This is a genomic window from Paraburkholderia sp. BL9I2N2 (assembly GCF_004339745.1).
In the GTDB taxonomy this organism is placed as follows: domain Bacteria; phylum Pseudomonadota; class Gammaproteobacteria; order Burkholderiales; family Burkholderiaceae; genus Paraburkholderia.
The window spans coordinates 287,312-402,654 of sequence record NZ_SMGP01000005.1; the positions used below are offsets into that span (position 1 = coordinate 287,312).

The 115,343-nt window shown below is 61.1% G+C and carries 98 protein-coding genes, 6 pseudogenes and 1 riboswitch (2 of these 105 running past the window's edge); of the genes and pseudogenes, 57 read left to right on the forward strand and 47 right to left on the reverse strand.

Annotated features, from left to right (window positions below):
• On the reverse strand, positions 1-766 hold the 5' portion of the coding sequence (locus B0G74_RS42930) for a porin (protein ID WP_243658587.1). It extends 317 nt beyond the left edge of the window; 766 of the gene's 1,083 nt are visible here — the first part of the coding sequence; its start codon is at positions 764-766; the stop codon falls past the left edge of the window.
• A gap of 332 nt (positions 767-1,098) precedes the next feature.
• Between B0G74_RS42930 and B0G74_RS42935 the strand changes: the two genes are divergently transcribed.
• Positions 1,099-1,452 (forward strand): transposase, encoded by a 354-nt coding sequence (locus tag B0G74_RS42935; RefSeq protein WP_132383756.1) that lies wholly within the window; start codon positions 1,099-1,101, stop codon positions 1,450-1,452.
• A 110-nt stretch (positions 1,453-1,562) separates the two neighbouring features.
• Here the strand turns inward: B0G74_RS42935 and B0G74_RS42940 are convergent, their stop codons facing one another.
• Together B0G74_RS42940 and B0G74_RS42945 are read right to left on the reverse strand one after the other, a co-directional pair.
• Positions 1,563-3,122 carry a methyl-accepting chemotaxis protein gene (locus tag B0G74_RS42940; RefSeq protein WP_132383758.1) on the reverse strand — a complete coding sequence of 520 codons (1,560 nt, stop codon included), beginning with the start codon at positions 3,120-3,122 and terminating at the stop codon, positions 1,563-1,565.
• 182 nt (positions 3,123-3,304) lie between these two features.
• Positions 3,305-4,051 carry a Crp/Fnr family transcriptional regulator gene (locus B0G74_RS42945; protein WP_132383760.1) on the reverse strand — a complete coding sequence of 249 codons (747 nt, stop codon included), beginning with the start codon at positions 4,049-4,051 and terminating at the stop codon, positions 3,305-3,307.
• A gap of 155 nt (positions 4,052-4,206) precedes the next feature.
• Here B0G74_RS42945 and B0G74_RS42950 point away from each other — a divergent pair, with 155 nt between their 5' ends.
• Positions 4,207-5,838 (forward strand): acyl-CoA synthetase, encoded by a 1,632-nt coding sequence (locus tag B0G74_RS42950; RefSeq protein ID WP_132383762.1) that lies wholly within the window; start codon positions 4,207-4,209, stop codon positions 5,836-5,838.
• Between the two features lie 108 nt (positions 5,839-5,946).
• Here B0G74_RS42950 and B0G74_RS42955 read toward each other — a convergent pair whose 3' ends face one another.
• From B0G74_RS42955 to B0G74_RS42965, 3 genes are all read right to left on the reverse strand, one after another.
• Positions 5,947-6,171, reverse strand: a complete 225-nt coding sequence (locus B0G74_RS42955) for a hypothetical protein (RefSeq protein ID WP_132383764.1) — start codon at positions 6,169-6,171, stop codon at positions 5,947-5,949.
• A 290-nt stretch (positions 6,172-6,461) separates the two neighbouring features.
• Entirely contained in the window at positions 6,462-6,665 is a 204-nt protein-coding gene (locus B0G74_RS42960; RefSeq protein ID WP_012428559.1) for a cold-shock protein, read from the reverse strand.
• Positions 6,666-6,959: 294 nt separating this feature from the next.
• Positions 6,960-7,595: a LysE family transporter gene (locus B0G74_RS42965; RefSeq protein ID WP_132383766.1), complete on the reverse strand. Its 636-nt coding sequence runs from the start codon at positions 7,593-7,595 to the stop codon at positions 6,960-6,962.
• Positions 7,596-8,060: 465 nt separating this feature from the next.
• Between B0G74_RS42965 and B0G74_RS42970 the strand changes: the two genes are divergently transcribed.
• Positions 8,061-8,324: an H-NS family nucleoid-associated regulatory protein gene (locus B0G74_RS42970; RefSeq protein ID WP_106282679.1), complete on the forward strand. Its 264-nt coding sequence runs from the start codon at positions 8,061-8,063 to the stop codon at positions 8,322-8,324.
• Between the two features lie 26 nt (positions 8,325-8,350).
• On the opposite strand, the gene B0G74_RS46110 is transcribed toward B0G74_RS42970, so the two are convergent.
• Positions 8,351-8,506 carry a hypothetical protein gene (locus tag B0G74_RS46110; protein ID WP_165924043.1) on the reverse strand — a complete coding sequence of 52 codons (156 nt, stop codon included), beginning with the start codon at positions 8,504-8,506 and terminating at the stop codon, positions 8,351-8,353.
• Between B0G74_RS46110 and B0G74_RS42975 the strand changes: the two genes are divergently transcribed.
• Positions 8,479-9,711 (forward strand): serine hydrolase, encoded by a 1,233-nt coding sequence (locus B0G74_RS42975; protein WP_132383768.1) that lies wholly within the window; start codon positions 8,479-8,481, stop codon positions 9,709-9,711. The genes B0G74_RS46110 and B0G74_RS42975 overlap by 28 nt on opposite strands.
• Before the next feature lie 147 nt (positions 9,712-9,858).
• Here B0G74_RS42975 and pcaG read toward each other — a convergent pair whose 3' ends face one another.
• Together pcaG and pcaH are read right to left on the reverse strand one after the other, a co-directional pair.
• Positions 9,859-10,446 (reverse strand): protocatechuate 3,4-dioxygenase subunit alpha, encoded by a 588-nt coding sequence (gene pcaG, locus B0G74_RS42980; protein WP_132383770.1) that lies wholly within the window; start codon positions 10,444-10,446, stop codon positions 9,859-9,861.
• A gap of 3 nt (positions 10,447-10,449) precedes the next feature.
• The gene (pcaH, locus tag B0G74_RS42985) at positions 10,450-11,154 is read right to left on the reverse strand and encodes a protocatechuate 3,4-dioxygenase subunit beta (RefSeq protein ID WP_132383772.1); all 705 of its coding nucleotides are present in this window, start codon (positions 11,152-11,154) and stop codon (positions 10,450-10,452) included.
• Between the two features lie 108 nt (positions 11,155-11,262).
• Between pcaH and pcaQ the strand changes: the two genes are divergently transcribed.
• Entirely contained in the window at positions 11,263-12,246 is a 984-nt protein-coding gene (gene pcaQ, locus B0G74_RS42990; protein WP_132383774.1) for a pca operon transcription factor PcaQ, read from the forward strand.
• Positions 12,247-12,462: 216 nt separating this feature from the next.
• Positions 12,463-13,597, forward strand: a pseudogene (locus B0G74_RS42995) (VOC family protein).
• A 19-nt stretch (positions 13,598-13,616) separates the two neighbouring features.
• On the opposite strand, the gene B0G74_RS43000 reads toward B0G74_RS42995, so the two are convergent.
• On the reverse strand, positions 13,617-14,549 hold the full coding sequence (locus tag B0G74_RS43000; protein WP_207915807.1) for a LysR substrate-binding domain-containing protein: 933 nt from the start codon (positions 14,547-14,549) through the stop codon (positions 13,617-13,619).
• A 167-nt stretch (positions 14,550-14,716) separates the two neighbouring features.
• Here B0G74_RS43000 and B0G74_RS43005 point away from each other — a divergent pair, with 167 nt between their 5' ends.
• Both B0G74_RS43005 and B0G74_RS43010 read left to right on the forward strand, forming a co-directional pair.
• Entirely contained in the window at positions 14,717-15,754 is a 1,038-nt protein-coding gene (locus tag B0G74_RS43005; protein WP_132383776.1) for a DUF1338 domain-containing protein, read from the forward strand.
• A 40-nt stretch (positions 15,755-15,794) separates the two neighbouring features.
• On the forward strand, positions 15,795-18,794 hold the full coding sequence (locus tag B0G74_RS43010; RefSeq protein WP_132383778.1) for an FAD-binding and (Fe-S)-binding domain-containing protein: 3,000 nt from the start codon (positions 15,795-15,797) through the stop codon (positions 18,792-18,794).
• Positions 18,795-18,824: 30 nt separating this feature from the next.
• On the opposite strand, the gene B0G74_RS43015 is transcribed toward B0G74_RS43010, so the two are convergent.
• Positions 18,825-19,457: an XRE family transcriptional regulator gene (locus tag B0G74_RS43015; RefSeq protein WP_132383780.1), complete on the reverse strand. Its 633-nt coding sequence runs from the start codon at positions 19,455-19,457 to the stop codon at positions 18,825-18,827.
• A gap of 722 nt (positions 19,458-20,179) precedes the next feature.
• Between B0G74_RS43015 and B0G74_RS43020 the strand changes: the two genes are divergently transcribed.
• Entirely contained in the window at positions 20,180-20,521 is a 342-nt protein-coding gene (locus B0G74_RS43020) for a hypothetical protein (RefSeq protein WP_243658581.1), read from the forward strand.
• 38 nt (positions 20,522-20,559) lie between these two features.
• Here the strand turns inward: B0G74_RS43020 and B0G74_RS43025 are convergent, their stop codons facing one another.
• On the reverse strand, positions 20,560-21,459 hold the full coding sequence (locus B0G74_RS43025) for an arylsulfatase (protein WP_342960201.1): 900 nt from the start codon (positions 21,457-21,459) through the stop codon (positions 20,560-20,562).
• A 168-nt stretch (positions 21,460-21,627) separates the two neighbouring features.
• Between B0G74_RS43025 and B0G74_RS47260 the strand changes: the two are divergent.
• Together B0G74_RS47260 and B0G74_RS47265 are read left to right on the forward strand one after the other, a co-directional pair.
• Positions 21,628-21,882, forward strand: a pseudogene (locus B0G74_RS47260) (DNA-binding protein); the annotation flags it as partial.
• Between the two features lie 990 nt (positions 21,883-22,872).
• Positions 22,873-24,420, forward strand: coding sequence for a chromosome partitioning protein ParA (locus tag B0G74_RS47265; protein WP_243658589.1), 1,548 nt, complete (start codon positions 22,873-22,875; stop codon positions 24,418-24,420).
• A 72-nt stretch (positions 24,421-24,492) separates the two neighbouring features.
• Here the strand turns inward: B0G74_RS47265 and pstS (B0G74_RS43035) are convergent, their stop codons facing one another.
• Positions 24,493-25,533, reverse strand: coding sequence for a phosphate ABC transporter substrate-binding protein PstS (pstS, locus tag B0G74_RS43035; RefSeq protein ID WP_279388652.1), 1,041 nt, complete (start codon positions 25,531-25,533; stop codon positions 24,493-24,495).
• Between the two features lie 298 nt (positions 25,534-25,831).
• Here pstS (B0G74_RS43035) and B0G74_RS43040 point away from each other — a divergent pair, with 298 nt between their 5' ends.
• Complete coding sequence (locus tag B0G74_RS43040; RefSeq protein WP_132383787.1) at positions 25,832-26,869, forward strand: transporter; 1,038 nt, start codon at positions 25,832-25,834, stop codon at positions 26,867-26,869.
• A 52-nt stretch (positions 26,870-26,921) separates the two neighbouring features.
• Here the strand turns inward: B0G74_RS43040 and B0G74_RS43045 are convergent, their stop codons facing one another.
• Complete coding sequence (locus tag B0G74_RS43045; RefSeq protein ID WP_243658582.1) at positions 26,922-27,740, reverse strand: CHAD domain-containing protein; 819 nt, start codon at positions 27,738-27,740, stop codon at positions 26,922-26,924.
• Positions 27,741-28,348: 608 nt separating this feature from the next.
• On the opposite strand from B0G74_RS43045, the gene pstS (B0G74_RS43050) reads away from it, so the two are divergent.
• The gene (pstS, locus tag B0G74_RS43050) at positions 28,349-29,383 is read left to right on the forward strand and encodes a phosphate ABC transporter substrate-binding protein PstS (protein WP_132383791.1); all 1,035 of its coding nucleotides are present in this window, start codon (positions 28,349-28,351) and stop codon (positions 29,381-29,383) included.
• Positions 29,384-29,401: 18 nt separating this feature from the next.
• Here pstS (B0G74_RS43050) and B0G74_RS43055 read toward each other — a convergent pair whose 3' ends face one another.
• The 8 genes from B0G74_RS43055 to oxlT form a co-directional block, all read right to left on the reverse strand.
• On the reverse strand, positions 29,402-30,673 hold the full coding sequence (locus B0G74_RS43055) for an MFS transporter (protein ID WP_132383793.1): 1,272 nt from the start codon (positions 30,671-30,673) through the stop codon (positions 29,402-29,404).
• A complete protein-coding gene (locus tag B0G74_RS43060) occupies positions 30,670-31,773 on the reverse strand; it encodes a nitronate monooxygenase (RefSeq protein WP_132383795.1) in 1,104 nt (367 codons plus the stop codon). The genes B0G74_RS43055 and B0G74_RS43060 overlap by 4 nt, the downstream gene beginning before the upstream one ends.
• Positions 31,774-31,822: 49 nt before the next feature.
• Positions 31,823-33,040, reverse strand: coding sequence for a YbfB/YjiJ family MFS transporter (locus B0G74_RS43065; RefSeq protein ID WP_132383797.1), 1,218 nt, complete (start codon positions 33,038-33,040; stop codon positions 31,823-31,825).
• Positions 33,041-33,395: 355 nt separating this feature from the next.
• Positions 33,396-34,322: a LysR family transcriptional regulator gene (locus B0G74_RS43070; protein ID WP_132383799.1), complete on the reverse strand. Its 927-nt coding sequence runs from the start codon at positions 34,320-34,322 to the stop codon at positions 33,396-33,398.
• A 102-nt stretch (positions 34,323-34,424) separates the two neighbouring features.
• Complete coding sequence (locus tag B0G74_RS43075) at positions 34,425-34,856, reverse strand: PAS domain-containing protein (protein ID WP_132383800.1); 432 nt, start codon at positions 34,854-34,856, stop codon at positions 34,425-34,427.
• A gap of 104 nt (positions 34,857-34,960) precedes the next feature.
• On the reverse strand, positions 34,961-36,211 hold the full coding sequence (gene frc, locus B0G74_RS43080; RefSeq protein ID WP_132383802.1) for a formyl-CoA transferase: 1,251 nt from the start codon (positions 36,209-36,211) through the stop codon (positions 34,961-34,963).
• A 25-nt stretch (positions 36,212-36,236) separates the two neighbouring features.
• A complete protein-coding gene (gene oxc / locus B0G74_RS43085) occupies positions 36,237-37,979 on the reverse strand; it encodes an oxalyl-CoA decarboxylase (protein ID WP_132383804.1) in 1,743 nt (580 codons plus the stop codon).
• Positions 37,980-38,043: 64 nt separating this feature from the next.
• Positions 38,044-39,375, reverse strand: coding sequence for an oxalate/formate MFS antiporter (gene oxlT, locus B0G74_RS43090; RefSeq protein ID WP_132383806.1), 1,332 nt, complete (start codon positions 39,373-39,375; stop codon positions 38,044-38,046).
• A 465-nt stretch (positions 39,376-39,840) separates the two neighbouring features.
• On the opposite strand from oxlT, the gene B0G74_RS43095 reads away from it, so the two are divergent.
• Positions 39,841-40,230 (forward strand): hypothetical protein, encoded by a 390-nt coding sequence (locus tag B0G74_RS43095; protein WP_132383808.1) that lies wholly within the window; start codon positions 39,841-39,843, stop codon positions 40,228-40,230.
• Between the two features lie 583 nt (positions 40,231-40,813).
• Positions 40,814-41,401 (forward strand): hypothetical protein, encoded by a 588-nt coding sequence (locus tag B0G74_RS43105; protein ID WP_132383809.1) that lies wholly within the window; start codon positions 40,814-40,816, stop codon positions 41,399-41,401.
• 79 nt (positions 41,402-41,480) lie between these two features.
• Here B0G74_RS43105 and B0G74_RS43110 read toward each other — a convergent pair.
• From B0G74_RS43110 to B0G74_RS43125, 4 genes and pseudogenes are all read right to left on the reverse strand, one after another.
• Positions 41,481-42,645, reverse strand: a pseudogene (locus B0G74_RS43110) (asparaginase).
• Between the two features lie 113 nt (positions 42,646-42,758).
• On the reverse strand, positions 42,759-44,258 hold the full coding sequence (locus tag B0G74_RS43115) for an amino acid racemase (RefSeq protein ID WP_132383810.1): 1,500 nt from the start codon (positions 44,256-44,258) through the stop codon (positions 42,759-42,761).
• Positions 44,255-45,544: a dicarboxylate/amino acid:cation symporter gene (locus B0G74_RS43120; RefSeq protein WP_132383811.1), complete on the reverse strand. Its 1,290-nt coding sequence runs from the start codon at positions 45,542-45,544 to the stop codon at positions 44,255-44,257. Before B0G74_RS43120 ends, B0G74_RS43115 begins: the two co-directional genes overlap by 4 nt.
• A gap of 181 nt (positions 45,545-45,725) precedes the next feature.
• Positions 45,726-46,640, reverse strand: a complete 915-nt coding sequence (locus B0G74_RS43125) for a LysR substrate-binding domain-containing protein (protein ID WP_132383812.1) — start codon at positions 46,638-46,640, stop codon at positions 45,726-45,728.
• 324 nt (positions 46,641-46,964) lie between these two features.
• On the opposite strand from B0G74_RS43125, the gene B0G74_RS43130 reads away from it, so the two are divergent.
• The 4 genes from B0G74_RS43130 (at position 46,965) to B0G74_RS43145 (ending at position 51,423) form a co-directional block, all read left to right on the forward strand.
• The gene (locus B0G74_RS43130) at positions 46,965-47,987 is read left to right on the forward strand and encodes an SGNH/GDSL hydrolase family protein (protein ID WP_132383813.1); all 1,023 of its coding nucleotides are present in this window, start codon (positions 46,965-46,967) and stop codon (positions 47,985-47,987) included.
• Positions 47,988-48,186: 199 nt separating this feature from the next.
• On the forward strand, positions 48,187-48,903 hold the full coding sequence (locus tag B0G74_RS43135) for a glutathione S-transferase C-terminal domain-containing protein (protein ID WP_132383814.1): 717 nt from the start codon (positions 48,187-48,189) through the stop codon (positions 48,901-48,903).
• A gap of 131 nt (positions 48,904-49,034) precedes the next feature.
• Positions 49,035-50,447, forward strand: coding sequence for an FAD/NAD(P)-binding protein (locus tag B0G74_RS43140; protein WP_132383815.1), 1,413 nt, complete (start codon positions 49,035-49,037; stop codon positions 50,445-50,447).
• Between the two features lie 46 nt (positions 50,448-50,493).
• The gene (locus B0G74_RS43145) at positions 50,494-51,423 is read left to right on the forward strand and encodes an alpha/beta hydrolase (protein WP_243658583.1); all 930 of its coding nucleotides are present in this window, start codon (positions 50,494-50,496) and stop codon (positions 51,421-51,423) included.
• Positions 51,424-51,521: 98 nt separating this feature from the next.
• Here the strand turns inward: B0G74_RS43145 and B0G74_RS43150 are convergent, their stop codons facing one another.
• Positions 51,522-52,316, reverse strand: coding sequence for an SDR family oxidoreductase (locus B0G74_RS43150; protein ID WP_132383816.1), 795 nt, complete (start codon positions 52,314-52,316; stop codon positions 51,522-51,524).
• A 106-nt stretch (positions 52,317-52,422) separates the two neighbouring features.
• On the opposite strand from B0G74_RS43150, the gene B0G74_RS43155 reads away from it, so the two are divergent.
• Complete coding sequence (locus B0G74_RS43155; protein WP_132383817.1) at positions 52,423-52,953, forward strand: MarR family transcriptional regulator; 531 nt, start codon at positions 52,423-52,425, stop codon at positions 52,951-52,953.
• A gap of 45 nt (positions 52,954-52,998) precedes the next feature.
• Here the strand turns inward: B0G74_RS43155 and B0G74_RS43160 are convergent, their stop codons facing one another.
• On the reverse strand, positions 52,999-54,897 hold the full coding sequence (locus B0G74_RS43160) for a S9 family peptidase (protein WP_132383819.1): 1,899 nt from the start codon (positions 54,895-54,897) through the stop codon (positions 52,999-53,001).
• Positions 54,898-55,257: 360 nt separating this feature from the next.
• On the opposite strand from B0G74_RS43160, the gene B0G74_RS43165 reads away from it, so the two are divergent.
• From B0G74_RS43165 to B0G74_RS43190, 6 genes are all read left to right on the forward strand, one after another.
• The gene (locus B0G74_RS43165) at positions 55,258-56,364 is read left to right on the forward strand and encodes an ABC transporter ATP-binding protein (RefSeq protein ID WP_132383821.1); all 1,107 of its coding nucleotides are present in this window, start codon (positions 55,258-55,260) and stop codon (positions 56,362-56,364) included.
• Complete coding sequence (locus B0G74_RS43170; protein ID WP_132383823.1) at positions 56,351-57,439, forward strand: ABC transporter ATP-binding protein; 1,089 nt, start codon at positions 56,351-56,353, stop codon at positions 57,437-57,439. The genes B0G74_RS43165 and B0G74_RS43170 overlap by 14 nt, the downstream gene beginning before the upstream one ends.
• On the forward strand, positions 57,436-58,332 hold the full coding sequence (locus tag B0G74_RS43175; RefSeq protein WP_132383825.1) for a sugar ABC transporter permease: 897 nt from the start codon (positions 57,436-57,438) through the stop codon (positions 58,330-58,332). The genes B0G74_RS43170 and B0G74_RS43175 overlap by 4 nt, the downstream gene beginning before the upstream one ends.
• Positions 58,322-59,131 carry a carbohydrate ABC transporter permease gene (locus B0G74_RS43180; RefSeq protein WP_132383827.1) on the forward strand — a complete coding sequence of 270 codons (810 nt, stop codon included), beginning with the start codon at positions 58,322-58,324 and terminating at the stop codon, positions 59,129-59,131. Before B0G74_RS43175 ends, B0G74_RS43180 begins: the two co-directional genes overlap by 11 nt.
• Entirely contained in the window at positions 59,131-59,412 is a 282-nt protein-coding gene (locus B0G74_RS43185; RefSeq protein WP_132383829.1) for a DUF2160 domain-containing protein, read from the forward strand. Before B0G74_RS43180 ends, B0G74_RS43185 begins: the two co-directional genes overlap by 1 nt.
• 108 nt (positions 59,413-59,520) lie before the next feature.
• Positions 59,521-61,263, forward strand: coding sequence for an ABC transporter substrate-binding protein (locus tag B0G74_RS43190; protein WP_132383831.1), 1,743 nt, complete (start codon positions 59,521-59,523; stop codon positions 61,261-61,263).
• Positions 61,264-61,350: 87 nt separating this feature from the next.
• Here B0G74_RS43190 and B0G74_RS43195 read toward each other — a convergent pair whose 3' ends face one another.
• The 3 genes from B0G74_RS43195 to B0G74_RS43205 form a co-directional block, all read right to left on the reverse strand.
• Complete coding sequence (locus B0G74_RS43195; protein ID WP_132383833.1) at positions 61,351-61,890, reverse strand: cytochrome b/b6 domain-containing protein; 540 nt, start codon at positions 61,888-61,890, stop codon at positions 61,351-61,353.
• Positions 61,887-62,945, reverse strand: a complete 1,059-nt coding sequence (locus B0G74_RS43200) for a catalase family peroxidase (RefSeq protein ID WP_132383835.1) — start codon at positions 62,943-62,945, stop codon at positions 61,887-61,889. The genes B0G74_RS43195 and B0G74_RS43200 overlap by 4 nt, the downstream gene beginning before the upstream one ends.
• Before the next feature lie 141 nt (positions 62,946-63,086).
• Positions 63,087-63,731 (reverse strand): SgcJ/EcaC family oxidoreductase, encoded by a 645-nt coding sequence (locus B0G74_RS43205; protein ID WP_132383837.1) that lies wholly within the window; start codon positions 63,729-63,731, stop codon positions 63,087-63,089.
• A 107-nt stretch (positions 63,732-63,838) separates the two neighbouring features.
• Between B0G74_RS43205 and B0G74_RS43210 the strand changes: the two genes are divergently transcribed.
• The 3 genes from B0G74_RS43210 to B0G74_RS43220 all read left to right on the forward strand — a co-directional run bounded on the left by B0G74_RS43210 (position 63,839) and on the right by B0G74_RS43220 (position 68,545).
• Entirely contained in the window at positions 63,839-64,633 is a 795-nt protein-coding gene (locus tag B0G74_RS43210; protein WP_132383839.1) for a transporter substrate-binding domain-containing protein, read from the forward strand.
• Positions 64,630-67,737 (forward strand): EAL domain-containing protein, encoded by a 3,108-nt coding sequence (locus tag B0G74_RS43215; RefSeq protein WP_132383841.1) that lies wholly within the window; start codon positions 64,630-64,632, stop codon positions 67,735-67,737. The genes B0G74_RS43210 and B0G74_RS43215 overlap by 4 nt, the downstream gene beginning before the upstream one ends.
• 436 nt (positions 67,738-68,173) lie before the next feature.
• Positions 68,174-68,545: a hypothetical protein gene (locus B0G74_RS43220; RefSeq protein ID WP_132383843.1), complete on the forward strand. Its 372-nt coding sequence runs from the start codon at positions 68,174-68,176 to the stop codon at positions 68,543-68,545.
• A 127-nt stretch (positions 68,546-68,672) separates the two neighbouring features.
• Here the strand turns inward: B0G74_RS43220 and B0G74_RS43225 are convergent, their stop codons facing one another.
• Together B0G74_RS43225 and mntP are read right to left on the reverse strand one after the other, a co-directional pair.
• Positions 68,673-68,993 carry a pyrimidine/purine nucleoside phosphorylase gene (locus tag B0G74_RS43225; RefSeq protein ID WP_132383845.1) on the reverse strand — a complete coding sequence of 107 codons (321 nt, stop codon included), beginning with the start codon at positions 68,991-68,993 and terminating at the stop codon, positions 68,673-68,675.
• A 147-nt stretch (positions 68,994-69,140) separates the two neighbouring features.
• Positions 69,141-69,710: a manganese efflux pump MntP gene (gene mntP / locus B0G74_RS43230; RefSeq protein WP_132383847.1), complete on the reverse strand. Its 570-nt coding sequence runs from the start codon at positions 69,708-69,710 to the stop codon at positions 69,141-69,143.
• Positions 69,711-69,720: 10 nt separating this feature from the next.
• A riboswitch (yybP-ykoY riboswitch) is annotated at positions 69,721-69,886 on the reverse strand.
• A 395-nt stretch (positions 69,887-70,281) separates the two neighbouring features.
• On the opposite strand from mntP, the gene B0G74_RS43235 reads away from it, so the two are divergent.
• The 3 genes from B0G74_RS43235 to B0G74_RS46115 all read left to right on the forward strand — a co-directional run bounded on the left by B0G74_RS43235 (position 70,282) and on the right by B0G74_RS46115 (position 74,192).
• Positions 70,282-72,207, forward strand: a complete 1,926-nt coding sequence (locus B0G74_RS43235; RefSeq protein ID WP_132383849.1) for a potassium transporter Kup — start codon at positions 70,282-70,284, stop codon at positions 72,205-72,207.
• A 211-nt stretch (positions 72,208-72,418) separates the two neighbouring features.
• On the forward strand, positions 72,419-73,879 hold the full coding sequence (locus tag B0G74_RS43240; protein WP_132383851.1) for an amino acid permease: 1,461 nt from the start codon (positions 72,419-72,421) through the stop codon (positions 73,877-73,879).
• A gap of 163 nt (positions 73,880-74,042) precedes the next feature.
• Positions 74,043-74,192, forward strand: coding sequence for a hypothetical protein (locus tag B0G74_RS46115; RefSeq protein ID WP_165924049.1), 150 nt, complete (start codon positions 74,043-74,045; stop codon positions 74,190-74,192).
• Here the strand turns inward: B0G74_RS46115 and B0G74_RS43245 are convergent.
• Positions 74,189-74,470: a hypothetical protein gene (locus B0G74_RS43245; RefSeq protein ID WP_132383853.1), complete on the reverse strand. Its 282-nt coding sequence runs from the start codon at positions 74,468-74,470 to the stop codon at positions 74,189-74,191. The genes B0G74_RS46115 and B0G74_RS43245 overlap by 4 nt on opposite strands.
• Before the next feature lie 148 nt (positions 74,471-74,618).
• Here B0G74_RS43245 and B0G74_RS43250 point away from each other — a divergent pair, with 148 nt between their 5' ends.
• Genes B0G74_RS43250 through B0G74_RS43290 form a run of 9 tightly spaced genes read left to right on the forward strand, consistent with a single transcriptional unit; the run spans position 74,619 to position 82,362 of the window.
• Positions 74,619-75,740 (forward strand): DegT/DnrJ/EryC1/StrS family aminotransferase, encoded by a 1,122-nt coding sequence (locus B0G74_RS43250; RefSeq protein WP_132383855.1) that lies wholly within the window; start codon positions 74,619-74,621, stop codon positions 75,738-75,740.
• Positions 75,737-76,489: an SAM-dependent methyltransferase gene (locus B0G74_RS43255; protein WP_132383857.1), complete on the forward strand. Its 753-nt coding sequence runs from the start codon at positions 75,737-75,739 to the stop codon at positions 76,487-76,489. Before B0G74_RS43250 ends, B0G74_RS43255 begins: the two co-directional genes overlap by 4 nt.
• An 11-nt stretch (positions 76,490-76,500) precedes the next feature.
• On the forward strand, positions 76,501-77,181 hold the full coding sequence (locus B0G74_RS43260; RefSeq protein WP_132383859.1) for an acetyltransferase: 681 nt from the start codon (positions 76,501-76,503) through the stop codon (positions 77,179-77,181).
• Positions 77,182-77,183: 2 nt separating this feature from the next.
• Positions 77,184-78,104: a hypothetical protein gene (locus B0G74_RS43265; protein ID WP_132383861.1), complete on the forward strand. Its 921-nt coding sequence runs from the start codon at positions 77,184-77,186 to the stop codon at positions 78,102-78,104.
• Positions 78,101-79,051, forward strand: a complete 951-nt coding sequence (locus tag B0G74_RS43270) for a GNAT family N-acetyltransferase (protein ID WP_132383862.1) — start codon at positions 78,101-78,103, stop codon at positions 79,049-79,051. Before B0G74_RS43265 ends, B0G74_RS43270 begins: the two co-directional genes overlap by 4 nt.
• A 4-nt stretch (positions 79,052-79,055) precedes the next feature.
• Positions 79,056-79,985 carry a glycosyltransferase family 2 protein gene (locus tag B0G74_RS43275; RefSeq protein WP_132383864.1) on the forward strand — a complete coding sequence of 310 codons (930 nt, stop codon included), beginning with the start codon at positions 79,056-79,058 and terminating at the stop codon, positions 79,983-79,985.
• Between the two features lie 2 nt (positions 79,986-79,987).
• Positions 79,988-80,341 carry a GtrA family protein gene (locus B0G74_RS43280; RefSeq protein WP_132383866.1) on the forward strand — a complete coding sequence of 118 codons (354 nt, stop codon included), beginning with the start codon at positions 79,988-79,990 and terminating at the stop codon, positions 80,339-80,341.
• 13 nt (positions 80,342-80,354) lie between these two features.
• Positions 80,355-80,783 carry an FdtA/QdtA family cupin domain-containing protein gene (locus B0G74_RS43285; protein WP_132384001.1) on the forward strand — a complete coding sequence of 143 codons (429 nt, stop codon included), beginning with the start codon at positions 80,355-80,357 and terminating at the stop codon, positions 80,781-80,783.
• A 4-nt stretch (positions 80,784-80,787) separates the two neighbouring features.
• Entirely contained in the window at positions 80,788-82,362 is a 1,575-nt protein-coding gene (locus B0G74_RS43290; RefSeq protein WP_132383868.1) for a hypothetical protein, read from the forward strand.
• 130 nt (positions 82,363-82,492) lie between these two features.
• Here B0G74_RS43290 and B0G74_RS43295 read toward each other — a convergent pair whose 3' ends face one another.
• The gene (locus B0G74_RS43295) at positions 82,493-83,596 is read right to left on the reverse strand and encodes an acyltransferase (protein ID WP_132383870.1); all 1,104 of its coding nucleotides are present in this window, start codon (positions 83,594-83,596) and stop codon (positions 82,493-82,495) included.
• A gap of 237 nt (positions 83,597-83,833) precedes the next feature.
• Between B0G74_RS43295 and B0G74_RS43300 the strand changes: the two are divergent.
• From B0G74_RS43300 to B0G74_RS43310, 3 genes and pseudogenes are all read left to right on the forward strand, one after another.
• Positions 83,834-84,111 (forward strand): annotated as a pseudogene (locus B0G74_RS43300) (transposase); the annotation flags it as partial.
• On the forward strand, positions 84,059-84,511 hold the full coding sequence (locus tag B0G74_RS47750) for a tetratricopeptide repeat protein (protein WP_347814529.1): 453 nt from the start codon (positions 84,059-84,061) through the stop codon (positions 84,509-84,511). The pseudogene B0G74_RS43300 and the gene B0G74_RS47750, both read left to right, overlap by 53 nt.
• Positions 84,508-85,281: a hypothetical protein gene (locus tag B0G74_RS43310; RefSeq protein WP_132383872.1), complete on the forward strand. Its 774-nt coding sequence runs from the start codon at positions 84,508-84,510 to the stop codon at positions 85,279-85,281. The genes B0G74_RS47750 and B0G74_RS43310 overlap by 4 nt, the downstream gene beginning before the upstream one ends.
• 320 nt (positions 85,282-85,601) lie before the next feature.
• Here B0G74_RS43310 and B0G74_RS43315 read toward each other — a convergent pair whose 3' ends face one another.
• Entirely contained in the window at positions 85,602-87,281 is a 1,680-nt protein-coding gene (locus tag B0G74_RS43315; RefSeq protein WP_132383874.1) for an ATP-binding cassette domain-containing protein, read from the reverse strand.
• A 201-nt stretch (positions 87,282-87,482) separates the two neighbouring features.
• On the opposite strand from B0G74_RS43315, the pseudogene B0G74_RS47270 reads away from it, so the two are divergent.
• Together B0G74_RS47270 and B0G74_RS43325 are read left to right on the forward strand one after the other, a co-directional pair.
• Positions 87,483-87,795, forward strand: a pseudogene (locus B0G74_RS47270) (hypothetical protein).
• A gap of 306 nt (positions 87,796-88,101) precedes the next feature.
• The gene (locus B0G74_RS43325; protein ID WP_165924050.1) at positions 88,102-88,881 is read left to right on the forward strand and encodes a DUF4239 domain-containing protein; all 780 of its coding nucleotides are present in this window, start codon (positions 88,102-88,104) and stop codon (positions 88,879-88,881) included.
• A gap of 564 nt (positions 88,882-89,445) precedes the next feature.
• Here the strand turns inward: B0G74_RS43325 and B0G74_RS43335 are convergent.
• The 3 genes from B0G74_RS43335 to B0G74_RS43345 all read right to left on the reverse strand — a co-directional run bounded on the left by B0G74_RS43335 (position 89,446) and on the right by B0G74_RS43345 (position 92,255).
• Complete coding sequence (locus B0G74_RS43335; protein WP_132383876.1) at positions 89,446-89,748, reverse strand: DUF4148 domain-containing protein; 303 nt, start codon at positions 89,746-89,748, stop codon at positions 89,446-89,448.
• A 170-nt stretch (positions 89,749-89,918) separates the two neighbouring features.
• Complete coding sequence (locus tag B0G74_RS43340) at positions 89,919-91,004, reverse strand: aldose epimerase family protein (RefSeq protein WP_132383878.1); 1,086 nt, start codon at positions 91,002-91,004, stop codon at positions 89,919-89,921.
• 33 nt (positions 91,005-91,037) lie between these two features.
• Positions 91,038-92,255, reverse strand: a complete 1,218-nt coding sequence (locus B0G74_RS43345) for a DNA-binding transcriptional regulator (protein ID WP_132384005.1) — start codon at positions 92,253-92,255, stop codon at positions 91,038-91,040.
• 271 nt (positions 92,256-92,526) lie between these two features.
• On the opposite strand from B0G74_RS43345, the gene xylA reads away from it, so the two are divergent.
• The 8 genes and pseudogenes from xylA (at position 92,527) to speD (ending at position 101,914) form a co-directional block, all read left to right on the forward strand.
• Positions 92,527-93,849, forward strand: coding sequence for a xylose isomerase (gene xylA, locus B0G74_RS43350; RefSeq protein ID WP_132383880.1), 1,323 nt, complete (start codon positions 92,527-92,529; stop codon positions 93,847-93,849).
• 171 nt (positions 93,850-94,020) lie between these two features.
• Entirely contained in the window at positions 94,021-95,049 is a 1,029-nt protein-coding gene (gene xylF / locus B0G74_RS43355) for a D-xylose ABC transporter substrate-binding protein (protein ID WP_132383882.1), read from the forward strand.
• A gap of 79 nt (positions 95,050-95,128) precedes the next feature.
• Positions 95,129-96,688 carry a D-xylose ABC transporter ATP-binding protein gene (xylG, locus tag B0G74_RS43360; protein WP_132383884.1) on the forward strand — a complete coding sequence of 520 codons (1,560 nt, stop codon included), beginning with the start codon at positions 95,129-95,131 and terminating at the stop codon, positions 96,686-96,688.
• Positions 96,685-97,884 carry a sugar ABC transporter permease gene (locus B0G74_RS43365; RefSeq protein WP_132383886.1) on the forward strand — a complete coding sequence of 400 codons (1,200 nt, stop codon included), beginning with the start codon at positions 96,685-96,687 and terminating at the stop codon, positions 97,882-97,884. The genes xylG and B0G74_RS43365 overlap by 4 nt, the downstream gene beginning before the upstream one ends.
• A gap of 254 nt (positions 97,885-98,138) precedes the next feature.
• A pseudogene (locus B0G74_RS43370) lies at positions 98,139-100,410 on the forward strand (xanthine dehydrogenase family protein molybdopterin-binding subunit).
• Between the two features lie 47 nt (positions 100,411-100,457).
• Positions 100,458-100,919, forward strand: a complete 462-nt coding sequence (locus B0G74_RS43375) for a (2Fe-2S)-binding protein (RefSeq protein ID WP_132383888.1) — start codon at positions 100,458-100,460, stop codon at positions 100,917-100,919.
• Between the two features lie 184 nt (positions 100,920-101,103).
• A complete protein-coding gene (locus tag B0G74_RS43380; protein WP_132383890.1) occupies positions 101,104-101,382 on the forward strand; it encodes a hypothetical protein in 279 nt (92 codons plus the stop codon).
• Between the two features lie 148 nt (positions 101,383-101,530).
• Positions 101,531-101,914 (forward strand): adenosylmethionine decarboxylase, encoded by a 384-nt coding sequence (gene speD / locus B0G74_RS43385; RefSeq protein ID WP_132383892.1) that lies wholly within the window; start codon positions 101,531-101,533, stop codon positions 101,912-101,914.
• Between the two features lie 77 nt (positions 101,915-101,991).
• Here the strand turns inward: speD and B0G74_RS43390 are convergent, their stop codons facing one another.
• The 8 genes from B0G74_RS43390 to B0G74_RS43425 all read right to left on the reverse strand — a co-directional run bounded on the left by B0G74_RS43390 (position 101,992) and on the right by B0G74_RS43425 (position 111,770).
• The gene (locus B0G74_RS43390) at positions 101,992-103,518 is read right to left on the reverse strand and encodes an efflux transporter outer membrane subunit (RefSeq protein ID WP_132383894.1); all 1,527 of its coding nucleotides are present in this window, start codon (positions 103,516-103,518) and stop codon (positions 101,992-101,994) included.
• Positions 103,515-104,513, reverse strand: a complete 999-nt coding sequence (locus B0G74_RS43395) for an HlyD family secretion protein (RefSeq protein ID WP_132383896.1) — start codon at positions 104,511-104,513, stop codon at positions 103,515-103,517. The genes B0G74_RS43390 and B0G74_RS43395 overlap by 4 nt, the downstream gene beginning before the upstream one ends.
• Positions 104,510-104,719, reverse strand: a complete 210-nt coding sequence (locus B0G74_RS43400; RefSeq protein ID WP_115778589.1) for a DUF1656 domain-containing protein — start codon at positions 104,717-104,719, stop codon at positions 104,510-104,512. Before B0G74_RS43400 ends, B0G74_RS43395 begins: the two co-directional genes overlap by 4 nt.
• A gap of 55 nt (positions 104,720-104,774) precedes the next feature.
• The gene (locus B0G74_RS43405; RefSeq protein ID WP_132383899.1) at positions 104,775-106,877 is read right to left on the reverse strand and encodes an FUSC family protein; all 2,103 of its coding nucleotides are present in this window, start codon (positions 106,875-106,877) and stop codon (positions 104,775-104,777) included.
• Positions 106,878-106,883: 6 nt separating this feature from the next.
• Positions 106,884-107,486, reverse strand: coding sequence for a MarR family transcriptional regulator (locus tag B0G74_RS43410; RefSeq protein ID WP_132383901.1), 603 nt, complete (start codon positions 107,484-107,486; stop codon positions 106,884-106,886).
• 117 nt (positions 107,487-107,603) lie between these two features.
• Positions 107,604-109,262: an ATP-binding protein gene (locus B0G74_RS43415; protein WP_132383903.1), complete on the reverse strand. Its 1,659-nt coding sequence runs from the start codon at positions 109,260-109,262 to the stop codon at positions 107,604-107,606.
• A 3-nt stretch (positions 109,263-109,265) separates the two neighbouring features.
• Positions 109,266-110,783: an ATPase domain-containing protein gene (locus B0G74_RS43420; protein WP_132383905.1), complete on the reverse strand. Its 1,518-nt coding sequence runs from the start codon at positions 110,781-110,783 to the stop codon at positions 109,266-109,268.
• Positions 110,784-110,867: 84 nt separating this feature from the next.
• Positions 110,868-111,770 carry a LysR family transcriptional regulator gene (locus tag B0G74_RS43425; protein ID WP_132383907.1) on the reverse strand — a complete coding sequence of 301 codons (903 nt, stop codon included), beginning with the start codon at positions 111,768-111,770 and terminating at the stop codon, positions 110,868-110,870.
• 164 nt (positions 111,771-111,934) lie between these two features.
• On the opposite strand from B0G74_RS43425, the gene B0G74_RS43430 reads away from it, so the two are divergent.
• The 3 genes from B0G74_RS43430 to B0G74_RS43440 form a co-directional block, all read left to right on the forward strand.
• On the forward strand, positions 111,935-112,987 hold the full coding sequence (locus tag B0G74_RS43430; RefSeq protein ID WP_132383909.1) for a porin: 1,053 nt from the start codon (positions 111,935-111,937) through the stop codon (positions 112,985-112,987).
• 75 nt (positions 112,988-113,062) lie between these two features.
• Complete coding sequence (locus tag B0G74_RS43435) at positions 113,063-114,139, forward strand: alpha/beta hydrolase (RefSeq protein ID WP_132383911.1); 1,077 nt, start codon at positions 113,063-113,065, stop codon at positions 114,137-114,139.
• Positions 114,136-115,343, forward strand: the 5' portion of a protein-coding gene (locus tag B0G74_RS43440; protein WP_132383913.1) for an MFS transporter. Its footprint extends 151 nt past the window's final position; only the first 1,208 of its 1,359 coding nucleotides appear in the window; its start codon is at positions 114,136-114,138; its stop codon lies off the right edge, out of view. Before B0G74_RS43435 ends, B0G74_RS43440 begins: the two co-directional genes overlap by 4 nt.

Here is a 115,343-nt window from a genome sequence, read left to right on the forward strand (position 1 = left end):
GCACGAGCGTCTGCTGCGCCAGCGCGCTATCGACGAAGCCGGTGTCGTCTTTCGAATGCAGATAGCCGACGTACACCTTCGCCGTGCTAAACGCATACACGGCGTTCGCGTTGAAGATGGTCTGCTTGTGATTGCTGTTGTCGCTGTTCTGCTGCACGCCGCCTGCAACGCTCAACGGGCCGGCCACATACGACAACGTGAAGCCGTACATCGAGCCCGCGCCGAGATGGCCCGGCACCTGGCCGGAGAAACCGCCCGCGCCGGTCGATTCCGAGTTGGTGCCGAACGAGTACATCGCGGCCATGGTCAGGCCTTTGTACGTGCCGGTGTACTTGATGGCGTTGTCCGCATAGAGTCCTGCGCCGAGCGCGCCCGGCAGCCACGAGTTCTCGAAGTAGTTGCCGACCGTGAGCGGGTCGTAGGTGTCGCCGAGCAGGTCGAACAACGGTGTCTTCTGACGGCCCAGCGTGAGCGTGCCGTATTGGCTGCTCAGGCCCACATACGCATTGCGGTTGAAGAGCCGCTGGCTGTCCGAGGCGGAACCGTCCTGCAGATTGATGCCGCTTTCCAGATCGAAGATCGCCTTCAGCCCGCCGCCCAGATCCTCCGAACCGCGCAGACCCCAGCGGCTGTTGGTGATCGCGCCGTTCGTCATGAACAGGCGGCCATCGTTTTTGGCGTTGGAGTTCGTCAGATAGCGAACGCTCACGTCAGCGACGCCGTACAGCGTGATCGAGCTCTGTGCCGAGACTTGCTCGGAGGTCATCGCGAGGGCGGCGCCACCCACGATGGCGGCGGTCTTGAGGAGTCTTATTTGTCTCACTGGCATTCCTGCTTATGTGGTTATGGATTTTTCATTCAAGTCCGGCGCGCGCAAGCTGACCATGCGCCGGCGCGCCGATGATAGACCAGCACCCTCGTCGCGCCAAAAGTCCTTTAGCGCAATAACTTATTGCAGTTTCTGACAATTATTCGGGTCCGTCTGACAAGAGTTAACCTTCGCGGAAGCGTGCTTCGGTTAGTCTGAAATCCATTGATTGATAGACGCTATTTCGCGGCGACGCCAGCCTGTACGCGGCGGCCGCGCGCTTTTACCGCATGGATAATTCCGCCCGAAAGACGCAACCTCATTTGCCGACCAATCACGATCTCACTGACGAGCAATGGCATCGCATCGTGCCGCTGCTGCCTGAAATGAAGGCCCTTGGACCTCGGCGCGGGCGTCCCAGCATCGATATCCGCTGGGTGGTGAATAGCGTGATGTGGGTGCTGCGCGCACGCGCGCCCTGGAGCGCGATGCCGGAGCGCTATGCGCCGTATCAGACGGCGCATCGCTACTATCTGCGCTGGAAGAAGTCGGGCGTGCTGGCCGACATCGTGTTCACGCTGTTCGGGACCGACGCGATTCTGGAGCGGCCTGTTACGCGAAGGAGCGGTGTGAGTGCTGCATAGCTAGCGGCTTCGCAACGGCAAATAAAAAGGCTGTCGCCGGGTTCCCGGCGACAGCCTTTCTTTAATCGGTCAGAAGGTCTGCGGATCTGGAAAGACCGACCGTCACTCAATCACGCAGTTTGCTCGACCTTGAATACGGCGACGGCATGTCGCAGTTGTTCGGTCTGCTCATCGAGCGAACCGGCCGCGGCGGCGGCCTGCTCGACGAGTGCGGCATTGCGTTGCGTCACATCGTCCATCTGACGGATGGCAAGATTGACTTCGCCGATACCTGAACTCTGTTCCTTCGAAGCCGCCGAAATCTCGTTCATGATGGCCGTCACGCGGCGCACCGCGTCGACCACCTCGCCGATCGTGCTGCCCGCTTTGCCCGCGAGCGTCGAGCCTTCGCCGACTTGCGCGACCGACTGATCGATCAGCACTTTGATTTCCTTGGCCGCTGTCGCGCTGCGTTGCGCGAGATTGCGCACCTCGCCCGCGACCACCGCGAAGCCGCGGCCTTCTTCGCCGGCGCGCGCAGCTTCCACCGCGGCGTTCAGCGCCAGAATGTTGGTCTGGAACGCGATCCCCTCGATCACGCTGATGATCTCGCCGATCTTGCGCGAACTATCGGTGATGCCCACCATTTTCTCGACGACGTCGTTGACCACCTGGCCACCGCGCGCGGCGATGGCCGACGCGTCACCGGCCAGTTCGGACGCGGTCGCCGCGTTGTCGGCGTTCTGCGTGACGGTCTTGGTGAGTTCGTCCATGCTCGCGGCAGTCTGCTGCAACGACGCGGCCTGTTCCTCGGTGCGGCTCGACAGATCCAGATTGCCGGCGGCGATTTCTTTCGAAGCGACGGTGATCGTCTCCGCCGACGTCTTGATCCGCGCGACGGTGGCCGCGAGTTGATCGCGCATCTCACGCAACGAGAACAGCAGGCTCGACTTGTCGTCGCGGCGCAGGTCGATGCGCGTGGCCAGATCGCCGCGCGCGATCTGCATCGCAATCGAAGCCGCCGCGGAAGGCTCGCCGCCGATCGAGCGCGACACGCTGCGCACCACGCGCGACGCCACGAACGACACCATCACGCCCAACACCACCAGCATGCCGGCCGAGCGCGCGAGTGTCGTGTAGAACTGCGCCTGGATGTCGTCCATGTAAGCGCCGGCGATGAAGTCCCAGCCCCACGGGGCGAAGCGCTTCACATAACCGATCTTCTCGCTAGGCGTCGTCTCGCCGGGTTTCGGCCACCAGTAGCGCAGGTAGCCGGCGCCGGCCGCCGAACCGCCGGCCTGGGCGATGTCGTGATACAGCGCGTTGCCTTTGGCGTCGCGAAAACCGCTCATGTCCTTGCCGTTGAGCTTCGGGCTCATCGGATGATCGATCATGACCGAATCGCTGCGCACGATTGTCACGTAGCCGGATGCACCGTAGCGTTGGGCATTGACGCGGGCAATGGCTTGTTGCTTCGCGTCGTCGGCGGAGAGCTTGCCGGCGTCGGCCTGCTTCGCATAGTCCGCGACGATCGATGCCGCCATGTCCGTGACGTCGGCCAGATCCGCGCGCCGTGCGTCCATTTGACCGTTACGTGCTTCGTACGCGTTCACAACGGTCACGATCAGGAGCGCAGCCCAGCACAGCAGCAATGGCACCCACAATTTCTGTTTCAGTGTCAGACGGTTCATTATCGGATTCGACAATACGTTGAGCTCGGAATAGGGAGAGGCTGCAATCTGCGCTGCATAGCTCGCATAACGGCGCGTGCGGCGCTTTCTTTATCCGGTTGCTCAAAAAACAGTCGAACGGCCGCGCGTAGGCGACCGCCGAAACATGCGGGGCAAAAACGGGGCTGGCAGGGCGTTGGGCGCTAGATCTGTTCCCGGCCGAACGCGCCAAGGCGTTCGAGGTCGAGCACGTCGATCTGGTTATACGAGAGGCGCAAAATTTGCAGCCGTTCGAGGTTTTGCAGCGCCTGATTGATCCGCTGACGCGACACGCCCGCCAACAGGCCGACTTCTTCCTGCGAAATGGCCAGCGTGCGGCCGGTGTCGGGATAAAGGTCCGGGTTGAACAATTGCGCGAGCGCCTGTGCGACGCGCGCGTCGACATCGAGCAGTCGGCTATTCTGAATCGATGCGATGAATTCGCCCATGCGGTTGTTCAGTTGCCGGATCACGAAGCCGGTGAAGGGCAGGCTCGACTCCAGCAGCGTGTGGAACGTCTCCGACGGCACGAACATGACCAGCGAGGGCTGAATCGCCGCCACGTCGTATTTGCGCAGTTCGCGCTTGATCACGCTGCCTTCGCCGAACCAGCCGCCGCGCGGCACGCCGGACAGCGTGCAACTGCGTCCCGAAGGGCTATAGATGGCAAGTTTGATGAGGCCGGAATGCACGCCGATCCAGTAGTCCGACGGCTCCTGGCGGCGCGCGATCCATGCGCCGCCTTCCAGATGCTCCGCGTGCGCGCTGGCGAGCACCAAGGCCTGATGCTCGGCGGCGAGCGCCCGGAACCACGCGCACGTGGCGAACAGGCCCGGCAGATTTGCGCGCGCGACCCGTTCCGGCTTGCGCGGGCGGGCGTCGGCGGGGGCGGTGAGCGGAGCGTCGTTCATGGCAGCTTGCGGGTTTTCGGGCGAATGTGGGTGTGGCAGCGCCAGGGCGCGCCACTCTGTCATTTGAATGACAGACAGTTCACCATGGCAATTGTTAGCCTAGTTCATCAGTCAGAATAATCGACGGCGCGACCAGCGCCTCTGGAGACGATCCGATGAAGCACATGTTCGAAGCAGGCCTCGAGCGCCGTGAGGCCAACTATGTCCCACTAACGCCGATCGATTTCATCGTGCGCGCAGCGGAAGTCTACGGTGAGCGGCCGGCGGTCGTCCATGGGGAGATTCGCCGCAACTGGCGAGAGACCTACGAGCGCGCCCGGCGGCTGGCCAGCGCGCTGCAGCGCGCCGGCATTCAGCGTGGCGACACGGTCGCGGCCTTGCTGCCCAACATTCCTCCGATGATAGAAGCGCACTTCGGCGTGCCCATGGCCGGCGCCGTGCTCAATACGCTGAACACGCGGCTCGACGTGTCGTCGCTGCTGTTCATGCTGCGCCACGGCGAGGCCAAGGCGCTGATCGTCGATACCGAGTACGGCGAGTTCGCGCATCGTGCCGCGCTGGAATTTCCGGACCTGCGCGTGATCAGCGTGGCGGACGCGATGCCCGCCGATCCGGCTCAATTCATCCGTGCGACAGACTACGAAGCGTTCCTGCAATCCGGCGACCCCGAATTCGCGTGGACCCTGCCGGCCGCCGAATGGGACGCCATTGCGCTGAACTACACCTCCGGCACGACCGGCGATCCGAAGGGCGTGGTCTACCACCATCGCGGCGCGTATCTGAACGCGCTCAGCAATATCCTCGAATGGGATATGCCCAAGCACGCGGTCTACCTGTGGACTTTGCCGTTATTCCACTGCAACGGCTGGTGTTTTCCGTGGACGGTGGCCGCGCGTGCCGGCGTCAACGTCTGTTTGCGGAAATTCGATGCGAAGACGGTGTTCGATCTGATTCGCCGCGAAGGCATCACGCACTATTGCGGCGCGCCGATCGTTCAGAGCGCGCTCGCGAACGCGCCGGCCGAATGGCGCGAGGGCATCGAGCATCGCGTGTCGACGATGGTGGCGGGCGCGGCGCCCGCGCCGGCGGTGATCGCGAAGATGAAGGAGATCGGCTTCGATCTCACGCACGTGTACGGACTCACCGAAACCTATGGGCCGGCCGCGGTCTGCGCAAAACAGGAAGAGTGGGAGTCGCTCGACGATAGCGCGCGCGCCGAACTGAACGCGCGGCAGGGCGTGCGCTATCACCTGCAAGCGGCGGTGACCGTGCTCGACCCGGACACGCTCGCACCCGTGCCCGCCGATGGCGAGACCATCGGCGAGATCATGTTCCGCGGCAACATCTGCATGAAGGGCTATCTGAAGAACGAACGTGCGACGGACGCCACCTTCCAGGGCGGCTGGTTCCATACCGGCGATCTTGGCGTGCGGATGCCCGATGGCTATATCCGCATTCGCGATCGCAGCAAGGACATCATCATTTCCGGCGGCGAGAACATCTCGAGCATCGAGGTCGAAGACACGCTGTACCGTCACCCTGCGGTGTCCGTAGCCGCCGTGGTGGCGATGGCGGACGCGAAGTGGGGCGAGGTACCGTGCGCCTTCGTCGAGCTCAAGGAGGGCGCGCAGGTGAGCGCGGAAGAGATCATTGCGCACTGCCGGCTCTTTCTTGCGGGATACAAGTTGCCGAAAGCGGTGCGCTTCGGCGAATTGCCGAAGACATCGACGGGAAAAATTCAGAAGTTCGAACTGCGCGCGCGTATCAAGGCCGAAGAAAAGCCATGATGCGGTTGCGCGTGTGACGGTGTGGCGTGCCGAATGGCACGCCAGTGCCGGTACTGCGCGCTGTGGATCACGTGCGCGCTATCGCGCAGGATCGCGCTGGTCGCGCGCTTAGCCGCGCGTGTCGACCCAGTGACGTGCCCAGCGTGCCGAGTGCTGCAAAGCCTGTTCTTCGTTCGTGAAGTAATCGAGCGAATAGAACTGGTAGCGCCCTTCGGTGCGCGCGCTGTCGGCGCGTTCGAGCAGCAGATTGGATGAAAAAGTGCCATCGGGCAAACGATGCGCCGAGGGTTTGACGGCATAGCCGTTGTAGTGATGAATATGTTTGTTTTGCATTTTATATTTTAATGATGTTCGAGTGCGCGCCTGCCTTGCGGACCCTTGTACGAGTCGCGCGGACGAGCTGATTCAAGCCATTGCGAGCCGAATCCTGACGCAGTCGGAAAAGCGAAAAATGGGCGTTGAAGCCGGAGGGGAGAATGAGGTGCAACGAGGCGTTTGGCGCTCAGGCAAGCTGCTTGAATGGCATGCAGCTCAAAGCGATACGCGCAAACTGTGGGAGACAAAGCTCCGCGAGGATGTCGCTGCAGCCCGATGTCCGTTGCCGGACACCGAGCCCTTCAAACTTACAGCGGCTTGATGTTAGCCGCTTGCAGACCCTTCGGGCCTTGCTTCGTTTCGAAGCTCACTTTCTGATTCTCAGCCAGCGTCTTGAAGCCGTCGCCGCTGATTTCGGAGAAGTGTGCGAACAGGTCGTCGCCGCCCTTGTCCGGGGTGATGAAGCCAAAGCCTTTGCTGTCGTTGAACCACTTAACGGTACCGGTATCCATGAAGAATCCTTGAGGTAAAAATAGAAAGATGTGCTCTGTGATAGAGCGCTGAAGCGTCAAGGAGGGAGAGGACAACGAATACCGCTGAGGGAGCGAGACATTGATGAACAGCAATCGAACTTCTTGAACTTCGGATGCCACAGTAACCGCCGGGGTGTATCAACGTCAACACTTATCTTGTAACTGTTTTGCCGGGTGCCGCGAACGGCTTGCGCTGCGCGCTTGCCGATAGAGCCCTGGTTCCCGGCTTGCCGTGCGACGCGGCACGGCAAGCCGTTCGAGCGGCAACGCGTTTCAGATACCCACTCTGTGTGCCGTCAGGATGAGGCGCAATCCCAGCGCGGCGACGGCGCTCGCGGCGACGCGATCGACCCAGGCTTTCCATTGCAGGTAAATTTCGCGCGGTCGCTTGCTCGAAAAACACAGCGCGACAACGGTGTACCAGCCGGCTTCGATAGCGAAGATCGCAGGCGGCAATGCAAAGTAGCACCACAGCGGCGGATGTTGCGGCAGCAGGGCCGCGAAGATACTGCCGTAATAAACGGCTGTCTTCGGATTACTGAGTTGTGTGCTCAAGCCGATCCAGAAAGATTTACGGGCATTGGCCTGGACCGCTTGCGTGGCATCGAAGGCGAGCGGTTTGGCGGCGCCACGCCAGATTTTCGACGCCAGGTAGATCAGATAGAGGCCGCCCGCCACTTTCAGGCCGACATAGAGCCATTCGACGCTCGCCAGCAAGGTATAGAGACCGAGCAACGCGATGCCGCTAAAGAACACACCGCCGACGCCCATGCCAATGGCGGTGGCGAGACCATCGCCGCGCGACAAGCCGATCGCATTACGGGCGACGATGACGAAACTCGGTCCCGGACTCATGGCGCCTAACAGGAGTGCGACGAGGATGGTGATGATGGCGGTTGAAGCGGTCATGGTCGAGTGTCTCCTGTGCGCTAGCGTGCTATCAGTGAAACATAACATGAGAGTGCGAGGCTTTGCTTTTGTCCCTTTGCTTCGCGCTCATTCTTGTCGATGAGTATTGCCGCTTCTGCTAACAGTCTGGATAACCCAATGGCAATTGAAAAGCCCTGCAACGCGGACTAACAATTCATTGCTGCAAGCAAAAGAAATTGGATGCTAGAATCGCTTTCCATACGCTGAAGCAGCCCCGAACCACGGGGCGAGACAAGAGCGCAATTCGATCCGGTTGCCGACGAATTCCCCATAATCCAAGATTTAATGGGCATGATTTCCAGGTGCGAGTTCTCCCGCATCGGGAGAGGCATCGCGAGTTCGATTCGCACTCGAGCCATCTGAATCACGCATAGGCTTCGCGTTGTTTAGCGAAGCCTTTTGCTTTTCTAACGCGAGCATTATTAGCCGCGACACCGGTACGTTATGAAAGAGCTTGGAGAACAACGGCAGCTCGACTTCGACGGGAATGCCCGTGAGCGCCTGGTCGCATGGATCCGCCGACGCATGGACGAATACGGCATTACGATAGAAGCGCTCGCCGAAGCGATCGAAACCGATGCGGCCGCGACCCGGGCCGTGATGTATCGCGACGCCTACGGCAATACGTGGGACGGTCACGGTGATAAACCGGACTGGCTCGCGCGCGCGATTTACGCTGGACAGAACATCGATCATTTCCGTTGCTGAGAGTGGCGTCTGCCGCTTGCGCGCGGTTATCGCATAGCCTGCCGGCGCGTTCCTTTGCCGTTGATCGCATGCACGATCTGCCTTAAGATCGGCGCGTCGTTGCCGATTCCGTGCCCTTTCTTACGGGCGCATGCGGCACAGAACTGGAAGCTGCATGCCGTACGGTCGTCGAACTCCTTCATCTGAATTTCCTGCTTGTCGTTTCCCTGCGTGGCTCCGCTGTCTCGCGGTATTCGGCCTGTTGTGGCTGAATATCGGCGGGTCGTTTGGTGCGGCCCACCAGCCTGCACGGCAGCCGTCCGTGCGCGTGAGCCGGCACGTCGAAACGTCCACGAGGCACACGTCCAAAGCGAAAGCCAAACGGCCGAGCAAAGCGAAGAAGCCCACTCCCGGCAAGGCTCGGCGTCGTGTCACGCACAAGCGCAAGCACGTGACGGGCACCGAACGGACGATGCATGCCAGCAAGGCCGCGCCCAAACATCGCCGGCAAGCTGTGCGCAATGCGCGGGATGCGCGCGGCGCGAGGCGGGCCGCAGAGTTGCCGGCAAAGCGCGATACGCAACATTTATCAGCGTCGCGCGCGTCGATGCCGCATAAAGGGCTTCGCCTGCTGGCGCGCTGCGGCTATACGTCGAAATCGCGCGCGTTGCTGCGCGCCAGATCCGTCTACGTCGTCGACGAACGAACGCAAACCGTACTCACCGAAAAGCAGGCTGACCGAGTCATGCCAATCGCTTCGGTATCCAAACTGATGACAGCCGTCGTGTCGCTCGACACGAGGCATGCATTGAATGCGCCGCTTAACGTTACGGTTCAGGACCAGGATTTCGACAAGTTCACCGGTTCACGTTTGAGTGTCGGTTCGACGCTGTCGCGCCATGACATGTTGCATATTGCGCTGATGTCGTCGGAGAACCGCGCTGCGGCCGCGCTCAGTCGCGATTATTCGGGCGGCCGTCCGGGCTTCGTCGCCGCGATGAATGCGAAGGCGCGCGCTCTCGGTATGCGGCATACGTCGTTTGTGAACGGCACGGGCTTGTCGCCGCAAAACGTTTCGACAGCGCGGGATTTGTCGTTGCTGGTCGCCGCGGCCAGCCGTTTTCCGTTGATTCGCGCTTATTCCACCGATCGCGCGCAAGTGGTTTTACCCGGCGGCGGGCGAGCTAGCCTGAGTTATCACAACTCGAATGCGCTGGTGCGAGGCGGCGACCGCTCGATCGTTCTGCAGAAAACCGGCTTCATCAACGAGGCCGGACATTGTGTTGTCGTGCGAATGAGGGTGCACGGCAGGCCGGTCGACATCGTGGTGTTGGGTGCGCCAGGCGCGCACGATCACATTGCCGACGTGACGAGAATCAGCCGCTGGCTGCGCTGTTCGTTGCGCTAAGCGGTATTCATCAGACAAGAAGGCCGAAAAAGACCAAAAAAAAGCCCGCGCAAGGCGGGCTCAACTACTCGGAGTATCGCGATCCAGTCGCTAGAAGGATCATGCTCAGTGTATGTGAAAGCTATATGAAAGTGTAGAAAAACCGCGTCAAAGATCGAAAAATACGGTTTCCTTATCGCCTTGCATGTAGATATCGAAGCGGTAGACGTTAGCCACATGCGGCTCGCGGCGCGCGATCAGCGTGGCGCGCCGGTCCGCTGGAACCGTTGCCAGTACGGGGTCTTTCTCATTCGCCGCGGCTTCGTCCTCGAAATAGACACGCGTGAAAGTGTGCAGCAGCATGCCGCGCATGGTCAGGATCACATTCAGATGCGGCGCTTCATCCGGGCTGACGCGGCCCGGTTTCACCGTTTCCACGACGAAGCGTTTGTGCGGATCCGTGCCGGTGCCGACACGCGCGAAACCGCGAAAGCCGGTCTTCAGGATTTCGTCGCGCGACTCCGGGAAGTGCCCATTCGCGTCCACTTGCGACACTTCGAGCATGGCGTCGCCGATCACCTTGCCGTCGCCGTCGAACACCTGGCCGACGATCGTGATGTGCTCGCCGGCCGCTTCGCGGTCAGCCAGAACGGGCGTAAACAGGCTCTTGAAGTCGAAATCGTACTGCTGCGGGCACAGACCGTACGCGAAGTAAGGTCCGACCGTTTGCGAAGGCGTTTGCTTGAGGGTCGTCATGGCTTAGCGCTCCATCGGAGTTTCGTTGCGGCCGCGCAGCACGATGTCGAAGTCGTAGCCGAGCGCATAGGCCTCTTGCGTGGTGTCGAGCGAGAAATCCGCGATCAGGCGGTCACGGGCGTGCTCCGGCGTGCCCTGGAAGATCGGGTCGAACGCCAGCAGCGGGTCGCCGGGGAAGTACATCTGCGTGACGAGGCGCGAGCCGAAATGGTCGCCGAAGAGCGAGAAGTGGATATGGTTCGGACGCCACGCATTCGGATGGTTGCCCCACGGATACGCGCCAGGCTTGATCGTGAGGAAGCGGTAGCGGCCTTCGTTGTCCGTGATGCAGCGGCCCGCGCCGAGGAAATTCGGGTCGAGCGGCGCGTCATGCTGGTCGGCCTTGTGAACATAGCGGCCGGCGGCGTTGGCTTGCCAGATTTCGACCAGCGTGTTGCGCACCGGGCGGTTGCCTTCGTCGAGCACGCGGCCCGTCACGATGATGCGCTCGCCAAGCGGCTCGCCATTGCGTACGGCGTTACGCGTCAGGTCGTGGTCGAGCGCGCCGAGGTCATCGGTGCCGTAGACCGGCACGCGCTGATCGCGCAGCTTTTCCTTCAGCGGAATCAGCGGACGCGTCGGGCCGCGTTTGACCGACGAACCGTAGCCGGGGTAGACGTAAGCGGGATGCGACGTGAAGTCACGCGCGCTGAGAAAGGAATCGTCCATCAGTGTCTCCTTCGAGGAATTGTGGGATACGGCGTTATGGAAAGACTTTATCCAACCTGAGAGGTTATGCAAAATGACGTTTTCGCCCTTTTCGTATAACCTGCCGTTATGCAACGCAGTCTCGCGGATAGCCGCGTCAAATTCCGTCATCTCCAGTGCTTTCTGGCCGTCGCGCAGTTCGGCAGCGTCCAGCGGGCCGCTGACAGCCTGTCGATCACTCAGCCCGCGGTCTCCAAGACCGTTGCCGAACTCGAAGCGATTCTCGGGGTGAAGCTGTTCGAGCGCGGCCGCCACGGCGCCGTGCCGACCCGCGAGGGGCAACTTTTCATGCCGCACGCGAGCGCCTGCGTCAGCGCGTTGCGCCAGGGTGTCGATCTGCTGGCGCGCGCGGAAGGCGCGGCCGCGGCCACGCTGGAAATCGGCATCTTGCCGACCGTCGCGGCGGCATTGATGCCGCCGGTGCTCAAGCAGTTCGCCACGCTGTGGCCACGCGTGATCGTGCGCCTCGCGACCGGCGCCAACCCGGAATTGCTCGAGCGCCTGAAAGCGGGCACGATCGAATTTGCGATCGGACGTCTGGCCGATCCCGAGCGTATGGTCGGGCTCAGTTTCGAGCAACTGTTCAGCGAGCCGTTGATCGCGGTGGTGCGCGCCGGGCATCCGCTCGCGGCGGGCGCGGGCTTACCGGCAACCTCGCTCGAGGATTTTCCGGTTGTGTTGCCGCCGTTCGGCACGTTGATCCGGCAATCGGCGGACAGCCTGCTGAGCGCGTGGGGCGTGCCGCCGTTGTCGGCGTTCGTCGAGGTATTGTCGGTTTCGACGGGACGCGCGTTGACGCTGGAGAACGACGCGGTGTGGTTCGTCCCGCTGAGCGCTGTCGAATACGAGCTGGCGCACGGCATGCTGGTCCGTTTGCCGTTGCCCTTTGCCGGCACCGGCGAGCCGGTCGGATTGATCCGCCGCTCGGACACGCAGCCGTCGCCGGTCGGGCGGGCGTTTATCGAGGCGGTGCGCGAGGTCGCGCAGCAGCGCATGGCGTCGAGCGCGGACAAGGCAGCCGGTAAAAGGGTGCAGAAACGGAGCCGCAAATAGGGCGTCCGGTACTCAATCATGGTGATGAGCGCCGCGAGGCATGCGGCGCGCCGTCGTGTGAACCATCCGGTACAAAATGAAGGTTGCGGACGCCCGGCTACCCGGTGTACAAACACGGTGCAAAAGCCGTGGTGTCACACTGCGGATGTGGCGGCGGCTTGCACCGAACACCGGAAACAGCAGGAACAGCGTCGAAAGACTGTAAAGGAGATTGTCATGCCCAGCGACTTGCCCACTCCAGACGCCGCGCTGCGCGCCGTGTCGGCGCCTGAGCACAATCCGCTCGGCACCGCCGGACTCGAATTCGTGGAGTTCGCCGCGCGCGATCCGCAGGCGCTTGGCGAAACCTTCACCAAACTCGGTTTCAAGGCGATTGCGCGGCATATCAGCAAGGACGTCACGCTTTATCGTCAGGGCGAGATGCAGTTCCTCATCAACGCCGAGCCGGATTCGTTCGCCGCGCGCTATGCCGAGGAATACGGCGCGGGCATTTGCGCGATCGGCATTCGCGTGGCGGACGCGCAGCGCGCCTTCGACCGCGCGATCGAACTCGGCGCATGGGCGTTCGAAGGCGAGAAGGTCGGCACGGGCGAGCTGCTGATTCCGGCCATTCAGGGCATCGGCGACTCGCACATCTATTTCGTCGACCGTTGGCGCGGCCGCGGCGGCCAGCGTGGCGGCCTCGGTGATATCTCGATCTTCGATATCGACTTCCGGCCCATCGAAATCGACACGGCGCATGCCGACTTGAGCCATGCGGGCACCGGCCTCGTCGCGGTGGATCACCTGACGCAAACGGTCGGCGAGGGCCGGATGCAAGAATGGCTCGACTTCTACCGCGACCTGCTCAACTTCCGCGAGATTCACGAGTTGCACGCCAACTGGCATGTCTCGGCGGAATCGCGCGTGATGGTGTCGCCGTGCGGCGCGATCCGCGTGCCCTTGTACGAGGAAGGCACGAGCCGGACCAACCTTATGCATGAGTACCTGCCAGACCATCCGGGCGAAGGCGTGCAGCATATCGCCCTCGCGACCGACGACATCTTCGCGTGCGTCGAACAATTGCTCGCGAACGGCGTCGAGTTCGTCGAGCCGCCGCCACGCTATTACGAGCAACTCGACGCGCGTCTGCCGGGTCATGGGCTCGACGTCGCGCGGCTCAAGCGCACGCACGTGCTGGTGGACGGCGAGATCGGCGCGGACGGCGTGCCGCTGCTGTTTTTTCCAAACCTTCGTGCGGCGCCGCGCCGGCGAAATATTCTTCGAGATCGTCCAGCGCCAAGGTCATCACGGCTTCGGCGAAGGCAATTTGAGCGCGCTGGCAAAGGCGCGCGAACAAGCGGGCGCTTGAGGTTTGATCCGACGCCGGCTCAACGGGTATCGGGCGGGCCGCCCAACTCAGGATTCACCGCGCTGTAGGCGGCGGCTTCGTGCAACAGCCACTCGCGGAAACTCGCCAGCGGCTTGCCATGGCTCAACTCGGTCGGATAGACGAGGTAGTACGCGGAGTCGGCGACGGCGGGCGCGTTGAGCGGAATCACGAGCCCAAGCTGGTCGAGTTGCGCTTCGACGAAAAAGCGCGGCACCAGCGCAATGCCGAGACCGGCTGCGGCCGCACTGATCAGCATGGTGTGGAGTTCATAGCGCACGCCCTGCATGGTCCGGTTGTCGTCGACGCCCATGCTGGCGAACCATGACGCCCAGCCGTCAGGCCGGGTGGTGGAATGCAGCAGTGGATAGTCCAGAAGCTCGGCGGCGCCTTGAACGGGCCGCTTCAGCAAAGTCGCCGCGCACACCGGCACCACCTCCTCGCTAAACAGAAAATCCGCCGACGTCCCCGGCCATGTGGGCTTGCCGTAATGAATCGCGGCCTCGAAATGGGTCTCGGCGAACGGGAACGTGCCGGTTCGCACGCCCATGTTCACGCGCACGTCCGGATATTGCGTATTGAATGCCGCGAGCCGCGGAATCAGCCATTGCGACGCGAAAGTCGGCAGAACGGCCAACTCCAGATAACCGCCGCCGCTGCCGTGCGCGATGATGGACAGCGTGTCGCGATCGAGTTGTTCCAGCGAGCGCCGCACTTGCGCGCTATAGACCTTGCCTGCCTTCGTCAGCACCACGCGCTGTTTGACGCGTACGAACAGCCGCACGCCAAGATTGCTCTCCAGCGTATTGATCTGCCGCGAGACCGCGCTCTCGGTCAGGAAGAGTTCGCGCGCCGCATGCGTGAAGCTCTCGTGCCGCGCGGCGGCTTCGAAAGCGAGCAGCGCGCCCATGTTGGGGATCTTGAACTTTCGCACGTTGATTCCAAAAACGCATCAAGTGGCGATTTTATCTCGCTTTACGGCAAGCCGGCAGGTTTGAATAATCACGCCTTCGATCGTGCCGTCCTGCGGCTTGCACCTGCACCGGCAGGTCTGCTCGAACATGTCAATCAGTGCCCGTCAAAGTTACGTAGAGAACCGCTATGCGAAACATCAAGAATGCGAATGTCGAACAACTGCTGCTGAAACTGCTCGGCGCCGACAAAACCACCCGGCTCTTTGCGACGCTGAATCATCCGCGCATTCTGGACGAAGGGGAGGACGGCATCGTCACGCGCGCCGAACTCGCGCAGGCGATGAACATGGCGCTGTTCGAGGATCTGCTGGCGCGCTCGGCGAACGGCCGCCAGTACACTGAGGAGACGATCGCAGCAGGCGGCAGCGTGTACTTCGATCACGGCGCGTTGCGCACGGTGCGCTGGCCGCACAGCGGCGCGTTGCCGACGGGTGAAGCCGCGTTCGCACGCATTCTTCGTCCGCTCGGCTTCAGCATCAACGGCCGCTATCCACTCGACCGCCTCGGCATGACCGGCCGCGCCTGGGCGCACGACGACGCGCCCGATGAAATCGCGCAGTTCTTCGTCAGCGAATTGCATCCCGAGCGGTTCTCGGCAGAATTTCAGCAGGCCGTGACCAACGTGATCGGCGCGTCGCGCGATCCGTTGACGCCGCGCGCCATTGGCCACTTGTGGGAACTCGAGCGTGACGGCGTGCTGCCGCTCGAAGCGGCGTATGAATTGCTGCCGGTGATCGTCGGCGCGTTCGCGCGGCAGCACGACATGCCACGCGAAGCCGATTACGAAGTATTGTTGAAGGAATCGGCGGAGATGGCATGGATCGCCACCGAAGGTAACGCTTTCAATCACGCCACCGATCGCGTCGCGGATGTCTTTCAACTCTCCGACGACGAGAAGGCCAAGGGTCGTCCGATGAAACCGGAAGTGGAGCGTTCGCGCTCGGGCCGCGTGTTTCAGACGGCGTATCGCGCGGACCTCGTTCAGCGCGAGTTCCGCACGGCTGACGGCGGCATCGTGACGCGTGAAGTGCCCGGCTCGTTTTACGAGTTCATCACGCGCAAGCGGACTTTCGATCAGGACGCGCGTCGTTGGGAAACGGACCTGCGTTTCGACGCGGGCAACGCACAGGGCATCTTCAAGATGACCGCGAGCCAGGCTGCCTGAGCGCGAATCGGCGGCATCGGCACGAGAAACGGGGAGCGCAGTGGGAACGTCATTTGATGAAGAGCAAGGCGCAAGCGTCGATGAGTTGGACGGTGCCGGCCGCCGCGCGTTGAAGAAGACGCCGCGCATCGCCACGCCTTTTGCGGGCAGCGCCGCTGTGATGCAGGCGCTCGAAGCCGATTTGCGCAGCCACGTGCGCGGCGAAGTGCGCTTCGACCAGGGCTCTAAAGCGCTGTATGCGGCGGACGCGTCGAACTATCGACAAGTGCCGCTCGCCGTCGTCGTGCCCGCGGACGTCGACGACCTGTTGGCCACGCTCGCCGCCTGCCGCCGCAACGACGTGCCGTTTCTCGCGCGCGGCGGCGGCACGTCGCAGAACGGGCAGTGCGTCAACGTCGCGGTAGTCGCCGACGCGAGCAAGTATGTGAACCGTGTCGTGTCGGTCGATCCGGTCGAGCGTGTTGCGATCGTCGAACCTGGTGTGGTCTGCGATACCTTGCGCGATGCGGCGGAGCGGCATGGCCTCACTTTCGCACCCGACCCGGCGACGCATAGCCGCTGCACGCTCGGCGGCATGATCGCCAACAACTCGTGCGGCGCGCATTCGGTGATGGCCGGCAAGACGGTCGAAAACGTCGAAGCGCTGGAAATCGCGACCTTCGACGGCGCGCGTTTCTGGGTCGGTCCGACATCCGATCAGGAACTCGAACGCATCATCGCGGCAGGTGGCCGTCAGGGTGAAATCTACGCCGCGCTGAAGCAACTGCGCGACACCTACGCCGAGCAGATTCGTGCGAAATTCCCGCAGATCAAGCGGCGTGTGTCGGGCTTCAATCTCGATCAACTGCTGCCGGAAAACGGCTTTAACGTCGCACGTGCATTGGTCGGCACCGAAGGGACCTGCGCGCTCACCTTGCAGGCGAAAGTGCGTCTCGTGAAGAGCCCGGCCAAGCGCGTGATCGTCGTGGTCGGCTTCACGGATATCTATACGGCGGCGGACGCCGTGCCGCATTTCATGCGCTGCGGGCCGATCGCTATCGAAGGACTCGACCGCGCGATCATTCGCGGTTTGCAGGCGCGCGGTTTGAAGAAGGACGAGATCGCGTTGCTGCCTGAAGGCGATGCGTGGGTCGTGCTCGAATTCGGCGCGGACACGCAAGACGATGTGATGCGCGAGGCGCGAGCCGCCGCCGCTTACTTTGCCTCGGGCGAAGCAGGGCCGAATGTGTCCGCGATGCTCGTCGAAGATCGCGCGTTGCAGGCGAAGGTGTGGTCGATTCGTGAGACCGGCGCGTCGGCGGTGGCGTTATCGGTCGATTCCGGCACGCCGGACCCGGTGGTCGGCTGGGAAGATGCGGCGGTCGATCCGTTGCGTCTCGGCGACTATCTGCAGGCGTTCCAGGCGCTGGTGGATCGCTACGGTTACGAGACGAGTCTCTACGGCCATTTCGGCGATGGCTGCGTGCACGCGCGCATTACCTTCGATCTGCGCAGCGCGGAAGGTGTCGCGACGTGGCGCAAGTTTCTGCGCGAAGCGGCCGAACTGGTGGTCGAATTCGGCGGCTCGCTGTCGGGCGAACACGGCGACGGCCAGGCGAAGGCCGAGTTTCTGCCGATCATGTACGGCCCTGAACTGATGCAGGCGATGGAGCAGTCCAAGGCGATCTGGGATCCGGCCAATCGTCTGAATCCGGGCAAGGTCGTGCACGCATATCGCGTCGACGAGAACCTGCGCATGGGGCCCGCTTACAAGCCGGTCACGCTGCAAACCCGACTGACGTTCGCGAGCCAGGAAGGCGACGGTTTTCAGCGCGAGATCGAGCGATGCATCGGCATGGGCAAGTGCCGCTCGCTCGAAGGCGGCACGATGTGCCCGAGTTATCGCGCGACGCGTGAAGAGAAATATTCGACGCGTGGCCGCGCGCATCTGTTCTGGGAAATGCTGCAAGGCGATGTGATCGCCGACGGCTGGCAAAGCCGCGAAGTGAAGGAAGCGCTCGATACGTGCCTCGCGTGCAAGGGCTGCAAATCCGATTGCCCGACGCATACGGACATGGCTTCGTACAAGGCGGAATTTCTATCGCATTACTACGAGACGAATCGTAGGCCACGGCAGGCGCTGTTCATGGGACGGATCGGCGAATGGGCGCCGTGGGCGGCGCGTTTGCCACGTCTGACGAACTTCATGACGTCGGCGCCGGGTTTGTCTTCGTTCGGCAAGTGGCTGGCCGGCGTCGCGCAAACGCGTGAATTGCCTCGATTCGCGGATGCCACGTACAGGCAGATCGCACAGCGTTCGCCGCAAACGGCGCGTGATGTTCGCGGCGAGGTGAAGAAAGTCATCCTATGGGTGGACACGTTCAACGATCACTTTACGCCCGAGATCGCGCAGGCCGCCGCCGATGTTTTAAAGCAACTGGGCTGGCACGTCATGTTGCCGAAGAACCGTTTGTGCTGCGGGCGGCCGCTCTATGACTTTGGCCTGCTCGAACGAGCGCGCGAACTGCTCACGCACATTCTCGACGACCTCGCGGACGATATCGCCGCCGGCGTGCCGCTCGTCGGTCTCGAACCCGGTTGTCTATCGGTGTTTAAGGACGAATTGCTGAAGCAACTGCCCGGCCATCCGCTAGCGAAGAAACTGTCGGCGCAGACTTTCCTGTTCTCCGATTTCGTCGCGCGTCAGCCGTTCGATTGGCCGACGCTTGACGCGGACGTTATCGTGCACGGACATTGTCATCAGAAGGCGCTGTTCGGCATGCAGGGCGATACCGCGTTGCTGAACAAGCTCGGCGTGAAATGGAAGCTGCTCGATACGGGATGCTGCGGCATGGCCGGATCGTTTGGTTTTAACGCGGAGCATCACGCGCTGTCCACGAAGATCGGCGAAGACAAGTTGTTTCCCGCGGTGCGTGCGGCGGACGCGAAGACGATCGTGTTGACCAACGGTTTTAGTTGCCGCGAGCAGATCGAGCAGGGCACGGGGCGTCACGCAATGCATATTGCGCAACTTGCGCAGCGGGCGTTGGCGGCGCGCTAAAGCGCATTCATGCGCACTGAGGTGCTTGCGTTACTTCTTCGTCGATTCAATGGCGACCGGCGCTTGCGGAATGTCGGCGCTGGTCGCCATCCACAACACTTCGGCGTCTTCTTCGCTCGTGGAGACCGCCGCGTGACCGGTGCGGCTGTCGAAGTAGAGGCTGTCGCCGGCGTTCAGATGCGTCGGCGCATACAACTCCGAATAGAGGCACACGCTGCCGCTGATCACATACAGAAATTCCTCGCCTTCGTGACGACCCCAGTCGTCGAATGCGTCGAGTGTGTGCGCGGAGATGCGGATGCGAAACGGCAGCATCGCTTTGTGCGCGAGGTCGGTGGCGAGCAGCTCCATCTGGTAGCCGCGATACGCGTGGCGCTGGCCTTCGTTTTTGCGGGTCAGCGCGCGACGCCCGCTGGCGCTGACTTTCGGTGTCGAGCCGAACAGCTCGCCGATTTCGATCTTCAATCCGAGGACGATTTTCTGCAGGACGTCGAATGTGGGGGACATCAGGCCGTTTTCGACCTTGGAGAGCGTCGAACGGGACACCCCGCACAGGCGGCTGGCGGTTTCCAGCGTCAGATCCTGCGCCTGGCGGGCGGCGCGGACGCGGCGGCCGAGGTCGGTGGTGGACGGATCGGCGGGTTTGGAGAGATGGGTGTCCATGGGGCTTGATGCTTCGAATGCGCGCTTTAGGGGGACGGTGTTGTTTCCGATAATAACATTTGGGGCGAGCCGCAAGTTTCGCGGGGAGGGTTGGGGTGTTGGCGGTAGGGCCATCGGTGGCGCTTTGAGCGGTCGCGCTTGGCTTTATGCGGCGGAAAGGATCAGCGCGATCGAACCGTGGGGGATCTGCGCGTGTTTTTCTCATTGGAAACTTTAGTCTTTGCGTATGGCCGGCAGCGGCGGTGCTGTGGCTGGACCAACTATTAACTTAGGTTGCAAGTCTCGTTTTATATAGCGGGCTTGATAATCGCACCGGCTTTGGAAGGAAGGCATTAGTTAAGATATTGCGCTACACGCTATGCTGTCGTGGCATCCGCTAGCCTTGATAACGTCATTCCCCGGCCGGCGAAGCAATCCCGGTCAACCGATTAAGGAAAGATTAAGAAAAACAGATGCTTGCCAAATATCAATAGACCGCTTTCATTTAATCACAAAGCCTGGTATGCGAATGGCATATCAATAAATTATGTTAAATCGCCTTGATGGTGGATTTTTCTTTGTCGTATGCATTACGATGCTGGAATTAAAAGCAGCATCGACAAGATAAACGATCCATGTCTCAGAATCGTAAAAAACGACCAACGGGGAATCAGGCGCGCAGAAAGCCGCTTGGCAAAGCCAAGCTCTTGCCGCATACCGCGACATACGTGCGAGAACAGTCGTTGCGCTGGCATCTCGCCTTGGCCGCATTTCAGGCGGGCAAGGGCAACGGCGAATTGCTGGCGAAACTGGTGAAGGCGCTTTACCTGGCCTGGTATCTTCAGCAGGCCGGATTCGGTGCGCTGGAGCGTGATTTGTATATCGATGCCGAACGTATTCTGGATGCAGCCGCCCGTAGCGCGAGTGAAGAAATCTGGCTGATCGCGGCAGCGGACTGCGTGCCGATCACCAGGCTTCTCGATTTGCACGAACAGCAACTGCAAACTGCGCCCGTGTTCGCCGTGGACGAAGCTGAGTCACGCGTCGTGCATTTTGGACGAAGCGACAAGCGATCACCGTGGTGAGCGGATTTGAAGTGCGGCTGATTTAGCTTCGATCCCGGTCAGGCGTGACCCGGGCGTTCGCTGAATCGCCGCGTTGCAACGTGCAGCGCCGCGCTCGGACTATCGAGCGGCCGTCTTCCCTTCTGGACGAGATCGGCGGCGGGCGCCATCCACGGATGAGCGAACGCGACAACGGTCGCACCCGCCTCATACGCCTGATCCGCAGACAATGCGGTCGCTGCCAGGCATGCTTGAACGTCGCCCGCTCTGAACAGCGCCCAAACGTGGCCAACGTGAACGACCTCCACCGATGCCGCGCTTTTGCTTGCGTGCTCCGCGAAGAGCTTCCTGGCCGATTCGATTGCCGATTCAGCGGCACACAACACGACGATTCTTCCGCCCGCTTCTGCTGCCGCCGCAGCCAAAGCGACGTCCGCTCGGACGATAGGCACACGGGGACTCCTGATATCGGCCACGGCCGGCCCGAGCGTGGCGCAAGTCAGAATGACAGCATCGGAATCGGCTGCCAGCGCGAGAAGGCGCTGGTTTGTCTGGGCTCGCAACTCGTCGGAGAACGTCCCCGCTTGATCGACAGCCTCGCGAAGATCCGCCCTCACTTCATGCTGAAGATCTTCCGCCCGCATCCCAAGCGTTTTGGCTGCCTGCTCAAACACTTGCAGGTTTCCATCCATAGTATGCAGAAACGAAATGCGCATGGCCGTATGCCTCGGTATCAGGTGTGTCACGTCGACGCCGCTTCGTGGCTTTCGCGCCGACGGGCGGCCCAATCGGTTCGCCTGCATTGTTGCAACGTCGTTGCGGGCTAACAAGGCAAGCTCTTCTACCGGTATCGCCGCTACCTCTCTTGCGCGAGCGATCCGCGACGATATAGCCGCCTTATGGGCCGTTGTTCCGTGCATTCGGGAAGTCCGTTGAGCCCTAATATCATCGGTTCGCATCCTGCTAGCTGTCATTTAGCTTGTATCCCGAACGTCGCCGGACGTTCGCAGACGTAGTAACGTATTGAAAATTTAACCTTTCGCCCCGCTACATTGATTCTTGAGGCGCATATGTCCACGGACACAGACACCATCACCGATGAGCAGATCGCTGCAATCGCCGACCGCATGGTCGAAGAAGGCAGAAGAGTGTCGCCAGTGACAATCTGGAAAGAGGTACGCGGCGGTTCACTAGTGGCGATAGTCGCGGCCTTGCAACGCTGGCGCGAAGCGCGGCAGGCGGAAATGCCGCAAGTGCAGGCCCAGCCCGGATTGCCGGAGGGCCTCGCCGAAACGGTGATCAGCGCCGCGGATCGGATCTGGGCGGCGTCTCAACACGATGCGGAGAAGGCGTTCAACCAACGTCTCGCCACGGTGAACCAGGATCTCGAAGCGGCCCTCGCGGAACGGGACGAGGCGCTCGCCGAATATCAAAAGACGATTGATGAGATCGAAACGGGGCGCAATCGACTCAGCGCGCTGACGGACGCGCTGAGCGCGTCGGAAAGTGCCGCTCAGCGCCTCGAAGCGGAACTCGCGACCGCCAACGGCCGCGCTGAAGCGGCTGAGACCCATGTCGGCGAACTGGTTCAGCAAGCGTCCGCGCAAGACGCCAAGCTGAAGACGGTGAATGCATCCCTCGACGAGGAACGGCTCACGAGCGAAGGGTTGGCCGCCTCTCTCGCGGACAAAAGCGCTGAAGTCGCTCAGATCACGCGGGAACGTGATCAGGCGCGGCACGAGATCGCGACGTTGAGCGACGTCAGTCAGGCGAAAACAGAAGAAGTGACGCGATGGTCGCAAGAGGCGAGCGCGGCCACGTCGCGTGCTGAAGCGGCGGAGGCGCGCATTGAGGAATTCGCGCGGCGTGCGTCGGTGGCCCAGTCCAAGATGGAGGAGACAAACGCGTTGCTTCAACAGGAACGCAAGGCGCATGAGGAGTCGGCCGCGCTTGTCTCGAGCAAGAATGATGAAGTCATGCGAGTCACGCAGGAACGTGATCAGACGCAGCAGGAAATCGCCACTTTGCGCGACGCCTTTCAGGTGAAGTCGCAAGAAGCGGCTCAGCTGTCGCAAGAGGCGAGCGCGGCTTCGTCACGTGCGCAAGCCGCAGAGGCGCGCGTGGTAGAACTCGCGCAACGTGTGTCGTTGCAAGATGCTAGCCTGGAAGATGCAAAGGCATCGATTGAAGAAGCACGCCAGGCACGTGAGGAATTGGCTTCGATTGTCTCCGTCACGAACGATGAAATGACGCGAGTCGCTCAAGAGCGTGATTTTGCGCAGCAGGAAATCTCAACCTTGCGCGAAGCCTATGAGGCCAAGTCGCAGGAGGCAAGCGCGGTCTCGTCGCAAGCGCAGGAAGCACAGGCGCGAGTGGACGAACTCACGCAGCGCTTGTCTTTGCAAGATGACAGCCTGAACAAGACGACGGCGCTGCTTGCATTGGAACTCAAGGCACGCGAGGAATTGGCTTCGCTTGTCTCCAGCAAGGACAATGAGTTAACGCGAGTCACTCAGGAGCACGATCAGGCGCTGCAGCGAGTCACAACGTTGGACGCCGCTAATCAGGCGAACTCGCAAGAAGTGGCACGATGGTCGCAGGAAGCGAGCGCGGCGACATCGCGCGCGCAGGCGGCAGAGGCACGTATAGAAGAACTCGAGCAGCGTGCGGCGTTGGCTCACGACAAGCTGACAGCGACGAACGCATCGCTTTCAGAGGAACGCAAAGCACGTGAAGAGTTGACCGCGGTTATCTCGGCCAGGAACGACGATTTAACGCGAGTGACTGAGGAGCACGATCAGACGCGGCAGCAGTTCGCCACTTTGCGCGACGCCCATCAGGCGAAGACTGGAGAAGCGACGCGACTGTCCGAGGAATTAAGCGCGGCTACGTCGCGCGCGCAAGCAGCGGAGGCACGTGTAGTAGAGCTCGCGCAGCACGCAGCGTTGCATGCTGACGATCAGCAAGCCACGACGGCTTTGCTCGACAAAGAACGCGAGGCAAGAGCTGCGTTGGCCGCAGAGATATCAAGCAAGAACGATGAAATAGCGCGAGCCACTGAAGAGCGCGACCGGATCCAGCAGCAGATCGCAAAGTTGAGCAGCGCCATTCAGGCCAGCCAGGAAGAAGCGGCCCGGTTGTCGGCGGAGTTGGAAGCGGCTTCGTCGCAAGCAAAAACTTTCGAGGCGCAGGCAAACGAGAACCATGCGCGGCTCACCGCACTGGAAGCTGAACTGGAGCAAGCCCGCGCTGTGCTGACAGCGGAGCGCGAGGCAGCCGAGGCGCGGGCCGAGGAAACGTCGGCTCAACTCAGCGAGTTCCAGCGCGTCAAGCATGAACTGGACGAGGCGCGGGAGCAGATCAGTGCCGTGACCGAGGCGAAGACACTGATCAGCGCCAACCTCGCTCGGCTATCACAGGATGCGTCCGCCGTGAAGGAACGCGCGGAGGCGGCCGAACAGCATGTCGCGCAGCTGGAGCAGCGCGTCGCGTCGCAAGCCGCCGCTATCGCGCAACACACTCAGCGCGCCCAGCAGTTAGCAGCCCGCGCCGAGGAGAACGACAGCTCGGAGGAAGTCGCGACGTTGCAACGTCAAGTGTCGGCGCAAGCCAAGGCTCATGCAAAGGCCATGAACGAGCTTCGCACCACGGCCGAACAGTGGGTCGTGCACGCAAAGGACCTGAAACAGCGGCTCGGTCTGGCAAGCGAGAAGATCTTGTTCATCGACGCACGCAGCACCGGCGAAGTGGCACTCGTCCGGCGGCTTTCATCCGAACTGGAGCGGCTCAAGCCGGACCACGAATTGATCTCGAGAGAGATGCAGCAAAAACTGATCGCCGCGACGATGACGCACCAACTTGCGCAGAAGGGCTACCGTTACGATCCGGCGACGGCGGTCATGTCGAAGGTCACGACCTGACGCGTGCCGGCCGCTCAAACGCATGATGAAGAAAGGCGCGCGCCCGCAACGCGCGCCCCATGAGTCCGACGCTTACGGCGCGACCGGCTTGCCCGACGCGTCCTTCACCTTCTGTTTCCACTGCGTGCGGATTTCAGCCGTCACGGATTCCGGCAGCGAGATGTAGTCGAGATCGTCGGCCGCCTTGCCGCCGTTCTTGAATGCCCAATCGAAGAACTTCAGCGTCTCGGCGCCTTGCGGTGCTTTGTCCTGGGTCGTGTGCAACAGCACGAACGTCGCGCCGACCACGGGCCACGCGTTCTTGCCCGGCTCGTTCGTCAGGATCTGGTAGAACGACTTCGACCAGTCGGCGCCGGCTGCTGCGGCCTTGAAGGTGTCAGTCGCCGGCACGACCACCGTGCCCGCTGCATTTTTCAGCGCGGTATAGGTCATGTGGTTCTGCTTCGCATACGCCCATTCGACGTAGCCGATCGCGCCCGGCAGGCGCTGCACGAAAGCGGCGACGCCGTCGTTACCCTTGCCGCCCGTGCCCGTCGGCCAGTTCACCGTCGCGCCTTCGCCCACTTTCGATTTCCACTCCGGGCTCACTTTGGACAGATAGTTGGTCCAGATGAAACTCGTGCCCGACCCATCGGCACGGCGGACCACGGCGATGTCGGTATCCGGCAGCTTGATTTTCGGATTCAGCGCGACGATCGCCGGATCGTTCCACTTCTTGATCTTGCCCAGATAGATGCTGCCGAGCACTTCGCCCGACAGCACCAGCTCGCCAGGCTTCACACCCGGCACGTTGATTGCCGGGACCACGCCGCCGACCACCGTCGGGAACTGGAACAGGCCGTCCTTGGCCAGTTCGTCGTCTTTGAGCGGGGCGTCCGAGCCGGCAAAATCCACGGTCTTCGCAATGATCTGCTTGATGCCGCCCGACGAGCCGATGCCCTGATAGTTGACCTTGCCGCCGCCGGTCTTTTGATAGGCGTCAGCCCATTTCGTATAGATCGGCGCGGCGAAGGTGCTGCCCGCGCCGGTGATGTCGGCGGCGTGCGCGGCGCTGGCACACAGCGCACACACAACCAGCGTAAGTTGCTTGAGATTCATGGTGAGACTCCTCATGGCGACGCGGTCGCCGTCGATGGGCTGCAACTTAAGGGTGAAATATGACGTTCTTGTGACTACTCAAGTTAAATGATCCGCTTGCCTAAGCTTAAGCATTCGCTAAGTCGACGTCGTGAAAACTAGCGGGTTAACCTTCTTTTGATCGGCCGCGATATGCTCAGGCCTTTGATTCCGGTTCAATCTGTGCGGCGCCTGAAGTTGGAATTTCCTGGCGATCGCCACGGTTCTGATTTCGGCCGGCAAATTGCTGGATAGGCCAATCCCGCACGGGAAGCAAACGCTGAATGAATGACCTATGAGATCTGATCTGCTACTGCAAACCTACGGCGCGGACTCGTCCGGCATGGTCTGCGGCTTTCTGTTTTCTTCGACTCGCGCCGGACGCTCCGTCGACGCCGACGAAGTCGCCGAATGGCTCCAGGCCCACGACGCGAACGGCCCAGCGAAGGAAGGCAGCGAGTTTCTCTGGCTCCACTTCAATCTGGCGCACAGCGCCAGCGAGCGCTGGATGAGAGCCCAGCTCGACTTGCCCGAGACTTTCTTCGACGCGTTGCGCGAAGGCTCGCACTCCACACGTATCGAACATGCGGACGGCGCGCTACGCGCGGTCGTAAACGACGTCATGTTCAATCTGGAGTTCATCCCTTCTGAGATTGCGACGCTGTGGATTTACGCGAATCAGCGGATCATCGTGACTGCGCGTCTCAAACCGCTGCGTTCGGTCGACCGATTGCGCGCATCCGTTCGGGAAGGCGAGGTATTCCGGTCTCCGGCGGAATTGCTGGTTCACCTGATGCATGATCAGGCGGACCTGTTGGTGCAGATCGTCCGGCGAACCAGCGCCGACGTCGATCGGATCGAGGACCGGTTCCTGTCGCAGCGGCCGACGCAGAACCGGATCGATCTGGGCGCGATGCGTCGTATGCTGACGCGCTTGCAGCGCATGCTCGCGCCTGAGCCCGGCGCGATCTTCCGTCTGCTCGCAAGGCCGCCGCGCTGGCTGCATTCGGAGGACGTGCAGGACCTGCGCGAGTCGACGGAAGAGTTCTCCGTGGTGCTCTCGGATGTGGCCGGGTTGATCGAACGGGTCAGGCTGTTGCAGGAGGAGATCATTTCCCGCCTCGAAGAGCAGAACAACCGTACGCTGTTCACGCTCACACTGGTGACGGTTCTGGCGATGCCGATCAATATCGTCGCGGGTTTTTTCGGCATGAATGTGGGCGGTATTCCGCTCGCTGAAAACCGGCACGGCTTCTGGGTAATGGTGTTACTCGTCGCCGGTTTTACGGGCCTCGCGGGATGGTGGGCATTTCGTCGACGCAGGGAACGGTAGTGGCGAAGTGTTGCGTCCGACTTCAGCAATAACGGCTGCGCACGCGATACCGTCAGCGCATGCCGGCGTCGGGACACTCGCCGGCAAACGTGTCGCTGAACGCGCGTAACAGTGCGTCGGCACGTTGCATGTGGTCGCCTTTGCGATGCCTCAAATGTGCTATCGCATCTTCTACAACGCCGCGCCCACCAAGCTGAGTTGTATGCTCGAGGAGCAGCGCTTCACTGGAAACGATGTCGTTGAGTTTTCCTAGCTCGTCCTGCAATTGCGTGAGCTCTACGACGCCGATCTCGTTCCCGCTTTCGAGTAGAGGCGCGAAAAACTCCAACAGATAGCGCATCTTTTTCCCTGCGATTCGGACTGCGTGGACCTCTGCGTATACGGCGTCGGGATTCCTAAGCACACGCTCCATCCGTTTTCGCAGCGCGCGCTTGGCCTTCGCAACACGGTTCGCGGCGAATACCGCAAGCGGTTCGTCAAACGAGCAGGCGTCGAGTTGCAGCATCACGCCCGCTATTCGTTGCGCGAGCATGGCTTCGACGTTTGCGGCGGCGATCGTTGCGCGACTGCGCAAAAGCGCTTCACCGCGCAAGAGGTCGACTCTTTCGATGAGCACCGCAAAAGAATGCGGCGTCGGCGCGTCTTCCGCCAGTAAGTGTTTCAGGATATCCCAGTCACGCGTCTGTCCGGCGGAATCGGCGAGCGCCTTGAATTCGCGCCGCTGCCATCTTGCCTGCGATCTGTCGATGAGCGGATCGTAGGCCCACCACAGCGAACGCAGTCGACGCAGCGCAACACGTAGTTTGTGCAGACTTTCCGGGTCGGCACTGACGCACAGGGTGCCGATGCGTTGCGCCACCTGCGCGACCATTGGCGCGGCCAGCGTCGAAAACGCCACGGCCGGCGACATGTCCGGCGAAGCCGTGCCGGCGCGTTTGCCGGGATTATCCGAGGTCCGCTCTTGTGCAGATGCAGATGCGGTATCACGCGTATGAGGTGTGGAGTTCATCGGCTCGAGTTGCGTGAGTTCCCAAAGCGGACGGAAGTGAGGTGAACGTAAGGTACCGCGTGCCACGTCACTTAGCAAACTGCGATACCCATCCTACAACGTAAAAATTTCGAGGGCCATGCCGGCACTATGCTCGAAGCGAATTCCACGCGACTATCCAACGAACTTTCGCTTGAACGGAGAGGTTGGGCTGTCCAACATGGCGAATCGGAATGACGAGTCATTTCCATGCCGTGGTGATAGAGCGATTCAATTTGCCTCCTGACCTTCACCGTCCTGTAATGAGGAGAGTTAGTTTTTCAGCGCCGCGGTTGTCCTATTTTCAGTTGGCACACCGCAGCGCGACGACAAACCGGTGGAAATAGAAAGTTTAAAAGAGCCCGCCAGACAATAGTTTCTTCAGGCCACGCGTCGTTACCCGGCGAGCTTCACTTCATGAGCTTTGACAACAATTCCGAGTGAGGTCTTTCGTGAGCTATACACAAACATTGTTGGCCGGTATGGCCGGCGCTTTATTGACGGTCGCCGCGCACAGCGCCGACATCACCGGCGCCGGCAGCACCTTCGCCGCGCCGATTTATACGAAATGGGCCAGCGCCTACCAGCGTGCGGGCGGCGGGACGGTGAGCTATCGCGGTGTCGGGTCGACGGAAGGGTTAAAGCAAATCATGGTCAGCCAGGTCGATTTCGCCGGGTCGGACGCACCGTTGAGCGACGGCGAGCTGGCGAAAAATGGCCTGCTCCAGTTTCCAACGGTGATCGGCGGTATCGTGCCGGTCATCAATCTGCCTGGTATCAAGCCCGGCGAACTGATTCTCTCCGGGCGTGTGCTGGGAGATATCTATTTGGGCAAAATCATCAGTTGGAATGCTCCGGCCATTGCCGCCATCAATCCCACGATCAAGCTGCCCGACACGCCTATCGCTGTGGTCCGTCGGCTCGACGGTTCAGGTACGACGCTGATCTGGACGCACTTTCTCGCGCAGGTCAGCCCTGAATGGAAGAGCAAAGTCGGCGAGGGGACTTCAGTGCGCTGGCCGCGCGGAATAGGCGGAAGAGGCAACGAAGGAGTGGCCACCTTCGTGCAGCATCTGCCCGGCGCGATCGGCTACGTTGCGTGGGATTTTACGAAGCAGAATCATATGTCGTACGCGGCCATGGATAATGCCTCGGGTGCCGTGGTTCAGCCTGGACCGGAAACATTCAAGGCCGCCGCCGCGAGTGCCGACTGGTCCAAATCGCTCTTTCCGATCTTGACCAACGAGTCGGGCGCGAACGCGTGGCCTGTCGTCGGCGCGACCTATATATTGGTTCACAGTACGCAGGCCAAACCGGAGCGTGGCGAGGAAACACTGAGGTTCCTCGACTGGGCGCTGACGAACGGCAACCAGGCGGCGGAGGACCTGGACTATATTCCGCTGCCGCCGGCGGTCGCGAGCGAGATTCGCACTCAATTGCACGCGAGGGTAAAGAATCCGTCGGGTAAAACCGTCGCGGGCCAATGACGAGAACTGACTCTTCGCTCAAGCTACCGCTTGCTGACGTGTCCGCGCCCACTGCGCAAGCGCGGCGCACGCCACCAGCAACGAGCCCGTGACGAAGAACACGGAATGCAGCCCGAGATGAACAGCGATCACGCCGCCGATAATCGGACCGACGACCTGTCCGCTGAATTGCGCCGACTGCAGGTAACCGAGCATCTGACCGGTCTTGTGCTCTTCGACCGCATGCCGGGCCAGTTTGGCAATCGCAGGCAGGAGACCGGCCAGTGTCATGCCCATCAGCGCGCGTAATCCCGCCAGTTGCCACCACACGTGAACGAACGCTTGCGGAATCATCACCAGACCGGTCAACACCAGGCAAGCGACGATCACGTTCCAGCTGCCGATCCGATCGGCCAAGGCGCCGAGGCGCGCCGCCGTGAGCATGCTGCCGAACGCCGAACAGGCCATCACGATACCCGCCACGCGCGCCAGATGAAGCGACGGCACGCCGAGACTGCCGACATAAACCGTGATGACGGGCTCGATCGACATGTTGGCGAGCAGCACCATCATCGCAGTGACGAGCAACGCGGCGATCACCGGATAGTTGCTGCGATGCGTGCTCGCCGGTGCGTGCTCGGCGGGACGTCGGCTGGAATGAGTGGCCGGGTCGAAATCTTCCTTGACGACGAAAATCGTGAGCAACGCGGCCACCGCGATCATGGCGCCGCCGGCGAAGAACGTGCCGCGAATGCCGAGCCAGCCCGGCAAGAATCCGCCGACGAGCGGCCCGATCAGATTACCGGCCAGCGCGCCCGTCGACAGCACGCCCAGCGCCCAGCCCGCGCGTTCCTTCGGCGCCTGTGTGCCGACCATCACCGTCGACGCCGACGAGTAGCCGCCCACCAGGCCCGCGAGCAAGCGCAGGACGACGAGCTGATGCACGTTGTGCGCAATACCGATCAAGGACATCACCACCGCCATGCCGACGGCCGCGCGCACCAGCATCGGTTTGCGGCCATAACGATCGGCAAGCCGTCCCCACACGGGCGCGGTGATCGCAGTTCCAAAAAACGTGGCGCCGAACGCGATTCCCGACCACTGGATGACGGCGGACTGCGACTGCACACCGAGTTGCTGGACGTAGATGGGCAAGAACGGCAGCAGCATGCTCAGGCTGACGAGCGTGGTGAACGAGCCGAATACGCACACGGCCAGATTGCGGCGCCAGTAACGCTCATGTCGAGCGGAATAATCGAGACTGCGCGTTGCCTGAGCGGACGGCAGTGAAACTTGTGGAGGGGTGTTCATATCGTCGTCCCGGCAAATGACTGCGAGCGTGACCGGCCCTCTGCTTCGGCAAGTTCGCTCACCAACGTGGCAACCAGCTCCGCCGCAGGCAATGCTCTCGCGAGCGGCGCGCCCTGACCGGCCCATTGGACGGCAAATTCGGTGCTGCCCTTTGCGCGGGCCGCGGCGTTCAGCGCCTTGGCGGCGTCATATGCAATCGGATAGTCCGGCAGCGGCGGCGCGTCCGGCGAGCCGACGTCGGTAAACAACCGGTTGCTCAGTCCACGTGCCGGGCGGCCGGAGATCGCGGCCGTCACGGCCGTCCGGTACGCGCGTTGGGTGGTCAGTGCGCTCCGGTAGGCGGCATCCGCGCCCGATTCGGGACACAGCACGAACGCGGTGCCCATCTGCACGGCGCGAGCGCCGAGGAGCAATGCGCCGGCAATGCTTTGACCGTCCATGATGCCGCCTGCGGCGATGACCGGCAGCGTCGACTGTTTTGCGATCAGCCTGACCAGTGCCAGGGTGCCGATCATCGCGTCATCGTCCGGATTGAAAACGCCACGGTGACCGCCTGCTTCCGCACCTTGTGCGACGATCGCATCGAGTCCGGCCTGCTCGATCTGCATGGCCTCGTGCGGCGTGGTCGCGCAACCGAACAGCAGAATGCCGGCGCGATGCAGTTCATTGATCCATTCGCGCGATGGCAGCCCGAAATGGAAACTGACGATAGCGGGACGCTCTTCGATCAGCACTTGCAGCAGTGCCTCGTCGACTACAAAGCTCGTGTAAATCTCCTTGAGCGCAGCGGGTGTTCTGGCGCCGAACTCGGCGAACAGCGGCTGCAGATGCGCAAGCCAGGTCGCTTCGCGAAGCGGATCGCTGTGCGCCGGCCGATGGCAGAACACGTTGACATTGAACGGCTTGCTCGTGAGGGCGCGTGTCGCGACGATCAGTTCACGCGCTTGCTGCGCGGTGCTCGCACCCACGGCGATCGAGCCGAGCGCGCCGGCATTGGAAACCGCGGCGGCCAGTGCGGGCGTCGAGATGCCTGCCATCGGCGCCTGAATGATGGGATGTTGCACGCCAAGTGCTTGCAGAAAGCGGATATCGGAGGTCATGGGGTTTTCACAGTTCGAGTAGTGGATAGAAACGCCTGGAGCGGAGTGGCTAGGCTTGCTTCGAACCGAAGCGAAGCGCCGCGAACAGATCCACCGCCAGAGCAAGCGCCAAAGACGCCGCGCCGATCACGAACAGCGTCGCGTAGTTGCCGCCGTCGTGCGCGAACAGAAACGACAAGCCATACGCCGCGACGGCCTGCAAGACGGCGAAACTGGTGGTCGCCGCGCTCCAGGCGCCTTTCTGGGCAGCCGGATGATGGGCGAGCAATTCATTGACCCTGCCGAGCACGAGCGCGACGATGCCCGGCACGAACGCGCCGACTACGACGCTCGACACGATCAGTGCCGCAGGTCCGCGCACGACAGCCGGCAACGCGACCGCGACGATCTGCAGGAGATAGGCCACGCGCAGCGCCGGACCGAACCCGGTACGGTCAGCCAGATGACCACTCAGCAACGGGCCCACAATCGCCCCGAGTCCAAACAGCACCCAATATTGCGCGCCGGCATCGAGGCCCTTGCCGAGGCCGCGTGCGACGAAATCGACCAGAAAGATCATGTGCGGAACGAGCCCCACGGCGTTCAACGCATACTCGGTGTAGAGCGCGCGCATCGATGCAGCCGGATAAGACCGGCCATGCCCCCGGTGATGCGCCCTGTGCTGCACGGCGGATTCGCCTCGGCCGGGCCAGCCGTTCCACGCGACGGCCGTCAGCGCGAGGGAGATCGCGGCAAGTCCCAGCCACGTTTGCATCAGGCCCTGACGCAGCAGTATCGGCACGATCGTCCCGGAGGCCGCGATGCCAAGACCAATGCCGCTGAAGATCGCACCGCTCGCAAAGCCCTTGCGCGATGGGGTGACGTGCGCGAGGACGGTCGGCGCGGCGAGCACCATCAGCGCGCCGCCCGCCAGGCCGGATGCGAAGCGCCAGCCGAAGAACCAGAGAAACGAAACCGGAAAGGCGCAGGCGACGAACGCGACGGTCACGAGCAGCATCATCGCGCGCAGAACGAACGTGGCGTCGAAACGCCGCGCCAGCCAACCGCCTGCGAGCGCGCCCGCCAGATAGCCGCCGAGATTGGCCGCGCCGAGATAGGCAGCGGTCGACGCCGGAAACCAGTGCGCGCTGACGATCGCCGGCAATAACGGGGTATAAGCAAAGCGCGCGAGGCCGATACCGACAAGGCTCGCGCTGGCTCCTGCCAGCGTACCGCGCCAGACATTGAACGCCGGCGGGATCGGTTCGTTGACGACTGCACGTTGCATCACTGCCTCCACTGTTCGGTTGCGTGTCGACTCGTCTTGCTGGCGGGCTCGACACGATAGGTACGAAGGTCACGACTTGCAATGCCTCTCATGAGGATTGCAAACTGAATGCGGAATGCCTCGCCATGGGACGAGCGATGCCGGAGGCGCCGGCGCTGTGGCCGCCGTCCACATGCGGGATGTTTGCCCGTTGCGAAGATTGCCGATTCAAATCGAGCTCGGCGTCGGTCGTGTCAGTGAACTCGCCGGGACGGCCGACCGCTTGCGCTAGGTGATCTCGATGGGACTAAGTCTAGATTGAACCGATTGAAGAGAGAATCCACGCGGCACGGTAGACATTCTTCCGCGAAACGATTCAATTTCGCGTGGTAATCCGCTGGGATTGGGTGAAATGCTGGCGCAGGCGCGGCGCAGCGAAATCGACGAACGCGCGCACCTTGGGCACGGCAAGGCGCCCGTGCGGTGTCAGCAGGTGGACCGGCAGCGGAGCGGGCTCGTTGTCGCTCAGGACGATCTTGAGCGAGCCGTCCTTGACCTGTTCGGCGACGTGGTAGGAAAACATGCGAGTGACGCCGTGTCCCGCGACCGCCGAGGCCACGGCTGCCTGAATACTGTTGACGATAAAGCGGGGCGTGAATTGCACGACGCGCGGAATCGTCGAGCCGTTCGGCGGCGGAAAGCTCCACGAATCCAGGCCGAAGTGGGTCATGGAGATGATCTGATGCTGGGCCAGATCGGCAGGTTCGGTGATTGGCGGGTGCTTCGCCAGGTAGCGAGGCGACGCGGCAACGACCCGCCGCACTTCGCCGACGGGGATCGCCACCAGCGTCGAATCGGGCAGATGGGCGATGCGCAACGCCAGATCCATCCCTTCGTCAATCAGGCTCACCGGGCGGTCGAGCATATTCAGGCGCACCGAGACCGCCGGATAGCGGTCGACGAATTCGTCGATGATCGGCTGCAGCATGTCCTGGCCGGCGGCCACCGGTGCGGTGATCGTGAGCAGCCCGCGCGGCGCGGAGCGCTCGCCGGCGATCAGCAGATCGGCCTCTTCGAGATCGGTGAGAATGCGCCGGCAGGCGGCGGCATATCGCTCGCCGGCTTCGCTCAGTTTGATCGTGCGTGTCGTGCGATGCAGCAGGGCCGTGCCGACATGTTCTTCCAGGAACGCAATGGCGCGGCTAACCGCGGCGGGCGAGCGGCCGAGCCGACGGCTCGCGCCGGCCAGGCTCCCTTCGTCGAGCGTGGCGACGAACACCTTCATTGCGTCGATGCGGTCCATGTTGCCTGATCCGGTGTGATTGAAAACGCGATCTGGCAGAGTCTACAGCGACGGACGGCAAGACGACGGCGGGAACGGCGAAGGACTGGGGCGACGACACGCTCACGCGCCGGCGGATGCCTCCAGTTCGGCAAGCCGTTTGCGCAGCAGGCGATCCTCCTGGAAGCGGCTGGTTTCGTCGCGGATCACTGCGACGATGCCGGTGAGTTCGTTTGTCGGCGAGTGCAGCAAGGCGACCGTGAAGGCAATCGACAGCGAGCGCCCGTCCTTGTGCACGGCGGGGACGCGCAGCACGTCGTTGCCATAGCGGGTTTCGCCTGTTGCCATGGTCTTCTGATAGCCGTCCCAATGGCGGCCGCGCAGACGTTCCGGGATGATCAGGTCCAGCGAGTTGCCGAGCGCCTCGCTTTGCGTGAAGCCGAACATGCGTTCAGCCGCGGGGTTCCAGAATGTGATGCTGCCGCGGGCGTCTGAAATGATGATCGCGTCGCCGATTGCGTTGGCAAGTTGCTGGAAGTCGATGGCGTGCTGCATGGCGCTCCCCCAATGTGAAAACACGAATGCTCAATAGAATACGGCGCCGCCAGGGACGCCGCATCGGCAAGGCCGGGCTTATACCCGGCCTTGCATAGCACCATTTAAACCGCTTTCACTTCGCGCAGGTTGAAAATGTCCTGCTTGCTGTAGCCGAGGCTCGCGAGCACTTCTTCCGTGTGTTCGCCCAGCAGCGGCGAGGCGGTGATTTCCGGCTTCATATCCGAAAACTTGATCGGGCTGCCGACAGTCAGATACGAGCCGCGTTTCTTGTGCGGCACTTCGACAATCGTGCCGCTCGCGCGCAGCGAGGGATCGTTGGCCAGTTCCTTCATGGTCAGCACCGGTGCGCACGGAATGTCGAACTTGCGCAGGATGTCGACCGCTTCGAACTTGGTCTTGTCGGCAAGCCAGCCTTCGATCGTTTTGAAGATGTCGAAGATATGCGGTTGACGTGCTTCCGCCGTCTTATAGGCCGGGTCATCGATCCACTCGGGCTTGCCGAGCGCTTTGCAAATCGGTTCCCACGCGTGGCCCTGGATCGTGAAGTAGATGTAAGCGTTCGGATCCGTTTCCCAGCCCTTGCACTTGAGCACCCAACCCGGCTGGCCGCCGCCGCCCGCATTGCCGCCGCGCGGCACCACATCGCTGAATTCGCCGTGCGGATACTGCGGATATTCCTCGAGGTAGCCGACACGCTCCAGCCGCTGCTGGTCGCGCAGTTTCACGCGGCACAGGTTGAGCACGCTGTCCTGCATCGACACGGCGACTTTCTGGCCCTTGCCGGTTTTGTCGCGTCCCAGCAATGCAGTCAGAATGCCAATGGCCAGATGCATGCCGGTGTTGCTATCGCCGAGCGCCGCGGCGCTGATGGTCGGCGGGCCGTCCCAGAAGCCGGTGGTGGAGGCCGCGCCGCCTGCGCATTGCGCAACGTTTTCGTAGACCTTCAGGTCGTCGTAGTGGTGGCCGTCGCTGAAGCCCTTCACCGAGGCGACGATCATCTTCGGGTTGAGTTCGTTCAGCCGTTCCCACGAAAAGCCCATCCGGTCCAACGCGCCCGGGCCGAAATTCTCGACCAGCACATCCGATTCGCGGATCAGCTTTTCGAGCACCTCTTTGCCTTCGGGTTTTTTCGTGTCCAGCGTGAGCGACTTCTTGTTGCTGTTGAGCATCGTGAAGTACAGCGCGTCCGCATCGGGGATATCGCGTAACTGATTGCGCGTCACGTCGCCGGAACCCGGCCGTTCAACCTTGATGACGTCCGCGCCGAACCAGGCGAGCAACTGCGTGCATGCGGGGCCCGCCTGAACGTGCGTGAAGTCGATGATCCTGATGCCTTCGAGAGGTTTGCTCATGTTGAAATCTCCGTGGTTGCCCAGACTACTTTTTCATTGCCGCGCTTTGCGGATTCAAATTGGTCAGTCGGCCGCTTTCGGTGCCGGCCGCTTCGTCGATGACGGCATTGATCAGGCTCGGCTTGCCCGAAGCGATCGATTCGAGCAGCGCCTTCGTCAATTCCTCGGGCGTGGTCGCGTGATAGCCGATGCCGCCGAATGCCTCGATCATCTTGTCGTAGCGCGCGTTCTTCACGAACACGGTCGGCGCGACGTCCTTGCCGCCAGTCGGGTTCACGTCGGTGCCGCGATACACGCCGTTGTTGTTGAAGACGATCGTGCAGACCGGCAGGTCGTATCGGCAGATGGTTTCGAGTTCCATGCCGCTGAAGCCAAACGCGCTGTCGCCTTCGATCGCTACAACCGGTTTGCCGCTCGTCACCGCCGCGCCGATCGCGAAGCCCATGCCGATGCCCATGATTCCCCACGTGCCCGAATCGAAGCGCTTGCGCGGCTCGTACATGTCGATGATGCTGCGCGCGTAGTCGAGCGTGTTCGCGCCTTCATTGACGACGTTGATGTCCGGGCGCGTCTTCAGCACGTCGCGGATCGCGCGCAACGCGCTGTGGAAATTCATCGGCGACGGATTCTTGTCGAGCGTCGCGGCCATCTTGGCGAGGTTCTTGTTCTTGCGCTCGGCGATCGCGCCGGTCCACTCGGCGCTCGGCTTCGTGTAGCTCGCATCGATGCCTTCGCGCAGCGCCGCCACGCACGAGCCGATATCGCCGATCACCGGCGCGGCAATCGCGACGTTGCTGTCGATTTCCGTCGGCGAGATGTCGATCTGGACGAACTTCTTCGGCTCGGCGCCCCACGTTTTGCCCTTGCCATGCGAGAGCAACCAGTTCAGACGCGCGCCGATCAACACGACGACATCGGCTTCCTGCAGCACGAACGAACGAGCCGCCGACGCCGATTGCTCGTGCGTATCGGGCAACAGGCCCTTGGCCATCGACATCGGCAGATACGGAATGCCGCTTTGTTCGACGAACGCGCGAATCTCCGCGTCGGCCTGCGCGTACGCCGCGCCCTTGCCGAGCAGGATCAGCGGACGCTTGGCGCTCTTCAGCACATCGATTGCGCGCTTGACCGACTCCGGTGCGGGCAACTGACGCGGCGCGGCGTCGATCACGCGCACCAGCGATTGCTGCGCTTTCACGGCGTCCAGCGTTTGCGCGAGCAGTTTGGCAGGCAAGTCCAGATACACGCCGCCCGGGCGGCCCGACACCGCAGCCCGGACTGCCCGCGCCACGCCGATGCCGATATCTTCCGCATGCAGCACGCGATACGCGGCCTTCGCGTACGGCTTGGCCGCATTCAACTGATCCATCTCTTCGTAGTCGCCCTGCTGCAGGTCGACGATTTCGCGCTCGCTCGAACCGCTGATCAGGATCATCGGGAAGCAGTTGGTGGTCGCGTTGGCGAGTGCGGTCAGTCCATTCAGAAAGCCGGGTGCCGACACCGTCAGGCAGATGCCCGGCTTCTTCGTCATGTAACCGGAAATGGCCGCCGCATTGCCTGCGTGCTGTTCATGGCGAAAGCCGATGAAACGCATGCCTTCGGCTTGGGCAAGCCGCGCCAGGTCGGTGATCGGGATGCCGACCAGGCCAAAGATGGTGTTGATGTCGTTCAGTTTCAGCGCGTCGATGACGAGATGGAATCCGTCGGTCGTCTCGGTCGCCTGTTGTGTCGACGTTTCGTCTGTTGTGGGCTGGTCGGCTTCTGCCATGACATCTCTCCTTGGTGGCGGGGCGTTGTGTGGTTTGTTGCGAGCGGTGCGCTCACGTGGTCAGTCAATCAGGCGTGCCGCCGGACGACGGCTGCAGCCTTGCCTCAGCGATGACCACGCTGGTCGGCGCGCCTGAGTTTTCGATCCAGCGCTTTCTCATGGGGGCGAGGATGAACTTTGCGGACACGGCTGCCGCGATCGACACCACGGCGGCCGAGATGAACACGGTGCTCCATCCGCCGTTCACCGACAGCACCGATGCAAGCGGTACCAGCATCGATGCCGTGCCCTTCGCGGTGTAAAGCGTTCCCGCGTTGGCTGCGGCGTATTTGCTGCCGAACGTGTCCGCGCAGGTCGCCGGGAAGATCGAGAAGATTTCGCCCCAGCACAGGAACACGGCGGCCGCGAAGAACATGAAGGCGTACGGGTTATGGCCGAACTGCATGAGTCCTAGCAGTGCGACGCCTTCGCCGAGAAAGATCATGAACATCGTGTTTTCCCGGCCGATGCGGTCCGACAGAAAGCCGCACAAGGGACGGGTGAAGCCGTTGCACAGGTTGTCGATAGACAGTGTCATCGTGAGGAGCGGCAGCGTGATGCCCATCAGATTCACAGGCAGCTTGGCAAAGCCGTATTCCTTCGCAATCGGCCCGAGCTGCGCGGTCGCGATGATGCCGCCGGCCGCGACGAATACGAACATCAGATACAGCACCCAGAAGAGTGGCGAACGGATCATCTCGCCTGGCGTGTAGTCTATCTTGCTAGCGACGATGCGTTTAGCGGCCACAGCGGTTGCGGGCGGCTTCGGCCGGATCAGCATGGTGGCGAGCAGGAGAATGCAGACGCCCTGGAAAATGCCGAAGAACATGAACGTGTGCTGGTAGCCGGAACGCTGGATCATGTCGGCGATCGGAATCACGGTGACGGCCGCGCCGGCGCCAAAACCTGCCGCGGTCAAACCAGCCGCGAGACCGCGCTTGTCCGGAAACCATTTGAGCGCCGTGCCGACGCAGGTGCCGTACACGCAGCCCGCGCCGATCCCGGCGATGACTGCCGCGACATACAGCGCGGCGAGACTGCTCGCATGCGCGTCGATGATCCAGCCGAGCGCCGCGCACAGCGAGCCGCCGATTACGACCGGGCGCGGCCCGAACTTATCGACGAGCCAGCCTTCGACGGGCACGAGCCAGGTTTCGGTGACGATGAAGATCGTGAACGCGGTCTGGATCGCCGCTTGTCCCCAATGGTGGGCGTTGTCCATCGGTACGACGAACAGCGTCCACGCATATTGCAGGTTCGCGACGAGTCCCATGCACACAATGCCGATCGCGAGTTGCACCCAGCGGTGATGCGTGAATGCAGTACGGCCTCTTTCCGATGCACTGGAATAGCCCATGTCTCCGTCTCCTGTATATTCCGTCGCGCTCAAGCGGCGCGTTGGACCTACGTGATCGAACCGCTTCATCGCCGCTAAGTTTGCGGGCAACGAGGCGCCAATGGTCGGCCAGAGGGAGCTGCACTAACGAAAACCCTTACCCGTCAAACGCAAAAACCGCCGGGTGAGAGGCAATAGGTCGTGCAGCGCGTCTGAGGGGATGCTGCGCGAGAACAGTAATAAGTAAAAGTTAAAACATTTTATGGTTTGCATTAGGTATTCCTAATGGATGGACTGTCGCCCTTAGCCATGGCTTGATTGAGGGCGACGCCCCACTGTTTAAGTGCGCGGATCTGGCCGCTGAGGCTACTTGGGGTAAACCAATATATAAACAAAGCACTATCGTTTTTCGAAAAAACTTTAACTATTGTTTATTCATGAGCTCTTCTACTCTTTGGTCATGCCACCTGCCTGATGGAGACGACCATGAACCCCTTGCAATTCGACGCTGGCGACAGCGCGCACCATGCCGAAATCCGGGCGCAGCTGTGCGCCTATAACGCCGCTTTCGACGAACTCGGCCTGCGCTTTCGTTGGGATGCGCAGACGCTGGCATTACTGGCCATGATCGAAGGCGAACAGGCGCAGATTGCCGCTTATATCGAAGCGCATCATGCGCACTTGTTAAAAGCCTATAGCGCTGAGTTTTTGAGCCAGGCCATTCTGGAGAAGAAACGTGCGCGTTATCCGGCGCCATTGCCGAGACGTGTCGAAAGCGCGCCGCGTCAGAGTCGCGTGGTTCATCAGCCAGAGATGAGTAGCTGGCGCGAACGCGTTTCGTATGAGGTGGATCTGCCGGCGCTGGCGGGTGTGTAGATGCGGTGGACGGCATGTGCGAGAGCTTGCGCATGCCGCCGAGCTTTGTTGACGTTCATCGAGCCGAGTCGGGCCGCAGCGGTGCAGAAGGAACGACCGTTTCGATATGGCCTGTCTTTACATCGTAGACGAGGCTGGTGACCGAGCCACCCGTCTGGCGGGTCGCGCATTTGTCGACTTCATCGCGGCTGAACTGCAAAAGGAGCCGCTAGACTTTGTTGCCGCGACCTGGGCCTGGCGTATGCGGAGGCGCAGTTACGGAAGATCGGAGCGGGCGTGACAGCCGTCTGGTGCACTGCCGTTAGCCTAATAGCGTCCTATAGCGGGGCCGATTGGTCAATAGAGAGGTGTGCTCTGTTGATCAATAACAACTCCCATCAGATACTCGAAGCATCGTCCCTACGCTCGCGGATCATGGCCATGCCGGCGGTGCGAGCGGACCGATTCTTCGCCACCCACGTCCGCTTCGTGCGTGGGACGGTTTAAAAAGTCGAGCGGGGCCGCCGTATTCTGATAGATGGCGTGCCGGCATGGTCCAGCAAATGGCGGGCGAGGCACGCGCGAGACTAGAGGAGGCCTGAAAATGACGCATGCGGATCTGGCGATACTTGGGGGCGTCGGGATTCTCGCGGTGGCCTGCCTGGTCGTGTGCGGTATTTACCTGTACTGGAGCAGCGACAGATACCGCGACCGGCAGCAGCGTTTGGAGACGCCAATCAGCGGGACCCAGGCGGCGGAGCAAAACGACGAACAGTTTTCGGAACCGGGGGCAACCATGGGCACGCAACTGAGCTATCGCTGCAAAACCTCGCTGTATCGGGCGGTATTCAATAACGCGCACGACGAAAGCATCGTGTTCCTGTTTGCCGGTGGCCGCGACGATGCTCGAAAGCGGGCGACCGGCGCGCTGGGTGCTATCCACGGCATTGCGGCCCATGAGGTGTCGCTGTCCAACCTCGCCTCGTTCGGCGAACTGGTCGACGTCGGCGTCAGCGAGGATGAGGAGTTGCGGATATTCGAAATGGCCTGGAAAGGTGCGGACGTCAGCGCCTGGGCCGAACACCCGCTTTTCCTGACCGACGATCCCAGTTTGATAGGCAAGTGGGCCGAACTGTACGCGGACCTTGCGCGGGAGTTGGCTGTCAGCGCGATCGACAGGGCGCGAGACTAACGAGTGGATTGGCTGTCACGGCTCGCCAATCGAAGACGGCCGCTTGGCCGTCCAAGATTGACTCGTGCCGCGCACCCCGTCAAAACGTGCCGGAGAACGCCTGTTGGACTTTGGCGGGATTGGTCGTACCGTTCGCGATCAACAACTGGGTGAGCAAGCGTGCCTTTTGTGGATTCAGATCGAGCGAGACGACGAAACCGCGCTTGTCGTCCTCGACTTCCACGTTTCTGTTGACGAACCCCGACATCACGCGCGTCGAGCGGACAACCACGATGCCCTTTTTCGCCGCCCGGTCGAGGGCAGCCAGCGCCTCCTTGGATGCATCGCCATCGCCTTCGCCCGCCAGCACGATACCTTTGGCTCCATCGGCAATAGCGTGATCGATCTGCGCTCCGTCCATGTTGCTGTGCGCATAGACGATTTCCACACGCGGTAGACGGCCATTTGCCGGCAAGGCAAGGGTATCGCGTGTTGAGGCAAGAGCAGGCGCGGGCGCGACGAAACGAATGCTGGCCGGATCGACATAGCCGATCACACCCGCGTTCGGCGAAGCAAAAGTCTGCACGGCTGTCGTGTTGGTCTTGGTAATCCAGCGCGGCCCGTGGATCTGATCATTCATGACCACCATCACACCTCGACCTCGCGCTTTCGGACTCGCTGCTACTTCCGCGGCTTCGTAGAGATTGTTGGGGCCATCCGCGCTCGTCGATCCGCCCCGGCCGCATCGACCCCACCAGAATCACCGGCTTATCCGAGCGCACGACGTTTTGCAGAAAGAATGCCGTTTCTTCCATCGTATCCGTGCCGTGGGTGATCACGATCCCATCCGCTTCATTTCGATCGAAGGCCTCCTGGATGCGGCGCGCGAGCCGGAACCAGATCTCGTCGTTCATTTCCTGCGATCCGACATTGGATATCTGCTCAGAGGTGATGCTCCCGAGTTTCTCAATGCCTGGAACCGCCCGAACCAGTTCCTGACCTTTGACGTTGCCCGAGTTGTAGCCAATGGCCGAACGCGGGTCGGCTGTGCCGGCAATCGTGCCGCCGGTCGCCAAAACGAGAATCCGCGGCGAGGCGGCGGCCGGGCTTGCCGCATCGGTAGCGGCCGCGTTTTCAGAGGTGGTGTCCGCAGCCCAAACGCTGGTGCCGTACAAGGAACCAGCGCATACCAGAAGCACAGCGGCTAGCGTTGTGCTCGACTTACGCAGACAGGCAGCCTGTTGAAGGGTAGTCTTGGTGTTCATGTCCAGTGTCCTATAAGGATTTAACAGCGCAAAGAAAGACGTCGCATGTCGACGTCATCAGGCAGTACTACTTTCTACAGGCGTCTACTGTGTTCGTTGGTATGTCGCGTTAGTCAGCGAATTTGACCGGGTGAGTGTTCCGATCGGGTAGTGGGCCGTTCCGCGGCCGCCGTTGCCAGGGCCACGCATTGCTGTGCCAGGACATCGGTCGGGTCGACCAGACTGACGCGCATGCCGGTCTTGCCGACGAAACTCTTCTGCGGCAATAAAAGCGGCAACTCGGTGCATCCCAGGATGATCACTTCGACGCCTTCCGCAATGAGCCCGTCAATGGCGGCGCAGACATCGTCCAGGCACTGCCCGGTGGTAAATCCCGCTTTCACGCCTTCCTTGCCGTAAATCGCTTCCATCACCCGCGCCTGCAAATCCGCGCGAGGCACGATTTGCTGCAATCCTCCTGATTCAAGAGCCTTCTCGTAGACGCCGCTTGCGATCGTGCCCGAAGTTGCCAGCACGCCGACGGAACGAAGCAGCGGAAACGTCTCGCGGAGATGGCGGACCGTCACCGTCAACATATTGACGATTGGTATGCCGAGATACGGCTGAATGCGTTCGACAAATGCATGCGCGGTGTTACACGGAATAGCGATGAGGTCCGCGTCGCCCGACTCGAGCTTCTTGCAGGTCGCGTAAAGCGAAATAGTCGGGTCGGGCCCGTCACCGATCAGGTTTTCCGTGCGATCGGGAATCTGGGGATTCTGTTCAATCAGAAGCCTGATATGGTCCTGGTCGCGATTCGCCGGCGTGTTGCGTACGATCTTCTGCATGAAGTCCACGGTAGCCGCGGGCCCAACCCCACCCACCACGCCTACCTTGAAGATTGATTCGGGCGAACCGTAATCGCCCGCTATCACGTACTGCGCATAGGCAAGATTCGAATCGATCAGTGGCACTCGGAAAGCACCCATTTCCCCGGCCACGAGTGCGACCTCGGTCATGCCCGGCACAATGATATTGGCGCCTTGCGCAATGAGGTCCTCGCACGCCTCGCGCAGAAGCGCAACGGGCCGGCCGGACAGGTTTCCGCTCTTGACGCCGTTCGCGCCGTAGACCGCTTCGGTGATGAGGTCGACGCCGTCACGTGGACGGGGATGAATGATTTCAAATTCCGGTGCCGCGAAATACTTCTCAAACAATCCTTTTCGACGGGTGTAGTCCGAGGTCAGCACGCCGATTCGCCGCGCAGTCGGAAATTTTCTGCGAACATGGCTGCGCACGGCTTCGACCATGTCGACAATCTGCAGGGGCGAGTTAGCCTTCAACTCATCGATGAACGTATGGCTGAGAAAGCACGGGAGTACGACGGTCGTCACGCCTCGCTTCTCGAAACTGCTGATCATGTCGAAGATGTACAGCTTGCGCTGAGTCGTCGCTTCGCTACCCGTGACCGCGCCGCCAAAGGGATGCTGTTCGAAGATGACGTCGACGTGTTCCGCATCGCTCGACGCGGGCGTCGATTTGACGAGCTTGAAAAAGACGTCGGCACTCGCCAGTGGGCCCAGTCCGCCCACCACGCCGAACTTCTTCCCGCTCAGCACGCTTGCGCTGATCATTTCGTCTCGCCTTGCAGTTGTCCCAAGGCAACGCGGTCACCATCGGCGAACTGCTTGACGGCCCGCTTCGCTTCCCACTTCGCAATAACGGCCGTCGCGATGCTGTTGCCAATCACGTTCGTGGCGGTTCGCCCCATATCGAGAATCTGATCGATAGCGAGGATCAGCACCACGCCGGACGGGGGCAGGTGAAACATCGGCGCAACAGCGGCGACCACCACCACGGAACCTCTTGCGACGCCGGCCATTCCCTTGCTGCTCAACATCAGGACCAGCAACATCATGATTTGCGCGCTGAGCGGCATGTCGATGCCGAACGCCTGCGCAATGAAAATCGCGGCAAAAGCCTGGTACATCATCGAGCCATCGAGATTGAATGCGTAGCCAAGCGGCAATGTAAAGCCGACGACTTTCTTGTCGATACCGAACGCTTCGAGCTTCTCGGTCAGACGCGGATAAGCGGCCTCGCTGCTCGCAGTCGAGAAGGCGAGCATGGCGGGTTCCCGGACGGCTTTTAGCAACTTCCAGATCGACTTGCCCAGAAAGACATGACCGACGAGGATGAGGACGATCCACAGCGTGACGAGACCGAGATAGAAGCTGCCGACGAGCTTGCCGTACGTGGCCAGCACATCCAGGCCGTTCACCGTAATCGCGGATGCCAGGGCGCCGAAAACACCGATGGGAGCGAGCCGCATCACATAGTCGGTCAGCTTCAGCATGGTGGGTACGAGCGCATCGATGGCGGCGATCAGCGGTGTGACACGCGGGTCCTTTTTGATGGCGCTCAGGACGACGCCGAACAGGACCGAAAAGACGAGGATCTGCAGGATGTCATTTCGAGCCATCGCATCGATGATGCTGGAGGGAAACGCATGCGTGACGAAGTCCTTGAAGTTCAGACCCGCGGTGTTGAGGCCAGTGGCCACATCGGAACTGGTCTGCGTCATATGCAGTCCCGCGCCGGGTTGCAGCGCGTTCGCAAGGACGAGTCCGAGCGCGAGCGAGAACAGCGAGGCGCACACGAACCATCCCACCGACCTGAGCCCGATTCTGCGCACGTCGCTCGTCCCTTCCATGCCCGCGAGGCCGGACACCAGCGTGGCGAAGACGAGCGGCGCGATGATCATCTTCACGAGCCGCAAGAAGATATCGGTGATGATCGAGAAGTAACCGGCGATGGTCTTCGCTTCCGCAGCACCGGCGGCGCTCCGGTGGCACACGTAGCCGACAATCACGCCGAGCGCCATGCCGACCACAATATAGAAAGTTAGGCGGTTTTTCATTTCCATCATTCCGAGGGATGCGCATAAGGGTCAGACGTGACCGCAGTACGCTGGCAGGAGGCAAAAACGTCGTTAGAGACGCGACGTTTCTGTGTATGGACGGATGATAGAGATGATCGAAAAAGACTCGATGCGGGTCCTGCATGGGGATATGCGAAACTCGCATAACGCGGGATAACCCCTAATCGATCGCAGGTGACGCGGCGCGAAGGTGGCGCCAGAGCGTGTCGAGAAACTCATTGCGATTCGACGCATCACGGTAGGCGCGAAGTTCGACTTCAAGATTCCATGTGTCGCGGCCCGCGAGCACCAGCTCGCCCGAGTCGAGTTCGGTGACGATCGAGCTTTTGGGAAGCCACGCGACTCCTTCACCTTCCAGGACCAGTTTCTTGAGGACCTCCGCCATATCGGACTCGTAATGAGGCCGCAAAGCCGGCGTCGTGTCGACCCGGCTCAAAAGCAGTGCTAGGCAGCGGCCGAAATAGCTGGTTTCTGTATACGAAATCAACGGCAATGGACGGGCCGCTGTTCCCGGCAACCGGAAGATGGGCGCACCACGTGGATTTGGCCGGCAGACTGGCAGCAGTACATCGACGCCGACGGTGACATGCTCATACCTGATCGGGTCGAGATGAAGGGGAAGCTCCGGGTGATGATAGGCGAACATCAGTTCGCAGTTGCCGTTCACGAGCATCAGAATGGAGTCGTGGACATTAGTGGGTATCACGCGGGCACGGACCTCACCGAAACGTGCCGTCAGCGCCTTCAACCAGGCGGGCAGGAAACTCAGCGCGATTGTATGGCCCGCAGCAATCTGCAAGCCTTTGCCGGCCATGCGTTGATCGATGCGAATGATGGCTCGCGTATCGAACAGCTTGCCCAATATGTCGACCGCCGCCTCACGAAACAGTTGCCCGGCTGGCGTCAGCGTCGGAGGGAAACTGCTGCGGTCGATCAGGTCCGCGCCCACCCACTGCTCAAGCGACTGAATGCGCCTGCTGAACCCTGACTGGGTGACATTGCGGAACTCCGCCGCGCGCGAGAAGCTTTGATACTGGGAGAGTGCGATGAAGTCCTCGATCCACTTGATTTCCATGTCGGATCCGTTTTGTGTGTAATAGGGAGCGCGTGTTTCGAAGTGAGTGTGTGATTCTACGCTGGCAGATGTGTCCGATAAGTCATGAGGCGCATGCGGAAAATCCCGGCGCTGAATTGATATGGAATCCTTTAATTGACGACGGTCGTACTCGCCGTAACTGCTTCATGTCGTCCGCCGCTCTCGAGAGCGTGCATGACAACCCGGCAACGCCAACTGCGACAGCGCACGCTTTTTGCTTGAATGGAGTGCTTATCGGGAGAGCGACGCGCGGTTAAGCCGCAAAGCGGCCACAGCTCTCCGGCCGGTTAGGGAGACGCTGCGATGCATGGAATAAATGACAAGGTACGCGCTGCAATTTTTGCCGTGGCGATCTCACTGCTCGCGGCGTGTGGCGGGCACGGAGGCGACTCGAATAATAGCGGCAGCGCAGCCACACCGGCAGGCGGCGTCAATCTGCAAATCGTCTCGTTCGGCGACAGTCTTTCCGACGTCGGCACCTACGCGCCGCTCGCAAGCGCGGTCGGCGGCGGGCGTTTCACGACGAATCCCGGACAAGTGTGGACTCAGAATGTCGCGCAGTACTACGGCGACACGCTAAAGGCCGCATACACGATCGACATCACGCATAAGCTCAGTGCGCAGGGCGGCCTCGGCTATGCGGAAGGCGGCGCCACGGTAGCGACGCCGGCAAACCAATCCGATTTTCTGACTGCGGTGATCGGCAACGTCGAAATGCCTGTCAATCAGCAGGTTTCGAGCTATCTGGCCGCGCACAGCAGCTTTAACGCCAATCAACTGGTGCTCGTCTGGGCGGGCGCGAACGACGTGCTTCGCGCCGGGCCGCTGCCGGCTGCGGCGCCGACCGTGCAGACGGCGGCCAACACCCTCGCTCAGATAATCGGGCAGATCGTCCAGAACGGCGGTGTGCACGTCGTGGTTGTCAATCTTCCGAATGTCGGACTCTCGCCGGACGGCATCACGTCGTCCGATGGCGGGGCCAACTTGACCCAGTTATCGCAACTGTTCAACGATACCCTGAACACCGCGTTGCAGACCGGTGGCCTGCAAGCGAAAGTCATCCAGATCGATGCCTACACGTGGTTGAACGGGATCATCGCGAACTTTCAGGCCAATGGCTTCACCGTTTCGAACACGGCGCAGGCCTGCGACCCCAAGAAAACGCCCAATAATACGTCCTTGCTGTGCTCGCCGCCTACGTACGTGAGCTCTAACGCGGACCAGACGTACATGTTTGCCGACGACCTTCATCCGACGACACATTTGCATTCACTGTTCGCCCAGTTCGTGGAGCAGCAACTCGCCAAGAGCGGTCTGGGTCACTGAGTTCGGGAGCTTGTGTACGGCGCCTCGAGAAAAAGCCGATCACGTCGATATCGTCTTCGCGCGCGCACGAGACGCACACGCCGATTACATGACGTTCAGCCGCGAGTCGAGTAAGCTTGGGAGCATCGTACCCGCTTACTTCCGCGCGCCGCAGTAGCGGCTTCCGCGTAGAGTGACGGCCCCTGGCGAGGAGCGCCTCATGCTGACGCTGTATTCGTATCCCGACCTGTTTGGCGTCGCCGACAACAATCCCTTCGGTCTCAAGGTATTCGCGTTCATGCGTCTGTGCGGGATGGATTTCGAGCATCGTCACATCCTCGACACGAGCCTTGCACCGCGCGGACAGTTACCGTATCTGGTCGATGGCGAAGAAACGATTGGCGATAGCGACCGGATCATCGCGCATTTAAAGCGTCGATACGATCCAGGCATCGACCACGCGCTCTCGCCGGGGCAATTGAATCTCGACTTTCTGGTCCGGCGAACGCTCGACGACCTGTATTGGCCGATGAGCTTTTCACGCTGGCGCGACGACCGCTTCTGGCCGTCTTTCCGCGACGCCATTCTCGCAACGCACGCAGACGTGAGCGCGAGCGATCTCGAAGCCGCGCGCGAATACAACCGGTTGCGGTATCACTATCAAGGCATTGGCCGCTATGAGACGGAGCAGGTCTATGCGAGAGGTATCGACGATCTGCGTGTCGTGGCGGATCTGCTCGGCGACGACGGATTTGTTTTTGGACCCGAGCCTGCCACCGTCGACGCGGCGATCTATGGCTTTGTCGCCAATATCTACTTCTACGAGATCGACACGCCGCTGAAACAGTACGTGCTCTCGCGTCCCGCGCTCGTTCGTCATTGCGAGGCCATTCATGAGCGGATCAACATCGAGCTACGTGTGCGGGTATCCCCTTGAGGTGGGCGAATGGGCAACTCGGCAAAATGGTCGATTAAGGTTTATTGATTCGCTGGAGCGCTTACATACGGCACCGACATGTTTCATCGGCAATGCGTTGCCGCCGTAGAACGCATCGGGAGCGAGAGACAATGGACACTCAACCGGTCGAAACCGACTACCTCGTCATCGGCGCGGGCGCGACTGCCATGGCCTTCGTCGATACGCTGCTCAGCGAGACCGATGCTCACGTGGTGATGGTCGACAGACACCATCGTCCCGGCGGTCACTGGAACGACGCTTATCCATTCGTCGGTCTGCACCAGCCGTCCGCCTTCTACGGCGTGAACTCGCGCGAGCTGAGCACCTGGACCAAAGACGAGACTGGCCTGAACATAGGCATGTACGGGTTGGCGAGCGGCGCGGAAGTGCTAAGCCATTTCGACCAGGTGATGCGGCAGCGCTTCTTGCCCTCGGGCCGCGTTCAATGGTTTCCAATGAGCGAATACAGCGCGGGAGTCGGCGGCACGCATCACTTCAAGTCGTTGATGAATGGCGACGAACGGCAAGTCGTTGCGCGTAAGAAACTCGTGAACGCTACTCATGCGCGGACAGAAGTGCCGTCGACGCATCCTCCCAAGTACACGGTTGCAGCAGACGTGAATTGCATTCCGTTGAACCGGCTACCCGACATACAAGGTCCGCATGCCTGCTATACGGTGGTCGGTTCCGGTAAAACCGGAATGGATGCCTGCCTCTGGCTGCTGCAAAACGGAGTGGCGCCGTCGCGTATCCGCTGGATCATGCCGCGCGATGCGTGGCTGCTGGACCGCGCCAACACGCAGCCCGGCGCGGAGAATCTGGAGCGGACGATCGGCAGCACCATCGGTCAGTTCGAAGCCATTGCCGAGGCGACTTCGATCCCCGATCTATTTGCCAGGCTGGAGCAGCGCGGCCTGCTCGTGCGCATCGACAAGACAGTCGAACCCAGCATGTACCGATGCGCCATCATTTCTCAAGCGGAATTGGAACAACTCCGGCGCATTGAAGACATCGTGCGTCTCGGTCATCTGCAATCGGTGCAGTCGACGCAGATCACGCTCGATGGAGGCTCGCTACCTGCCGATCCCGATACGCTCTACATCGACTGCTCCGCCCGCGCGATCCAGATGCCGCCCGCGCTGCCTATATTCGACGGCGACCAGATCAATCTGCTGATGGTGCGCTGGTGCCAACCGGTGTTCAGCGCCGCGCTGATTGCGTATGTCGAGAGCCATGTCGCGGATCCGGCCGAGCAGAACGCGCTGTGCCGCCTCGTGCCCAGCCCCGAGCATCCGATCGACTGGCTACGCATGTGGGCGGTGACCCTTGCCAACATGACGAGCTGGCGGCAGAACGCGGGTTTGAACGCCTGGCTGTCGCAATGCCGGCTGAACAGCCAGAACGCGATCATGCGTGGCATGCGGCCCGACGACACCGCCAAGCTCGCCTTGTTGCAGGAGAGCGGGGCCAAGGCCGCAGCGGCCGCCGCCAGGCTGCCAGCGTTGCTTGCTACTCTAAACTGACCTCATGGAGCAGACCTTGGACGAACTTCGCCTCGAGACGCTGCAGGTGGGCGCACTGCGCATGCGTGTAGCCAGCCAGGGCAGCGGCCCGCTTGTGCTGCTATGTCATGGCTTTCCGGAGTCCTGGTACTCCTGGCGACACCAGTTGGCGGCGCTCTCCGCCGCGGGGTTCCGTGCCGTCGCGCCGGATATGCGCGGCTATGGCGGCACCGATGCGCCGCCGGATGCGGAGTCGTACACCATGCTGCATCTCGTCGGCGACATGGTCGAACTCGTCAACGTGTTGGGTGAGAGCGAGGCGGTGATCGTCGGCCATGATTGGGGTGCGCCGGTGGCCTGGAACGCGGCGATGATGCGGCCGGATCTGTTCCGTGCCGTTGTCGGCATGAGCGTGCCGTTTTATCCGCCTGCGCGGGAGGATTTGCTCAGTGCACTGGATCGTCAAGGAATACGAACATTCTATATGCAGTATTTTCAGACGCCCGGTGTGGCCGAGAGCGAGTTCGAGGCCGACCCCGAAGCCGCGATTCGACGGATCACGTTCAGCATGTCGGGCGATGGACCCGAGCGCGTCGTGGCAGGGATACTGGCGCCCGGTGCAGGTTTTCTCGACAGCACGGTTGACCCCGAGACGCTGCCAGGCTGGCTGAGCAGCGAAGAGATCGCCTATGTGGCAGGCGAGTTCGCGCGCACGGGCTTTAGAGGCGGACTGAACTGGTACCGTGGCATTCGACGCTCGTCGGAACTGATGGCCGCGTGGCGAGGGGCCGTGATCCGGCAGCCTTCGATGTTCGTGGCGGGTGCGAGAGACGATGTTCTCAAGTTCCCGGGCTCGCAGGCTCGCATCGAGAATCTGACGCGCGTGCTGCCCGGATTGCGTGGTTCCCATATTCTCGATGGAGCGGGCCACTGGATTCAGCGCGAACGGTCGGCCGAAGTGAACGACCTGCTAGTTGCGTTCTTGAGAGGACTGTAAATCGGCATGGTCCCAGAGAAATGCTGCCGGGTTGGCCAGCGCCCTCGCAGCCGCGGCGAAAGACGCTGGTCAGAAGCCCCTTGCGTTCTCGAAGACAATCAACCGATTTTGTAGCGCGGGGCCGGCTTGCCGACCTGCGTTGCGGCAAACAATGCCGAGCGCGCAGTGTCGTAGGTATCCCACAGACTCGCGTCGGCCACCGACGGCCACGTGACGGTTTCGCCCTGATCGAATCCGGACAAAGCCGCATCGACCAGGTTCTCTGTCGTCATCACCGACTCTTTCTGCAGCGCCGAAAGAGGGATGCCGGATTCGTCCCAGATTTCGGTTGCGGTCGATGCCGGCAGCACGAGCTGCACCTTCACGCCGGTCTCCGCGAGTTCCTGCTGGAGTCCACGGCTGTATTGCAGAACGAACGCTTTGGTACCGCTATAGACGGCGCTGACGGGCATTGAGTGGATCGCCAGCACGGAAGCGATATTGACGATGACGCCCTCGTTTCGCGACACGAATGCCGGCACGGCGGCCTGCGTAAGCCGGGTGAGGGCCGTGATGTTGAGCGCGATCTGCGAGCGCGTGTCCTCCGCGGAGGATTGCCCAACCGGCCGCAGTCGCGCGAGACCTGCGTTGTTGATCAGAACGCGCACGGCCGGATCGGTGGCGAGAACTTTCTCGACTCGCGTCAGATCAGTGTCATTCGTCAGGTCCGCAACAATTGACTCGACCTTGACACCGTGCGCTGCGGATACCTTCGCAGCGAGCGCTTCCAGGCGATCGGCGCGCCGTGCGACAAGGACGAGATCATAGCCGCGAGCGGCAAGGCGGTCGGCGTAGACAGCACCAATACCGGACGACGCTCCGGTGACAACAGCAACTTTCCGTGAACTGGTCATGTGTGACTCCGTTAGTTTGGTGCTCAACTATAATGATTGAGGGCTCAAGTATATAACCGGACATCGCCCTCTTGTCAACAGTGCAGTACTCAACCATCCTATGCGTATGGGAAAGAAAATTGATTCACTGGCGAACCCAGACGATCTGGATCGGCCAGCTACTGATGAGCGGGATATCCTCGGCGAACTCGCGTGCACGAACACGGCGTTGCGGCGCGCCGCGCGCAGACTGGGCCAGTTATATGACGAGGCGCTGGCACCGCTCGACCTCAAAGCCACCCAGATCGGCCTGATAGCGGAAATTGAACGCTTCTCCGCCAGCGGCAGTGAACAGGGACCGACCTTGCAGGACCTGGCGGCTCGGCTGGCCATCCAGATTTCGGCTCTAACGCATGCGCTAAGGCCGCTGGTACGGGACGGATTGGTGGAATTGCGCCAGGACGCCGAAGACAGGCGGACAAAGCACGGCGTGCTTACTCGCCTTGGCAAGAAGCGCCTCTCGGAGGCATTGGTGCTGTGGGCTGAAGCGAATAATCGCGTGGAAGACGTGCTGGGCCGCGACTCGGCCGCAACGCTGCGGGCGCTCGCGGACGAGGTGGCGTCCGACGAGTTTCTCGCGGCCTATCACGGGGAATAGCTTCCCGGCCGGTGTCGACTACCGGCCGGTGCTGATCCTTCGGCGCTACGCCGCCGAGCGGCCGCCCAAGTGCTGCGCGAGGAAGGCTTCCATGGCTTCGTAGAACTCGAACTGATTCTCTTCGTTTCGGAAGCCGTGCCCTTCGTTGTCCTTGAGCATGTACTTGACGTCGATCCCACGCTCGCGCAGCGCGTGCACGATCTGGTCGCTTTCGGCTTGCTTGACTCGCGGATCGTTCGCACCTTGCGCGACGAATAGCGGCGTCACGATCCGCTCCACAAAGAATAGCGGCGATGCATCGTGCAGCGCCTGCTTGCCCGTTTCGGTTTGCGGGTTGCCGATCATCTCGTACATCATGTCGAGCATCGGCTTCCAATACGGTGGCAACGATTCGAGTAGCGTGAACAGATTCGAGACGCCGACATAGTCGACCGCAGCCGCATAGCGATCGGGTGTGAATGCGACGCCGGCGAGCACGGCATAGCCGCCGTAGCTCGCGCCATAGATGCCCACGCGCGCCGGGTCGGCCAGACCTTGCGCGACGAGCCAGTCGATACCGTCGTCGATGTCGTTTTGCATCGACTTGCCCCATTGACCGAAGCTCGCCTCCCAGAACGCGCGTCCATAGCCCGTCGAGCCGCGGAAGTTCAGCTGCAAGACCGCATACCCGCGATTGGCGAGCAATTGCGCTTCGGAGTTGAAGCCCCACGAATCGCGCGCCCAAGGCCCGCCGTGCGGATTGACGATCAATGGGAGCGGGCTTTTCGGCTTTTGCCCGAGTTCGATGCCCGCGGGCAATGTCAAATATCCGTCGATCTGCAGACCGTCGCGCGCGACGAAGCGGATCGGTTCCATGCGCGCCATGTCCGCGGTGTCGAGCCAGGGCATGAGCTCAGTGAGCCTGGAAAGATGCCGGCTGGCGATGTCGTATGTCCAGATCGAGCCCGGCGAAAGGTCGCTCGAAGCGTGCACGATCGCGCGCGATTCGTCGCGTGTGATGCTCGTGACCGCGATTTCCTGACCGGGCAACTGACGACCCAGGTCCTCGTGGATCGAGCGAGCCCATTCGTCGAAGAAGTGCCGATGCATGCGGTCATCGACATACCACGCGGCCGTCAACACGCGCCGGTGTTTTGAATAAGCCAGTCCGCTCACATCCACGTGTTCGGTTTCGAACAGCAGTTCGCCTTCCTGCGCGGTTTGCGGGTCGAACTCGAAGATGGCCGTCTTGTCCCGGCCTCGATTGGAGAGCACGTACAAACGCTGATCGTCGAAGGTGAAGAACAGCGGCGACACCGTTTCGCGAAAGTTCGTCGTCAGGATCGGGCGGAACGGTTCGGTCTCGGTATCGCGATAGAGCAGGGTCGTGTTGACGCCGTCGGAGGCGGTCGCGACGCGCAGGCACCCGGCGTGATCGGTCATCCAACCCATGATGTTGCCGGGGTTTTCAGCGATCGGGGTGAACGCGCCGGTGACGACGTCGACGCGGAACACGTCGAACACCTGCGGATCGCGCCGGTTCATCTGAATCAGGATATGGCGGTCATCGTCCCTGAGATCGTCGACGATGCTCGCTTTGACGCCGTCGAACGGGGTCAGGTCGACCGGTTCGCCGCCGTGGATCGGCACCGACAACACGTGAAAGTTTTCGTCGCCGCCAAAGTCCTTGACGAACAGAATGCGGTCGTTGCCTTTCCAGGCGTGCCCCGGCACGTCGCGTTCGGATTCGTTGGTCAGCGCCTGCGCATCCCCAAGCGGCGAGCCATCGAGGCCGATTTCCTGAACGAAGATGTTCTGACGGCCCGCGTGCCGAGTCAGAAACGAGAGATGTCGGCCGTCCGGCGAAATCGTGAACTGGTGTTTCTCGGGCCTGCGGAAAAAGTCGCGTACTGAATAGAGCTTGACGGTCCGGTCACCGGCTTCCTGATCGTTGACGGCACTCATGCATTTCTCCCCAAAAGCCCCATTTGACCATGCGCATCAAACCTGCGTCTTATTCGCGCGGCGCAAGCAGGCAATCCGTCAGACTGATTGCCATTCTGTTACGCTGACACCCAGATTACGATTGGTGTGAAATAAAATATTCAACGAAAGCCATCGTTCTCGATACGGTAAACGCCAGAGAACTTCATTGTCGACAGATTGTATGGTTAACACCGATTTAAACGTAAACGAACAAAAAGGAACATCGAATCTGTTGTTTTGATTTCCTTTCAGAAAAAGGGGCGCGCTTTGCCGTTCGCCCCAAGACGTACAAAAAGGCACCCGCAGCACCGGAGACGCACTAGAACAAAGGAGAGCGATTTGGTCTTGGAACTGGAGCGGGTGACAGTCGTTTCGGGCGCTCAGACGCACCTGTACGGCGTCGATCTGCGGCTTGTCCCCGGCGCGATCAACGTGTTGCTTGGACCGACGCAAGCAGGCAAGACCACCCTGATGCGCGTGATGGCCGGACTCGACCGCCCGGCTTCGGGCCGGGTGTTGGCCGACGGCAACGACGTGACCGGCGTCAGCGTCAGGCTGCGCAACCTCGCAATGGTCTATCAGCAGTTCATCAACTATCCGGCCATGACGGTGTTCGACAACATCGCGTCGCCGCTGAAGCTGCAAAAGACGGCCGCCGACGAAGTCAAAAGGCGCGTCCACGAAGTCGCCGCCAAACTCCATATCGATCACCTGCTGCAACGGCGTCCGGGCGAACTGTCCGGCGGCCAGCAGCAGCGTTGCGCGCTGGCGCGGGCGCTGGTCAAGCGCTCGTCGCTGGTGTTGCTGGACGAACCGCTCGTCAATCTCGACTACAAGCTGCGCGAGGAATTGCGCGTCGAACTGGCGACGTTGTTCGCGGACGGCAAAACCACCGTCGTCTATGCGACGACCGAACCGCTCGAAGCGCTGCTGCTCGGCGGCTACACGGCGATCGTCGACAAGGGGCGCGTGCTGCAGCACGGCCCGACGCTCGATGTGTACAACGCGCCCGCCAATATCGACGTCGCGGCCGTCTTCAACGACCCGCCGATGAACATGCTCGCCAGCGATCTCACCCCCGAGGGCACCGCGCGCCTGCCGATCGGCATCGACGTGCCGCTCGGTCGGGCCAGCGCGCGCGCTGTCAGCGGGAACGAAACGTTCCGCATCGGCGTGCGGCCCGGCCATCTTCGACTCGCGCCTCGGACGCAGCGCTCCGTTGCCGTGCCATGCCGACTCGAACTGGCCGAATTGAGCGGCTCTGAAACCTACCTGCATCTGCACACTCGGCAAGGCGGCATCGATCTGGTCGCGCAACTGCAAGGCGTGCATCAGATCGATCTCGGTACGGAACTCGACGTGTACATCGACCCCGACGAACTGTTTGTGTTCGGCGCGGACACGACGCTGGTGTCTGGCCCGGAGGCCGCTCATGGCGCGCATTGAGTTCCAGAATCTCGCGCACGCTTACGCCCCCAACCCCGCCACGCTCGACGACTACGCGTTGCAACCGATGAGCATGGTCTGGGAAGACGGCGGCGCGTATGCGTTGCTCGGGCCGTCGGGTTGCGGCAAGTCCACGCTGTTGAACATCGTATCCGGGCTCGTGACGCCGTCGGAAGGGAAGGTGTTGTTCGACGGAAGCGACATCACAGCGAAGAGCCCGCGCGAGCGCAACATCGCGCAAGTGTTCCAGTTCCCGGTGATCTACGACACGATGAGCGTGTTCGACAACCTCGCGTTCCCGCTGCGCAACCGGAAAATGTCGGCACGCGACGTGAAACAGCGCGTTCACGAAGTTGCGGAAATTCTCGACATGACACGTGAATTGCCGCGCAAGGCGAACAATCTGTCGGCGGATGCGAAGCAGAAAATCTCACTGGGACGCGGCCTCGTGCGCAAGGACGTCGCCGCGATCCTGTTTGATGAACCGCTGACCGTCATCGATCCGCATATGAAGTGGATCCTCCGTCGCCAGTTGAAGAAGATTCATCAGCAACTGAAGCTGACGCTGATCTACGTGACGCACGATCAGGTCGAGGCGCTGACCTTCGCGGATGAAGTCGTGGTGATGACGAACGGCCGCGTCGTGCAGAAGGGTGATCCGGGTGCGTTGTTTTTGCGACCCGATCATGCGTTCGTCGGCTACTTCATCGGCAGTCCGGGGATGAATCTCTGCCCGATCGAGCTGAACGCCGACGGCATCAAGATCGGCACGCAGCACTTGCGACTCGACTCGCCTACGCTCGAAACGCTGAAGCACGCCAACGGCACGCTGACGCTCGGCATTCGCCCGGAGTTCGTGCGTGTGGTGAGCGATGGTGAACCCGGTGCGGTGAAAGCACACCTGCTGCGTGTGCAGCAACTCGGCAATTACCAACTGGTCACCGCGCAATGCGATGGCCACGTCTTCAGGGCCAAGGTCGAACCGCATCTGCGCGTCGACGAAGGCGCGGTCTGGTTGAAGCTCGCCACAGCGGAAACCGTGTTCTTCAGCAACGATGAAAGGATCACGCGATGAACAAGCCCGTCAACCAGAAGGCTTGGCTGCTGGTCGTACCGGTGTTCATCTGCGTCGCGTTTTCCGCCATCTTGCCGCTTATGACGGTGGTCAACTATTCGGTGCAGGACATCATCAGCCCGACGCAGCATGTGTTCGTCGGCACCGAATGGTTTCGCGCAATCATCAACGACGACGACCTGCGCGGCGCGCTCGGGCGGCAGATTATCTTCTCCGCTTGCGTGCTGCTGTTCGAAATCCCGCTCGGCGTCGGCCTTGCGCTGGCGATGCCCGCATCCGGCTGGCGTGCGTCGGCGTCGCTGGTCGTGCTGGCCATGCCGCTGCTGATTCCGTGGAACGTGGTCGGCACGATCTGGCAGATTTTCGGGCGGCCGGATATCGGTCTACTCGGTTATGCCCTCAATCACGCGGGCATCGAATATAACTACACGGCCAGTCCCGGCGCCGCGTGGATCACGGTGCTCGTAATGGACATCTGGCATTGGACACCCCTCGTCGCGCTGCTTTGCTATGCGGGCTTGCGCGCGATTCCAGACGCGTTCTATCAGGCCGCCGAAATCGACGGCGCAAGCCGCTTCGCCGTATTCCGCTATATCGAGCTGCCGAAGATGCGCGGCGTGTTGATGATCGCCGTGCTGCTGCGCTTCATGGACAGCTTCATGATCTATACCGAGCCGTTCGTGCTGACGGGCGGCGGCCCAGGCGATTCGACCACGTTCCTGTCGCAGTACCTGACGCAAAAAGCGGTCGGCCAATTCGACCTCGGTCCGGCGGCGGCGTTTTCGCTGATCTACTTCCTGATCATCCTGTTGCTGTGTTTCATTCTCTACAACTGGATGGAGCGCGTGGGTAAAGGCGGCCCGGCAACCACGGGAGACGACTATGCGCAATAACCGCTGGATGCGCGTCGTCGTGCTGACGGTGTACATCCTGTTCGCGCTGATTCCGCTCTACTGGATGCTGTCGATCTCGCTACGCACGAACGAAGAGACGATGTCGGCGTTCGCGATCTGGCCGCATCACGTGACGCTCGACAACTACAAGGTCATCTTCACCGATTCGTCCTGGTACTGGGGCTACATCAACTCGATCATCTACGTGCTGATGAACACGGTGATGTCGGTGCTGGTCGCGTTGCCCGCCGCGTACGCGTTCTCGCGTTATCGGTTTCTCGGCGACAAGCACATGTTCTTCTGGCTGCTCACCAACCGGATGACGCCGCCCGCGGTGTTCCTGCTGCCGTTCTTCCAGCTGTATTCGAGCGTGGGTTTGATGGACACGTATATCGCGGTCGCGCTCGCGCACATGCTGTTCAACGTGCCGCTCGCGGTGTGGATTCTCGAAGGTTTCATGTCGGGCGTGCCGCGCGAAATCGACGAAACCGCCTACATCGACGGCTATACGTTCCCGGCCTTCTTCATCAAGATTTTCCTGCCGCTGATCAAGTCGGGAGTGGGCGTGACCGCGTTCTTCTGCTTCATGTTCAGCTGGGTCGAACTCCTGCTCGCGCGTACGCTCACCACCGTCAACGCCAAGCCGATTGCCGCCGTGATGACGCGCACGGTATCGGCGGCGGGGATGGATTGGGGCGTGCTGTCGGCGGCGGGCGTGCTGACCATCGTGCCCGGCGCGCTCGTCATCTATTTTGTGCGGAACTACATCGCGAAGGGCTTTGCGATGGGGAGAGTCTGATGCTGACGTGGATGTATTGGACACCGGAAGTGGCGGTCTTTTTCGGCTGCGTCGTGGTGATGCTGGCGGGCATGACTGTGTGGGAAATCCGCTCGCCCACGGTCGAACGCAAAGGCTTTCTGCCGATCGGCACCACGCGTGGCGACCGGCTCTTTATCGGACTGCTGATTGCGGCGTACATCAATCTCGCGTGGATCGGCATCAGCGCGGAACGTGCGAGCGCGTGGCCCGGTTTCGCGGCATCGATGCTCGTGCTGCTGATTGTCATGTGGAAAGGATGAACAGCGTTGCGTCCTGAAGGTTTGCGTATCTGGACAGACCGGTTCCGTTGATGCCCCGGGCGGACCTCGGCAGTTGATCCAAGGGGTGCGGAGACACAGGAGAAAGCCATGCAACAGAGGAGACGAATCGTCACGCTCGCCGTGGCAGGGGTCGTCGCGACTGGCTTGACGAGCCACGCAGCGATCGCCGGCACGCCCGAAGCGCAGAAGTGGGTCGACAGCGAGTTCCAGCCGAGCACGCTGTCGAAGCAGCAGCAGATGGACGAGATGAAGTGGTTCATCGACACCGCAGCGACGCTGAAATCGGCCGGCGTCAAAGAGGTGCACGTGGTGTCCGAAACACTCGACACGCACATGTATGAATCGAAAACGCTCGCCAAAGCGTTCACCGAAATCACCGGCATTTCCGTCAAGCACGACATCATCCAGGAAGGCGACGTCGTCGAAAAACTGCAGACCTCGATGCAATCCGGTCAGAGCATTTACGACGGCTGGATTTCCGATTCCGATCTGATTGGCACGCATTACCGCTATGGCGTGATCATGCCGCTGTCCGACTATATGGCCGGCGAAGGCAAGCAGTACACGAACCCTGGTCTCGACATCAAGGACTTTATCGGCACCAGTTTCACGACCGCGCCGGACAAGAAGCTCTATCAGTTGCCCGACCAGCAGTTCGCGAACCTGTATTGGTTCCGCGCCGACTGGTTCGCGCGCAAGGATCTGCAGGACAAGTTCAAGGCGAAGTACGGATACGATCTCGGCGTGCCGGTGAACTGGTCCGCGTATGAGGACATTGCCGAATTCTTCACGAACGACGTCAAGAACATTGACGGCGAAAAAGTCTATGGGCACATGGACTACGGCAAGAAAGACCCGTCGTTGGGATGGCGCTTTACCGATGCGTGGCTGTCGATGGCGGGCGAAGCCGACAAGGGCATTCCGAACGGCATGCCGGTCGACGAATGGGGCGTGCGCGTCACGCCGGACGGCTGCCATGCGGTGGGCGCGTCGGTCTCGCGCGGCGGCGGCACGAATAGTCCAGCCGCGGTGTTCGCGACCACCAAATACATCGACTGGCTGAAGAAGTTCGCGCCGCCCGAAGCCTCGGGCATGACGTTCAACGAAGCGGGACCGGTACCGGCGCAAGGCAAGATCGCCCAGCAGATCTTCTGGTACAGCGCATTCACCGCTTCGATGCTGAAACCCGGCAACGTGACCAACGCGGACGGCACGCCGAAGTGGCGGATGGCGCCATCGCCGCACGGTCCGTACTGGAAGGACGGCATGCAGAACGGCTACCAGGACGTCGGTTCGTGGACCTTCTTCAAGTCGACGCCGCCGAACCAGCGTGCCGCCGCGTGGTTATACGCGCAGTTCGTCACGTCCAAAACCGTCTCGCTGAAGAAGTCGATTACCGGTCTCACGTTCATCCGCGATTCCGATATTCATAGCGACTACTTTACGAAGAACGCGGACAAGTACGGCGGCCTGATCGAGTTCTATAGAAGTCCGGCGCGCGTCGCCTGGACGCCGACCGGCAACAATGTGCCCGATTATCCGAAGATGGCGCAACTGTGGTGGAAGAACGTCGCGACGGCCGTCGCCGGCGAAAAGACGCCGCAAGCCGCAATGGACAATCTGGCGAAGGAAATGGACCAGGTGCTGGCCCGTTTGCAGCGCGCGGGGATGAAGGTTTGCGCGCCGGAGTTGAATCCGGAAAGCGATCCGGCGAAATGGCTGTCGGATCAGCACGCACCGTGGAAGAAGCTGGCGAACGAGAAGCCGAAAGGCGAAACGGTCAAGTACGACCAACTGCTGACTGCGTGGAAACAGGGGAAGGTTCGGTAAAGGTGGCGATGCGGTAACACGAGAGGGTTTGATGCGGGCGGCCTGTTCAGGTCGCCCGCATCGTTTCAATCTCTGGAGGCGTACATCTCACCGTTTCGACCAGGGCGCCATCGCTTCGAACACACCGTCACGTCTCACTAGCGCATGCAGAAGCGCCGCCGCCAGGTGCAGCAAGATCAGCGCGAAGAAGCACAGCGCGAGCGTCCTATGCGCGTTCCACAGCAGCGTGTGCAAACCGTTGCTATGCGGCAGGATGGACGGCAAATGCATTCCGAACACCACGACCGGATAATCCGCGGCCGACAGCATGCCCCAGCCGATCAGCGGAAGCCCGATCATCAGTAAGTAGAACGCGAGGTGGGACAGGCGCGCGGCGAGTTTCATCGGTTCCGGCATCGACGCTGGCAGCGGCGGGGCGCCCCGAGTTAACCTCACCACCAGCCGAATCAGCGCCAGCACGAGAATCACGATGCCCAGCGGCTTGTGGATGGACACCAGAGAAAGATAGTCCGGGCGAACGGTGGACACCATCCCGACGCCGATGAACAGCATCGCCAGAATGCAAATCGCCATGAGCCAGTGAAGCGCGCGTTGCAGCGGTGTGAAGCGATCGTGGATCGGGCTCATGGCGTGGCTCCTCCCGGATGGCGCGGATAGTCCTTATCCTCGGCGGTCCGCCGGTTGAACGATACGGAATAGGCGGCTGAGCGCGCGGCCGGAAACGGATCGTCCGAGACGTGCATGCCCGACGGCAGGACGGTGGGATCGAAGTTGAGATCGCGACACGGCCCGTTGGCCTCGGGCTCGATGGCGTTGACCACCAGCGTCCCCGCGTCTACCTTGCGCCGATCTTCCGGCCAGGCTTTGCTGGGGTCAGCGGTCGGGTCGCCGGGATTGGCGACCGTGACGACCAATGTCCAGCGTTGCGGCGCGCTTTGCACCCGCTGCGTGATATCCGCGGCGAGGAAGTCGGCGCCTTTCGCCTTCAACTGGTCAGGCGATACCGCCTCGGGCTGCGCGGTGGGCACGAAGGACCAGCGCACGGCCTGGTCTTCTCCCGCGGCATTGGTGAAGATGAAGCTATTGAGGCTGTTGTACCGGTCCTGCGCGTACGAGGCCGTCCACGGCGCGCTGCCGGCCCACCCGACAAACGTGCCGAACTCCGGGTGCGCGGCGATAAAATTCTTCATGGCGTCCGGATCGCTCCCGTTGGCCGAGGCCTGAAGCAGACCGTAGAACGCCTGCGGCGTGGCGACCGGGAAGAAGGGCGCGTCGATCATCGCCGTGCGCCATTCGCTTCCATTCGGCGCGACGATGCGCAGGCTGAGGCCCCGCACCCGGACCGTGGCGTCCGGCGCTTTGGGATCCGCAGTAGCGAGGTTGAAACGTCCCGTGACCGGGTACGAGCCAGGCGCGAACATCGGCGCCTTGGACAGGGCCGCAGCTCCGCCATTCGATTCGAAGCTGCCAGTAAAGCAGATGCCCTTGGCGTGATTGCGCCGGAAGCCGAGCGCTGCGCCGCCCGGCGGCGCCAGCCCATTGACGATCTTCGCCGGCGTCAGGCGCCCCGGCGAGAGCCAGCCGGCCGTAAAGGCGAAGGCCGCGACCAGCGCGATCACGACGATTGCAATCAGGACTAGCGAACGGAATGTGGAGGCGTTGGAAGTCGGTCTGTCGGCCATCGAACTCTCCCGATCAATGATTCGGCTGAGTAGAAATCTAGCAGGGTGGGGGCAATAGTGCCATTGGTTGGTGGAGTGTGCTTGGTGGGCGGAGGGCGGGGTTCGGTCGGCACCAGGTTGGCGCGTGCATCAACCGAGCGCTCACCGAAGAACACTATTCGGCGTCGTGCTGAACGACATGAACCGCGCGATGGACCACCTGCCATCCGGTTGCCGCTTAAAAATATCCATCCCTGCCTCGTGGGTCACGCTTTGCTCAGCACCCTTGCGTGCTGTCAGCGTCCAGAACAGCCGCACTACGGCGATATCCCCGGAAACGATGATCTCGCGGATGTCCGGGCTATCGTAGTGAAGGGTCAACTCAGGCTTCGCCAGCAGCGCGGCGAGCTTCGTGCAGAGCGTATCCCGGTTACCATCGAGCACTTCAGGGACGGTTGAAACCAGGTCAGGCGCAAACACATCGCAGACGCCCGCTGCATTGCGGGCGTTGAATGCCTCTGCCCAGCCTCGCAGCCGGTCCGTGATGGCGGCCTTGTCGGACCCTGCGTCAGCGCGAGCCGGAGTCGCCATGACAACGCCCGCTAATACCGCGGTAATCGTAAGCAGCCGTCTGATCATCGGAATTCTCCAAACCGACAGAATCCGCTTCCACTCAAAAAATAACAACCATCCCCTCAAGAACAGCAGCGCATTGCCGATATTGCGAGAAGAGCGCCTACGGTTTGAATGTTCCGCTGTCCCGGCCGGACAGGTGTATGCTGGCCAGTCCGCAAAAAAAAATGGCATCTAATTAGCCGCATTCAAAGTGACCCAATAGCAGGATCGCGTCGCCGGCGTCATTGCTGGGAAAATTGAATGTGGTACTCAAGTCATCTTCGTACGACGGAGACACTGTGATTCGACATTGCCTCGGGGGTTTGCTACTGGCGCTAAGCTGCATGGGTAGCGCTATGGCCGCGGGTCCCGAATGTTCGCGTTCGTTTACGCTAGCTTTACACGATCACGGTCTGCTCTATTCCGTCGACACGGACACCGGGATCGACAAGGACTTCGCTGACGAGTTGATCCGCCGCAGCGGTTGCCAGATCAGAGTCAGCCTGATGTCGCGGGCCCGGATCTGGAAGCTGATTGAATCCGGCGGACTGGATTTCAGCCTGTCGGGCATTGCCAACGACGAGCGTAATGAGTACGCGGATTTCGCCTGGTACTTCAGCAACAAGTACTATCTGTTGGTGCGCAAGGACGCTGGAATTCATCGTTTGTCCGATTTCGAGCACAACAACCAGTTTCAGCTCGGCGTGATCCGCAGCTTCCGCTACAGTGAGTCGGCCAACCGTCTGGTCGACAAGTTGTCGGCCGAAAACCGCGTCAGCCAGGCCGGCGGCCTGGATCCGCTGTATCAGGCGCTGATTCTCCGACGCATTCAAGGCATGATCATCGAGCCTTTCGATTACCCTGCGATCGATGAAAAGAAAATCCGCGACGTGACCACCATCGTGGAATTCGACGACCCCGCCGTTCGTCACGGCCTCATCATGTCGAAGAAGGCACTGCCGCCGGCCGAGCGCGAAAAGTGGCGCGCCCTGGTGAACGAGATGCGCGCGGACGGCACGGTTCGGCGCATCTTCGAGAAATATTTCAAACCTGACCTCGCCGATTCGATGGTCGATTTCAAGACGCAGCCGTGAACTGGGCGCGCCTCGTCCTGCTTCCGCTATTGGTCCTGTCCGCGGCGCTCAGCGTGACGTGGATGCTTTGGGACCATGAGCGGGAAGCCGCCCGTCATGAACTCTTATCCCAGTTCAACTATTCCATGGGCGATGCGGTCAGCCGGATCGAGCAGCGCATGGGCACGTATGAACTCTTGCTACGCGGCGTGCAAAGCCTGTTCGCCGCTAGTGGAGAGATCGACCGCGATCAGTTCCGCGACTACGTCGGCACGCTCAATCTCGACGCCAACTTCTCCGGTATCCAGGCCATCGGCATCGTCGCGTGGGTGCCGGCGACGCAGAAGGTCGAGCATATTGCGGCTCTCCGCCGGCAAGGGCTGCCCGACTACGCGATCGAGCCCAAAGGCTCGCGCGAGAACTACGCGCCCATCATCCAGCGCGAGCCGTCCGCTGGCATCAATCGGGCGGCGCCCGGTTTCGATGCATGGGCCGACCCTGTGCGGCGGCGCGCCATGGAACAGGCGCGCGATTCCGGCATGGCGACCCTTTCCGGGAAAGTCCGTCTGTCGGTGGACGCCGGCAATGCTCGCCCCGGATTCATCATGTACCTGCCGATCTACGCACGAGGCCAGCCGCAAGATAGCGTCGCCCAGCGCCGCGCGCACCTGGTCGGCTGGGTCTATGCCTCTTTCCGCATGCACGATGTCATTGCCAGCCTGTACGGCGAGCAACCGCCCGGCCTCACGATCGCTATATACGATGGCGTCGAAACGTCGGCCGCCGCGCTGTTGCACAAAACGCCTGAGGCGCCCGGTCATCATCTGGCTGCGGATATGTCGGCCAACGAATATCTGGTTGTCGGCGGACATGACTGGACACTGTCGATGAGCGCCCAGGACGACTTCAAGGCTCGCTTCGGCCGCAACGCAGCGCTCCCGATTGCCAGCACCGGCACAGGCCTCAGCCTGTTGCTGGCGCTGCTCACCTGGCTGATGATGACCGGCCGCGGCCGCGCGATGCGGCTTGCCTCGGCAATGACAAAAGAATTGCGCGAGAACGAAGAGAAATTCCGCGCGATTGCCGACTGTACGGTCAACTGGGAAATCTGGTGGGGACCCGACGGCAAGCCGCGCTGGATCAATTCGGCGGTGGAGGCGTACATCGGATATACCGTCGACGAGTGCATGACAATGCCGGACTTTGCCGGCACCGTGATTTGTCCCGAGGACATTCCCCGCGTTGCACCCGAGTTTCAGAAGGCACTACAAGGCTTGCGCGGCGACGACCTGGAGTTTCGCTGCGTTCGCAAGGACGGCTCGCTCATGTGGCTGTCCGCGTCCTGGGTTCCGATTACCGATTCCAAGGGCGAGTTCATCGGCTTTCGCACGAGCGGCCGCGACATTACCGAGCGCAAACAGGTCGAGGCTGAACTGCGAATTGCCGCTGTCGCCTTCGACTCGATGGAGCCGATGATGATCACCGACGCGAGCGCCACCATTCTGCGCGTGAACTCGGCTTTCACCGAATGCACCGGCTATACGGCCGAGGAAATCGTGGGCCAGACACCGCGCGTGCTGCGCTCCGGCCGCCATGACGCCGCATTCTTTCAGGAGATGTGGGAAGCGATTCATCGCGCCGGTGGGTGGCAAGGGGAAATCTGGGATCGCCGCAAGAACGGCGAGGTGTATCCGAAATGGCTCACGATCTCCGCCGTGATGAGCGACGACGGAATCGTCAGTCACTATGTCGGCACGCATCACGACATTACCGAACGCAAGATCGCCGAAGAGCGAATCAAGGAATTGGCCTTCTTCGATGCACTGACCCGGTTGCCCAATCGCACCCTGTTGCTGGATCGCCTGAGGCAGGCAATCACGGCCAGCGCGCGGAACGAAGCGTGTGGCGCCTTGCTGTTCATCGACCTGGATCACTTCAAGACGTTGAACGATACCTTGGGTCACGACAAAGGCGATCTGCTGCTGCAGCAAGTCGCGCAGCGTCTGGCGGACAGCGTGCTCGAGAGCGACACCGTGGCCAGAGTGGGCGGCGACGAGTTCGTGGTGGTGCTCGGCAACCTGCACAAGAACCGGCAGGAGGCGGCCAACCAGACGGAGGCCGTGGGCGAAAGAATTCTCGCCGTTCTGGGTAGTCCCTATCACCTTGGCAAAATCGAATACCGCACTAGCGCAAGCATCGGCGCCACCGTGTTCAGAGGGCATCAGGCGTCGATCGACGAGCTTCTCAAGCAGGCCGACCTCGCTATGTACAAGTCCAAGGAAAGAGGACGCAATGCCGTGCGTTTCTTCGATCCGGACATGCAGACCGTCGTGGTGCAGCGCGCCGCTCTGGAAGCGGGCTTGCGCAATGCAATCGAGGACAATCAGTTTCTGCTCCATTATCAGGCGCAGGTCGTCGGTACTCGTGTAACCGGCGCGGAAGCACTGGTGCGCTGGCAGCATCCGCAGCGCGGCGTCGTGCCGCCTGCCGAGTTCATTCCGCTGGCCGAAGAAACCGGATTGATCCTTGCGCTGGGAAGCTGGGTGCTGGAGGCTGCCTGCGCGCAACTGGCGCAATGGGCTGCGCGGCCGGATATGGCGCATCTCACGATTGCGGTCAACGTCAGCGCCCAGCAGTTCCGCGAAGCTGACTTCGTGGACAACGTATTGACGATCATCGCTCGAACCGGCGCGCGGCCCGACAGGTTGAAACTGGAACTGACGGAAAGCGTGTTGGTCGACAACGTGCAGGACATCATCGAGAAGATGGGCGCGCTGAAAGCGAAAGGCATTGTCTTCGCACTGGACGACTTTGGCATCGGCTATTCGTCGCTGTCCTATTTGAAGCGACTGCCGTTGGACCAGTTGAAAATCGACCGCTCATTCGTGCGAGACGTGCTCGTCGATCCCAACGACGCTGTGATTGCCAGGACCATCGTGGCACTGGCGCGCAGCCTCGGTTTGGGCGTGATCGCCGAAGGAGTCGAAACGGAGGCTCAGCGGGATTTCCTCGCGGCAGCGGGATGCTACGCGTATCAGGGCTATTATTTCTGCCGCCCGATTCCCATCGAGGGTTTTGAAGCGATGTTGAGCAGCGTCGAGACGCGTCAGTGCGTGGCGGAGTAAGTGAGAGATAAATGACGCGTCATCAGTAGCGCAATGTTGACGCAAGCGCTCGTAGAAACATAGCCTCGGCGTCTGGGCGATCCATACACTTCGTGCGGTTTTCGCCCTCTACATACCTCGGCGTCTTCCTACAAGCGCTTGCGGCAACCGTCTACGAAACCTCGCTCGGTGTCACCTCGAGATTCTGTCATCAACCGTATAACGAACGTATATAACCGCAGGGTGAATGCTGTTAATGCGGCGTATCGAAACGTGCGACGATTCCCGGATGCAGCCAGGTCAATCTGTGGCGCATGTCTCGCTGTTTCGCTCAACCAGCATGCCTTCTTTATCAGGAAGCTCGTGCTTTATACAAGGGATTTAGGTACAGGCCGATATCATCGCTCCGCTTGATGCCACTGCTTTAAAGCCAGGCGTCATTCTTGGGAGAAAAATCATGTTTGATATTGGAAAAGAGTATTCTCGGGAAGATATTCATCGGGTGACGGGAGGATGCAAACAGGCATTCTTGCCCGTGAAGGGCGGCAAGGTCGTCGCTGCGCGATTGCGTCAGGATCTCAACCCGTATGCACCGGATGTGATCGTCTGCGATGGCAGCGCCGCTGCACGAGCGGCAGGCCGAACGCTCGCGCGACAGACCGACCCACTGCCTGTTTTTGTCCGAACAGCGACTGATCGATTCCGTTACATGGGCGAGTACGTCACCGAGGAATCGTTTACTGCTCCGATCGACTACGCCAAGTACGTGCAGAACACTGGCTTTACGCTTGGTCAGATTTCGCGCGTGATCAAGATGAAGCGCCGTTGATCTCAACGGAAACTTCGATTCGGAATCGTCTCTTCGTCGGTTGGGTTGTGGATCATGCCCAACCGGCGATCATCAATCACACGCTTGAATGCGCGCGCCGTCCCAACATCGTACGACGCGACACGTTTTACAGATAGCTGCAGACGTAGTCGAGTGTTTCGATCACGTCGATATCGAAGCGGCTTTTCCCGGGCACCGAAAACGACTCGCCCGCACCATACGTCTTCCACTCGTCACTGCCTTCGAGGCGGATGCGGCATCGGCCGGCCTGCACTTCCATGAGTTCCGGCGCATCAGTGCCGAAGTTGAGCGCGCCGGGCAGGATCACGCCAAGCGTTTTGCGCGTGCCGTCGGCAAAGAGAACGGTGTGCGAGACACACTTGCCGTCGAAGTAGACGTTGGCTCGTTTAACAATGGAAACCTGATCGAATTGCGTTGCGGCCGTCATGCCAATCTTCCTCTGGGTTGTCGTGGGTGGATGCGTTTGCGCGGACTTCAGGTCGGACGCAAGCCCGCCATGATACAGGCGGCGCGCGCGCCAGTCGTCGATTGCGCCGCAAGAGGTGGAGAGCAGCCGGCGGCCGTCAACCACCGTCTAGCCGATGATCTTCAGATGCTCAGCCAGGATAGTGCTGCCAATACCAATCAGCACGACGCCACCCGCCAACTCTGCACGCCTGCCGGCCACATGCCCGATGACACGGCCAAGCATCACACCTATCGTGACCATTGTCATGGTGGCGAGCCCGATCGCGGCGGCAGTGGAATAGATGTTGACGTCCACGAAGGCGAGGCCCGCACCGACCGCCATGGCATCGATACTCGTCGCAAAGCCGGTCAGCGCCAGCAACCAGAACGAATGAGTCGACGGTTTCGCCGCCTCGATTTCCTTGGCGGCAAAGCTATTGAAAACCATGCGGGCGCCGAGGACCAACAACAGCGAAAACGCAATCCAGTGATCCCATGCGGAAACGTATTGCGCTGCAGCTTTGCCGAGGAACCATCCGATCAGGGGTGTCAGCGCTTCGATGACGCCGAAGATGAGTCCCGTCCTGACAGCCTCACGCCAGTGAGGACGTTTGAGCGTGGCGCCTTTGCCGATTGCGGCCGCAAAGGCGTCGGTGGACATGGCGAAAGCAAGGAACAGCGTTGCGACAGGATTCATGAGAGGAGGGCTCGAGGTCGGGCGGGAAACCGCGACACACCTCCGCGCCCGACCGGTCGCGTGGTGTGTCGATGGTCTTGCCAACCAAAGGGCTACCTGCACCACGGTCTGCGCGACCGAGAATGTTGACGCAGGCGCTTCTGGGTAGAAGCCGGCTACTCCCCAAAGACAGGTGCGAGCATATCACACCGAAAGCTTTATGTAATACGGATCGCACCTCGCGTATGTGGAGACGAAATAAATCTGTCGCCACTTCATGTATCAGTAGCGTCGCAATCGGCCAATGGTATATGTTGAATTAGTGGCACACCGTCCTTCAGGAAAAGAGGCAGGTCACGTTCGCGGAAGGCAGGTACGCAAAACATCAGAACAATACGAATGCGCGTCCGGCGATAGGGCAACGGGACGCCCGTTCCTCGTACGGAAGTTGCTTCGGCGGCGCTGACTGTTGCGTGGGGACGCAGGCGACTCCTCGAAAAAAACGAGGCCTGACAAGAGCATGAATCGGTTCCGCACGTGCATCGGCCAATGCCAATTGTTGCACCGCGAGAACGCGAAACTGGAGCGAGACATGAGCCAGTCAGTATCCGCCGCGCCCGATGCGGGCCATTCCGGCGGGCGCGGGCATCGGCGGCCGGCAATGCCCGCACTCGCGCTTGCAGCATTGGGTGTGGTGTATGGCGATATCGGCACCAGTCCACTCTATACACTGCAGACGGTGTTCGATCCAGTCAACGGACTGTCGCTCAACGCGCTGAATGTGGTCGGCATTGTCTCGCTGATCGTCTGGTCGCTGATCATCGTCGTCTCGCTCAAATACGTCACGTTGATTCTGCGCGCGAACAATCACGGCGAAGGTGGGATCATGGCGCTGCTGGCGCTGGCCGCGTCGTCGGTTGCCACGCGGCCGCGCTTGCGCCATATGTTGCTGGGTGTCGGCATCATGGGTGCAGCACTCTTTTACGGCGACAGTGTGATCACGCCGGCGATCTCGGTGTTGAGCGCGGTCGAAGGTCTTCAGGTCGCCGCGCCGTTTCTCAAGACCTGTGTGATTCCCGTGACGCTGGTTGCGCTGGTCACATTGTTCCTGATGCAGAAGCGCGGCACAGCCGGTATCGGCATCGTGTTCGGACCGGTGATGGTGCTCTGGTTCATCGTGCTTGCCGTGGTGGGCGTCATCAACTTGATGCGCGCGCCCGCGATTCTCGTCGCGCTCAATCCGCTCACGGGGCTGGCGTTCTGCCTGCATCATCGGTGGCTGGCGTTCGTTGCTTTGGGTGCGGTCGTTCTGTCCTTGACCGGCGCGGAAGCGCTCTATGCGGACATGGGACATTTCGGCGCGAGGCCGATCCGGCTGACGTGGTTCGGCCTCGTGTTTCCCGCGCTTGCGTTGAACTATCTGGGGCAGGGCGCGTTGCTGCTTGCCGATCCGGGCGCGCTGCAAAATCCGTTCTACAAACTGTTTCCGCAATGGGCGCTGTATCCGATGATCGTGCTGTCGACGGTCGCGACCGTGATCGCGTCGCAAGCCGTTATCTCCGGCACGTATTCGATGACGAAGCAGGCGATGCAACTCGGCTTTCTGCCGCGCATGAATGTCGTCTACACGTCGGAAAGGGAAATGGGGCAAATCTACGTGCCAGGCATCAACTGGACGTTATTGGCCGCCGTCGTGGCGGCTGTGCTCGGCTTCGGTTCATCCACGGCGCTCGGCTCCGCGTACGGTATCGCTGTCACCGGTACGATGCTGATTACGACGATCCTGACGTTCTTCGTCATTCGCTACGCGTGGCATTACAACTGGCTGCTATGCGTGTTTGCGACCGGTTTCTTCTTCGTGATCGACGCGGCGTTCTTCTCCGCGAATCTGCTGAAGCTCATGCAGGGCGGTTGGTTCCCGCTCCTCGTCGGGCTGATCATCTACACGATCATGGCGACCTGGGGACGAGGCTGGGAGATGATGCGCGCCGAAGCGCGCGTGAGGGCCGGGACGATGCCGCTCAAACCCTATCTGGCCACGTTGCTGAAGGACTCGCCGATGCGATGCGGTGGCACGGCAATCTTTCTATCGCCCGATCCTGATGGCGTGCCGCATTCGTTGATCAACAATTTGATGCATAACCGCGTGCTGCACAAACGTGTCGTTTTCGTGACCGTGAACAATGAGGAGATACCGTGGGTGTCTACGAGTGAGCGCGTGAGTGTGCACCCGCTAGATTCGGACTGCTACCAGGTCACGATCACGTATGGTTTCATGGACGAGGTCGACTTGCCGCGCGCGCTTGAAATTTGTAAGTCGCAAGGTTTGACATTCGAGCCGGCGGAGACTTCCTACTTCCTTAGCCGTGCGACCTTGGTGCCCACTCGTGATAGCGGCATGGCGATGTGGCGAGAGCGTTTGTTCTCAGTCATGTTGCATAACGTGGGTAACGTTGCGGCTTATCTGAAGCTGCCGGCAAATCGAGTGATTGAGTTGGGGGCACGCGTGGAGATTTGAAGATTGCATAAGAACGCGAGCAAAAGGCATCGTCCGCAGGCGCGAGAGAATCAAACATTCACTTTGCTTTTAATTCGGAATACACTGAATTTGCTATTCCTCTTTTCTTTACCCGCTAGTCTTCAGTAACAGATGTTTTTGTCGTGCTCCGCGAGCCGAAGCAAACCGAGTCGGCTCGTGCCTAAACACCAATTGAACGGGACGACTCATCATGGCTGATACGAGCTACATGGCACGAAAATCCGTCGCCGATATTGTAGGAAGCGCCGACGCGGAAGAAGGCCACGCACTATCGAAAACACTCGGCGCAACCAGCATCACGGCGATGGGCATTGGCGCGATCATCGGCGCCGGCATCTTCGTTCTGACCGGCACCGCCGCGGCGCAATTCGCCGGCCCGAGCATCATCCTGTCATTCGTACTCGGTGGCATTGCGTGCGCGTTCGTCGGCCTCTGCTATTCGGAGCTGGCAGCGATGTTGCCCGTATGCGGCAGCAGTTACACCTACACGTACGCCACGCTGGGTGAAATTTTCGCGTGGATCATCGGCTGGGACTTGATCCTCGAATATGCGATGGGCGCCGCCACTGTCGCGGTCGGGTGGTCCGGTTATATCGTGAGCTTGCTGCATAACGTGGGGATCAATATCCCGCCCGATCTAGCCACCGCACCCGGCACCATCATCAAGCTACCCGATGGCACCACCGCGACAGGCATCATCAATTTGCCCGCGATCGTGATCATCGCCATTCTCACCACCATGCTCGTGCTCGGTACGAAGGAATCAGCACGGCTCAACAACGTCATGGTGGCGGTCAAGCTGACCGTGGTGGTGGCCTTTATCGCGCTCGGCATGTTTTTCATCAAGCCGGCGAACTGGCATCCGTTTATTCCCGCGAATACTGGCGAGTTCGGCAACTTCGGCATGAGCGGGATTCTGCGTGGCTCGGCCGTGGTGTTCTTCGCGTTCATCGGATTCGATGCGGTCTCCACTGCCGCACAGGAAGCGAAAAAACCGCAACGGGACATGCCGATCGGCATTCTGGGGTCGCTGATCATCTGCACCATTTTGTACATCCTCGTCGCGGGTGTTCTCACTGGACTCGTACCGTACGCTGAACTGAATGTTCCTGATCCGATCGCGAAGGGCGTGGATGCGATTGGCCTGAACTGGTTCTCGATTCTGATCAAGATCGGTGCGCTGACAGGACTGACCACCGTGATCCTCGTGCTGCTGTACGGGCAGAGCCGCATCTTCTTCACGATGTCGACGGACGGCTTGCTACCGCCTCTTTTTGCACGAGTTCATCCGCGTCTTCAGACGCCTCATTTGAGTCAGATTCTGATTGGCACGGTCGTCGCAATCGTGGCGGCGCTCACTCCGATCAGCGTGTTGGGGGAGATGGTTAGCATCGGCACTTTGTTCGCGTTCATTCTTGTGTGCGGCGCCGTGATCTATTTGCGGCGCAGTGACTCTGATGCCACACGCCCGTTCCGGGTTCCTGGTGTACCGATCGTGCCGGTTCTGGGGATCCTGTTTTGTCTGTTGCTGATGGCCGGGCTGCCGCTCGTCACGTGGGTGCGGCTTGTCGTGTGGCTTGTGATCGGGATGACCATTTATATTTCTTATGGTCGCAATCATTCAAAGTTGCGCTTTCCTGAGCGGCACTGAGAGGGCGGTGGCGCCGGGGCGGCGCTACTGCAAATATTTCTCACATATCGATGAAAAATGCTCGTTTGGTGGCTGAGGTCTGCCTTCGTAGACTGGGAGTGTGAGTGGTAGCCGCGACGATGCAGTACGACGTGGCTACTCCTGGTTTATGAGGAGGTTTGTCGTGGATATGACCTTGTTCGAGATTCCGGCCGTGGTGGTTGTTTTGTGTATCGTTGGTGTCGTGGTGGTTAGGGCGTTTGCCTCGTCGCGCGTGGATGGCATCGACGTTTTTATGCGGCGGCATATGCCCGATGAGCGGGAGGGGAATTAGAAGGAGTTTTTTTCCGCATCAAAGCTTGCCGCGTTCTGCCGGCACTTGATAAGTTGCTCGCGGTTGATTCGGGCGATCGTCCCCTTGTCAGTATCTGATATGCTGCGGCCTCGCTTGCCGTCGCGCTGAGTGCCGCGCAGCAATTTCCATCCGCCGTCCGACTCGGGGTTGGATCGTCTGATCGCGCGGCGCATCTTATCTCGCTGTCGCGTGACATCGAAATCTAAGCTCACGACCCGTCTCCCCAGCGTCTGCCCAATACCTTTCAAACGTGACATCGACATTCGCCATGAGTTATGATAGGCGTTTGCCGTCGTCACCTTCTCGAATCTGATTCGGGCACACTTCACGCGGTAACAACTTAATCGAAGTCATCGCACCGCTCGCGTGTGATGGCGTAAATCACATTGCGGAGGTACGCGCGCTATGGCCGGCAAGGTCCCTCTGTTTTCCATTGAAGCCTCGAATCGCGGCATCGACCTGGCTGGTGCGTTCAACCGCGTGGCGAACAGTCACTGGTTCATCCTCGGCAATGAAGTGACAAACTTCGAGCGGGAGTTCGCCGCGTATATCGGCGTCGATACCTGCGTTGCACTTGCTAATGGAACCGACTCGCTGGAACTCGCGTTGCGAGCTCTAGATGTAACGTCCAACGATTCCGTGGCGCTCGTGGCAAACGCGGGCTATTACGGCAGCACGGCGGTCAATGCGATTGGAGCGCGCGCCCTTTACGTCGACGTCGATGCTTCGTCGCTGAACATGTCGCCGGCCGCCCTTCGTGACCTGCTTTCGCGCGAGAAGCCCAAGGCGATTCTCGTTACGCATCTGTACGGACAACTCGCAGCTATCGAAGAACTCGTAGCGATTGCCGCACAAGCCGGCGTTCCTGTCATCGAAGATTGTGCGCAAGCTCATGGCGCAATGCGCGCGGGGCGTATTGCGGGAAGCTTTGGCGCAATTGGCTGTTTCAGCTTTTATCCGACCAAGAACCTGGGCGCACTAGGTGACGGCGGTGCAGCCGTATGTTCGGACCCGGTGATCGCACAGAAGCTGAAGATGCTGCGTCAGTACGGCTGGAACGCCAAATACAGTGTAGAGCTGGCGGGCGGCCGAAATAGCCGTATGGACGAAGTGCAGGCGGCGATCCTGCGCGAGAAGTTGCCGCACCTGAATGACTGGAATTCGCAACGTAGAGCCGTGGCGCGGCGATACAACGCCGCCTTCAAAGATCTACCGGCCAGGATCGCTTCATCCGTGGATGCGGATTACGTTGCCCATCTCTACGTCATTCGCGTGCGCGACCGTGATTCGTTTCGCGCGTATCTTGGCGAACAGCAGATCGCAACGGAAGTGCATTATCCGATTCCCGATCATTGGCAGACCGCTTACACAAGCCGGTCCGCTTCACCCCGTCAACATTTGCCGGTGACGGAACAGAGCGCGGCCGAGATCGTCACGTTGCCGTGCTTCCCGGGAATGACCGAGGCGCAGGTGGATCGTGTTATCGAATCCGTTTGTGCTTATTTCGCACGTGAGTCCGCGCAATGAATCAACCAAAGAACCGCACATCGCAGATCGGCTTCGACGATTTCCGGCGGCTCGCGAGCGACGACTCGTTGTCGAAATACGAGCGGATCGGATTTCCGGACGACTATCGTCAAGGTTTCGAGAGTCACATTTTCGCGGACATCGTCGGCAAACTGGACAACCTGCAACTTCCGAAACAGAACGTGCTCGACATCGGCCCTGGATGCAGCGATCTTCCGGGCATGCTGATAGGTCTTTGCGAGAAGAACGGCCATTTGCTCACTTTGGTGGATAGCGAGGAAATGTTGCAGCAACTGGACGATCGGCCATTCATCACGAAGGTTGCAGCGCGCTACCCCGATTGCCCTGGCGTCATCGACGGACTCAGAGAGACGGCAAATGTCATTCTCTGCTATAGCGTTCTGCAATACATCGTGCTGGAGGCGCCGTTCTTTCGTTTCCTCGACGATTCGCTGTCCTTGCTGGCGCCGGGAGGTCAGATGTTGATTGGCGACATACCGAATGTATCCAAGCGCAAACGTTTCTTCTCCAGCGAAACGGGTGTCCGTTTCCACAAGGAGTTCATGCGCACCACCGACGATCCGGTCGTGAGCTTCAATCAGATCGAGCATGACCAGATCGATGACTCCGTCGTCTTCTCGATTCTCGAGCGGGCGCGATCCGCTGGGTTCGATGCCTACGTGCTGCCGCAAGGGCGAGCGTTGCCCATGGCGAATCGCCGCGAAGACATTCTGATCCAACGACCGTAAAAGCGACGCAAATGGAAAAGACCCGAGACCTGGTTATCGTTGGCGACAGTGCATTCGCCGAAGTTGCGTATGAGTACTTCACGCACGACTCAGCGTACAACGTGGTCGCTTTCGCCGTCGAATCGGAATTCATGACGCGCGACCGCCTGTTCGATTTGCCGGTGGTGCCGCTGGAGCGGCTCGAAGAGCTTTATCCGCCCGAGCGGGTCGACTTCTACGCGGCAATTGTCTATTCGCAACTGAACCGGCTGCGTGCGCGCCTTTATGAAACGTGCAAGGCGAAAGGCTACAAGCCCGCAAGCTATATCAGTTCGAAAGCGTTCGTGTGGCCAAACGCGTCGATCGGCGAACATTGCTTTATCTTCGAGAACAATACCGTGCAGCCGTTTGTCCGTATTGAGGACAATGTCGTGCTCTGGAGCGGCAATCACATTGGGCATCATACGAAGGTGGACAGTCACTGCTTCATCTCGTCGCAAGTCGTGATTTCCGGGTTTTGTACGATAGGGCGCCATACCTTCATGGGTGTCAACTCGACGGTCAGCAATAACGTCAACATTGGCGAAAGCAATTGGATCGGACCCGGCGTTTCGATCTCGAGTGACACGGAACCTGACAAGCTCTACGGCGGTGTCAAAAGCGAACCCGCAAGAGTAAGCGCTCGCCGCTTCTTCAAAGTACGCGCGGACTAAAAATGGAATGGAGAAAGCTGGGCGTCGTCTGGTGCCCGACCGGTGACCTTTGGTGGGCCCGGTCCCATGCGTCGTGTCCGACGCCGCTGTTTCTTGACGACGGCACGTTGCGCATCTACGTGCAGGGGCGTGACGAAAAAGGTATTGGCCGCATTGGCTTCGTCGACGTTGACGCCGGCGATCCAACGCGCGTGCTCCGTGTATCGCCAGACCCTGTCCTCGACGTTGGCGTACCGGGTGCCTTTGACGACAATGGTGTATTCCAGACATGCGTGCTCGCGCGTCCGGACGGCACGTTGGCGATGTACTACGTCGGCTTTGAGATTTGTCATCAAATCCGCTACCGCTTGTTGACTGGACTTGCCATCAGTCACGATGGCGGCGAGACGTTCCAACGTCTTCGAGCTACTCCGATTCTGGAAAGATCGCCACATGAGCTGCATATTCGTGGCGGCCCATTTGTCATGGCCGAAGGCGGCGTTTACCGCATGTGGTACGTCGCAGGAAGCGAATGGGAGACGCTGGAAGGAAAAGCCATGCCGGTCTACGACCTCCATTACCTGGAGTCCGCGGATGGGGTCATATGGCCCGAGGCGGGCAGTCGCGTCTTCGAAATGAATCGCGATGTCGAACACGGGTTCGGCCGGCCTTACGTTGTCAAGAAGCATGATGGCTACCAGATGTTCTATAGCGTGAGGAAGAAGCAGCCGCTGGGTTATCGGATGGGCTACGCCGAATCGCCCGATGGCCGGCACTGGACGCGGCTGGACGAACAGATGGGACTGGACGTTTCCGCATCCGGCTGGGACAACGAGACGGTCGAATACGCGGCGGTGGTCAATGCCGGCGACAAGACTTTCTGCTTATACAACGGCAACGATTTCGGCGTGACGGGCTTCGGTGTCGCGGAACTGATCAAGTGAACATCAATATCGTCGACTACAGCGCTGAACACGCACAAGCATGGGATGACTGGTGTCGCGAATGCGACAATGCAACGCTGTTGCACACGCGACGCTTTCTGTCATATCACGGTGCACGCTTCGAAGACGCTTCCGTCCTGCTAATGAACGAGGGGCGTTTGGTGGGTCTGTTTCCAGCGGCGAAGGCGGCCGGCGATTCGGACATCGTAGTGAGTCATCCGGGCGCAACATACGGTGGCATTGCACACGCCGGATGGCTTCACGGTCAGCGAATGATCGACGCGATCGGCGCGTTGAAGGATCACTATCGCAACCGTGGTATCCGCAAACTGGTCTACAAAGTGGTCCCGTTTATCTACGCGCGGGTTCCCTCGCAAGACGACGTGTATGCGCTTTTCCGTCATGATGCGCAGCGCGTTCGATGCGATCTGTCCTGCACGATCGATCTACAGCACCAGCGGCCCGTCAGCGAGCGTCGAAAGCGTGCGAGGCGCAAGGCGTGCAAGACCGTCACGCTGCGCGCGGCTATCGACGACCTGCCGGCATTCTGGGCGGTTCTGACCGAAACGCTTGCGCGCCGTCACGAGGCTGTTCCGGTTCATTCGGTCGACGAAATCGCTCTGCTGGCGTCGCGCTTTCCCGACGAGATTCAGCTTCGATGTGCCGTTATGGATGAAAAAGTGATCGCGGGCGTCCTTTTGTTCTGCTCGAGGAATGTGTGGCACGCTCAATACATCGCGTCCAATGAGAGCGGCAATCAGGTTGGCGCGCTCGACGCGGTGTTTGGCGCCGCCATAGAAGAAGCCCGCGCTGGTGGAGCACGGTATTTCGACTTTGGCACGAGTAATGAATCAGCAGGCCAGGTACTGAACGACGGACTGTTCCGATTCAAGTCCGAATTTGGCGGCGGCGGTGTAGCCCACGAATATTACGAATTGGCGATTTGAGATTGTGAGTCAGAAAAAAATATCCTTGATCGTTCCGGTGTACTTCAATGCCGGAAGTTTGCCGCACCTATTCCCGCAGCTTGTCGCGCTCGAACAGGGCCTGCTCGCCCGCGATATTCTGCTTGAGCTTATCTTCGTCGATGACGGCTCAAAAGATAATTCCCTGGAGCTGTTGCTGCAGTTCAAGAACACCCGGCCGGCCACCACTGTCGTCAAGCTGACTCGCAACTTCGGGGCGGTTCACTGTTCGAAGACGGGCTTCCGCTTCGTGACGGGTGACGCATTCATCGTCGTTGCTGCGGATCTGCAGGACCCGCCTGGGCTGATCAATGAGATGGTCGACCGGTGGCTGGCCGGTTCCAAATTTGTTATTTGCGAGCGCGTAACCCGAGATGATCCGGTCGTGTCGAAGATCTTCTCGCGTATTCACTATAAATTGCTGCGGGCACTCGTCATTCGCGACTACCCGGACGGCGGTTACGACATGGCGCTGATGGACAAAGCGCTATTGCCCCATCTTCTGAACAGTTCGAAATCAGTTTTTACGCCGCTCCTCGCTTATTGGCTGGGCTATGAGCCGAGCGTGATCACCTATCACCGCCCGGCACGTCGCCACGGCAAGTCCGGTTGGACGTTTGCCAAGAAATTTTCAGCATTTCTCGACATCATGCTGGGTTTCTCAATCACACCAATCCGGGTGATTTCGGGCGTCGGCGCAGTCATCTCGGTGTGCAGTTTCGTCTATGGGCTTGTCGTCGTGATCGGCGCATTCCTTCACAACATTTCCGTTCCTGGATTTGCGACGATCGTCTCTCTGATCTCTTTCATGCTGGGACTCGTGATTGTCATGCTCGGCTTGATCGGTGAGTACTTGTGGCGGATTTTCGAAGAAACGAACCGGCGCCCGGAGACGGTCATCGAGCAGGTCTGGTAAAGATGAGGTTCAAGCGATTCCTGGTTTCGGGCGTGATCAATACGCTTGCCACCTACATCCTCTACCTGCTTTTGCTGCAGTTTCTTCCTTACACGTGGGCCTACACAATCACGTACGCGGCTGGTATCGCGTTGGGTTACCTGCTAAGCGCAAAATGGGTATTCAAAAAGAATCTGAGCGTACGGACCGCAGCATCATATCCGCTGGCTTATCTAATCAACTATGCGATCGGAATAGGTATATTGAGGTTCTGCGTACATGTGCTGCACGTTCCGACGCAGGTCGCGCCACTCATCGTCGTTTGTGTGACCGTTCCCGCGATGTTCATTCTCACCCGCGCAATCTTCCGTGAGTAGGTCCATGACTACTATGCCTGCCATTTCCGACTGCAAGCTCTACGAGCTGCCGAAGATCACTGATCCACGAGGCAACCTCACGTTTATCGAAAGCGATAAACATGTGCCATTCGCGATCCAACGTGTTTTCTACTTATACGACGTTCCCACTGAAGAAAGCCGGGGTGCGCATGCGCACCATACGCTGAATCAGTTAATCATCTGTCTCTCGGGCAGCTTCGACGTCGAGGTCGACGACGGCAAGAATCGCACGCGCATCCATTTGAATCGGCCGTGGAAGGGCCTGCATGTGCCCCCGTTGATTTGGGCGGCAGAGGTCAATTTCGATCCCGGCTCGGTCGCGCTGATTCTTGCGTCTGATATGTACAATGAAGCCGACTATATCCGAGACTACGATGACTATCTCGCCCTGATGAAAGATCTAGCGTCAAAGCAGGATTGACTGAATGTACCGCAGCGTAACATTGAGATCAGAGCCAACGTCAGGCGCACACAGCCAACGCATAGGGCTAATCGCCGCCGCTTTGTTCGTCGTGCTCGTCGTTGTTGTGCTGCGACTGGCGGTAGTCGGTGGCTATCCGTCCACGGACGAAGGCATCTACGGGTACTACGCGCTGATTATCCATGACCGGTTATCGCAAGACCTGCGTCTTCCGAATGACGGCATGTTGATGCTCTACCCGTTAATGACGTCTTTCGTCTACTCGCTGAACGTCAATCCCATTTTTGCCTTTCGGCTGATCGATATCGTTCCGGACGCGCTGGCCGCCGTCTTGATGCTGCGAATATCAGCACGTTTGAGTGGAAGCCTGACCGCGAGCGCGCTCATCACCGCGCTGTTTTTTGCGCTGCTGAACCACCCGGCATTCATTCAATATGGGTTCAAGAACAGCTTCTTCATAGCGCTGTGTCCGTTGCTCTATGCGGTGATCCTGTTCTTGTCCGAGCAGCAAGCCAGTTCGTCCAGGTACTTAGCCATGGGCGTACTCGTCGCGCTCGGCGTACTTTTGCGGGAAACGCTACTTCTCTTCGCCGTGTTGGGGGCAGTTACCATCTTCGTGGAGCGGGGCACCCGCGGGCTGAAGCACTACGTTGCAGGCGGGCTGGCGGCTGGATCACTCATACTTATCCTGGCAATCGCCCTTCGAGGCTCCGGCGGCGTATCCAGCCTTATAGCCGGGTATGTTGACACTGGCGCTGGTTATGGAGCGTTCGGCGATTTGCGATTTAAGCTCTTCAAGTCGAGCGGGCAACTCGCTGCGCAGGCTGCTGCTGCAGGGCTGGTCATGAGTTTGGTGGCAACAGCATGCATCGTCATCGCATCGATTCGCGGAAGAACAACGGAATATCTGAAGCCTTTCGCTTTTTGGGCCGCCGTCAGCTTGATTCCCTTCGTTGAACCGCTCGCGAAACTGGGTTTTCCTTATCATTTCTCGTGGTCGCTGATCGGCCTGTGCGGCATTACGAGCTTGGGTTGGAGCACTTGCCAGTTTGCTGGCCGGGCGCAAAAGCTCATTTGTAGCTGTTTGTGCATTGGCGTCTCCTTACTGCTCGTATGGCCTCAACTCAACTTTCAACGCAGCATCTTTTGGGGACTTACCTACCCCGCGCTCAAGGAGACGCACGGGAAATATTGGGCCGACGAGTCGATTCAGCATAGCAATTATCTGCTCTTGGCCGATGAGATCAAACGCGTTGCTCCTGCCAACGCCACGCTGAGTTCGAGCGCTGCGATGCTGGTTCTGTATCCCCTCACGGGTCTTCGCCCACCGTGTTACGGCGTCAGTAATCTGACCGTGACGGCTGTCACGCTGCACTTCGACGAAAAGGCCGTAAAACGAGCCATCGAGAGTTGCCCGGCCGATGTGGTCGTCGCGACCGAGAGAGACTTGCCTGGTAGTTCGGCCGTCACGCAAGCGATCCGGGAGCTCCCGCAATATCGGCCCGCTGGCAGGGTTGACGCATCGACTGCCCGAGATTACGGAAACTCCAGCGCAGAGTTGTTTTTGCGCCAGCGTTGACACGAATGAATGGGCTAGGGGAGCACGCAAGAGAACCCTGGCGTTGCAGCTTAAGCCCCCACAATGCCACCATGACGCCCGTTCGCCTGAGTCAGCGCAGCATATGCGAGCGGGCGTCTATCCTGCGACTTCAGGCGGGGCGGCTCTGTACCGATGTGAAACGGTTCTTCAAAAGCAGGAAAGGACGCTCGAGAAGCCTATACGAAGCGTGCGCTAGCAAGACCGTGACCACGACGGCGACAGCGAATCTCGAGAACCGGTTATGCACTTCAAGCTGATCCAGGACTTTGGCGGTCTCTGTCAGCGCAAAAATGTGGAACACATAGATCCCGTACGAGATCTTTCCCAGATGGCGCATAGGACGGCAACCGAACGCTGCCCGCAGCTTCGATGACATCGAGACCGCGTAGACAATCAGACAGCACGCGAACGCCATGACGGGATAACCAATCACCTCGCAGACTCGCGAGATACCGGGCGGCCCCATCCATACGAGCGCCGAGAGTATCAGCAAAGCGGCAGTAGCAGAAAGCAATGACTTGTGCGTCCGCAAATCCGTCGATGCGCCGACTGAAGTGCCGAGACCCATGAATATGCCGAACAGAAACGTGTCGGCTCTCAGCGGTGAGACCCATACGAATGGATGACTACGGCCGATCAGCACGACGCCGAGACGCATCAACATAAAGCCTACTGCCGCCGCAGCGAGCGCCATTTTCAAGCCTCGCACGTGACCACGCGAAAAGTACGTTGCAGTTGCGATGGGGATCAGCAAATAAGCCTGCTCTTCGAGCGCGATCGTCCACAAATGCGACGAGAACGGAAACGGCGTATATCCGTGATACGCCGCCTCGATGTTCTGGGTAAAGGTCAGATGGGACACGTACCAGCCGAACAGCTGCACAGTGCCTTGATTGCCCCAAATCAGCCCCCAAAGCAGTGCGAGTGTGACGAATGACAGATAGAGCGGCCAGATGCGCAAGGCCCGACGAATATAGAAGTTGAGGATGCTGACGTCGCCCGTCGTTTCTCGTTCGATAAGCAGAAGGCGTGACAGAAGAAACGCACTTAGCACAAGGAACAGATCAACCCCGAACCACCCGAGGAAATTCCTGAACGCAGCTATCGACGGCTCCGCCAGAAGATCGCTGTGATGCACGACGACTGACAAAGCAGCGACTGCCCTGAGGCCGTCGATCCAGGGGAGATAGAAGGTCTTGTTGCCGTTTGCCATGGTGCTCGTTCGGATTGAGCGGCAATGGTAACAAAAATGATGGCGGACGCACTTTTCCGTGAAACGATTCGCCCGGAGACAGAACAACAATTGCCTGGCAAGCCTTATTTCCCAGACCCGAAAACTAGAGTTAGAGTTGGTTTGCTGGGCGATACGACTGCGTCGGCGGGGCCATCAGATTTTATTGTGGGCAAGCCCACGTCTTAGCGATCACCAACCAAGGACAGTTTTGCGGTGGGCGCGAAGTTCCGACTCAAGGTGTTCAACGAATTGAAGACGCGCGGATGCCAGGACATCCTGATTGCCGTGGTCGACGGCTTGAAGGGACTGGCCGAGGCGATCGGCGCAGCTAATCCCCGCACAACCGTGCAGACCTGCATCGTGCACCTGATCCGTAGCAGTCTGGAGCACGCCAGCTACAAGGATCGCAAGGCTGTCGCCACGGCGTTGTGTCAGATCACGATACCCCGAGCGAGCAGGCCGCACAGCAGGCCCTGCAGGCCTTCGCTCAGGGGCTCGCTGACGTGGGCGACTATCACTGCCCAACGCAAAGATAGTGATGCAAAGCTCTCGAACGGAGACGCGTCGGGCGCCGAGTCGGCCAGCAACCAGGTGGCTGCCAAGGAGATGGTCAAGGTCGCCATTGCACAGATGTCTCAGGGAAAGCTCGATGATGCCGAGAAAGAACTGAGCGATGCCGCGGCTCGCGATCCGAAGCAGTCGCTGGTCTACTACAACATGGCGGTGCTGAGGCTGAAGCAGGGTCGTACAGACGACGCGTTCAAGGAACTGGAAGCCAGTTTTCTGAACGGGTTCTCGTACTTCGACGAGATGCAGAAGGACCCCGATCTCGACGCTATCCGGAACGACCCGCGCTTCACGGCGTTGATCAAAAAGTATCGTACGACGACGTGAACATCTCTAGCTATCGGCGAGCCGCCGCGCTGTGCGCAGCGTTAGCGATTGTCTGCGGATGTTCGAAATCCGTTGGGCCGTCGATCATCGGCCACTGGCATGCTGAACGCGTTGCTTTCGATAGCGTGCAGTTGCCGGTTGGCCTTAATATCGTAGTGTCGAACACGCAGATCGTCAGTCCCGACACGGGGGCAAGCCTTCCGATCAAAGGTATTGAGGGAAAGAAGGATGCTGTGACGATCGATTTGTCGTACGGGGTCGGATTTACGTTTTACTTCGATGGCCCTGACCGGATGTATCTGAAGATACCTCTCGTTGGGCCCGTATACTATCGTCGCGTCGTCGAGGACGTTCACGCATCGGCGTTACCGGCTAACGCTGCAGAGACTTCGGCAAATGGGCTCGGCCCCGCGACGCAAGCTCCGGTGTTGAGTAAGCAGTCGGCAGACGTGGAAGTAAGGAGGAGTGAACCGAAGAACGTGAACGCCGAACCTCCTGAAGTTATATCCGCTGCTCAGCGTTATCGCGTTGGTGAGCCGACTGTTTCGCCTTCTGTGGGCATGGACAAAGTCGTGACTGGAGGCGGGGTCGCGCAGGTCAAGCTCGCGTTCGCCGCAGCACACGACGGGGAATACGATGCCGCCATTAGTCGGCTTAGCGATGCGTTCAAGTCAGGTTATCGAGGCTTTGCTTTTCTCGACAGCGCCCCGGAGTTGAGCGGCTTGAGGGATGATGTACGTTACCGTGCTTTGGTTGCTCGGTATCGCTGAAATAGGAGTGGCACGTTTCGACAAGCTGGCGTAGAGGACGTAACGGCTATGAAGGTGGCGACTCAGGGGCTGGAGTCGCACAGATCATGAGCCTGTTGTCGACGCTTGATTCGAGGAACAAGTTATCGGCCTAAGCCGTCATTGGGACGGGCTGGGTTCTACGTCAGCAATGTGGCCGATTGCCGACGATCGAGGCATCGAGCAACCCGGTGGCGTCATCCTGCATCAGTGAGCTCACACTCCCGACCTTAAGCGGCCCTTCGACTCGTGCGAGGGCTATGGCAGCTTCCAAACTGGAACTGCCATGGGATTGCTAAAACTCAGGCGATGATCTTCTGCTCCCCGGCAGCCTGCTCGCGCATGCGACGGGCTTCGTCGCGCAGGAACTGCTGGTAATCGTCCAGATCGCCGTCGAAGGGCTCGACGCCACCCTTGGTAACGAGCCAGAACTCGTCGCATACCGCGCGCAGCAGGGACCGGTCGTGACTGACCAGCATCACCGTGCCTTCGAATTCGTTGAGTGCCATGCCTAGCGCTTCGCGTGTGGCCAGGTCGAGGTGGTTGGTAGGCTCGTCGAGCAGCAGCAGGTTGGGGCGCTGCCACACGATCATGCACAGCACGAGCCGCGCCTTTTCGCCGCCGCTCATCGTGCTCACCGCCTGATGGACCATGTCCCCACTGAAGTTGAAGGTGCCGAGGAAAGTGCGAAGCGATTGTTCGGTGCCACTCTGGCCGGGGGCACGCATGTGCGCCGGCGTGTCCCTGGCAAGGCGGATCATGTGTTCCATCGGCGTATCGAGGGGACGCAGCACGTCGAGTTCCTGCTGTGCGAAGTAGCCGATGTTCAGGCCTTTGCCCTCGCTGATTTCGCCGGCAATCGGCGCCAGTTCGTGCGCCACCGTTTTCACCAGAGTGGACTTGCCCTGGCCGTTGGCACCGAGAATGCCGATGCGCTGCCCGGCCAGCACGGATCGGTTGATGCCCCGCACGATGACCGTCGGCGGCGTGCCCGGCGGTGCGCCGGTCGGCGCCGCGTAGCCGAAGCTTGCGTCCAGCATCGACAGCAGCGGGTTCGGGACGTTGAGCGGCTCCTTGAACTCGAAGTTGAACTCCGCGTCGGCAAGCACTGGTGCGATCTTCTCCATGCGTTCGAGCGCCTTGACCCGGCTCTGCGCCTGCTTCGCCTTCGAGGCCTTGGCCTTGAAACGGTCGATGAATTTCTGCAGGTGGGCGATCTTGTCCACCTGCCTGGCCATCGCGGCCTGCTGCAACACCAGTTGCTCAGCGCGCATGTCTTCGAACTTGCTGTAGTTGCCGCCATAACGCACCAGCTTGGCGTTGTCGACGTGCACCGTCACCTGCGTCACCGCGTCGAGGAATTCGCGATCGTGGCTGATCACTACCAAGGTTCCTGGATAGCGCTTGAGCCACGCTTCCAGCCAGACCAGCGCGTCGAGGTCGAGGTGATTGGTCGGCTCGTCGAGCAACAGCAAGTCGGACGGGCACATGAGCGCGCGCGCCAGCTGCAGTCGCATGCGCCAGCCGCCGGAGAAACTGTTGACCGGCTGGCTAAGCTGCGCGGCACTGAAGCCAAGGCCCAGGATCAGCGCTTGGGCACGTGCGGGGGCATCATGTGCACCGGCATCGTGCAGGGCCATGTAGGCGTGCGCCATGCGCATGCCGTCGTCGCTGGCCTCAGCGGCGGCTACTTCGGCCTGCGCGGCCAGCAGTACGGTGTCACCGTCGATTACGAAGTCGGTCGCGCTCTGCTCGGTCTCCGGCATCTCCTGCGCGACCTGGCCCATCTTCCATGCAGCGGGAATCGAGAACTCGCCGCCGTCTTCGTGCAGCGTGCCGTTGAGAAGGCCGAAGAAGGATGACTTGCCGGCGCCATTGCGGCCGACAAGGCCAATCTTTTCGCCAGGGGTGAAGGTGACGGACGCGCGGTCGAGTACGACATTGACGCCACGGCGCAGCGTGACATTACGGACGGAAATCATAAGGAGCTACTTCGGAGAGGATAGGCATGATAGCCCACCGGACGCACAGGGCTGTCTCTTTTCTGGCCGCACGAGTGAAGAGCCGCTTGCTCTTTGCGGCGCCCACCGGCCGCAAAGCGAGGCGGGCACTGGCGCGCCGGGTGTTCCGGCTGCTGGGCCAGCGAACAAACGGTGCGTGACGGCTCCTGGCTTGTAGCACGCATCCGACGTGTAACCAGGCAAACTCGGGAGCCTTGGAACAAAGGCAAGTTAATCGGGCAAAAGCCACCGCTGAAGCCGAAGGAAATCTGGACAATCCGGATTCATCTCCAGAATGCCCATTCGGTTCGCGATCTGGCGCTGTTCAACGTCGCAGTGATAGCAAGCTGCGCGGCTGTGATCTCGTCAATTTCCGTGTGCGCGATGTCATGCACGGTAGTCAGGTGTTGGTCATTCCAAGCTGGAAAGTACCGTGCGATACCTTGGCATAGAGGTCGGCGATGCATTCGAGATCTCAGAGCAGACCGAGATCTAGCGCGCCGTAACCGGCCGCACGCCAAAGCGGTTATGTAGGCTCGTGCGGCCGCTATCTCGCCTGATGTCGTGCGAGTACTATCAGCCAGAAGCAGCCCTTCGACGGCCATAAGCAAATCGGCGGCAATCTACCAGCGGCAAAATTAAAGACAACCAGAGCGTGACCGGAGCGGTAATTCGGCCATCACGACGCAACGTGGTCGAGCGCACAGACTACCGATGGAGCTTCGTGGTCTGGTTGAGGAGTTTGGACTCCCCGACCCACCAGGAATATCCCGTTCAGACCGCGCATTGCGCAACCACAATCATGAGTACATGGGTACACGAGCTGCCGTTATGGTTGATGGCACTGGTCACTTTCAGTGCGATATTTCTCGCAGGCGCGACCATCCATGTCGTCACCGGATGGCTTGCTGCCGGTCGATATGGGCGATCATTCAAGGCAATTTCTCCCGGTCTGCTTTCTCCACTCGGTATCATATTCGGCTTATTTATCGTCTTCACGGCCTCGCAGGTCTGGAACGATACGGCGCGCGCCAATATCGCGGTCGCCACTGAAGCGAGTGCGTTGCGATCGGTCGTTGTCATGTCTGCCGTTTTGCCAAATGAAGCCCAGACCGAACTGCGAAGGATGGTCCGAGACTACATCCAGTACACCGCGACGACTGAATGGCCGCAGGTGGCGAAGGGAGCCGTTACACTTAACATTAGTCCTCCCACGCTGAACAACGCACTGAAGTTCACGCTATCCCTACCAGTCGTTACGCCCGGACAGCAGACGGCGCAGCGCGAGGTCGCGGCGTCCCTGCAGCATGCTCTCGAAGTGCGTCGCGAGCGTATCCTGATCAGTCGCAGCGAAGTGAATGGTATCAAATGGTTATGCTTGGCCTTTCTGGCGGTGTGCCTGCTGTTCGCCATCGCGTTCGTTCATTGCGACAACCGGCTGACATCCGCCGTGGCAATCGGTCTGTTTTCGGCGGCACTCGCCACAACCGTTTTGCTCATCCTCTCCCACGATCGGCCCTTTACAGGAGAAATCGCGCTGACGCCCGAGCCGCTGTTGCAGGTGATACCTGAGGATCGCTGAGCGTTGTCGGCCAGGAAGGGTCACTCGTGTTTTGTGCCACTCTGACATTCAGACGGCGGCGCAGTCCGGCAAAGCGGCCATTCGATCTCGAGGCGAGCATGCTTGACGACGGCTCTTACCGCACAACATGCGGGGGCAACGAGCGCGCGCCCATTACCTGGACGGCGTATCGGATGATGCTCTGGTCTTGAACGTTTGCGACCAACTCGTCGGCACGAGATAAAAAGCCGAAGGAGCAATGGATTTGTATTCGCATTGTTGTATCCCAGGGCGAGATCAATCGTCGGGGGCACGCCGTCAAGCGCCCGGGCAACAACGTTCGGTGTCAGCATATTTTGCGCATGCAGCGGGATAAGAACCCGAAGCGGCGTTGAGTAGAAGTTCTCGCGATGCACATGAATGCATGCTGAGAACCGTCGAACTGCGGCCCTAGGACGGCCGAGCCATTATTTTCGTCAAAGGAATTCCTGACATTGCGCTGTCATGGCCAGGCATTCGAAGCAAGAATACGAGCGCATGCCTAAAGTATGCGCTCGCATCGATTTGCCCAAAATAGATTGCGTACTACTGACCTTGCAGATTCGGATTGCCGGCAGGAACGTCAGAGCCGGTTTCCGACGAGCCAGCGGTGGATGGACCATATCCCGTCGCTGCATTGTTCTGTGCGGCGACGCGAGCTTCGGCCGCCTGAATGTCAGCGGGGTAGGTGGAGTCGGTTGCGACCGCGGGGTTATAGCCGGCCTGTTCGATCTGCTTCAATTGCGCCTTGACTTCGGCGCGCGTGAGCGGTTGCTCGGATTGCGCGAACGATGCCACCGGCGCTGCGAACACTGCAACTAGCGCCACGGCTTTGACGAGCGATTTCATGATGCTTCCCTCCGAGAATATTTTATGGGGCGCCGCAGCAATCTTTGGCACCATCCACGGATTCTAGGAAGGTAGTCGTCTAGGGGAAACCACTGATACGGTAATTCAGTGTTGCTACAAACAATAAGTCGGCCTGATGTAATGTGGTCCGTAATATATGAAGAATCGCGCTACACGCCTTGGCGAACATCGACTCGATACGCGGTCACCTGCCGATACGTGCTGCCGGCTCGCACGATCACCTCGTCCTGCTCAGCCATATTGACCTGGTTTGGAAAGCCCCCCGCTTCGAGGCACAAACCGGCGTGCGCTTGATACGCAATGCCGCCGCGTCCTGAGTCGCCCTTTAACCAGTTGCCGCTGTAAAACTGTAAGCCGCGTTGATCGGTCGAGACGGTCAATTCGCGTCCACTGGCGGGATCGTAGGCGCAGGCGACTCGACGTATCGGCGGGGTGGCACCGTTCGTGCCGGCGTCGGGGGCATCGCGCAGCACGTAGCAGTGATCGAAGCCACCGGCCGTCGCCAACTGCGCGTGCGGCCAGTCGAGCCGCGCGCCGATCGGCGCGCTCTGCCGAAAATCGAAGGCATTGCCTGCCACTTCCGCCAGCTTGGACGGAATCATAGCGGCGTCGACCTCAAAGAAGCGGTCCGCATCGATCGACAACACGTGGCCGCGAATGTCGGCACCCGGCCGGCCCGTGAGGTTGAAGTACGGATGGCTCGTCAGATTGAGCGGCGTCGCGGCGTCGGTGATCGCTTCATAGGCGATGGTCAGCGTGCCGTCGTCGTCGAGCGAGTAGCGCACTTGCGTAGTCACGTTGCCCGGAAAACCGGCATCGCCTTCGGGCGACTCCAGTCGCATGAGCAACGCACCGTCGTCCTCGCTCACGTCCCACAGCGCGCGATGAAACCCCACCGTGCCGCCATGCAGCAGGTTCGCGCCTTCGTTGCGGTCGAGCGTGTACTCGATGCCGTCGAGCGTGAAACGCGCATCGGCAATGCGGTTCGCCCAGCGGCCTATCAGGCCGCCCATGTAAGTGGTCGCCGCTACGTATTCAGCCGGCGTGTCGTGGCCGAGCAGGATATCGCCGAGCACGCCGGCGCGATCCGGTGCATGCCACGAGACCAGCGTCGCGCCCAGATCGCTAATGGCGACTTTCATACCGTGCGCGTTGCGCAGCGTGAAGAGTCGGACGGAATCGCCGCCGCGCAATGTGCCCCACGGCTCGGAAGAAAGTTGTGCGATGCTGATCATGTCGTCAGTGAGAAGAAAAGAGAATAGGCATGCTCAGCCTGGCGCGGACGTCGAATTCGCCTGCTCCTGGTATTCGCGCGGCGTACAGCCGAGTTCACGGCGAAACACCGCGTACATGTATTGCAGCGACGTGAAGCCGCAACGGATCGCCACTTCCGCACTCGACGCATCGCGCTTCGCCAGCAATGCTTTTGCGACATCGAGTTTATGGCGCAGGATTTCCTGATGCACGGTGCACTGCCGTTCGCGCCGAAAGTACTCTTCGAGCGATGAGCGCGACACGCCCACATAGTCGGCAACCTGTTCGGTGCGAATGCCTTGACACGCGTACTGTCGAATGAAGTGCCGCGCCCGCATCACATACGGACTCGCCAGCGGTTGGTGCTTCGTCGATTCGAGCACGTTGATGCCGACCGGCGGCACCAGAATGCGCCGCCCCGGAAACCGCGCGCCATGCAGCATCTGATGCAAGAGGTGAGCAGCGGTGCGGCCCATTTCCTCAGTACCCTGAATCACCGATGAAAGCGGAATACGCGTCAACGTGCGGGTCAGCGGATCATTGTCGATGCCGATGATCGCGACTTCTTCGGGCACGGGAATGCCGGCGATCAAACACGCCTGAAGCAGATGCCGCGCACGCGCATCGGTCACTGCGATTACACCAACGGGCTTCGGCAAATCCCGCAGCCACGCAGTGAGCTGTTCGGTCGCCTGGTTCCATGACGGCGCGCTGGTCGAGAGGCCGCGATACATCTCGCTGTCGATCTGCTCCGCGCTATGTCCGTCCGCGCTGCGCAAATGAGCGAACGCGAGTTCACGCTGTTGGGCCCAGCGGTTCTCCTGCGCTTGCGGCAGGCTGTACAACGCGAAGTGCTCGAGACCCGCGCCGATCAGATGCGTATAAGCGAGCGAAACAAGCTTGCTGTTGTCGGTGGCGATATAGGGTAAATCCGGAGGATAGTGCGCCGGATCTTCGAACGACGATCCCACGGCGACCACCGGCAACGGACAATCGCGCAGCGCTTCGCCCACGGCGGGATCGTCGAAATCCGCGATGATGCCGTCGCCGTCGAAGCGTTCTATACCCGTCAGCCGGCAGCGAAAGTCTTCTTCGAGAAAGAGATCCCACGCCACGCGCGTAGACAGCAGGTAGTTGCCGATGCCGGTGATGATCTCGCGGTCGTAGACCTTGTTCGCGTTGAACAGCAGCGCGATCCGATGGGTCGTCTGTGGTGTTTGCGGACGGGTCATGGCGGTGAGCGGTGTGCGGGTCAACGACCCGTCACGCCTTTGTCTCCTGTTGGATGCTTAATTTGAACGGCAGCGGTTTTAAGCGTCTGGTTATTCTAGGCCTCGAATCGCGCGCCGGTGCGAAACAAAAACGAGGGCGGTAAGAAACATCAAGCACGCTGCGCAATTTCGCAATTGCCGATGCATCGTGCAAGCGGCAGCATGGCGTCACCTTGTCAACCGGCGCGGCGACGTCGCACGGGTTGCGGTGCACCATAAACTGGAGACGCTGATGTCTTACTTCGAACACATTCCCGAGATCCGCTACGAAGGCCCTCAATCGGATAACCCGCTTGCGTACCGCCACTACGATAAAAGCAAGAAGGTGCTCGGCAAGACACTCGAAGAACATCTGCGCATTGCCGTGTGCTACTGGCACACGTTCGTCTGGCCGGGCGTGGATATTTTTGGGCAGGGAACGTTCCGGCGTCCTTGGCAGCAACCCGGCGACGCGATGGAGCGGGCGCAGCAAAAGGCGGATTCCGCATTCGAGTTCTTCTCGAAGCTCGGCACGCCGTACTACACGTTCCACGATACCGACGTCTCGCCCGAAGGGTCGAGCCTGAAGGAGTACAGCGAAAACTTCTTGCGCATCACCGACTATCTGGCGCGCAAGCAGGAGAGCACGGGCATCAAGCTGCTGTGGGGCACGGCCAATCTGTTCTCGCATCCCCGTTATGCGGCCGGTGCCGCGACCAGTCCCGATCCGGAAGTGTTCGCGTTTGCGGCAACCCAGGTGCGCCACGCGCTCGATGCGACGCAACGGCTCGGCGGCGATAACTATGTACTGTGGGGCGGACGCGAAGGTTACGACACCTTGCTCAATACCGACCTCGTGCGTGAACGCGATCAACTCGCCCGCTTTCTGCATATGGTCGTCGACCATGCGCACAAGATCGGCTTCAAAGGCTCGCTGCTGATCGAACCCAAACCACAGGAACCGACCAAGCATCAATACGATTACGACGTCGCGACCGTGCATGGCTTTTTACTGCAACACGGGCTAGACAAAGAGATTCGCGTGAACATCGAGGCCAATCATGCGACGCTCGCGGGCCACTCGTTTCATCACGAGATCGCCACGGCTTACGCGCTGGGTATTTTCGGCAGCGTCGATGCGAATCGCGGCGATCCGCAAAACGGCTGGGACACGGATCAATTCCCAAATAGTGTGGAAGAACTGACGCTCGCCTTCTACGAAATCCTCAAACACGGCGGCTTTACAACCGGCGGCATGAACTTCGATTCGAAAGTGCGGCGCCAAAGTGTCGATCCGGAAGATCTGTTCTACGGCCACATCGGGGCGATCGACAACCTCGCGCTCGCCGTCGAGCGCGCGGCGGTGCTGATCGAAAACGATCGTCTCGATCAATTCAAACGTCAACGTTACGCGGGCTGGGAAGCGGAATTCGGCCGCAAGATTCTTTCCGGCGACTATTCGCTCTCCACACTGGCGGCGGATGCACTGGCGCGCGGTCTGAACCCGCAGCACGCGAGCGGCCATCAGGAGTTGATGGAAAACATCGTGAATCAGGCGATTTACAGCGGACGTTGATCCGCGTCTCAAGAAGCAACGCATCAGAAAGTAGTCACACCACCAAAAAAATCGCGCGGCCACGCCGACCGCGCGAAATAGGAAGCTTTGGGTTGTCGCTTGTCCGGTCTTGCGGCTCGCAGCGCAAACCGTCCAATCCGGTATTCCGGCTATCAGAAGAAGGAGACAGAGATGAAATTCGCAACGCGTCGTACCGTATTGAGTTCGCTCGTGTGTGGAGCGGTGCTCGCCAGCCTGTCGCTTGCCGCGCCGCTCGCGCATGCGAGCAAGGATCATCCGGAAATTGGCTTCTGTATCGACGATCTGCGCGTAGAGCGGTGGTCACGCGATCGCGACTATTTCGTCGCCGCAGCGGAAAAACTCGGCGCGAAAGTGTCGGTGCAATCCGCCGATGCGAGCGAAGAGCGGCAGATCTCGCAGATCGAAAACCTGATCTCGCGCGGCGTGGATGTCATCGTAATCGTGCCGTTCAATTCGAAGACGCTAGGCAACGTGGTCGCCGAAGCAAAGAAAGCGGGCATCAAGGTCGTTTCATATGACCGCCTGATTCTCGATGCCGATGTAGACGCGTACATCTCGTTCGATAACGAAAAGGTCGGCGAATTACAGGCGCAAGGCGTCTACAACGCGCAGCCGAAGGGCAACTACTTCCTGCTCGGCGGCGCGCCCACCGACAACAACGCCAAGATGCTCCGCGAAGGCCAGCTCAAGATACTGAAGCCCGCCATGGATAAGGGCGACATCAAAGTGGTCGGTCAGCAGTGGGTGCCGGAATGGAGCGCTTCCACGGCGCTGCGTATTGTCGAAGATGCGCTGACGGCGAATAACAACAAGATCGACGCGATCGTCGCATCGAACGACGGCACCGCGGGTGGCGCGATCCAGGCGCTCGCCGCGCAACACATGGCGGGCAAGGTGCCAGTGTCGGGGCAGGACGCGGACCTCGCGGCCGTGAAGCGTGTGATTGCCGGCACGCAAACCATGACCGTCTACAAACCGCTGAAACTGATTGCCGGCGAAGCGGCCAAGCTCTCCGTGGCGTTGGCGAAGGGCGAGAAGCCCGCGTATAACTCGCAATACGACAACGGCAAGAAGAAAGTCGACACGGTGCTCCTGCAACCCACGTTGCTCACCAAGAGCAATGTCGATGTAGTCGTCAAGGACGGCTTCTATACTCAGGCCCAGCTCGCGAGCCAATGAGCGTAACGTGTGCGCGGCGGACCTCGATGCGTGTCATGCGTATCGGCGCCGTCGCGCGCCTTGCAGCGAGGCATAGCGAATGACGCAAGCTCTTATGACGATGCGCGGCATCGTCAAGGCGTTTTCCGGCGTGAAGGCGCTCGACGGCATCGACCTCACGGTCGCGCCCGGCGAGTGCGTGGGCCTGTGCGGCGAGAACGGCGCGGGTAAGTCGACGCTGATGAAAGTGCTCTCCGGCGTGTATCCGTGGGGCACGTGGGACGGCGAAATCATCTGGGAAGGTGAGCCGCTGAAAGCCGCCAGTGTGCGCGACACTGAACGCGCCGGCATCATCATCATTCACCAGGAGTTGATGCTGGTGCCGGAGTTGTCGGTGGCGGAGAACATCTTTCTCGGCAATGAGATCACGCTGCCCGGCGGCCGCATGAACTACGCCGCGATGTACCAGCGCGCCGACGAACTGCTGCGCGAACTCGGCATTAGCGGTATCAATGCCGCACAGCCGGTGATGAACTATGGCGGCGGCCATCAGCAGTTGATCGAGATCGCGAAGGCGCTGAACAAGCGCGCCAAGCTGCTGATTCTCGATGAACCGTCGTCTTCGCTGACTTCCTCCGAGATCCGCATTCTGCTCGACATCGTGCGCGATCTGAAACGGCGCGGCGTGGCCTGCGTGTACATCTCGCACAAGCTCGATGAAGTGGCGGCCGTCTGCGACACGATCAGCGTGATTCGCGACGGCCGCCACGTCGCGACGGAGCCGATGCGCGCGCTCACCACCGACCGCATCATTTCGCTGATGGTGGGCCGCGAAATCAAGAACCTGTTTCCACGCGAGCCGCATCCGATCGGCGACGTGATCTTCGAAGCGCGCCACGTTACCTGTTTCGATGTGACCAATCCGCGTCGCAAGCGTGTGAACGATGTGTCGTTCGCGCTGCGGCATGGCGAGATTCTCGGCGTGGCCGGGCTGGTCGGCGCGGGGCGCACGGAGTTGATGCAGGCGATCTTCGGCGCGTATCCCGGCGTGAGCGAGGCGACCGTGGTGATGGATGGCAAGCCGCTCAAGATTCGCGCACCCGTCGATGCGATTCGCGCGGGCATCGGCATGGTGCCGGAAGATCGCAAACGCCACGGCATCGTGCCGGGGCTGAGCGTCGGCCACAACATCACGCTGGCTGTGCTGGAGCGCTTTGCATCGGGTGGGCGAATCGACTCCGCTGCCGAACTCGATACGATTCATACGGAGATGAAGCGGCTTTCGGTGCGTGCCGCGCATCCCATGTTGTCGATCGCGAGTCTGTCCGGCGGCAATCAGCAAAAGGCCGTGCTGACCCGCATGTTGCTGACCAATCCGAAGGTGCTGATTCTCGACGAACCCACCCGCGGCGTCGACGTCGGCGCGAAATACGAAATCTACAAGCTGATTTTTCAACTGGCGCAGCGCGGCATGTCGATCGTGATGGTTTCCTCCGAATTACCCGAAGTGCTCGGCATCAGCGATCGCGTGCTGGTGATCGGTGAAGGCGAGTTGCGAGGCGATTTCGTCAACGACGGCCTCACGCAGGAGGACATTCTCAGCGCCGCGATCCGTCCCGTGCAGCGATCCCCGAACCCAACCGCAGCGAGTGCCGCATGACGCCCGACGTTACTTCCCAACGCGCCGACGAAGCCGTGCCGCGAGGCGCATTCGGCGGTCCGCAGCGCATTCAGCAACTGTTCGCGCGCTACAAGATTCTCGCGCTGCTGATCGCCGTGGCCGCGATCTGGATTTTCTTTTCGGTGCTCACGCACGGCGCGTTCGTCACGCCGCGCAATCTGTCGAACCTGCTGCGGCAGATGTCGATTACCGGCATGCTCGCGTGCGGCATGGTGTTCGTGATCATCGCCGGCGAGATCGACCTGTCGGTTGGGTCGTTGCTCGGTTTGCTCGGCGGCGTGGCGGCGATACTCGACGTCAACCGCCATTGGCCAATCGGCGTCACGTTGCCGGTGGTCATGCTGCTCGGCGTGCTGGTCGGCATGTTCAACGGATGGTGGTCGACCTATCGGCGCGTGCCCTCGTTCATTGTCGGGCTCGGCGGCATGCTCGCCTATCGGGGCATTCTGCTCGGCGTGACAGGCGGTTCGACGATCGCGCCGGTGTCGGACAGTTTCGTGTTCGTCGGCCAAGGTTATTTGCCGCGGCTCGCGGGCGATACGCTCGCGGTGGTGCTGTTTCTGCTGTTGGCGTTTCTGACGATACGGCAGCGCCGCAACCGCGAGCGCTATCAGTTGCGTGTGGTGCCGTTCTGGCAAGACGTCGTGAAGGTGGTCGGCGCGGGTGTGATTCTCGCCGGCTTCGTTGCGACGCTCGATCGTTACGGCGGCATTCCGGTGCCGGTCCTATTGCTGCTCGCGCTGCTGGGTATTTTCACGTGGATCGCCACGCAGACCGTGTTCGGGCGACGCATCTATGCGGTCGGCTCGAACCTCGAAGCGACTCGGCTTTCGGGCGTCAACACTAATCGAGTGAAGCTGGCGATCTTCGCGTTGATGGGGTTGATGTGCGCGTTCGGCGGCATCGTCAATACGGCGCGGCTGGCCGCGGGTTCGCCTTCGGCGGGATCGATGGGCGAGCTCGATGCGATTGCCGCGTGCTTCATCGGCGGGACGTCGATGCGCGGCGGTTCCGGCACGGTCTACGGCGCGCTGATCGGCGCACTGGTGATGGCCAGCCTCGACAACGGCATGTCGATGCTCGACGTAGACGCCTATTGGCAGATGATCGTGAAGGGCAGCATTCTCGTGCTGGCCGTGTGGATCGATGTGGTGTCGGGGTCGAACCGGCGGTGAGGTGGAAGAAGGGGAGGTGCGCCGGCGCGAGGCCGGCGCATCCCATTCCCCACCCCATTTAATGAAACACCCCACGACTTCCCTCAATCTCCGCCATCCTCCTCACCCCCCGCCCCGCGCCTCTTGACCTGAACCCACGCATTTAAGTCCCGCATCCACTCTCCCGTCTTATTACTATTCCGAGGAACAACGCCAGGCGCCGACCCGCGCTTTCACAGCTTCCCAGCCATCGTGCAAGCTGATCGAACCATGCCATGTTGAAACGCAGAACCTTTCTGCTCGGCGGCGCCGGCGCTGTCGGCGCGTTGCTGGTCGGCTGGTCGGTGCTGCCGCCGGGGCAGCGTTTTGACCGCCTCCATGCCGCTGCCGGCACAAGGCACGCAGGTGCCGCTGAACGGCTGGGTCAAGATCGCCGCCGACAACAGCGTAACGATCATGATGTGCAAGGCGGAAATGGGGCAGGGCATCCACACCGGCCTTGCGATGTTGCTTGCCGAAGAACTGGACGCCGACTGGTCGCAGGTGCGCGTCGAAGACTCGCCCATCGACAAGATCTACAACAGCGTCCAAGCCATCATCGACGACCTGCCGTTTCGCCCCGACGACGACAGCACCGTCAAACGCACCACCGTCTGGATGACCCGCAAGCTGGTGCGCGAAGCCGGCACGATGATGACGGGCGGTTCATCGAGCATCAACGACCTATGGACGCCGATGCGCGAAGCCGGCGCCTCGGCGCGCGCCATGCTGATCAGCGCAGCGGCCGCGCAATGGAAAGTGCCGGCCGGTGAATGCCGCGCTGAAGGCGGCCAGGTGCTGCACCCGTCGGGCCACAAGGCGAGCTTCGGCGAATTGTCGTCGATGGCCGCGCAGCAGGCGCTGCCGCGCAAGGTGGCGCTGAAAGATCCCGCCGACTTCAAGCTGATCGGCAAACCACTACGCCGTATCGAAGCGGCATCGAAGATCAACGGCACGGCGCGCTTCGGCATCGACGTGCTGCCGGACGGCCTGCTCTACGCAAGCGTCGAGATGTGCCCAACACTGGGCGGCTCGGTGGCAAAGTTCGACGCAACGGCCGCCGGGAAAATGCCGGGCTTCATCAAGGCGTTCGCCGTCGCGCCGTACAGCGGCGGTACCGGCGGCGTCGCAGTGATCGCCGACAACCCGTTTCGCGCGACAAACGCGGTCGCCGCCATCGACGTGAGCTGGCACGATGGACCCGCAGCGAAGCTCTCGAACGCGGACGTGGACCGCCGGCTCGCGCAAGCACTCGACGACAGCGACGGCCACGCGTACTACCATCTGGGCGACGTCGATGCCGCGTTGAGTCGTGCGGCGCGCACCGTTAGCGCCGAATATCGCGCGCCGTATCTCGCGCATGGCGCGGTCGAACCGCTCAACTGCACCGTGCAGGTCGCGGACGGCGCGGCCACGGTTTGGGTCTCCACGCAAATGCCCGGCCTTGCGCGGCATCATGTGGCGAAAGTGCTGGACCTCGATGTCGACAAGGTCGACGTGCAAACGCTTCTGATCGGCGGCGCATTCGGACGGCGTCTGGAGCTGGATTTCATCGCTCAGGCCGCGGCGATTGCGCGCGAGGGCGGCGGCCGTCCGGTGCAGACCCTCTGGTCGCGAGCCCAGGATTTCACGCACGACTTCTATCGTCCGGCATGCCTGTCGCGGCTGAAGGCCGGTTTCGACAACGACGGCAAGCTGGTGGCGTGGCAGGCCACGTCGGCGAGTCAGGCGATCGTGCCGGAAGCGCTCGCGCGCTACTACGGCGCCCCGCGCCTTCCCATCGACAAGACCACCTGCGAAGGCGCGTTCGATCAGCCCTACGAATGGCCCGCCGCGCGTGTCGCGCACAAGATCGTCGAATTGCCGGTGCCGGTCGGGTTCTGGCGCTCGGTCGGCCACTCGCATCAGGCGTTCTTCACCGAGGGCTTCACCGACGAACTCGCCGTGGCGACCGGCAAAGACCCAATTGCGTTTCGCGCCGCGCTGCTCGAGCAGCATCCGCGGCATCTGGCGGTGTTAAAGCGCGTCGCGGCGTTGTCGGACTGGGAACGTCCGTTGACGCGTGCCGCCGACGGCGCGCCGCGCGCGCGTGGGGTCGCGTTGCACGAGGCGTTCGGCAGCGTGGTCGCGCAGGTCGCGGAAGTGTCGGTCGGGCCTGGCAAGAAGATTCGCGTGCATCGGGTGGTCTGCGTGATCGATTGCGGCATGCCGGTGAATCCGAATCTGATTCGTCAGCAGATGGAGAGCGCCGTCGTCTTCGGTCTGTCCACCGCGTTGCAGGACGAGATCACGCTCGTCAACGGCCAGGTGCAGCAGAAAAACTTTACGGATTTTCCGGTGGTGCGGATCGACGATTGCCCAGTAATCGACACGGACATCATGCCGAGCCAGATGCATCCGCAAGGCGTGGGCGAAGCGGGTGTGCCGCCGGTCGCGCCGGCGGTGGCCAATGCGGTGTACAAGCTAACCGGCCAGCGTTTGCGCTCGCTGCCGTTGAAGCTCGCGTGAAGCACCCGGATTCAAAAACCTGGGGACTAGGACGAAGGAGACAGCCGATGGGATCGCTGAACATCAACGGCCGGGCGGTGGCGGTACAAGCCGAGCCGGACATGCCGCTTCTATGGGTGCTGCGTTGCGAACTCGGCATGACCGGCACCAAGTTCGGCTGTGGCCTGGGTATTTGCGGCGCGTGCACGATCCATGTGGATGGCGAGCCGAGCTTCGCGTGTCAGACGCTCATGTCGAGCCTGCACACGCAGAAGATCACGACCATCGAAGGCTTGCAGGGTCCTGAAGCACAGGCATTGAAGACCGCGTGGATCGATCTCGACGTGGTGCAGTGCGGCTACTGCCAGAGCGCGCAACTCATGGCGGCCTGCGCGTTGCTCAAGCACAATCCCAAACCGACCGACGCCGACATCGACACGGCGATGTCGCACATCGTATGCCGTTGCGGCACCTATCCACGGGTACGGGCGGCAATCCACCAGGCGGCGGCAAAGCGCCGCCCCGCGTAATGCCGCCGACGTGTTTCGCGTTATCGAAAGAGCCCGCCGCGCGTGCTCAACCTGCCAGCAATTCCACCACGGCGACGACCGCCGCAAAAATGCCGATGCAGCCGCCCAGCGTGGCTGCGCTTTTCATGAATTGCGACATACATGTCCCCGTATTGAGTGGTTGGTGATATGTATTTAACCCGAAATGAAAGCTAAAAGAAAGCTAATAAAAATAATTCGTAAGCTTGTGGCGCGTCACCGCAAAACACGGTTTGCCGCCAGCAGCGAAGCAAAACCGGCGCGAGAAGGAATCACGACGGCCGGCTTCGGTCCCTGGCCGTGGATAGCTACCTTCGCGATGGTCTTCATCAACTTCGGCAAGCTGTTCGAATTCGACGGTTCGACGGTGCTGGTGATCGTCGGCATGGTGGCTTTGTGGGCGCCGGAGTGGATCTGGCGCGCCTTCCACGAAGAGTCGAGGTGAGCGTGAGGCAAATCTTATATGTGCTTTACGCGCTCGTTGTGATTGTCATGTTCAGTTGCACGTCGATGACCGGAAGCGGCGGTGGTGGTTATGGCGGGACGTCCGCGCGCAGCGGTTATTCGTCGTATGGGTCGCACAAGTGAGGGCGGTGACGGCCATATCCGCGCCTGCGCCGCGTGATGCCTATGGCACGCATGTGTTGGCCGATCTCGGCGGTATCGCGGCGGACATGCTGCGGGATCCCGCGGCGCTCGAGGCGATTCTGCTAAACGCGGCTAAGGCTGCGGGCGCTACGGTACTCTCCGCGCACTTTCATCACTTTGGCGGCGAGCATGGTGTGACGGGTGTCGTGCTGCTCGCGGAATCGCACGTCACGATTCATACGTGGCCGGAGCATCGCTTCGCCGCGCTCGATATTTTCATGTGCGGCAAGGCGCGTGCTGAAGATGCGGTCGCGCAGATCGCTCGCGAGTTAAAGGCGGAAGCGCGGAATGTGCGCACGTGTGAGCGCGGAGTTGTGCCGCCGCCGTAGATCGGTCGGCAAGCGGATTGTCTAAAGCGAACCTTGATAGGCTGGCCGCGTTAGACAATCAAAAATGAAAAGCCGCTTTAAGGCGCTTTCGCTGCAGCCGTCGGCAGCGGCGTTGCCTTAACCGGCACCGCAGCCGCCGGCGTCGAACTGCCGGACGCGTTCTGCGGATCAACTTCCCACCCTCCGCCAAGCGCGAGGAACAGATTGACCTGATCGATCGCCACCTGGCCATCCGCAGCCGCCGCCTGTGACTTCGTCGACGTCAGCGTGCGCGTCGCATCCAGATCCGAAATAAACGACTCACGCCCCGCGCGATACAGCCGGTGCGTTTCATCCGCCGACTCGGTGGCCGACTTCACTGCGGCACGCAGCGCGTCGGCGCGGGCGTAGTCCGACGCGTAGGTCGCGAGACTGGTTTCGGTCTCGCGCAGCGCGGTCAGGACCACACCGTCGAACTTCGCCAACGCGACCTGGCTCGACGCCTGTGCTTCACGCACGCGGCCACGCGCGCCGTTCGCCGGGAACGTCCAACTGATCAGCGGACCGAAGCCCCAGCGCGCCGTGGGCGACGTGCCGAGGTCTTCCAGAATGCCTGTCAAACCCGCCGACGCACCGATGCTCACCGTCGGATACAACGCCCCGGTAGCGACGCCGATACGCGCGGTGGACGCCGCCAGTTGACGTTCCGCCTCGCGCACATCCGGTCGGCGCTTGAGCAGCGCGGCGCCGTCGCCGACCGGAATCGGCTGACGGATTTGCGGCAGCCTGTCGCAAGCGAGCACGGCCGGCGGCAGGTCGGACGGCGCGCGGGCCAGCAGCGCCGCGAGGCGGTACTGCGCGATCTTGCGGCGCGCTGTATACCGCGGAATATCGGCCGACAACGTATCGACCTGGGTCTGCCCGCGCGTCACGTCGGGCTGATTGCCGCGGCCCGCGTCGCGCAGGCGGCGCGATACGTCCACCCGCTGTTTCTGCAAGGCCAGCGACTGTTGCGCGATCCTGAGTTCCTCGGCGGCCGAACATTGCTCGACGTAAGAGCGCACCACGTCCGCCACCACGGTGATCCGCGCGAGTTCGCCCGCGGCCTGCACGGATTCGGTGTCCGCTTGCGCCGCTTCCACGCCGCGCCGCAGCTTGCCGAACAGATCGATTTCATACGAGACGCTGATGCCGATGTCGCCTTCATTCACGACCGGCAGTTTCTCGGTGAGCAGGTATTGTTCGGCGGACTCCTGCGCGCGTTCGATCAGCGCCGACGTCTTGCCGGAAAATCCGCCTTGTGCTTGCGCGACGCCTAGCGCTTCACGCGAGCGCGCCAGATTCGCGGCAGCGACGCGCAAGTCGGTGTTCGATTGCAGCGCCTGGTCGACGAGTCCGTTCAGCACTGGATCGTCGTATAGCTTCCACCACACGGGCGGCACGTTTTGACGCGTCGTCAGGGACGTATCGGCGCCTTCGATCGGCGCATTGGCGAGCGGCGCGTTGACGAGCGCCTGTTGCGGCAACGAGTAGTTGGGACCGACGTTGATGCAGCCGTTCAGCGCAACAGCCAGCGGCAACAGCGGCAGCAACGGCAATAAGGGCAGGGCGCGCGACAGCTTCATTGCGAGGCGCCCGATGATGCGATCGCCGCCGACGCCGGCTGTGCAGCCGAGCCAGCCGGAACAGCAGACGTAGCCGAAGCCGCTACCGCACCCGACGCCCCCGCATCCGGATGCTTCTTACCGCCAGGCGACAGATCACGCACCGACACAGTCGCCGTGCGCCCGGCAATCATGCGGAAATCCGCAGGCACTTCATCGAGCGCCACACGCACCGGAATCCGCTGCGCGAGCCGCACCCAACTGAACGCCGGGTTCACATTCGGCAGCAGATTCGAGCCTTGCGTGCGGTCGCGATCCTCGATCGCGGCGACGATGCTTTGCACGTGTCCACGCAACACGGCCGGCTCGCCCATCACCGTGATATCGACCGGCTGACCGATGTCGATGCCACCCAGCTTGGTTTCCTCGAAATAGCCATCGACACGGAACGAATGCATGTCCACCACCGAAACCACCGCCCGTCCCGCCGCGACATATTCGCCGACGCGCGGCGCGCGGTCGTTCAGATAACCGTCGACCGGACTCGCGATCGTGGCGCGCTGCAAATTCAGCTTCGCCGTGTCGATAGCCACATTCGCATCAGCGAGCGCGGCCTCGCCCTGTTCGACGCGCGAGCGGCTTTCTTCCGACACCTCCGCTGCGACCAGGTTGCCGAGCTTGCGGTTGCGCGCATCTTCGCGGCGCGCCTGATCGAGCGTGGCGCGGCGTTGTTGCGCGGTGGCCTGCGCCTGGCGCAGCGCGAGCGTATAGCGGGCCTGATCGATCACGAACAGCACCTGGCCTTGCTTGACCTGCTGGTTGTCCACTACCTCGACCGACGAGATCAGCCCCGAGATGTCCGGTGCGACCTGGATCACATCGGCGCGCACGTGTCCGTCGCGGGTCCAGGGCGCGAACATGTAGTAGCCGACCAGTTTCCACAGCACGAAGGCGGCGACGACGACGACGATCAAGGTCAGCAGAATTTGACCGACGGAGAACCAGGTTTTTTTCACGTTATTAGTCTGTGCGAAACGACAACGACAAGGCCCAGCACCAGCACATAGATGCCGAGATCGAAGATGGAGCGATGCCAGACGAAACGGTAAAAGCCGACGCGCGCGAGCACCGTGCGAATGGCCAGGTTGATCAGATACGCGACCAACATCAGCACGAGCACGGCCGGCACGAACACGCCGAAGATATCGATTTCACCGATCATCGCGGGGAGTGGAAAAGGGTGGAGAGGGCTGGAAAGTCGCGACGAGTTGGGCGCATCAGGCAGCGGCCTCCGGTTCGGGCGGCGTCGGTGTCGTCAGCGTGGCCGGAAACAGCGAAAGACGCAAGCCGACCAGCGCGTGCAACGCTTCGCGCAGCCGGCGTGCCGAGGTTTGCGAGGTCGCGCTCGGCGCATCGGCGTTGGCGAGCCCTTGTGCCGTCACGCGCGCCACGGCGGCGTCGATCGACGACATCAGGCTGTCGGGCACCGGCTCGCGCTTGCGGCGATTGACACAGCTTTCATAGTACCGACGCACGTCGTCGAGCACGTGATCGATCGCGGCGGGCGCTTCGCCGCCCAGCTTGTGGGTCAGGCGGCGCAGATCGAGTGCGTTGAAGGCGATGCGCAGATCGCGAAAGCTTTCGATCGACGGATGGCGATGGTCGTCGGTCGCGGCAAGGCGCGGGATCAACTGCATCAGGCGGTCGAGCATGCGCGCGGCGAGATTGCGCGGATCGTGGATCGGCCGCGTCGATGCCGTGAGCGCCACGTCGGCCCAGCTCGAACGCAGCAGACGGGCCGCCGCGAGTTCGGCGCCGAACGGGCGCGTCACGCGCGTCCACAGATACGCGTAAAGCAAGCCGGCGAGGCCCGCGAGATTGCTGTTCATGAACACCAGGAAGTTGGCGTCGTACGCGTCCTGAATGCTGATGAAGGTGGCCGTGTTCACCGCGACCAGCACCGTGGCCAGGTTGAACTGCGGGCGCGGGATCAGCGTGCCGACGAAGATGAACGGCGCGGCGAACATGATCACCAGCATGGGAAAGTCGTGCACGTGCGGCAGCACGACGAACAGATAGACGCCCGCCGCCACCACGCTGATCGCGGTCGCCACGAAGAAGCGGAACACGAACGGCGCGGGTTCGTCGAGCGCGGCGAAGAAGCAGCACGCCACGGCCGCGAGTGTGACCGCGCTCGCGCCGTCGTTCCAGCCTGAGCTGATCCACAAACTGCACGCGAGAATCACAGCCGCCGCCGCCGAGCCGGTGGAGAACAGCATGATGCCGTGATCGTAGAAGCGCTCGGTGCCGCCCAGCCGCCAATGACGGAAGCGCGGGCGCCACGAGCCTTCTTCCCGCGTGATGATGATGCGCAGCGAGCGGCAGTCCTGCCAGACGTCGATCACCTGTTTCATGCGCCACAGTGCGTTCGAGAGCAGCGCGCCGTCCCAGCCCGCGAGTGCGGACGGCGGCGGCTGCATCGCCGCGATGCGCTCGCGCAGCGCGTCGGCGGTCGGGTCGGGGTGATCGCCTTCGCTCACGGTGGGCATCGGCTCCTCGAACCATTTGATGACGTCGGCGAGCAGGCTTTCCAGACCCTCGGGCCACGTCTGCCGGCCGCTGTTGTAGAGCGCGATCAGCGGATCGGCGAGCGACGACATGATCGGCAGCAGCAACTGCATGCGTCCGCGCAGTTCATGCGTGCGCGCCAGCACGTCGGGCCGCGTGTGATCGTAGGCAAGCTGGCTCAGCAGCAATTCCAGACCATTGATGGTGGCCGCGATGCGCTGCCGGGCACCCGAAATCGCCGAGCCGGCAATCCGCCCGGAGAGCGTTTCGGTCGCATAGAAGGCGGCGTCGCGAAACCATGCGTCGGTTCGCTCGATGATGGTCGGCGCAAGCCGGCTCGGAAACAGCGCGCCGCCGACAATGCTCGCGCAAACGATGCCAAGCGTGATCTCTTCGGTACGGCTGACCGCGAGATCGAACACGCCGCCGGGATTGGTCACCGAGGGCAGCGCGATGATCGGCATCGTATAGCCGGCCAGCAGGAACACATAGCTGCGCGCGGTGCGGTCGGACACCGCCAGATACAGGAGCGTGCCGGTCCAGAGCGCCACGATCACGCTGAATAGATACGGCGATTCGACGAAGGGCGGCACCAGCAGCACCGCGGCCGAGGCGCCGAGCATGGTGCCGAGCGCGCGATAAAGCGCCTTGGAGCGTGTCGCGCCGACAAACGGGTTCGACACGATGTAGACGGTCGCCATCGCCCAATACGGCCGCGGTAGTTCGAGCGCGAGGCCGATGTAGAGCGCGATCATCGCCGCGGCAAACGTCTTGACGGAGAACAGCCAGTCGCGAAGGGAAGGGTAGACCATAAACCGTTACGCCGGATCGTTGGCGCTGTGCGGCGCGGCGGTGTCTGCTTTGCCTTTGTTCGCTTTGGTAGCTTTGCGGGGTTGGCTGGCGTGCTGCGTTGGTTTGACCGAGGCGCGTTGAACGCCTTCATCGCGGTCCGGATCGCCGCTGGGATCGTTGTTCTGATCGGCACGTTCGCCGGCGTCGGCGGTGAAAGCGGCCAGCACGCGCAAGGTCGCTTCGAGATCGCTGCGCGAGACGTCTTTCAACGCCAGCGCCCGCAACGTGACCAGTTCTTCTTCCATTTTCGCGGTGACGGCGCGGCCTTCTTCTGTGAGCACCACGGTTTTCGCACGCCGGTCTTCGGGGTCTTCGTCGCGACGCATCAGACCTGCGGCGCACAGTTGATCGAGCAACCGCACCAGCGAGGGCCCTTCGATACCGATGTGATCGGCGAGCGTGACCTGGCGCACCGCCGCGCCGAGGCGGCTGGCGGTCAGGAGCGGCGTGGCGCACGCCTCGGAGACATTGAAGGCCGCCAGCACGCCGTGGCTCGTGCGCCGCCATTTTCGGGCGGCGACGACCAGCGTGCTGCTGACTGTCCGGCGCAAGGTATCGAGATTCGACATGGCCGGTATTGTATTTCCAAAAAATTCGTTAGCAAACTATTGAATCGGAATTTTTTGTGACGTTGCGATGCGGCCGCGTGCGTGGACAGGCGCCGGGGTTCGCCATGCAAACGTCGCTCAAGCCGCGAGTCCGAGCCTTACCGTACGCGCCAGATCATCGAGTTGAAAAGGCTTGCGCAAAATCGTGCAGCGCTTTACGGCCAGCCCGGAAATGTCCACGTCCGCATAACCCGTTGCGAGGATCACCGGCAAATCCTCGCGCATCTTGCGCGCCTCGGCGATCACGTCGATCCCGTTCATGCCGGGCATCGCGAAGTCCACCATCAGCAGGTCCGGGTTGTCGTCCTGCAAGCGATTCAGGCCCGCGCGTCCATCGGCGGCTTCGGTCACGGTGTAGCCGAGCATTCTCAGCGACTCGACCAGCATGGCGCGCACCTCGCCGTCGTCTTCGACCACCAGGACGCGCTTTTCGCCGACCACGTTCGCTTCCGCATCGGACGCCGCTTCGGCCTGCGGCGCCACGCGTTCGCGCAACGGCAGCCAGATCTCCACCGTGGTGCCCACGCCTTCCTCGCTGAACAGACGCGCCGTGCCGCCAGCTTGCCTCGCAATGCCGTAGACCTGACTCAAGCCGAGCCCGGTGCCCTTGCCGATCGGCTTGGTGGTGAAGAACGGATCGAAGACGCGCGACACCACATCGGCCGGCACACCCGAGCCGGTATCGGCGACTTCGACCACTACGTAGCGGCCTTCATCGAGTGTCTGATCGGGCGCTTCGCGCACCTTCACGCAAATGCTGAGCTGGCCGCCGCCCGGCATGGCATCGCGCGCGTTGATGGCGAGATTGAGAACGGCCAGTTCGAGCTGATTGGCGTCGGCCTGTGTCCACATCTCTTCGCCATCGAACTCGTTGGTATAGCGGATGCTTGAACCGAGCGACACCGTGATGATGTCGCGCATGCCTTGCAGCAACGCCACCACGTCCACGGCTTTCAGATCGAGGTTGCTGTTGCGCGAGAAAGTGAGCAACTGCCCGGTCAGTTTCGCGCCGCGTTCGGTCGCGCGTTTGACGGTGGCGGCCATGCCGCGAAGGCGCTCGTCGCTGCTCACGCGCGCAATCAACTCCGCGTTGACCATGATGACGTTCAGCAGATTGTTGAAGTCGTGCGCGATGCCGCCGGTGAGTTGCCCGAGTGCTTCCATCTTCTGTGATTGCACCAGCACGGCCTGCACTTTGGCGCGCTCGTGAATTTCCATCATCAGCCTGTTGTTGGCGGAGGCGAGTTCGTGAGTGCGTTCGGCGATGCGGCTTTCCAGCGAGTCGTTCAATTGCACCAGCGCCTCTTGCGCTTCGATCCGCTCGGCCAGATGGCGGCGCGATTCGTATTGCCGCGCGCGTGCCCGCAACGACGACGCTACCGCGCGCCGCAACGTTTCCGAATTCAGCGGGCGCTCGAGCACGACCACGTTGCCGAGTCGTTCGAGCACTTCCAGGCCACGTTCGGAACGATGTCCGAGGCGTGAGGCGGCGAGCAGAATGAACGGGAAATCGGACCACGCCGGTTGCTGTTCGAGCCAGGTGAAAAGCCGGATCGCATGGTTGCCCGCGAGCGCTTCTTCAGCGATCAACGCGGCGCCCGCACCGGCGTCCAGCGCCGCGGTGAGCGTGTCGGCATCGCGGCAGGCCACGCACAGGCGCTTATCTTTGTGCAGCACTTCGGCAATCACATCGGCGTCGCGGCCAAACGGCGCCAGGATGAGGACGCGTTGCTCCATGACTTACTGCCCAGACGTGTCGATGACGCGATTCGTCGAACCGAGCAGCGCGGTGCTGCCGCGATAAGCCGGCAGGCCGGAGAGCACACCCTCGAAGTCGCGCAGCGCCTCGCCCACTTCCACGCCGTTGCCGCCGAGCCGGAACTGGCGGATCGAACGCTCGTGGGCATTGGCGCGGCTCTTCACGGCCGTCACGGCGGTGAGCACTTCGCCGTGGTGTTCGAAATAGCGGAACAGCACGACCACGTCGCTCAGATAGCTGATGTCGATATCGTTCTGCACCTCGCCGATAATGCCGTGCTGTCCCAGCACGAGCATCGTGATGATGCCTTGCTGGTTCAGATAGCCGAGCAGTTCATGCATTTGCAGCAGCAGATAGCGCTCGCCGGGCATGGCCTGGAGATAGGCGTTCAGGCTGTCGATCGCGACGTACTTGACGTCTCTCTTCTCGACCGACTGGCGCACGTCGCTGGCGAATTCGCCGGGCGAGATTTCCGCCGGATCGATCTGGCGCAGCGTCAGCAGGCCGCTCTCCACGTGCGGCGCCAGATGCATGCCGAGCGTCGCGCAGCGGATCATCAGCGTGACGAGGGTCTCGTCGAACACGTAGTAGACGCAGCGCTCGCCGCGTTCGAGCGCCGCGACCAGGCACGACACCACCGTGGTGGTTTTGCCGACGCCCGAAGGGCCGATCATCAGCGCATTGGTGCCCGGGATCAGACCGCCGCCGAGCAACGCGTCGAGGCCCGGTGTGCCGGTGCTGACCGGCTCGGTGTCGAACGTCGCATGATGTTCCGCCGCGACGAGGCGCGGATACACGTGGATGCCGCCGGTGTCGAGCGTGAAGTCGTGGTACCCCTCGCGGAATTTGATGCCGCGCATCTTGGCGATGCGCGCGCGCCGCCGGTTGCCGCCGTAGTCGTGCACGAGATTGTCGAGGCTGACCACGCCGTGCGCGATGCTGTGCAGCTGCACGTCGCCGGGATCGGCCGAATTGTCGTCGAGCAGCAGCACCGTGCATTCACGGGTGGCGAAATAGCGCTTGAGCGCGAGAATCTGCCGCCGGTAACGCAACGGGTTCTGCGACAGCAGACGCAACTCGGAAAGGCTGTCGAGCACGATGCGCGCGGGTTTGAGTTCGTCGACCTGCTGGATGACGTTGCGCACCGTCTCGCCGAGTTCGACCTCGGCCGGGTGCAGCACGGTCTGCTCGTACTGCGGATCGAGACCCTCGTCCGACACCAGCTCGAGAATCCTGAAGCCGCCGATGTTCCAGCCGTGGCTTTCAGCTACCGAGATCAGTTCGGAGCGGGTTTCGGACAAGGTGATGTACAAGCCTCCCTGTCCTTCTTCGACACCCTTGAGTAAGAATTGCAAGGCCAGGGTAGTTTTACCTGTACCGGGCGCACCTTCCACGAGGTACATGCGGTGCGGCGTGAGACCGCCTCCCAGGATGTCGTCGATTCCTTCGATTCCCGAGGAAAGGCGGGCCGGCTTGGCGGCGGCTTGTCTGTTTGACATGGCGTAGCGTTCTGGCGTCGATGAGTGGCTGGTGGTTGTTCAGCCGGTACGGCGAGAACGCAATATCTGTGCCCATCGACGCGATCATCCAGCAGCGCGCTCCTTCACCAGTTGAATGAAGCGCGTGGCCGCGCTGTTATGCAACGCCGTCGGATAGGCGAGGTGCAGCGGCGCGCTGAGTTTCGAGGGGTTCGCAAGCGTGCAATACACTGTGCCCACCTGGTCGTAACGCTGCATGGAAGCGGGCACCAGCGTCACTCCCAGACCCGCCGCCACGAGGTTGATGCCCGACACCATGCGCGGCACTTCACGGGCAATGCGCGGGACGAAGCCGGCCTGCCGGCACGCGGCGAGGATATCGGCGTACATGCCGGGTGCGCCTGGGCGGCGGACCAGAATGAAGTCTTCGTGCGCCAGCGCTTTCAGCGACACTTGCGGCCGCTTCTTGCCCTTGAGCAACGGATGACCGACCGGCAACACCACGACCATCGGCTCGTCGAGCAGCAACTCGAACGCCACGCCTTCGCGCGCGTCGACCGGCTTGCGTAGAAACGCCGTCTGAATCTGGCCCGCGGCCAGACGCTCGATGATCTCCGCCGCGTTGAGTTCGGCAAGCTCGACGGCGACCTCGGGGCACACCGCGCGAAACGCGCGGATCGCCTCCGTCGTGAACGGATGAAAGGCCGCGGAACTCGTCAGCCCGATCGAAATCGTGCCGAGCTCGCCGCGTGCAATCCGGCTCGCCTTTTCGACCGACTGCTGCAGATTCTGCAGCAAGCGTTGCGCGTCTTCGGCAAAGGCCTGGCCGGCCGGCGTCAAGGTGACGCCACGCGGCATGCGCACGAACAGTTCGAAGCCGATCTCTTCTTCCAGCGTTCGAATCTGCTGCGAGAGCGGCGGCTGTTGCATGGCCAGCCGCTCTGCCGCGCGCGTGAATTGGCCTTCTTCGGCGACCGCCAGAAAGTAACGCAGATGCCGCAGCTCCATGGTGTTTCGTCTCCCGGACAGCGCTCGAAGGTCGGCTCGCTGCCATATTGAATAAATATGGGTTGTGCTTAAAACAGGTATTTTACATTTACTACGGCCGATCCTACGATCTCGTCCATCGCATAGGAAATGAACGCGAAATAAAACAAAACGTGGAGACGTCAATGAAAAAACAATGTGCGGTGGCCACCCTGGCCGTCATGAGTTGCGCCGGCGCGCATGCGCAAGCATCGGTCACGTTATACGGTGTGATCGACACCAACCTCGAATTTCTCAACCATGCCGGCGCCAGCGGCGGCTCGCTGGTCCGCGAGAATTCCGGCGGCTTGAGTAATTCGCGCTTCGGCTTTCGCGGCGCCGAAGATCTCGGCGGCGGCAACAAAGCGTTCTTCATTCTCGAAGCGGGCTTCAACGGCAACGACGGCACCAACGCGAGCGCCGGCGTGCTGTTCAACCGCACGGCCGCAGTGGGGCTTTCGAATGCCTACGGCGCACTGTCGGCGGGCTTGCAGTACACGGCGATGTACGACACGCTCATCAAATACGACCCGATGGTGTTCGGCCAGCAATACACGTGGATGCCGACCACCGGCTCCGTCGACGGCTTTTCGTTCAAGGCGCGCGTGAACAACTCGGTCAAGTATGTGGGCCGCTTCGGCGGTTTGACGGCGACGGCGGATTACAGCTTCGGCGGCTCGGCGGATTCGTTTCAGAGCAGCGCGGCCTACGGCGGCGCGCTCGATTACGACATGGGCAGCTTTGCCGCCGCGGTGGCCTATGACTACCGCAACGGCGCGATCAACTCGACCGGCATGTGGACCAAGTCGCGCAACTGGAGCGCCTCGGCGCGCGAGCAGCTCGGCGACGTCACGCTGATGGGCGGCTATGAGCACTATTTGTTTAACCCGACCAAGGGCAAGTCGGTGTCGTCGGCATTGTGGTTCGGCGGCGTGCGCTATCTGATCGCGCCGGCTTTCCGCCTGACGGCCGCCGCGTACTACCAGAGCAACAAGGCGGACAACGTGTCGAACTCGTTGATGGGCGTGCTGGGCGCGGACTATATTCTGTCGAAGCGAACCGATGTGTACGCAACGGTCGCGTATGCCGCGTCCACGCACTACGCCAACGATCAGTACACGCCCGTCGGTTTGACGAGCGACACCGCGTTCGGTCCGAACCAGACAGGTGTGACGCTCGGCATTCGCCACCGGTTCTGAATACTCGGTTTTTCAACGACGGATTCGACGATGCGCCGCGTTCAAGACAGTACACGGCGATCAGGAGCAAGCTGCATGACTTTCAATCTTTCACGACGTATTGGGGTGCTGTGTGCGTCAACCGCCGCTGCCCTGCTAGCGACGCTCGCGCAACCCGCGCTCGCGGTCCATGCTTACGAGCCGCATCTGAAGCCGGTGGCGACGATCTCGGATACGCGCTTCACGCTCGACACGCCGCAAGGGCACGCGGAATTTCCGCTGTATCTGTCGAAGGATTGGAACGTCGCGCAGCCGCAAGTGACGCGCGCGGTGATCGTGATTCATGGCAAGCTGCGCAACGCGGACGTGTATTTTCGCACCGCGCAGAATGCTCGCGACGCCGCGCACGCGGACCCCGACGCCACGCTGTTGATCGCGCCGCAATTCCTCGCCACGCTAGACACGCGCGTACATGACGAACCGGCCGATCTGCTGCGCTGGACCGGCGACGCCTGGATGGGCGGCGAAGCGGCGCGCGCGCCGCTGCCGATCAGTTCCTACGAGGTGCTCGACGCGATCGTCGCGCGTCTCGCGGATCGCAAGCTGTTTCCCAATCTGCGGCACGTGGTGTTCGCTGGGCATTCGGGCGGCGGGCAAGTCGTGCAGCGCTACGCCGTCGCGGCGCGCAACATCGCCGCGCTGACCGGCGAGGGCATCGACGTGCGTTACGTGGTGGCGAGTCCGTCCACGTATGCCTATTTCGATGCGCAACGGCCCGACGCGCAAGGCATTGCCGCGCCGTTCGATGCCGCGCAATGTCCCGACTTCAATCAATGGAAATACGGCATGGACAACCGGCCGCCCTATCTCGACGACCGGACGCCCGCGCAACTCGAAGCGACCTATGCGGCGCGCCGGATCGACTACCTCGTCGGCGGCGCGGATGACGATCCGCAGCAAAGCGCGCTCGACAGAACCTGCGCCGCCGAAGCGCAAGGGCCGCAACGCGTCGCGCGTGCCGAGGCGTACTACCGGTATCTCCAGGCGCGTCATCCGGACGGTTTGAAGCAGCGCTTTCATATCGTGCCGGGCGTGGGGCACAACGGTGCGCGCATGCTGACGTCGGTGTGCGCGCTGGCGGCGATGTTCGACACTCCGGGATGCGAGCAATGAGCGAAGCGACCTTCAATCAGCGCGACGGTACCGCGTCCGAAGCCGACGCGTCGAACGCCTTGAGCCCTGCGATGGTGCGGCGCGCGATCTTCGCCTCCGTCCTCGGTAACGGCTTAGAGTGGTTCGACTTTCTGATCTACGGCTACTTCGCGAAGATCATCGCGCAAGTGTTCTTTCCCGGCGGCAGTGGATTCGTGTCGATCATGCTGACGCTCGCCACGTTCGCCGTCGGTTTCATCGTGCGGCCGATCGGCGGCATTCTGCTCGGCATCTACGCGGACCGCGCGGGGCGCCGCAAAGCGCTTTCGCTGCTGATCATTTCGATGGCGGCCAGCACGCTGCTGATGGGTCTCACGCCGAGCTATGCGCGCATTGGCATCGCGGCGCCGCTGTTGGTGGTGCTCGCGCGCCTGTTGCAAGGGCTCTCCGTGGGCGGACAGTTCGCGACGGCATCGGCGATGCTGGTCGAGTATGCGCCGCCGCACAAGAAGATGTTTTACGGCAGCTTCAATATGTCGGCGCAGGCGTTCGCGTTGCTGTTGTCGTCCGGGGTCGGCTATCTGCTGACCACGCAACTCACGCATGAGCAACTGGTGGCGTGGGGCTGGCGACTGCCGTTTCTGTTCGGCGCGTTGGCCGGGCCGTTTGGCTTCTACATCCGGCATCGCGTGGCCGAATCGCCGGAGTTCGAGCGGCTGCTCGATCACAAGGACAAACCGCCGCGCGTCACGATCCGCCAGTTCTTCCGCGACAACGGCGACGCGGCGATCTGCGCGATGGGCGTGATCATCATCGGGGCGGCGACCAATTATGTGTGGCACTCGTATCTGTCGGTGTATGTCGAACGGCAATTGCATTTGCCGCTCTCCACCGCGTTGCTCGGCGCGTTCGTGTCCGGCGTGCTGAATCTGTTTCTGTTTCCGCTGTCGGGCAAGCTTGCCGATCGTTATGGCGCGTACCGGTTGTTCTATCCGATCGTGATCGCGTGGATGCTCTGCGTGTATCCGCTGTATCACTTCGTCGTGACGAATCCGACGCCGGGGCATCTGTTCATCGCGCAGATGATCGCCACGGTGTTCCTCGCCGCAATGTCCGGCGCGCATCCCGGCATGCTCGCGACATTGTTCCCGGTGCGCAGCCGTTCGGCGGGTGTGGCGCTCTCGTACAACATCGCGGTGACGCTGTTCGGCGGCATGGCGCCGCT

Coding starts and splice junctions, on each gene's coding strand:
- B0G74_RS43055 (WP_132383793.1), bottom strand. CDS start 30,673: ATGAACACCCCTCCACAAGTTTCACTGCCGTCCGCTCAGGCAACGCGC.
- B0G74_RS43290 (WP_132383868.1), top strand. CDS start 80,788: ATGTACCGCAGCGTAACATTGAGATCAGAGCCAACGTCAGGCGCACAC.
- B0G74_RS43005 (WP_132383776.1), top strand. CDS start 14,717: ATGCGAAACATCAAGAATGCGAATGTCGAACAACTGCTGCTGAAACTG.
- B0G74_RS43405 (WP_132383899.1), bottom strand. CDS start 106,877: ATGGTCTACCCTTCCCTTCGCGACTGGCTGTTCTCCGTCAAGACGTTT.
- B0G74_RS43025 (WP_342960201.1), bottom strand. CDS start 21,459: ATGCGAACCGATGATATTAGGGCTCAACGGACTTCCCGAATGCACGGA.
- oxc (WP_132383804.1), bottom strand. CDS start 37,979: ATGGCAGAAGCCGACCAGCCCACAACAGACGAAACGTCGACACAACAG.
- xylF (WP_132383882.1), top strand. CDS start 94,021: ATGAAATTCGCAACGCGTCGTACCGTATTGAGTTCGCTCGTGTGTGGA.
- B0G74_RS43200 (WP_132383835.1), bottom strand. CDS start 62,945: ATGGCCGACAGACCGACTTCCAACGCCTCCACATTCCGTTCGCTAGTC.
- B0G74_RS43205 (WP_132383837.1), bottom strand. CDS start 63,731: ATGCCATTTTTTTTTGCGGACTGGCCAGCATACACCTGTCCGGCCGGG.
- B0G74_RS43130 (WP_132383813.1), top strand. CDS start 46,965: ATGCATGGAATAAATGACAAGGTACGCGCTGCAATTTTTGCCGTGGCG.
- B0G74_RS43285 (WP_132384001.1), top strand. CDS start 80,355: ATGCCTGCCATTTCCGACTGCAAGCTCTACGAGCTGCCGAAGATCACT.
- B0G74_RS43240 (WP_132383851.1), top strand. CDS start 72,419: ATGGCTGATACGAGCTACATGGCACGAAAATCCGTCGCCGATATTGTA.
- B0G74_RS43425 (WP_132383907.1), bottom strand. CDS start 111,770: ATGGAGCTGCGGCATCTGCGTTACTTTCTGGCGGTCGCCGAAGAAGGC.
- B0G74_RS42945 (WP_132383760.1), bottom strand. CDS start 4,051: ATGAACGACGCTCCGCTCACCGCCCCCGCCGACGCCCGCCCGCGCAAG.
- mntP (WP_132383847.1), bottom strand. CDS start 69,710: ATGAATCCTGTCGCAACGCTGTTCCTTGCTTTCGCCATGTCCACCGAC.
- B0G74_RS43155 (WP_132383817.1), top strand. CDS start 52,423: ATGGGAAAGAAAATTGATTCACTGGCGAACCCAGACGATCTGGATCGG.
- B0G74_RS43095 (WP_132383808.1), top strand. CDS start 39,841: ATGAACCCCTTGCAATTCGACGCTGGCGACAGCGCGCACCATGCCGAA.
- B0G74_RS43315 (WP_132383874.1), bottom strand. CDS start 87,281: ATGATTTCCGTCCGTAATGTCACGCTGCGCCGTGGCGTCAATGTCGTA.
- xylA (WP_132383880.1), top strand. CDS start 92,527: ATGTCTTACTTCGAACACATTCCCGAGATCCGCTACGAAGGCCCTCAA.
- B0G74_RS43255 (WP_132383857.1), top strand. CDS start 75,737: ATGAATCAACCAAAGAACCGCACATCGCAGATCGGCTTCGACGATTTC.
- B0G74_RS43280 (WP_132383866.1), top strand. CDS start 79,988: ATGAGGTTCAAGCGATTCCTGGTTTCGGGCGTGATCAATACGCTTGCC.
- B0G74_RS42960 (WP_012428559.1), bottom strand. CDS start 6,665: ATGGATACCGGTACCGTTAAGTGGTTCAACGACAGCAAAGGCTTTGGC.
- B0G74_RS43265 (WP_132383861.1), top strand. CDS start 77,184: ATGGAATGGAGAAAGCTGGGCGTCGTCTGGTGCCCGACCGGTGACCTT.
- B0G74_RS43220 (WP_132383843.1), top strand. CDS start 68,174: ATGTTTGATATTGGAAAAGAGTATTCTCGGGAAGATATTCATCGGGTG.
- B0G74_RS43325 (WP_165924050.1), top strand. CDS start 88,102: ATGAGTACATGGGTACACGAGCTGCCGTTATGGTTGATGGCACTGGTC.
- B0G74_RS43070 (WP_132383799.1), bottom strand. CDS start 34,322: ATGGACCGCATCGACGCAATGAAGGTGTTCGTCGCCACGCTCGACGAA.
- B0G74_RS43160 (WP_132383819.1), bottom strand. CDS start 54,897: ATGAGTGCCGTCAACGATCAGGAAGCCGGTGACCGGACCGTCAAGCTC.
- B0G74_RS43150 (WP_132383816.1), bottom strand. CDS start 52,316: ATGACCAGTTCACGGAAAGTTGCTGTTGTCACCGGAGCGTCGTCCGGT.
- B0G74_RS43125 (WP_132383812.1), bottom strand. CDS start 46,640: ATGGAAATCAAGTGGATCGAGGACTTCATCGCACTCTCCCAGTATCAA.
- B0G74_RS43365 (WP_132383886.1), top strand. CDS start 96,685: ATGACGCCCGACGTTACTTCCCAACGCGCCGACGAAGCCGTGCCGCGA.
- B0G74_RS43225 (WP_132383845.1), bottom strand. CDS start 68,993: ATGACGGCCGCAACGCAATTCGATCAGGTTTCCATTGTTAAACGAGCC.
- frc (WP_132383802.1), bottom strand. CDS start 36,211: ATGAGCAAACCTCTCGAAGGCATCAGGATCATCGACTTCACGCACGTT.
- B0G74_RS43185 (WP_132383829.1), top strand. CDS start 59,131: ATGCTGACGTGGATGTATTGGACACCGGAAGTGGCGGTCTTTTTCGGC.
- B0G74_RS43075 (WP_132383800.1), bottom strand. CDS start 34,856: ATGCAGCACGCCATCGACTTCCAGCAACTTGCCAACGCAATCGGCGAC.
- B0G74_RS43295 (WP_132383870.1), bottom strand. CDS start 83,596: ATGGCAAACGGCAACAAGACCTTCTATCTCCCCTGGATCGACGGCCTC.
- B0G74_RS43040 (WP_132383787.1), top strand. CDS start 25,832: ATGAGATCTGATCTGCTACTGCAAACCTACGGCGCGGACTCGTCCGGC.
- B0G74_RS42950 (WP_132383762.1), top strand. CDS start 4,207: ATGAAGCACATGTTCGAAGCAGGCCTCGAGCGCCGTGAGGCCAACTAT.
- B0G74_RS43175 (WP_132383825.1), top strand. CDS start 57,436: ATGAACAAGCCCGTCAACCAGAAGGCTTGGCTGCTGGTCGTACCGGTG.
- B0G74_RS43180 (WP_132383827.1), top strand. CDS start 58,322: ATGCGCAATAACCGCTGGATGCGCGTCGTCGTGCTGACGGTGTACATC.
- B0G74_RS43015 (WP_132383780.1), bottom strand. CDS start 19,457: ATGGACACCCATCTCTCCAAACCCGCCGATCCGTCCACCACCGACCTC.
- B0G74_RS43060 (WP_132383795.1), bottom strand. CDS start 31,773: ATGACCTCCGATATCCGCTTTCTGCAAGCACTTGGCGTGCAACATCCC.
- B0G74_RS43250 (WP_132383855.1), top strand. CDS start 74,619: ATGGCCGGCAAGGTCCCTCTGTTTTCCATTGAAGCCTCGAATCGCGGC.
- B0G74_RS43400 (WP_115778589.1), bottom strand. CDS start 104,719: ATGATCGGTGAAATCGATATCTTCGGCGTGTTCGTGCCGGCCGTGCTC.
- pstS (WP_279388652.1), bottom strand. CDS start 25,533: ATGAGGAGTCTCACCATGAATCTCAAGCAACTTACGCTGGTTGTGTGT.
- B0G74_RS43430 (WP_132383909.1), top strand. CDS start 111,935: ATGAAAAAACAATGTGCGGTGGCCACCCTGGCCGTCATGAGTTGCGCC.
- B0G74_RS43410 (WP_132383901.1), bottom strand. CDS start 107,486: ATGTCGAATCTCGATACCTTGCGCCGGACAGTCAGCAGCACGCTGGTC.
- B0G74_RS42975 (WP_132383768.1), top strand. CDS start 8,479: ATGCCGTACGGTCGTCGAACTCCTTCATCTGAATTTCCTGCTTGTCGT.
- pcaG (WP_132383770.1), bottom strand. CDS start 10,446: ATGACGACCCTCAAGCAAACGCCTTCGCAAACGGTCGGACCTTACTTC.
- pcaH (WP_132383772.1), bottom strand. CDS start 11,154: ATGGACGATTCCTTTCTCAGCGCGCGTGACTTCACGTCGCATCCCGCT.
- B0G74_RS43235 (WP_132383849.1), top strand. CDS start 70,282: ATGAGCCAGTCAGTATCCGCCGCGCCCGATGCGGGCCATTCCGGCGGG.
- B0G74_RS42935 (WP_132383756.1), top strand. CDS start 1,099: ATGGATAATTCCGCCCGAAAGACGCAACCTCATTTGCCGACCAATCAC.
- B0G74_RS43115 (WP_132383810.1), bottom strand. CDS start 44,258: ATGATCAGCGCAAGCGTGCTGAGCGGGAAGAAGTTCGGCGTGGTGGGC.
- B0G74_RS43105 (WP_132383809.1), top strand. CDS start 40,814: ATGACGCATGCGGATCTGGCGATACTTGGGGGCGTCGGGATTCTCGCG.
- B0G74_RS42940 (WP_132383758.1), bottom strand. CDS start 3,122: ATGAACCGTCTGACACTGAAACAGAAATTGTGGGTGCCATTGCTGCTG.
- pcaQ (WP_132383774.1), top strand. CDS start 11,263: ATGCAACGCAGTCTCGCGGATAGCCGCGTCAAATTCCGTCATCTCCAG.
- B0G74_RS42970 (WP_106282679.1), top strand. CDS start 8,061: ATGAAAGAGCTTGGAGAACAACGGCAGCTCGACTTCGACGGGAATGCC.
- B0G74_RS43415 (WP_132383903.1), bottom strand. CDS start 109,262: ATGGAGCAACGCGTCCTCATCCTGGCGCCGTTTGGCCGCGACGCCGAT.
- B0G74_RS43195 (WP_132383833.1), bottom strand. CDS start 61,890: ATGAGCCCGATCCACGATCGCTTCACACCGCTGCAACGCGCGCTTCAC.
- B0G74_RS43335 (WP_132383876.1), bottom strand. CDS start 89,748: ATGAAATCGCTCGTCAAAGCCGTGGCGCTAGTTGCAGTGTTCGCAGCG.
- B0G74_RS43045 (WP_243658582.1), bottom strand. CDS start 27,740: ATGGTCGCGCAGGTGGCGCAACGCATCGGCACCCTGTGCGTCAGTGCC.
- B0G74_RS43135 (WP_132383814.1), top strand. CDS start 48,187: ATGCTGACGCTGTATTCGTATCCCGACCTGTTTGGCGTCGCCGACAAC.
- B0G74_RS46110 (WP_165924043.1), bottom strand. CDS start 8,506: ATGAAGGAGTTCGACGACCGTACGGCATGCAGCTTCCAGTTCTGTGCC.
- B0G74_RS43065 (WP_132383797.1), bottom strand. CDS start 33,040: ATGCAACGTGCAGTCGTCAACGAACCGATCCCGCCGGCGTTCAATGTC.
- B0G74_RS43190 (WP_132383831.1), top strand. CDS start 59,521: ATGCAACAGAGGAGACGAATCGTCACGCTCGCCGTGGCAGGGGTCGTC.
- B0G74_RS42955 (WP_132383764.1), bottom strand. CDS start 6,171: ATGCAAAACAAACATATTCATCACTACAACGGCTATGCCGTCAAACCC.
- B0G74_RS43345 (WP_132384005.1), bottom strand. CDS start 92,255: ATGACCCGTCCGCAAACACCACAGACGACCCATCGGATCGCGCTGCTG.
- B0G74_RS43170 (WP_132383823.1), top strand. CDS start 56,351: ATGGCGCGCATTGAGTTCCAGAATCTCGCGCACGCTTACGCCCCCAAC.
- B0G74_RS43390 (WP_132383894.1), bottom strand. CDS start 103,518: ATGAAGCTGTCGCGCGCCCTGCCCTTATTGCCGTTGCTGCCGCTGTTG.
- oxlT (WP_132383806.1), bottom strand. CDS start 39,375: ATGGGCTATTCCAGTGCATCGGAAAGAGGCCGTACTGCATTCACGCAT.
- B0G74_RS43340 (WP_132383878.1), bottom strand. CDS start 91,004: ATGATCAGCATCGCACAACTTTCTTCCGAGCCGTGGGGCACATTGCGC.
- B0G74_RS43120 (WP_132383811.1), bottom strand. CDS start 45,544: ATGAAAAACCGCCTAACTTTCTATATTGTGGTCGGCATGGCGCTCGGC.
- xylG (WP_132383884.1), top strand. CDS start 95,129: ATGACGCAAGCTCTTATGACGATGCGCGGCATCGTCAAGGCGTTTTCC.
- B0G74_RS43435 (WP_132383911.1), top strand. CDS start 113,063: ATGACTTTCAATCTTTCACGACGTATTGGGGTGCTGTGTGCGTCAACC.
- B0G74_RS42965 (WP_132383766.1), bottom strand. CDS start 7,595: ATGACCGCTTCAACCGCCATCATCACCATCCTCGTCGCACTCCTGTTA.
- B0G74_RS43245 (WP_132383853.1), bottom strand. CDS start 74,470: ATGTCACGTTTGAAAGGTATTGGGCAGACGCTGGGGAGACGGGTCGTG.
- B0G74_RS43375 (WP_132383888.1), top strand. CDS start 100,458: ATGGGATCGCTGAACATCAACGGCCGGGCGGTGGCGGTACAAGCCGAG.
- B0G74_RS43420 (WP_132383905.1), bottom strand. CDS start 110,783: ATGTCAAACAGACAAGCCGCCGCCAAGCCGGCCCGCCTTTCCTCGGGA.
- B0G74_RS43380 (WP_132383890.1), top strand. CDS start 101,104: ATGAAAGCTAAAAGAAAGCTAATAAAAATAATTCGTAAGCTTGTGGCG.
- B0G74_RS43140 (WP_132383815.1), top strand. CDS start 49,035: ATGGACACTCAACCGGTCGAAACCGACTACCTCGTCATCGGCGCGGGC.
- B0G74_RS43260 (WP_132383859.1), top strand. CDS start 76,501: ATGGAAAAGACCCGAGACCTGGTTATCGTTGGCGACAGTGCATTCGCC.